The organism is Vibrio sp. S234-5 (assembly GCF_000960595.1).
Taxonomy (GTDB): Bacteria; Pseudomonadota; Gammaproteobacteria; order Enterobacterales; family Vibrionaceae; genus Vibrio.
In genome coordinates this window covers 173,014-281,273 of sequence record NZ_JZAM01000237.1, presented here as the reverse complement: position 1 = coordinate 281,273, position 108,260 = coordinate 173,014, and the positions used below count along the sequence as shown (strand labels likewise).

Here is a 108,260-nt window from a genome sequence, read left to right as displayed (position 1 = left end):
TGGAATACGCACGTAACGCAATGCGTATGGCGGCTCTGATGAAGATTCAGAACATCCAAGTGTACACGCACGATTCTATCGGCTTGGGTGAAGATGGCCCAACTCACCAACCCGTTGAGCAAATCGCATCGCTACGTCTAACACCAAACATGAGCACATGGCGTCCATGTGACCAAGTGGAATCAGCAGTAGCATGGAAACTGGCGATTGAGCGCAAAGATGGCCCATCAGCGCTGATTTTCTCGCGTCAAAACCTAGCGCAGCAAGAGCGTACGGCACAGCAAGTGACAGACATCGCCAAAGGTGGTTACATCCTGAAAGATTGCGAAGGCAAGCCTGAGCTTATCCTTATCGCGACGGGTTCTGAAGTTGAACTCGCAGTGAAAGCCGCTGAGCAACTAACCGCAGAAGGTAAGAAAGTGCGCGTGGTTTCCATGCCATCAACCGATGCATTCGACAAACAAGACGCCGCTTACCGTGAAGCGGTACTGCCATCAGACGTAACAGCGCGTATTGCTATCGAAGCGGGCATTGCCGATTTCTGGTACAAGTACGTCGGCTTTGGCGGTCGCATCATCGGTATGACCACCTTCGGTGAATCAGCGCCAGCGGACCAACTGTTCAAGATGTTTGGTTTCACAGTAGAAAACGTGGTGAACACCGCGAAAGAAATCATCGCTTAAACGCTACAAAGTGGAACAAGCCGAGTCAACCTGACTCGGCTTTTATTTTAATGCGCAAAGGTTTTCGATCAGTTACTATGCGTGACACGAAAAAAATGTGGGGCGATGGAATTATGCTAAAAGTTGCGATCAATGGATTTGGACGTATAGGTCGTAATGTTTTAAGAGCCGTGTATGAGAGCGGTAAGCATCAGCAGATCAAGGTGGTGGCGGTGAACGAACTGGCCCAGCCGGATGCCATGGCCCATTTGCTGCAATACGACACCTCGCATGGTCGTTTTGGTAAGAAAATCAGCAATGACCAAGAACACATTTACATTCATCACAGCAACGGTGAAATGGATACGGTGCGTATTCTTCATCTGGCTGACATCGATTTACTCCCTTGGCGTGATTTAGAAGTCGATTTAGTGCTTGATTGTACTGGCGTATACGGCTCGCAAGCCGATGGTCAAGAACACATCAAAGCAGGCGCGAAGAAAGTGCTGTTTTCTCATCCTGGCGCGAACGATGTGGACAACACCATCATCTATGGCGTCAATCATCAAACGCTGACCGCGCAGCACAAAGTTGTGTCTAACGGCTCTTGCACCACCAACTGCATCGTGCCAATTATTAAGGCCCTCGATGATGCTTTTGGCATCGAATCTGGAACCATCACCACCATTCACTCCTCAATGAACGATCAACAGGTGATTGACGCTTACCACACCGATCTGCGCCGTACTCGCGCTGCCAGTCAGTCCATCATTCCTGTGGACACTAAGTTGCATAAAGGAATTGAAAGAATATTCCCGAAATTTTCCAACAAATTTGAAGCTATTTCGGTGCGAGTGCCGACAGTTAACGTCACTGCGATGGATTTGAGCGTCACAATTAATACAAATGTGAAAGTTAATGACGTAAATCAAACCATAGTGAAGGCGTCTCAGTGTACATTACATGGCATTGTTGACTATACTGAAGCGCCATTGGTTTCCATCGATTTCAACCACGATCCGCATAGTGCGATTGTGGATGGAACGCAGACACGAGTCAGTAACGGGCATTTGGTGAAAATGCTGGTGTGGTGCGATAACGAATGGGGCTTTGCGAATCGCATGCTGGATACTGCGCTCGCAATGCAGGCGGCTAAGTAGTCTGTAGTCGCCACGGAGAAAATTTATTTCTAGGCTTGAAATAAATTGCTAGTAACTCCATATCAAGACCAGTTTAAAGAATTAACAGGCTTGGCAGGGTTGCCGAGTTTTCAAAAACTTTATTTTTAATATTTGAGAGGACACAACATGTCTGTAATCAAGATGACTGACCTGGATCTCGCAGGTAAACGTGTATTTATCCGTGCTGACCTTAACGTGCCAGTTAAAGATGGCAAAGTCACTTCTGATGCACGTATCATCGCATCTCTGCCAACGATCAAACTGTGCCTAGAAGCGGGCGCGAAAGTGATGGTGACGTCTCACCTAGGCCGTCCTACTGAAGGTGAATACGCAGAAGAATTCTCTCTACAACCTGTTGTGAACTACCTAAACGACGCGCTAGATTGCGAAGTGAAACTGGCGAAAGACTACCTAGACGGTCTTGAGCTAAACGCGGGTGAATTGGTTGTTCTTGAAAACGTTCGCTTTAACAAAGGCGAGAAGAAAAACGACGAAGAACTTTCTAAGAAATACGCGGCACTATGTGACGTATTCGTAATGGATGCATTCGGTACCGCTCACCGTGCGCAAGCATCAACGCACGGCGTTGGCATGTTTGCTGACGTAGCGTGTGCGGGTCCTCTACTGGCTGCTGAACTAGATGCACTAGGTAAAGCGATGAGCAACCCAGAGCGTCCTCTAGTGGCTATCGTTGGTGGTTCTAAAGTTTCTACTAAGCTGACTGTGCTTGAGTCGCTATCAAAAATCGCTGATCAACTGGTTGTTGGTGGTGGTATCGCTAATACTTTCATCGCAGCAGAAGGCCACAATGTAGGTAAATCTCTGTACGAAGCTGACCTAGTGGAAACAGCACAAAAACTGATGAAAGAGTGTGCGATTCCAGTAGCCACTGACGTTGCGTGTGCCAAAGCATTCGATGAGAACGCAGAAGCAGAAATCAAACACGTTTCTGAAGTTCAAGACGATGACATGATCTTCGACCTAGGCCCTGATTCAACGGCAGCACTAGCGGAAATCATCGCAAACGCGAAAACCATTCTTTGGAACGGCCCGGTAGGCGTATTCGAATTCAAAAACTTTGAAGCGGGTACTAAAGGCATTTCTGAAGCGATCGCTAAGTCTCCAGCATTCTCTGTAGCAGGCGGCGGTGACACGCTAGCGGCGATCGACAAGTTCGGTATCAAAGCGGACGTATCTTACATCTCTACTGGCGGCGGTGCGTTCCTTGAGTTCGTAGAAGGTAAAGTACTTCCAGCGGTTGAAATGCTAGAAGCACGCGCTAAAGCTTAATCAATATGTCGAGGGCGGGAGAAATCTCCCGCTTTCTTGTTTGCTGCATGCGCCGGTTTCTTCTGCTAGAATGACGCCCGTTGTGAGCAAACGTTTGCAAGAATTTAAACTTAACAAGTTTTGTTTTTAAAACGACAGATAAATAGGATTCCATCCATGTCTAAGATCTTCGATTTCGTAAAACCTGGTGTTATCTCTGGTGATGACGTACAAAAAGTATTTCAAGTAGCTAAAGAGAACAACTTCGCTCTTCCAGCAGTGAACTGTGTGAACACAGATTCTGTTAACGGTGTACTAGAAGCGGCTGCGAAAGTGAAAGCACCAGTTATCGTTCAGTTCTCTAACGGTGGCGCGGCTTTCTTCGCAGGTAAAGGCGTTAAACTGGAAGGTCAAGGCGCACAAATTCTTGGTGCAGTAGCGGGCGCGAAATACGTTCACGCTGTCGCTGAAGCATACGGTGTGCCAGTGATTCTGCACACTGACCACGCGGCTAAGAAACTTCTACCATGGATCGACGGTCTGCTAGACGCTGGTGAAGAGTTCTTCGCTCAAACTGGTAAGCCTCTATTCTCTTCTCACATGCTAGACCTTTCTGAAGAGTCTCTAGAAGAGAACGTTGAAACCTGTGCTAAATACCTAGAGCGCATGGCGAAAATGAACATGACAATCGAGATCGAACTGGGTTGTACTGGTGGTGAAGAAGATGGCGTTGATAACTCAGATATGGACTCTTCTGAGCTGTACACTTCTCCTGAAGACGTTGCTTACGCATACGAGAAATTGAACGCAGTGAGCCACCGTTTCACTATCGCGGCTTCTTTCGGTAACGTACACGGCGTTTACAAGCCAGGTAACGTTGTTCTGACTCCAACTATCCTACGTGATTCTCAAGCGTACGTTTCTGAGAAATTCGGTCTTCCAGCGAACTCTCTGAACTTCGTATTCCACGGCGGTTCTGGTTCTACTGAAGCAGAAATCAAAGAGTCTATCTCTTACGGTGTGATCAAAATGAACATCGATACCGATACTCAGTGGGCAACTTGGGACGGCATCCGTAAGTACGAAGCCGAAAACCACGATTACCTGCAAGGTCAGATCGGTAACCCAACGGGTGAAGATGCGCCGAACAAGAAGTACTACGATCCACGCGTATGGCTACGTGCTGGTCAGGCTTCTATGGTTGCTCGCCTTGAGAAAGCCTTTGCTGACCTGAACGCAGTAGACGTACTGTAATTCGTCGCAAATTTTTGCTAAAAGCCCGCTCATTTGAGCGGGTTTTTTTATGCTTGTTAATCACTTATGGTGAAATTTCTGGCACATATGACGAGAATTGCTTAACCTTGTACAGATTGATATGAGTGCTGCCTTGTGGGGTATCCCATATCAATGGCACGCTAAATAGCCACGTATACATACAGGCTCGTAACAGATTGAGGAAAGAAATTATGGCAGGTGAATCTGTGGGGATTGAAACTCCACTTGTAGACAGTCTGGCACAGGCTGAAACTTGGCTGACGAACAACTCAGACCTATTTATTCAATACGGCGTGAATATTATTTCCGCCATCATTATTCTGTTCATTGGTAACATGATAGTGAAAGCGGTGGCAAACAGCGTCGCGAAAGTACTTGAAAGCAAACAGATGGATAAGGCAGTCGTGCAGTTTATTCACGGCTTAGTGCGTTACCTCTTGTTTGTCATTGTGCTGATTGCTGCTCTTGGCCGTCTTGGCGTGCAGACTGCTTCCGTGGTGGCTGTGATTGGTGCCGCTGGTTTAGCGATTGGTTTGGCTTTGCAAGGTTCCTTGTCCAACTTTGCCGCAGGTGTGCTGATTGTCGCTTTCCGTCCTTTCAAGTCGGGCGATTATGTTGAAGTGGGTGGCGTTGCAGGCAGCGTTGAAGCGATCCAGATTTTTCAAACAGTACTCAAAACGCCAGACAACAAAATGGTGGTGGTACCTAACTCATCGGTGATTGGCGGACCAATCACAAACTATTCTCGTCACGAAACACGCCGTGTAGATATGGTGATTGGCGTTTCTTACAAATCGGATCTGAAGAAAACCAAACAGGTGTTGCGTGAAACCTTGGAAAAGGATCCGCGTATTTTGAAAGATCCAGATATCACTATTGGGGTACACACGCTGGCGGACTCATCTGTTAACTTCGTTGTGCGTCCTTGGGTGAAAACCGCAGATTACTGGCCAGTCTACTTTGACAATATGCAGGCGATTAAAGAGGCGTTGGATGCCAACGGTATCGAGATCCCATTCCCACAAATGGATGTTCACTTAAACAAAATGAACTAACTTGTTATCTTGATAGAGAACAGCGCAAAGCGAGGCGAAAAGCCTCGCTTTTTCTTTATCAGGAAACAAAATATGCCGTGCACGTAAGATTAGCTGTACTGCAGATATAGCCCTTTGGTTAGCACAAAGGCGATAGTAAACATCATGGCGGCTACCAGCATATCGATCCCGCGTTTTACCTTTGGTTTTGACAACGTTGGGCCGAGCTTTGCGGCGCCAATCGATAAGGTATAAAACCAGACAAAAGAAGCCAAAATGGTGCCGAGAGCAAAAGCAATTCGATCATTTCCTTCAAACTGACCACCAATTGAGCCAAGAATCACTACGGTATCCAAATAGAGGTGCGGGTTGAGTACAGTGACCGCTAAAGCACCAAGAATAACGGTACGACGCCCGCGTGCCGTAATCTCCTGTTTATTTTCAGCAGTGTAGCCCGGTTTTAGCGCACTGCGCAGCGACATGAAACCGTACACGGCAAGAAAAGCAATTCCCCCTAAGGTGACGGAAGTCAGTAGCATCTCATTTTGTGACAAAATCGCGCCGCCACCAAAAATACCCAGAGAGATAAAAATCATATCCAGTACGCTGCAGATAGCGGCCGTGGTCAAATGATGTTGTCTTTTGATGCCTTGATTCAGCACAAAGGCATTTTGTGCACCAATGGGAATAATCATGGTCGCGCCTAAGCCAAATCCCTGTAATAACAGCCAGAAATTCACGGTAAACCTCAGATAAAAAGTGATACAGATAAGAGAATGTGAGCAAGGTATCCCTTTTATCTTAATAAGTGTAATTAATGATTTTAATCATATATAAGAATGTCTAATTATTAGTTCAGGGTGGGTTATTTGGATGCGCGGATTGGATTACAAATGGATAGAAGCGCTTAATGCCGTGGTAACACAAGGCGGTTTTGAGCGGGCGGCGGAGGAGCTGTTTATCTCCCAATCGGCTATCTCCCAGCGAGTGAAACAGTTGGAGAAGTTCCTTGCACAGCCCGTATTGATTCGCGAGCAACCACCCAAAGCGACCCCCGTTGGCAAGAAATTAATTGGCTTATATCGACGTATTCGCCTGCTTGAGCATGAATTGATTCCCGAACTGATGAACGACGATGTATCAAGACCGGTGCAGTTGGCACTGGCCACTAACGCTGACAGCCTTGCGACTTGGCTCTTGCCCGCGCTGAAAGAGGTGATGACGCAACGACAAGTGGAGCTCAATTTGGCTATCTATGGTGAGTCGCGCTCGATTGAAAAGCTGAAAAGTGGCGAAGTAGCTGGTGCGATCAGTTTGGAATCTCAGCCAATTACGGGGTGTCGAGCCGATTATTTAGGCCGAATGGACTATGTGTGTGTGGCCAGCCCGGATTTTGTTCGCCGCTATTTCCAGCAGGGCGTGAACTACCAGACGCTCAGCAAAGCGCCTGCGGTTTCCTACGATCAGTACGATGATTTACATCGCAAGTTTCTTTCGGATCACTTCAATATTGCCAGAGATAGCGTAATCAACCATAACGTGGGCAGTTCTGAGGCGTTTGTTCGATTAGCCGTATCGGGAATCGCCTATTGTTTGATCCCAAAATTGCAAATTGAAAGAGAGTTAACCGCGGGCGAACTGGTGGATATTACTCCGGGTTTTCTGCTCTCCAACCGTATTTACTGGCATCATTGGCAATTGGAAACGGGGATTTTGCAAGAAATCTCCCAAGCGATTATCAGCTATGCTCAGTCCCATCTTCCGCAGTAGAGATGTGCTGAGCGCGTCAAAATTGTGTAAGAAATCATCGCCAGATATTGGTTAATTGGCCAAACCTTCTATTATCAGAAGTGTCTGATAATAGAAGGTTTGATAAATGAAACGGTTCTCTCCTTATCTGCTTGTTAGTGCGCTTATCACCAGCACGCCAGCCTTGGCCAATACGCTGAATTTTGCCCACCTCTCGACGACGGGCTATGGTGAAGTGGTTGCGATTCCCGATAGTGCGGTGTTTTCTGTCAAAGTGGTTGAATCCAGCATGACGGCGGAGTCGGCCAAGCAGTCGGTTGATAGTACAGTCGATACTTTCCTCAATAGCCTCAATAAAGCCGGCATCGGTAAAGAGAGTATTCGCAGCTCCAATCTTTATCTTGCCCCGCAGTATCACTATCCAAACAATGCTAAGCCTGAACTTATTGGCTATCGCGCTTCACGCAGCATCACGGTGCAAGTGGACGATCTCTCGGCGCTCAACAACTATTTAGATCTGGCGCTCAATGCAGGGATCAATCAGATCGACAGCGTCGAGCTTAAAGTCAGCAATGAAGCAGAATATCAGCAACAAGCGCGCTTAGAAGCGATTAATGATGCGCGGCAAAAAGCCAGTTCACTGGCGAAAGGTTTCGGTAAAAACTTGGGCGAAATCTGGCAGATTAACTACAATCAGCCCAATGTGCAGCCAGTGTTGATGCGTTCTATGGCGATGGATGCAAAAGCGGAGTCAAACAGTTATCAGGACTCCAGTTTGATCATTCGTGATCAGGTGGATGTGATCTATCAGCTCGCGGAATAAAAGCGAAGTGGCAAAAGTAAAGGGCAGAAGAATCTGCCCTTTTGTATGATTTCTCGTGAATGTGCGATTAGTGCAGAATGCGCGCGCGGATCGTGCCTTCAATCTCTTTCAGTTTCACCAGCGCTTCTTCGGAGCGTTCTGTTTCAACGTCAATCACCACATAACCGATATCAGCTGAGGTTTGTAGATACTGACCTGCGATGTTGATCCCTTCTTTGGCAAAAATGGTGTTGATTTGCGTCAGAATGCCCGGACGGTTTTGGTGGATGTGCAGCAGACGTGAACAACTGCGATGTTCTGGCAGAGAAACCTCAGGGAAGTTCACACTAGACAGCGTTGAGCCGTTGTCAGAGTACTTAGCCAGTTTGCCCGCCACTTCAACGCCGATGTTTTCCTGCGCTTCCTGAGTGGAACCACCGACGTGTGGGGTGAGGATGACGTTGTCGAATTTTTGCAATGGTGACTCAAAAGGATCGGCGTTGGTTGCCGGCTCCACTGGGAAGACGTCGATAGCCGCGCCCGCCAAATGGCCCGATTCCAAGGCGTGGCAGAGCGCTTCAATATCCACTACAGTACCGCGTGCAGCGTTGATGAAAATAGAGCCTGGTTTCATGCGCGCGAACTCTTCCGCCCCCATCATATCTTTGGTATCTGGGGTTTCAGGTACGTGCAGCGAAATCACATCACACTTGTTAAGTAGCTCGCTCATAGTGTGCACTTGCGTCGCGTTACCCAGCGAAAGCTTGTTTTCAATATCGTAGAAGTAAACGCGCATCCCTAAGTTTTCAGCAATAATGCCCAGCTGAGTACCAATGTGGCCGTAGCCGATAATGCCTAGGCGTTTACCACGCGCTTCATAGGAATTGTCAGCACTTTTCTTCCAAATACCACGATGTGCCAGCGCATTTTTCTCAGGAATGCCACGCAGTAACAGGAGAATTTGCCCAAGGACAAGTTCCGCTACGCTGCGGGTATTGGAAAACGGCGCGTTGAACACTGGAATACCACGTTTGGCCGCCGCATTAAGGTCTACTTGGTTGGTACCGATACAGAAACAACCAATCGCAACCAACTTTTGTGCCGCATTGATCACGTCTGCGGTCAAGTTGGTGCGGGAACGAATGCCGATGAAGTGCGCATCTTTAACCGCTTCGATAAGTTTTTCTTCTGAAAGAGAACCTTTATGGTACTCGATATTGGTATAACCAGCGGATTGCAGTACTTCTACCGAAGATGGGTGAAGGCCTTCAAGAAGTAAGATCTTAATTTTGTCTTTTTCCAGTGAAACTTTGGCCATTGTTATCGTCCTTAAAATGGAAAGGTGGGCTAATGTGGCGCACATGCGGCAAAACGGCTAAAAGTGATAAAATTAACAGTTTTGTTATAGGACAAACGTTTCCTTGTGCGTCTTCTGTTCAATAAAGTAACAAAAAAAAATTGCTTTGGGTAAGAAAATTACGGAATAAGAGATAATTTTCTTAGTGAAAGTGATAAAAAACGGTGCCCTAAGGCACCGTCTGTAAGCAAATAACGGAAATAAGCACAAAGCCAGCGAATTATTCCTCGATTTTTGCCCCTTGTGGTGTGCCCGTGATCACCACATCGGCACCGCGATGAGCAAACAAACCAACGGTGACCACGCCAGCAATGCCATTGATTTGGCTCTCTAGCTCTTTAGGGTTGGTGATCTTCATCCCGTAGACATCGAGGATCACGTTACCGTTGTCGGTGATAACACCTTCGCGGTAGCAAGGGTCGCCACCAAGCTTAACGAGCTGACGAGCGACATAAGAGCGAGCCATTGGGATCACTTCAACAGGCAGAGGGAAGGTGCCCAGTACATCAACGGCTTTTGTGCCATCAACGATACAGATGAACTTATCGGCAATCGCTGCAACAATCTTTTCGCGAGTGAGCGCAGCGCCGCCGCCTTTGATCATTTCGCGATCGGCGTTGATTTCGTCAGCGCCGTCGACATAGATATCCAGAGACGCTACTTCGTTGCAATCAAACACTTTAATACCAAGTGCTTCGAGTTTCTCGGTAGAAGCGACCGAGCTAGAAACCGCCCCTTTGATCTCTTCGCTCATGGTGCCCAGAGCATCGATGAAGTGATTAACGGTTGAGCCAGTACCAACGCCAACAATACTGCCTTTCTCTACATATTTCAGTGCTGCCCAACCAGCGGCTTTTTTCATTTCATCTTGAGTCATGCTCATCTCCTGAATTGATGAAGGGGGTAAACGGTGCCGCGCGATTATAGCGAGTTAGTGCTCGATTTCCCATTGCCAGATCTGGCTTGGAGTCACGATCTTGGGCAAAGGAATATCCCATGCTTCGACAGGCAACGCTTCCACGTATTGGCAATCGTGAGCGATGCCGATCGGCTTGGCGCCCACTCCGGTAGTAAACCAGCCCGAGAGCGTGCGGTCATAATAACCGCCCCCCATGCCGAGACGATGTCCGTGGCGATCAAAGCCAACTAATGGGGTGCAAATCAAATCCAATTTTGCCTGCGGTTGAATCAGCCTTAGGTCGAGTTTGGGCTCAAGAATGCCATAGCGGTTGTAGACTAAAGCAGTTTGCGGCGTGTAATGCAAAAACAGCAATTGTCCTTGAGAGAAAGGATGAATGACCGGCAGATAGACGGCTTTGCCTTGTTGCCACAGCCAGTGGATCAGCAGCGAGGTATCCAACTCTCCGTCTGAAGAGAGATAGAGTGCGATATGCTGCGCTTGCGGCAGTTCGCTTAGCTGCGAAAACTGGTGGATAAGATCGAGAGCGGCTTGATATTGAGTATCGCTGCACAAGGCATTGCGTTTAGTGCGGATTAAGCGGCGAAAATCTTGACGAGACAATGTCTGCATAGAAAGGGTACCCCAGAGTGCCGTTGCGGATTATGGCCCTTGAACCAGCTGGTTCAAGGCGGATCGGCAATGATAACCGTAGGCTTCTCGGTGCGAGCCAAGCTTGCTCAATAGCTATCAAGTACCAACCCTTGGTTGTTGCTTATCGGCTCAGGGACGTAAATCCCGCTGACAAACACTCCAGGGTAAATTCTTTAGCGATGCAATCCTTGCTTGACGCTACTTAAGGCTTCTTCAATAGAAGCGGTCAATTTTTCCATCCGTTCAGTAAGGAGTACCTGTTGTTGATTCTCTTCACTGAACTTACTGTTGAGTTCATAGCAGATGTTGAGTGCTGCGAAGGTCAACAATTGGGTCTCATTAGTTACCTTAGTACGTTCACTCATCTCTTTCAATCGGCGATCGAGATCTTGAGCCGCGGCAACCAATGCCTGTTCTTGCCCTGCCGGACAGCTGACACGGGTCATTTTGCCAAGAATTTCAACGTCTACCGCTTGGTTGCTCATGATGAATTAACTCTGTAACGCGTTTACTTAGGTATTGTACTCAACAACGACCGAGGAGCAAACTATAGGTAAAGCGCTCTGAAGATTCAAGCTTTTCACCATGCCTCTGAGTGAAATGTCATGGCAAAGTGACAGTAATTGGACAATTTGCTTAATTGCTATTCAGAAAACCGTGACGTCGTCGTTTTCGCCCCACGGTCTAAATGGTACGATTGGCGCTACCAATTTTTCATCACAAGACTGAATCATGAGCGAAATTCAATTGCCAAGCTACCCACAAGCATCTGCCGTACTAAAAAGTGCCAGTTTGGCCGTGACGCCTGCTGAATTACACGGCTTGCTGTGTGGCATGTTGAGCGGTGGATTGCCACTTGACTCTCTGAGTTGGCAGCCAATGCTGTTTGACTACACCAATGATGGTATGGGATGGCCAAATGAAGCGCTAACGTTGGCCGAGAATCTATTTAAAGCGACCACTGCCGAACTGACCAGCAGTGAGATCGAGCTGAATCTGATCTTACCAGATGACTCAGGAGACGAGGCGCTGTTTGCTTTGGCTGATGGCTTGTCCGATTGGGTGAACCACTTTATTTCAGGCCTTGGTCTTGCTGGGGCAAAAGTGAACCAAGCGTCGACAGTGGCGAAAGAAGCGCTGTCAGACATGGAAGAAATTGCCCGCCTCGGTATCGACGAAGAAGAAGATTTAGCGGAACAAGCTGAACTGCTCGAACAGGTGATTGAGCATGTTAAAGCGTGCGCCTTGATCATCCACGCAGAATTCGGTGCGAAAGCTGAGAAGCAAGATAACCCAACGATTCACTGATGGAGTAGGCGATGGCGCAATATGATGTTGTGATTGCGGGCGGTGCGATGGCAGGAGCCACTTTGGCTTTGGCTATTGCCCATTTGAGTGGGAATAGATTGCGTGTGGCGGTGGTTGAGCCTCATGCGGTAGAGACGCAGTCGCACCCTGGCTTTGATTCGCGCTCGATTGCGCTCTCATTCGGTACCGTTACCTTATTGAAACGTTTTGCCCTTTGGGACGAGATGTTGCCTTTGGCCACGCCGATCCGCCATATTCACGTTTCCGACCGTTCGCATGCGGGCATGACGAACATTGGCGTGCAAGAAGTGGGGGTGGAGGCGTTAGGCTATGTGGTGGAGTTGGCCGACGTTGGGCGATTTTATCAGCAGCGGCTACAACATCATCCGTCGATAGACGTTTATCTGCCTGATGCCGTTATCGATGCGCAGCGTGACCCGCAACAAGTTCAGTTGACGTTGCAAAGTGGCCAATCGCTGACCTCACGTTTGCTGGTGGCCGCCGATGGGGCCATCTCGTCGTGTTGTGAGCAACTTGGCCTCGCGTTGCAAAAGCACGATTTCCAGCAAACCGCGATCATTGCCAATATTGTTACTCAGGAGTCGCATCTCGGTCGGGCGTTTGAGCGCTTTACTGAACATGGCCCGCTGGCGCTACTCCCGATGTCTGACAATCGCATGTCATTAGTCTGGTGCTTGCCACCGCAAGAGGCGGCGCGAGTCATGGCGTTGTCTGACAGCGAGTTTCTCGGCCAGTTGCAACAGGCGTTTGGCTGGCGTTTAGGCGCATTCAAGCGAGTGGGGCAACGTGTGAGTTATCCATTGGTACTGCACCATAGAACGCAAAACATTTCCCACCGCTTTGCCGTAGTGGGTAACGCCGCGCAAACCTTGCATCCAATCGCTGGGCAAGGGTTTAATTTGGGCATTCGGGATGTCGCCAGCTTAGCTGAAGAAATTGTCAACTCAGCGCAAGATGTTGGCGCTTACCCAACGCTGATGCGCTTCAAGCAAAGACGAGCAGCAGACCGCCGTAATACGATTCAAATGACAAGTGCCTTAGTGCATATTTTTTCCAATGATTACCTTAGCTTGCGCCTCGGGCGTAATCTTGGCTTAGGGTTGATGGACAATCTTTCGCTGTTAAAACAACCTTTACTTCGCCAGACTTTAGGGCTGGTGAGCCGATAACGAGTAAACAAAGCATGATGCAAAGTGTAGATATTGCCATCATTGGTGGTGGCATGGTCGGACTGGCGTTAGCCGCCGCCTTCAAAGAGAGCGAGCTGCGCGTTGCAGTCATTGAAGGCCGAGTGCCAGAAACACAACTTAGTGAGCTGCCCGATGTGCGTGTATCGGCGCTGAGTCGTTCGAGCGAAATCATGTTGCGTAAACTCGGCGCTTGGCAAGGCATTATTGAACGCCGTGCGGCTGCCTATCAGTCGATGGAAGTGTGGGAGCAAGACAGTTTTGCCCACATCAATTTTGACGCAGCGAGCATGGCGCAGGACAACCTTGGTCACATTGTAGAAAATCGTGTTATCCAACTGGCTCTGCTAGAGCAGGTGGAAAAAATGGATAACGTGACGCTTTTAATGCCGGCGCAATGCCAGTCTATGGCGGTGGGTGAAAGCGAGGTTTGGCTTTCACTTGATAATGGTCAGGCGTTGACGGCCAAGTTGGTGGTCGGGGCCGATGGGGCAAACTCTTGGGTGAGGCAGCAGCAAGATATTCCGTTAACCCACTGGGACTACGGTCACACCGCGATTGTGGCAAATGTGCGCACCATGGAAGCGCACGACAGCGTGGCGCGGCAAATCTTTACGCCCGATGGGCCACTGGCATTTTTACCTATGTCTAAAGGCGACATGAGCTCGATCGTTTGGTCTTGTGTACCGGATAAAGCGCAAGCCCTAATGGCATTGAGTGAAGAACAGTTTAATAAAGCGCTGACCAGTGAGTTTGATGTGCGTTTAGGGTTGTGTGAAGTGGTTGGTGAGCGCTTTGCTGTGCCACTTAAAATGCGCTATGCACGCGATTTTGTACGTGAACGGGTCGCGCTGGTGGGCGATGCGGCGCACACCATTCACCCTTTGGCTGGTCAAGGGGTTAATCTTGGGCTACTGGATGCAGCGAGCTTGGCTCAAGAGGTGCTGGCGTTGTGGCGCAGCGGTCAAGACATTGGTGCTCAGCGCAATTTGCGCCGTTACGAGCGCTGGCGCAAAGCTGAAGCGGCAAAAATGATCGCCGCGATGCAAGGCTTTCGTGATCTGTTTGCCGGGCAAAACCCGTTGAAAAAACTGCTACGTGGTGTGGGGATGACGGTGGCGGGAAAACTGCCGGGAGCCAAGGGTGAAATCATTCAGTATGCGTTAGGTCTGAAAGGAGAATTGCCTGATCTGGCACGTACGTCTGTGATACACAATTAAATGCAAATAGTTGCGCATAAAAATGCAAAAGGGCTGGTTCTCCAGCCCTTCTTTTTGATTCAATCACGATGCTAAGCGTAGGCGCATCGAAGTCGCATGATTTCCTGATTCACTTCTTTGACAGTCTGATAATGTTTTTTATCCGCTTTCTCAGGCAAGATGAGTTTTCCGTTATCAAACTCAAACTTGCCCACACCATAGATATAAATTCTTCCCTTAAAAAGACGACTTACATGCTTGGCTATCATACCCGGCGTATAGCGCTTAAACAGTCTCATATAGGTCTCCTTTCTCTCAAGCTGCACCGTCATTATACCGATTGGCGTATCTGAATAATGTGATATGTGCAGGTTAAAATAGAGCTAAGTATTATTCATTCAGATAATTGTGCTGTCATTGGCGGTTTTAAAAGTCAGTTGGATCAATTTAGTGATGTCTACCCCAAAAACAGTTTTTACGCTCATCTGAGCGTCTGTAACTGACACGAGAGCCACGCCACCTTGACTTATACGCGCCGTATTAGGCAATGGTTTTGTTACAGAAATAAGAATAGTTGATATTTTTTTGTTACGCGAAGCTGTGCAGGAAAGAAAAGAAAAAAAGCCCGCAGCAGCGGGCGAATAGTCACAGATGCATTACACAAAAGTGGATTTACTGAACAGTGTCAGTGGATTCACTTAGGCTGAGATGGTTTTTGTACGAAACTCACTCAGCCAAATCAGAGTAGCCTAATTTAATCTTTGTGACTATTTATGTTTTTTAAATGACTAAAAATTCCATGTGAGATTTATTTAGTTGTGATGCTAGTCAATAAATTGTGAGGGTGTTCACATTGTTTGCATCTAAAAATCAGAGGTCGCTCGGCTCCCGACAGATGGCAGCCAGTTGCGGTTGGCAAAGTGAGAGTAAACTTTTCAGTTCCAATTTGAGCCCTGCCATCAAATTGCCGCTGCTGATCGTGACCCATGGCTCGCTCAGTAGGGTTGAGTCGAACACGATTGGCATGGTGGTCTTTAATAGCAAAGGTGTCACCGTGCCAATATCATAGCCAGTGATTTCGGCCACTTCGGCTTTATCGACACACGTCATACGTCGATAACCGAACAGTGCGCGAACTTTTTTCGGATCAACGCTGCGATCGCCGGGGGCACAGGCCAACACATAGCGGTCGCTCATATCTCGCAGCAAAATGCATTTTACTATCTGTGCCGGGCGAATCCCTCTTTGCTGAGCCGCGTCTTCAATGCTGGTCGCAGGCGTCTGGTGGTGAAGCAGGTGATAACTCACCTGCTGCTGTTGGAGATACTGCGTGAGCGCGGTAGCGATGGGATCACTCATCGGCAAGTGAATAGGGCAGTGGCAGGATGCGCCAGCGAGTTTCAGGCTGCTCTGCAAGGCGAAGTTCTGTCTCTGGAGCGAGGTCATTTGGCAACACCATCAAGCCTAACGCTTGTTGGTCACTAAATTGATAGCAGTGCATTAGCTCGCCCGCTTTACGCCAGTTTTCTCCTACGCTGCGTTCGAGCGTAATCGGCTGCTGTGCGTTCAGTGCGAGCGGACAGTCGCCAGAGACTATATACATCGCGCGTTTGTTGATGCCGCGATATTTGGCACGAGCGACGGTTTCTTGCCCGGTGTAACAGCCTTTCTTAAAGCTTATCCCGCCCACAGCCTGCAGATTGACCGCTTGTGGAATATGTTCACCTTGAGCGGATAGGGGAATGCGCGGCGCTGCTTGTAAAATGTCATACAAATCCCAGAGCGAATGCGTGGTCAAAGGGGCATTGAACTTGGCCAAGACACTTTCGACTGCTTCTGGTTCAACGATCAAAAGCCACTGCTTGTCCGTTAGTTGCACGGCGGTCGCGTGCTCCAGTGCACGCAGTGCGCCGCGCGCCTCACCGCTAAGTGAGTTAATGCAATCTGTGGCTTTGACGCCGCTGATCCCAAATAACACTTTCTCGCTGATCTGAATGTCAACTTTGGAAAAAATGGCGTATTTCTTCAGCTCTTGCAGTTCAATTTCAACGGCAGATTGGTCTTGCAGCATGGCGTAGCCATCTTGAAAATGAAACAGACGAAAGGTCGACCAAAGTTTGCCTTTGGCATCGCAGTGTCCACCCCAAACGATTTGATCCGCTTGCAGCGAGACCACATCGCAAGTCACTTGACCTTGCAGGTATGACTTTTTGTCGTTGCCAGTGATGGTCACTAGGCTTAGGTTGTCCAGCAGGCTGACCGCCAATTCTGGCAACGCTTCGCTGCTGCTCAATTCGAGGCGGGAGAACAGATTCTTCCATTGCATAAGAAAAATACCTATCAATACGGTTGGTAATGCGACGATGAGGGATGCGCGCTTGGCACCGCAGCGTCATTTGTCTCTATGTTAATCCGTGCAGCACGCTTTGTCAGCACAGCAAAAACAGGGTCTTATTCAGTGGGTGAGATTGCAGTTTGTGACAGACACACTAGTGGCGGACTGACAGCCTTGTTACACTCCGCCTCAATAAAAACATAAGGTGAGGAATAACCGATGTACACTACGGAAGAAAAAGCACGCATCAAATGGGCCTGTCGTCGTGGCATGCTGGAGCTTGATGTGGTGATCATGCCTTTTTTTGAAGAGTGCTTTGAAAGCCTAAATGAGAACGAACAGCGCGATTTTGTATCGCTGTTGGAAAGCGATGATCCGGATTTGTTTACTTGGATTATGGGCCACGGACGCAGTGAGAACTTGGGTCATGCCTCAATGGTCGATAAAATTGTCGCTCACAACCTCAGCAAGGTACGTTAATCTTACCTGTTTTTCATCTCGTAAAGCCCATTGGCTCAGTGCTGGCGTGTTCAGCCTTGCTTTGTGGGCTTTAGTCTACTCTGCCTTGCCGCTGGTGACGCTTTTCCCTTTGTTCACCATTTTGCTGCAGCGTTATCAAAACCGAGACATCCTCTATCCGCAGTTGCAGGGCCATCTCTCTTTGTCTTTTTCGGGGCGCTTAAAATTGGGCCAGCAACAATGGCAGCTCGCTTGGGTCAATAGTCAGTTCTATTGGTGGTTTATCAGTTTAAAAACCGCCTCGGGTGAACGATTTTTGATTTGGCGTGACAGTTGCCAAGAAGACGAATATCGCCAACTGCTGGTCGTCATCAAGCAGCTGCAAATGAAAAGGGAGCTAACTTAGCTCCCTTGCATGATGACTCACAGAACAGAGCAATTAACGCTCTGGGGTGAGAATGGTCGGCGCACTGTGCTCCAATTGCTGAGGATAATCCAAGGTATAGTGCAGGCCTCGGCTTTCTTTGCGTTGCATGGCGCAGCGAACCATCAGTTCCGCCACTTGCAGCAAGTTACGCAGCTCAAGCAAGTTGTTAGAAACTCGGAAGTTACTGTAGTACTCGTGGGTTTCTTGCTGCAGTAACTGAATGCGTCGCAGCGCGCGCTCAAGGCGTTTGTCGGTGCGAACGATACCCATGTAATCCCACATAAACAGGCGCAGTTCATGCCAGTTGTGCTGGATGATCACTTCCTCATCGCTGCAAGTCACTTGGCTTTCATCCCAGTTGGGGAGTGAGGGTGCCAGCGTGACGTGCTTGTGTTTTTTCAGTACGTCTTTGGCGGCGGCCCACGCATAGACCACACATTCGAGCAGCGAATTCGACGCCATGCGGTTCGCGCCGTGCAAACCTGTGTAGCTGACTTCGCCAATCGCGTAGAGATTTTCCAAGTCGGTTTGACCGTTTTTGTCGACCATAACGCCGCCGCAGGTGTAATGAGCGGCAGGAACGATTGGAATGGGTTCTTTGGTCATGTCGATGCCCAAATCCATTAGGCGCGAGTAGATCATCGGAAAATGCTTCGTGATGAAATCGGCAGGCTTGTGGCTGATGTCGAGGTACATACAATCCGCGCCCAGGCGTTTCATTTCAAAGTCGATAGCGCGAGCGACGACATCACGCGGTGCTAACTCCTCGCGTGCATCAAAATCAGGCATAAAGCGCGATCCGTCTGGACGACGCAGATAAGCGCCTTCCCCGCGCAAGGCTTCTGTTAGCAGGAAGTTGCGCGCTTCTGGATGGTAGAGACAGGTTGGATGAAACTGGTTGAACTCAAGGTTAGCGACACGACATCCGGCACGCCAAGCAATGGCAATGCCGTCTCCAGAGGAAACATCTGGGTTTGAAGTGTACTGGTACACTTTGGATGCGCCGCCAGTGGCCAATACCACAAACTTAGCGCGAACCGTTTCGACGTGTTCAGCGTTGCGATTCCATACGTACGCGCCGATCACCTTATTTTTGTCGCCACCAATTTTGTCTTCGGTGATCAAATCTAGGGCGTTATGACGTTCTAAAACTTGGATATTGGGGTGATTGTGTGCGTTGTCTTGTAAGGACGTTTGCATCGCCATGCCCGTGGCGTCAGCCGCGTGCAGGATGCGCCTGTGGCTGTGTCCGCCTTCTCGGGTAAGGTGATAGCGTGGCTCGTCATCGGAGTCATCTTCTTCTCGATCGAAAGGCACGCCGCCATCAATCAGCCATTGCACACACTCTTTGGCGTTTTCGGCGATAAACTTCACCGTCTCTCGCTCGCACAGGCCATCGCCGGCTATCAGTGTATCTTGGATATGCGACTCGATACTATCTGACTCGTCAAAAACAGCGGCGATACCACCTTGTGCGTAAAAAGTCGCGCCTTCGCTGCGTGGCCCTTTACTCAACACGATAACTTTACAGTGATTGGCGACTCGCAAGGCTAACGATAAACCCGCAGCACCACTGCCCACCACTAACACATCACATTCATGTTCACGGTTTGCGTTCATAAAATTTTCAAAATCCCGAGCTAAAGTGAACCAGGTCACTTTGGTATATTCAGCACCTCATGTGCATCCAATCTGCATAACACACCGACACTGCCGGCGAAGAAAGCCCTAGTCAGCACAAACCGCCATTGCATTTCTCACTCTGTCCATCCAGAATCAATGGCAGAGCGTGTTTATTACATCACATCACGAACCAATATTGACAAAATATTTAAGAAAGCGTGGAACTTTCTTGTTGGTCACAAGTCACAATAGTGCTCAAGTAGACAGTGGTGTCAATACTACATTATGCATAATTATTGCCCATATCTGTAAAGAGAAGGGTCATAACGAATAGGAGTATCCGCTCGAATGAACGAGCAGCTTACCGATCAAGTATTGATTGAGCGAGTTCAGAGTGGCGATAAGCAAGCATTCAACCTATTGGTGATCAAGTACCAAAATAAAGTATGCAATCTTATTTCCCGATATGTCAGTAATCCTGGCGATGTCCCCGACGTTGCTCAGGAAGCTTTTATTAAAGCTTATCGTGCGATTCCAAGTTTTCGTGGCGAAAGTGCCTTTTACACTTGGCTATATCGAATTGCGGTAAACACTGCCAAGAACCATATTGTTGCGCAGAGTCGTCGCCCGCCTGCCACCGATGTGGATGCTGAAGAAGCTGAATTTTATGAGACAAGTAACGCCTTAAAAGAAATATCGAACCCAGAGAACTTAACGTTGTCCAACGAACTGAAACAAGTCGTTTTCGATGCGATTAATGCGTTACCCGAAGATTTGAAAACCGCAATGACTTTGCGCGAGCTAGATGGCTTGAGCTATGAAGAAATTGCAGAAGTGATGGATTGCCCTGTAGGAACGGTACGTTCGCGTATCTTCCGTGCTCGTGAGGCGGTGGAAAAGAAAATTCAACCTCTTTTGCAACGCTAGTACCAGTAATAACAATGGTGAATTAAGAATGGCTGATAAAGAAAAGCTTTCGGCACTCATGGATGGTGAAACGGTCGATTTGGCCTTGTTGCGAGAAATCGAGCAAGATCAAGACAGCCTCGATTCTTGGCGTCATTATCACTTGATTGGTGATGTGATGCGTGGCGAAGGGCCAAGCCAACCACAATGGAACATTGCCGAAAGTGTTGCCCTAGCACTGGAAGATGAGCCAGTACATCGCGCTCATCAGCATCGGATTGTGGAACTGAGCCAAGTTCCGCGTGAATCTCAGCCTTCCCCACGAGAGGCGAAAAGGCAATTGCCTGCTTGGCTTTCTCAGTTTGGTCAGGTGGCGGTTGCAGCTTGTGTTTCATTGGCGGTGATCATTGGTGTTCAGCAATATGGCGGCAGTGATTCCAGCGTGCCTCAAGCGGAACAGTTGCCCGTTTTGCAAACCATTCCTTTTGCAGGCAGCGCAGAGCCCGTGAGTTTGACGCGTGAATCGGTAGAAAAATCGATGACTGATGCGTCTTTGCAAGAGCAGCGTAAGCGGGTTCATGCTATGTTACGCGACTACGAACTCCAGTTAAGATTAAATAGTGATTCATCCATGCTTGAGGATGAGCAACTTAAATCGGAAATTGAATGAAGAAATTCCTGTTCAGCGTTTGTGCTCTGTTCAGTGTGATGACTCCTCAAGCCTTTGCTAGCGACAAGCCGGCAGAGGCTTTATTGCATCAAATGAGCGAAGCCAGCCAAAATTTGAGCTATGAACTAGCTTATATTCTCATCAAGAAGAACAGCATTGAGCCTTTGTTGTACCGTCACGCCAACAAAGATGCTCTGCAATATGCGCATTTGGTCTATTTAAGTGGTCCGGTCCGTGAAGTGATCAAACGGGGCAGTGAAGTCAGTTATATCGAACCTGGCATTGAGCCTTTCACCATCGAAGCCGGAGAAATGGTTGCCCCCGTGATGCCCATGCTTGGCAGTGACATCGACCATCTGCATCGCTACTACGATTACGTCCAAGTGGGCCGAGCGCGTGAAGCAGGCTCGCCCTCGCAAGTGATCCGGATTGTCCCTAAAGATGGTTTGCGTTATTCCTACGTCATCTGGATTGATGAGCAGAGCAAGTTGCCATTGCGAGCTGATTTGGTGGATCGCGACGGGGAAGTGCTTGAGCAGTTCAGAACCATCTCCTATTCCGTCAATCAACAGATCGCTGAGCTGATGAGCGGCTTGAAAGATGTCCAGTTACCTGCGGTTCTGAGTTTGCCCAAAGGCGCCGTCGATCAAAGTAATTGGAGCGTCTCTTGGGTGCCGGAAGGCTTTGAGCCCAATGAGCTCAACCGCTACCGTCTGGCGTTAACGGAACAGATGGTTGAGAGCCAACTGTTCAGTGACGGTTTGTTCAGCTTTTCAGTGTATGTCAGTGAAAAAGATGCTCATTCGCTCAAAGGGCAATTAGTACGCCAAGGGCGCCGTACACTCAATAGTGCAGTGCGTGGTAATTACGAGATTTCCGTGGTGGGTGACATTCCACCAACCACAGCGCAGCGTATTATCCAATCTGTAACCTTCTCCACCTCGCAGGCTAAGGGGAGTTCGCAATGATGACGGCACTGGCGACGGTCACTCAAGTGACCGCTCATCAACAACATTTTTCAGTGGAACTGAGCTGCGAGCAGCAAACCAGCTGCAATAGCTGCGCCTCACAAAAGAGCTGTGGCACTGGTATTGTCAGTAAAGCCGTTGGGAAAAAAGCCTTAGCGTGGCACCTGCAAACCCAGCAGCGCTTGCTGGTGGGAGAGGTGGTTGAAATCGGCATCTCAGAACAAAACGTGCTGCGATCGGCATTGATTGTTTATGTTGTCCCTTTAATGGCGTTGATATTAGGCGCCATGGTTGGCCAGTTATTGTTGGTTCCTTTGCTTGGATTGGGTGAAGGGATCGTCATCGCCGCTTCGGCCATCGGGGCTGGATTGGGGTTACTGACGGCGAAAAAACTCGCCCGCGCTACTGAACAGCAAAGTGCACAACAGGTCATTTTACTGCGAACCTTCGGCGCGCCTATTGCCTAAATTATGATGCGCCTCGCCCTGAAATTGGGTAGAATCTGCCAACTTAACAGAAATGCCGCCTTTGAGCGGCGTTTCTATGTCCCAGAATTAAAGAGTTTAGTCACCCCAAATCTATGAAGCACATTCGTAACTTTTCGATTATCGCCCATATCGACCACGGTAAATCGACCCTATCAGACCGTTTAATCCAAGTTTGTGGTGGATTGAGCGACCGTGAAATGGCAGAGCAAGTTCTAGACTCAATGGAACTTGAACGTGAGCGTGGTATCACCATTAAAGCGCAGAGTGTGACACTCGACTACCAAGCTAAAGATGGTGAAACCTACCAGCTCAACTTTATCGATACCCCAGGGCACGTGGACTTCTCTTACGAAGTATCGCGCTCGTTAGCGGCTTGTGAAGGCGCTCTGCTGGTGGTAGATGCTGGTCAAGGGGTAGAAGCTCAGACGCTTGCGAACTGTTACACCGCGATCGAAATGGATTTGGAAGTCGTGCCAATTCTGAACAAAATTGACCTACCAGCGGCCGAACCTGAGCGTGTGGCGGAAGAGATCGAAGACATCGTTGGTATTGATGCCATTGATGCGGTTCGTTGTTCTGCCAAGACGGGTTTGGGCGTCGACGACGTGCTCGAGAAGATTGTTTCTGCCATTCCTGCCCCAGAAGGCAACCCAGAGGCGCCGCTGCAAGCTCTGATCATCGATTCTTGGTTTGACAACTATCTTGGTGTGGTATCGCTGGTGCGAATCAAACACGGCCATTTGAAGAAGAACGACAAGATCAAAGTGATGAGCACGGGTCAGGTGTGGGGCGTGGATCGCCTTGGCATCTTTACACCAAAACAAATCGATACCACTGAACTCAATACGGGCGAAGTAGGTTGGGTGGTTTGTGGTATTAAAGACATTCTTGGCGCGCCAGTGGGCGATACCTTGACGCTGGCGAAAAACGGTGCAGAAAAACCGCTACCGGGCTTTAAGAAAGTCAAACCACAGGTGTATGCAGGCCTGTTCCCTGTTGCTTCTGACGACTATGAAGCGTTTCGTGACGCACTTGGTAAATTGAGCCTCAACGACGCTTCTCTGTTCTATGAGCCAGAAACATCAGCGGCACTTGGCTTTGGTTTCCGTTGTGGCTTCCTTGGCATGCTGCACATGGAGATCATCCAAGAGCGTCTTGAGCGTGAATACGATCTTGACCTGATCACCACAGCGCCGACCGTAGTTTATGAAGTTCTGAAAACCAACAAAGAAACCATCTATGTCGATAGCCCAGCGAAACTGCCAGCAATTAACGATATTGATGAGATTCGTGAGCCGATCGCGCGTTGTAACATTCTTGTGCCAGCAGACTACCTCGGTAACGTGATTACCTTGTGTATTGAGAAGCGTGGTACGCAGGTTGACATGGTTTACCACGGCAACCAAGTGGCGCTAACCTACGACATTCCAATGGCTGAAGTGGTACTGGATTTCTTCGACCGTTTGAAATCGACCTCACGTGGTTACGCCTCGCTTGATTACGGTTTCCAACGCTTTGAAACGTCAGACATGGTGCGCGTAGACGTTCTGCTCAACGGTGACAAAGTAGACGCACTAGCGATCATCACCCATAAAGATCAATCGCAGACTCGTGGTCGTCAGTTGGTTGAGAAAATGAAAGAGTTTATTCCTCGCCAAATGTTTGATATCGCGATTCAAGCGGCCATCGGCAACCACATTATCGCCCGTTCAACCGTGAAGCAACTGCGTAAGAACGTATTGGCGAAATGTTACGGTGGTGACGTTAGCCGTAAGAAAAAACTGTTGAAGAAGCAGAAAGAAGGTAAGAAACGCATGAAGCAGATTGGTAACGTCGAACTGCCGCAAGAAGCGTTCCTTGCGATTCTGCACGTGGGTAAAGATTAATTTCCTTGAACTTTATCCGCCTGACATCGGTCATACGACGATAGAAACTCAACAAGTGAAAGGGTTCTCGCCCTTTCACTTTCGTATTTTTTAGATAAGGGAAGTCAATGGCGACGATATTTTCACATCTCCTGGTTATCGCCACTCTAGTGACTGGCGTCATTTGGGTACTAGAAAAGCTGGTTTGGAGCAAACAACGTCAACAGAAAGTGGCGGAAATTGAAGCGCAAACCAACTCCGGTCTGGATGCAGCGACACTGGCAAAAGCGAAAATGCAGCCTTGGTGGATTGAAAATGGCGTCTCGATTTTTCCAGTGATCGGCTTTGTACTGATTCTGCGCTCTTTTATCTATGAGCCGTTTCAAATCCCATCGGGCTCTATGATGCCAACCTTGCTGGTCGGCGATTTCATCTTGGTGGAAAAATACGCTTACGGCTTGAAAGATCCGGTATGGCGCACCCAGTTGGTCGAAATGGGCAAACCGGAGCGCGGTGATATTGTGGTATTTAAATATCCGCCTTCACCGAACATCGATTACATCAAACGTGTCGTCGGTTTACCGGGTGATACAGTGCGCTACGACAGAAACAAAGAACTTTGTATTCAGGCGAAAGGGCAGAATGAGTGCAAATTGGTGGCGCGCAACAATGTGGTTGAGAGCGAATTCTCGCAAGGTGGCATTCCACTCATGCAGTTGGATGAAACCTTGGGCGAAGTGAAACACCGCATTCTGATTGATACCACGCGCAGCGATCGCATCAGTGCTTACCGTCCTCGTAGTGGCGTAAACGAGTGGGTCGTTCCACAAGGGCACTATTTTGTCATGGGCGACAACCGCGATAACAGTGCTGACAGCCGATTCTGGGGCTTTGTGCCAGAAGCTAACTTGGTGGGTAAAGCCGTCGCTATCTGGATCAGCTTTGAGTTTGATCGCAGCACCGACAGTTTCTTGCCATCATGGATCCCAACCGGAGTGCGTTTTAACCGCATCGGCGGCATTCACTAACATAAATGACTATCGAGAGAGTATGAATTCTCCTATTGATCAACTAAGTAAGAGGCTCGGCTATCAATTTAACGATGCTGAGCTGATCAATCTGGCGCTGACTCACCGCAGTGCCAATGGTAAACACAATGAACGTCTTGAGTTTCTGGGCGATTCAATTTTAAGTTTTGTCATCGCTGATGAACTCTATCACCGCTTTCCTAAAGTGAATGAAGGGGATATGAGCCGCATGCGTGCGACCTTAGTACGCGGAAACACATTGGCAGAGCTGGGCCGAGAGTTTGGTCTGGGAGATTACTTAAAATTAGGTCCAGGTGAGTTGAAGAGTGGCGGTTTTCGTCGCGACTCGATTCTGGCTGATGCGGTCGAAGCCATTATTGGTGCCATTTATCTAGATAGCGATCTGGAAGTGGTGCGTGGCATCGTCTTAAGCTGGTACAACGCTCGTCTGGAAGCCATCAAGCCTGGCGTATCACAGAAAGACCCAAAAACCCGTTTGCAGGAGTTTTTGCAAGGCAGAAGAAAACCGCTGCCGATCTACACAGTGACTAATATTAAAGGTGAAGCACACAACCAAGAATTCACGGTTGAGTGTGATGTCGCGGGTATGGACAAACCTGTGATCGGAAAAGGTACCAGCCGCCGCAAGGCAGAACAAGCGGCTGCTGAAACGGCTCTGGAGCAGTTAACCAATGGCTGATAACGAATTCGATATCGACGCGTTTTTCGCGTCAGAAGAGAAGCAACAACCTTCTTCACCTGAGAATCAACATTGTGGTTTTATCGCCATCGTTGGTCGTCCTAACGTAGGGAAATCGACCCTGCTCAACAAGATCTTAGGGCAGAAGATTTCCATTACCTCACGTAAGCCGCAAACCACGCGTCACCGTATTATGGGCGTGGACACGCAAGGCGATTACCAAGCCATCTACGTTGACACTCCGGGGCTGCACATTGAAGAAAAGCGCGCCATCAACCGTTTGATGAACCGCGCCGCTAACTCGTCACTGAGCGATGTCAATCTGGTGTTTTTCTTGGTTGACGGTACCAACTGGACTGCTGATGATGAGATGGTGCTGACCAAGCTACAAAAAGCCAATTTCCCTGTCGTGCTGTGCGTGAACAAAGTGGATAACGTGCAAGATCGCAATGAAGTGATGCTGCACATGATGGAGATGTCGAAGAAGATGGACTTCGTCGACGTGGTGCCCATTTCGGCCAAGCATGGTAAGAACATTGACGTGCTGCGCAAGCACGTGCGTGAGCATCTCCCTAAAGCGGTACACCACTTCCCTGAAGAGTATGTTACCGATCGCTCGCAGCGTTTTATGGCGTCTGAAATTGTGCGTGAAAAGCTGATGCGTTTTACGGGCGAAGAGCTGCCATACTCGGTCACGGTGGAAATCGAACGCTTTGACTACAACCCAGAAACCGATGGTTTTCATATCAATGCGCTGATCTTGGTTGAGCGCAGTGGTCAGAAGAAGATGGTGATCGGGAAAGGTGGCGAGAAGATCAAAACCATTGGCCGCGAAGCGCGTCTGGATATGGAAGAGCTGTTTGGCCGCAAAGTCTACCTAGAAACGTGGGTGAAAGTGAAATCCGGTTGGGCAGACGATGAACGCGCACTGCGCTCGCTCGGATACATTGATGATCTGTGATTGGACAAGCGAACGTATCGCTCCGCAATCATGACCGTAGGGAGCCAACTGGCTCCTTATTTTTATGGATGAAACAGTCGCATAATGAACCCAAGTGACGGCTTACAACGCTGCTTTATTTTGCATCGTCGCCCTTACAGCGAATCGAGCCTGATCCTCGACGTTTTTAGCGAGGAGTATGGTCGGCTGACTATTTTATCAAAAGGGGCGCGTAGCAAGCGTTCCAATCTCAAAGGGGCACTGCAGCCTTTTACCCCGCTGTTGCTCAAATGGTCAGGTAAAGGGTCAATGAAAACTCTGCGCCAAGCCGAGCCGATCAGCCTTGGCTTACCGCTGTCGGGGATCACCCTGTATTCGGCCATGTACGTTAACGAGCTGCTTGGACGTGTTTTGGCGGCGGAAGTGGCGATGCCGGGGTTGTTTCATGATTATCTATTTGCGTTAACTGAGTTGGCGCAAAACGACAATCCGGAACCCGCTTTGCGCCGCTTTGAACTGGCGCTGCTGTCGGCGATGGGCTATGGCGTGGATTTTTTACACTGCGCAGGCAGCGGTGAACCGGTCGATCCCGACATGACTTACCGCTACCGTGAGCAAAAAGGGTTTATTGCCTCTGTACGTATGGATAATCTGACTTTTTACGGCAATGAACTGATTGCGATTAGTGAGCGGCGCTTTGTCACCCGAGAGCAACTTAAAGCGGCAAAACGCTTTACACGTATGGCCTTAAAGCCGTATCTTGGCGGCAAACCTTTAAAAAGTCGGGAATTGTTCATACAGACACGAATTCCCCGAGCAAGGAGTATTGAAAAATGAGCTCAATTTATCTGGGTGTTAACATCGATCACGTTGCAACGTTGCGTAATGCCCGTGGGACCAAGTACCCTGATCCTGTCCACGCCGCAGAAATTGCCGAGCGCGCTGGCGCAGACGGCATCACCGTTCACCTACGTGAAGATCGCCGCCATATTACTGATCGCGACGTGCGTATTTTGAGCGAAACCATCCAGACGCGAATGAATCTGGAAATGGCCGTCACCGACGAGATGGTGGAAATTGCCCTGCAAACCAAACCGGAATACGTCTGTTTGGTGCCTGAAAAGCGTGAAGAGCTGACAACCGAAGGCGGTTTGGATGTGGCTGGTCATCTGGAGAAAGTCAAAGCGGCGACGCAAAAACTGACTGACGCGGGCATTAAAGTGTCACTGTTTATCGATGCCGACCGTGAACAAATTGATGCGGCGAAAGCTTGTGGCGCGCCGTTTATTGAGTTGCACACCGGTCACTATGCCGACGCAGAAACCGAAGCGGATCGGCTCAACGAGCTGAAGAAAATCGCCGCTGGCGCCAGCTATGCTGCCGATTTAGGCATCACAGTGAACGCCGGTCACGGCCTCACTTACCACAATGTGGCACCGATCGCCGCGTTACCAGAGATCTACGAGTTGAACATCGGCCATGCCATCATTGGTCGTGCGGTGTTTGACGGGCTAGAAAAAGCGGTCGCGGATATGAAAGCGATCATGGTTGCGGCGCGTAAGTAAGATGGCGATTGTGGGGCTTGGCACTGACATTGCTGAAATCGAGCGGGTGGAAAAAGCACTCGCTCGCAGCGGCGAAGCGTTTGCCGAGCGCATTCTAAGCCAATCCGAACTGGCGGTGTTCCACTCGACGAAGCAGCAAGGGCGCTTTCTTGCCAAACGCTTTGCGGCGAAAGAGGCGGCATCCAAAGCCTTAGGCACGGGCATTGCTCATGGTGTGACCTTTCATGATTTCACCGTCAGTAATGATGAGCATGGTAAGCCTTGTTTGCATCTTTCCGGTAAAGCGTTACAGCTCGCTGAGCAGAGACAGGTTGTCCATAGCCATTTGTCGATTTCCGATGAGCGCCACTATGCGGTGGCGACCGTGATCTTCGAATCGTAGTGGCTTATCGTGAGCGGAAGTTTTCCTTCCGCTCATCTTTTATCTTGCTTTTCAAAGACGAGTGTCACTCTAATTGAGATAAAACTGCGCAGTGGCGGTGACTTTGGCCATCTCATCTTGCAACTCGAACAATTCAGGCTCAAGTTCGGCCAACTCAACCCCCGAACGCAATGCGTGTTCTAGCGTAGCGCACAGTGATTTCAGGCGTGGCACACCGCAGTAAGAGCTGCTGCCATGCAATTTGTGGATGACATGAATTAACTCATCTCGCGGATACTGGCTGTCGTCCAGTGCCTGTTCGACCACCAGTTCAACATCGGGAATAAACTCGGTCAGCATTCTGAGCATGTCTTTGGCGAGGTCTTCTTTGTTGGCGGACTGTTTCAACGCCGCCTGCCAATCAATAATCACGTCCGCTTTGTGCTCTGTTTGAGACGTTGTCGTTGGTTCTTGGTCGACTTCGGCATAGCAAGGGCCGATTTTGTTGAGTTGTTGATCACAAGTGTTGGGATTCCAATGCACAAGAACCTGCTGCAAGATGTGCTCTTCGATTGGTTTGGTCAGATAGTCATCCATTCCCGCCTTGAGCAGGCGATCTCGCTCTCCGCTCATGGCATGTGCGGTGACGGCAATCACCGGAGTTTGGCGATTAAGCTCTCCTTCTTTGATCTGCTTACAAGCCGTGACCCCATCCATTTGTGGCATCTGGATATCCATAAAGATCAGATCAAATGGCGTTTTGCTCGCTAACTCGACCGCTTCTTGCCCGGAACTGCACGCCACGACGTGCGTCACACGCTCGGCTAAAAGGGCGGTGATCAGTTTGAGGTTGGCTGGGTTATCGTCCACGGCGAGTACGGTGAGCGCGGCTTTATCCTCTTGCAGTACCGGCTGACTTTGCTCAAGTTCTGGTTGAGCGGTTTGCGTGGCGATCAGGCTTTGCAGCAGTTTTCGACGGCACAGCGGTTTGGTCAAACACTGCACATCAAAATGCCCCAGCAGTTGATCGGCCAGCGCCAGTTCGGTACTAGGGATGCCGAGCACCGTGTTGGCGGAAAGTTGCAGTGCGCGGCTAAGCCAGTTTTCGATGGTGTGCAAGTCGTAGCTTTGATTGGCGGCCAAGTTGAGCAGAACGAAATCGTAGGTTTTGCTCTCCTCTGGCAAGGTCGAGCGGTAGACCACGTGAATGCCTTCTTGCGCCAATAGTTGTTGCGTGACTGCCGCCGCCTGCATGTTGGGTTCAATCAATAATAGCTCTTTGCCTTGCAGATACTCTGATTCGAGCAGGTCACTCATTGGCATTTGCGTTGAGTGCAAACGCAGAGTGAACCAGAAGGTTGAGCCTTGGTGCAGACGGCTGGTGAGGCTGATTTCCCCGCCCATTTGGCTGACCAGTTTTTGCGTGATAACCAGACCTAACCCAGTACCGCCGTAGCGACGTGAAATGCTCGCGTCTGCTTGGCTAAAGGCTTGGAAGAGCTGCGCTTGTTGGCGCTCTGAGATGCCGATGCCAGTGTCTCGCACCATAAATTGCAGATCGACCGCATCGCCTGCTTGGGCGCGCATTTCGACGCTGACATCAATGTTGCCTTTTTCGGTGAACTTAATCGAGTTGCCGACTAAGTTGGTCAGTACTTGCTGAATACGCAGCGGGTCACCCACCAGACCGGGAGGAATTTTCGGATCCACTTTTAAGGTGATCTCCAACCCTTTTTCGTGGGCGCTGGTGGCTTGCAAGCTGATCACCTCTTCCAAGCTCTCTCGGAAGTCGAACGGAATGTTTTCCAGCGCCAACTTGCCCGCTTCCAGTTTAGAGAAATCGAGAATGTCGTTGATGATGTTGAGTAGGTTGTTGGCCGATTTTTCAATGGTTTGCAGATAATCGGTCTGGCTGTTGGTCAACTGAGTTTTGAGCATCTGACGAGTAAAGCCGATCACACCATTGAGTGGAGTGCGCAGCTCGTGAGACATGTTAGCCAAAAATTCCGATTTTACCCGCGCCGCTTCTTGGGCGCGTTTTTTGGCAATATCCAGTTCGACGTTCTGAATTTCCAGCTGTTCAAGCGTTTCGCGCAAATCGGAGGTTGCTTGGTCGATGCTGTGCTGCATCTCAACATGGTATTCCGAGAGCGACACCGCCATGGCGTTAATGCCGTTTTTCAGTGAATCCAGTTCACCATGCATTTTGCCTTCGATGCGAATGTCCAACTGGCCGCGGCGGATGCGATCCACCACGTTTTTCATATGGGTAATCGGCTGGGTAACATCTTGCATCAGGCGCGAGGCGAACACGCTAGCCAGACCAAGGCCAAGTATTAACACTAAAAAGGCGGAGAAGACTTCTTGGTATTGCTGTAAGCGCAGCGACGAGAGATCCATCTCGACCGCGATATAACCGACCGCGCGAGTGGCTTGCTCGGGTTCGACTAAGTTGCTGAGATAGTGCCCTTCGGAAAGGATCGGCACTCGCAGGATCATAGTAGTGTCGTGCAGCTCAGAATCGCCCAGCAGCGGAATCGGCTTGTCTTTGGGAAACGTCAGTGATTCGAAATTGGGGTGAAAGTTCGAGGTAACAAACAGCTCATGATGGCTATCAAATACGGCGATACTGCGCACCAGCTCAGAGTTTTTGCGATGGGCGTAACTGATCAAGCGGCGCACCGCTTCACGGCTTTCGCTCAAAAGATGAGGCTCGCTGGCAATCGCCAAAGGCTCAATGATGCTGTTACCGGTGGTGATCACCTGACGTTCCAGATCCCGATATCGATTAAAAGAGAAAAAACTGCTGAGCAATAGACCTATGATTAAGGTCGGAGCGAGAGTCAGCGTAATTACGCGGGCACGTAAGCCATATCTGGTCATGTTATCTAATTACATCAAGGTCGGGATATGGGAAAATAGGCGTCACAAAAAGCGAAGTGACCCAATCGAATCATCGCACAAGCATAATCAGATCATCCTGTGGGTACAACGGCGGCGCTAAAGAATAGTGACGCTGTGAGGACAAATTTGAGCAATTTATTTCAGGCATTAGAGCATGGCACGTTTTTTCCAACCGAAAAAGAAAACGCAACCGGATTTCAAGCATCTGCAAGTGCAGATTGAAAGGCTGGACAACCAAGGCGCGGGTATCGCCTATCTCAAGCAAAAACCGCTGTTTATTGAAGGAACGTTGCCGGGGGAAACCGTGGTGACGCAACTGGTGGAAGAGAAGAGTAAATTCGCCCGTGGCAAGCTGATTAAAGTGCTGCAAGCCAGTGAGCAGCGAATCGAGCCTTTTTGTCCGCACTATGGCCAATGCGGTGGCTGCGACATGCAGCATCTCAACTATCCGGCGCAGTTGGAATACAAACAGGCGGCGTTGCTGCAATTGATGAAAAAATTCGCCGGACGAGAAATCGAACTCGCCCCCGTCGTGACCGGGCCTGACCAAGGTTATCGCCGCCGTGCTCGCTTTAGCCTGATGCTGGATAAGAAAACGCGCCAACTGCAATTTGGCTTTCGCCGCAAACAGAGTAAGCAGATTGAGAACCTCACTGCTTGCCCAGTATTGGCCGCGCCGCTCAACCAGATTTTGCCTGAACTGAAAGTGCTACTGAGTGGCTTTGATAAACCGGAAACTTTGGGCCATGTTGAACTGGTCGCGGCCGATAATGGCGTGGTGGTGGCACTGCGTCACACGGCGAAGTTGGCCGAGCAAGATGAAAACGCGCTGGTGCAGTTTGCAACGAAACATGCGCTAACACTTTATCTCATGCCGGAAAGTGACCAGCTTGATCGCATCGTTGGCGAGCAGCCTTACTATCAGGAATGCGGAGTCAAGGTCCCTTTTGCGCCGAACAACTTTATTCAGGTCAACCCGCATATCAACCAGAAAATGGTCGCGCAAGCATTGGAATGGCTTGAGCTACAAGCCGATGAGCGCGTGCTGGATCTCTTCTGCGGCCTTGGTAATTTCAGCTTGCCTTTGGCGAGCAAAGCCAAGCAAGTCATCGGAGTGGAAGGGGTCGCACAAATGGTCAACAATGCCGCCGAGAACGCGGCGTTGAACCAGATCAATAACGCGCAATTTTTTCACGCTAATCTTGAGGCGGATTTTATCGGCCAACCTTGGGCAAGCGAGCAGTTTGACAAAATTCTACTCGATCCCGCTCGAGCTGGTGCAAGCGGCATCATCGATCAGGTATCCGTATTGGGTGCGAAAAGAGTGGTTTATGTTTCGTGTAATCCTGCTACCCTTGCAAGGGACAGTCAGAGCCTGCTTACGCAGGGCTATACCTTAACCAAATTGGCGATGCTGGATATGTTTCCACATACCAGTCACCTTGAGTCGATGGCACTGTTTGAGAAGTAACTCAGTGCAAAATGTCATCACTCAGGCGAAGCAAAGCGAACTAACCCGGATGCAGTTAGTCGAAACGAACAAAGAATAATTAGGATGACAAGATGGTTGCGGTAAGAAGCGCACATTTGAACCCAAAAGAGCAGTTTGAATTGGAAAGCTGGGTTGCCAGCTTGAAACAGGATAACAACATCTCCACTCGCTTGATTGAAGTGTATCGTCACTGCCAGACCATTTTGGCTGACCATGAACAGGCAGAGCTGCTGTTGTGGCGTGGACGCGAGATGATCGAGATCTTGGTCACCTTGTCGATGGATAAAGCGACGCTGGTGGCCGCACAGCTGTTTCCTTTGGTTTCAAGTGGTGCTTTTGCCCGTGAAGCGCTGGAAGAAGAGTACAGCAAAGAGATCATTAAGCTGATTGATGGCGTGGATGAAATGGCCGCCATTGGTCAGTTGAACATCACGTTGGAAGGCAGTGCGGGCTCAGCTCAGGTGGACAACGTCCGCCGCATGTTGTTGGCCATGGTGGATGATTTTCGCTGCGTAGTGATTAAACTCGCAGAGCGGATTTGCAACCTGATTGAAGTCAAACAAGCGCCGGACGACGTGCGCCGCGCGGCGGCAAAAGAGTGTGCCAATATCTATGCGCCGCTGGCGAACCGTTTGGGGATTGGTCAGCTCAAGTGGGAAATCGAAGATTACGCCTTCCGTTACCAGCAGCCAGACACCTACAAACAGATCGCCAAGCAACTGGCGGAGCGACGCATCGTTCGCGAGCAGTACATCAAGGATTTCGTCGAAGATCTCTCTTTAGAGATGAAAACGTGCGGCATCAAAGCCGAAGTCAGTGGGCGACCGAAACACATTTACAGCATCTGGCGCAAAATGCAGAAGAAGGGGCTCGCCTTTGATGAGCTGTTTGATGTGCGCGCCGTGCGCATCATTGCCGACAAACTGCAAGATTGTTATGCCGCGCTCGGTGTGGTGCACACCAAGTACAAACATTTGCCGAGCGAGTTTGACGATTACGTCGCCAACCCTAAACCCAACGGCTATCAGTCGATCCACACGGTGATCTTGGGCCCAGAAGGGAAAACCATCGAAATCCAGATCCGTACCAAGCAGATGCATGAAGAGTCTGAACTTGGGGTTGCGGCGCACTGGAAATACAAAGAAGGCAGCAGCGCCCGCAGCGGCTATGATGAGAAAATCACTTGGCTACGTAAACTGCTGGATTGGCAGGAAGAGATGTCCGATTCGGGTGAGATGCTCGATGAACTGCGCAGTCAGGTGTTTGATGATCGTGTCTACGCCTTTACTCCGCGTGGTGATGTGGTCGATTTACCGATGGGAGCGACGCCGCTCGATTTCGCCTATCATATTCACTCCGAAGTTGGCCATCGCTGTATTGGTGCCAAAGTCGCCGGGCGCATCGTACCGTTTACCCACAAACTGCACATGGGCGATCAGGTCGAAATCATCACCCAGAAGGAGCCGAATCCTTCGCGTGATTGGCTCAACCCATCGCTGGGGTTTGTTACCTCGGGGCGTGCACGCGCCAAGATCAACGCGTGGTTCCGTAAACAAAGCCGCGAGAAAAACCTCGAAGCGGGGCGCGAGATTTTAGAGCACGAGTTGGCGAAGATTGGCGCCACGCTGAAAGATGCGGAGCAATACGCGCTCAAGCGTTTCAACATGAATACGTCGGACGAGCTGTATGTTGGGGTCGGCAGTGGTGATTTGCGTATCAACCAGATCGTCAACCATATCAATGCCTTGGTGAATAAACCGACCGCGGAAGAAGAAGACAAACAAGCGCTAGAAAAACTGCAGGAAGCGGAAAGCAAAGGCGCATCGCCAAGTCGCCCGCGCAAAGATGCTGTGGTGGTCGAGGGTGTGGATAACCTGATGACCCACCTCGCGCGCTGTTGCCAACCGATCCCGGGCGATGAGATCTGCGGTTACATCACCCAAGGTCGTGGCATCTCGGTGCACCGCAGCGATTGTGAACAGTTGGACGAATTGCGCCATCACGCACCAGAGCGGATCATAGATACCGTTTGGGGACGTGGTGTGGTCGGTTCCTACATGCTGACGGTGCGTGTGGAAGCGATGGAGCGCAGTGGCCTGTTGAAAGACATCACCACCATGCTGGCGAACGAGAAAATTAAAGTGATCAGCATGAAGAGTCGAATGGACTATCGCACTCATCTGAATGTGATGGACTTTGAGCTTGAGGTGTCTAACATCGAAGTGCTCAACCGCATCATGAAGCGGGTCGAGCAAGTGCGCGATGTGATGTCAGTCAAACGACTCTGCTGATCGCAAATCGTTTAAATGAGAGGCGAGTGGTGCAGACTACTCGCCTTTTTTACAAACGCATTTTTTACAAAACGAATTGTCTACAAAGGAAGCAAAATGACTCATCCAATTCAGCAGTTAGAACAGATCATGGCCAAGCTGCGCGACCCTGAAAATGGCTGCCCGTGGGATCTTAAACAAACGTTTGACAGCGTGGTGCCTCACACTATCGAAGAAACCTATGAAGTGGTGGATGCGATTCACAAGCAAGATTGGCCCAATCTCAAAGAGGAGCTTGGCGATTTACTGTTTCAGGTGATTTTTTACAGCCAGATCGCTAAAGAACAGGGGCTGTTTGACTTTTCACAGGTGGTGGAAACGGTCAATGAGAAACTCACGCGTCGCCACCCGCACGTGTTTGCTGAGCAGGAATTTACGGATGAAGCGGAGCTCAATGCCAACTGGGAAGCCGAAAAAGTAAAAGAGAAAGCCTTAGCAGGCAAAAGTGAAGAAAGTATTCTAGACTCAATACCAACTTCGCTTCCGGCATTATTACGTGCCACAAAGATTCAGAAAAAGTGTGCGCGCTCCGGTTTTGATTGGGACTCACTTGGCCCGGTGGTAGACAAGGTGCGCGAGGAAGTGGATGAAGTGATGGAAGAGGCGCTGCAAGTGGATGCGCAAGCGGACAAAGTGGAGTTGGAATTAGGTGACTTACTGTTTGCGACGGTCAATCTGGCCCGCCATCTTTCGGTTAACCCTGAAGTGGCTCTGGCCAAAGCCAACCTCAAGTTTATTCGCCGATTTCGCGGTGTCGAGCAGAGAGTCTCTGCGTGTGGCAAAACACTGAGCGCGTGCAGTTTGCAAGAATTGGACGGGTTTTGGGATCAGGTCAAAGCCCAAGAGAAGGGCTAAACATCAGCAGATAAAGTGGCAAAAAAAGGGCTCAACTAATTTGCCACAGGCTTGATTGCTGTTAGTTCACTTTGATTTGAAGCAAAAAATAAAAAATTGGCGTGTGATAGATTTCACGTTGTGGCGGTTAGGGTCTTCTGGTATATTTTCGTCCCGTCCAGAAGAAATCCATTTCCCTCATTCAACCAATTTCAGGTTAAACATGACGACAAATTACATTTTTGTTACTGGCGGGGTTGTATCCTCTCTAGGTAAAGGTATTGCAGCAGCATCCCTAGCAGCGATCTTAGAAGCACGTGGTCTTAAAGTGACCATCATGAAGCTTGATCCATACATCAACGTTGACCCAGGCACCATGAGCCCAACTCAACACGGTGAAGTATTCGTTACGGAAGATGGCGCTGAAACTGACCTAGACCTTGGTCACTACGAGCGCTTCATCCGCACTAAGATGACTAAGCGCAACAACTTCACTGCAGGTCGTGTTTACTCAGACGTTCTGGCGAAAGAGCGTCGTGGTGACTACCTAGGTGCCACCATTCAGGTTATTCCTCATATCACCAACTCGATTAAAGACCGCGTTATTGCAGGCGCTGAAGGTCACGATGTGGCTATCGTTGAGATCGGCGGTACCGTGGGTGATATTGAGTCGCTGCCATTTATGGAAGCTATCCGTCAGCTAGCGGTTGAAATTGGCCGTGAGCGTGCCATGTTCATGCACCTGACTCTGGTGCCTTACCTAGCGGCGGCGGGTGAAGTGAAAACCAAGCCAACTCAACACTCAGTAAAAGAGCTGCTGTCTATCGGTATTCAACCAGACATTCTCGTTTGTCGCTCTGACCGAATTGTCCCCGCCAACGAGCGTAAGAAGATCGCGCTGTTCTGTAACGTGCCAGAAAAAGCCGTCATTTCTATGAAGGACGTGGATTCTATCTACAAAATTCCTCAGTTGATCAAATCACAAGGTTTGGATGATCTGGTCTGTGCCCGTTTTGGTATCCAAGCGCCAGACGCGGATCTGTCTGAGTGGGAACAAGTGATTTACGAAGAAGCGAACCCAACCGGTGAAGTCACCATCGGCATGGTAGGCAAATACATCGAACTGCCAGATGCGTATAAATCGGTGAACGAAGCGCTTAAACATGCAGGTCTGAAAAACCGCTTGAGCGTTAACATTAAATATGTAGACTCACAGGACGTAGAGACCAAAGGTTTTGAAGTTCTACAGGGACTGGACGCCATTCTTGTTCCTGGTGGCTTCGGTGATCGTGGCATTGAAGGCAAGATTCTAGCAGCGAAATACGCTCGTGAGAACAAAGTTCCTTACCTAGGTATTTGCTTGGGTATGCAAGTTGCTCTGATTGAATACGCGCGCAACGTTGCGGGTATGGAGGGAGCACACTCAACAGAATTTAATAAAGACACCAAGTACCCTGTGGTTGGTTTGATCACTGAATGGGTTGATAGTGAAGGTAACGTTGAAGAACGCACTGAATCATCAAATCTTGGTGGTACTATGCGTCTAGGTTCGCAGCTATGTCACCTAGCGAAAGGCACGAAAGCGCGCGAATTGTACGGTAGCGATACGATCCATGAACGTCACCGCCACCGTTATGAAGTGAATAATAATCTTCGTCCACAAATTGAAAAAGCGGGCCTAAAAGTCTCTGGCCTGTCAGCGGACAAGAAACTGGTTGAGATGATCGAGAACCCGAACCATCCATGGTTTGTTGCGGCTCAGTTCCACCCAGAGTTCACCTCAACGCCACGTGACGGGCATCCACTGTTCTCTGGCTTTGTCAAAGCAGCGGGTGAAAATGCGCGCGGCGAACTGAAGTAAAAGGATACGGGCGGTCGCGAAGGTTGTGCGGCGGCCCTTTAAATTTGACATTTATATTTAAACGAGAGGAAACATTAATGTCTAAGATCGTTAAAGTTCTAGGTCGTGAAATCATCGACTCACGTGGTAACCCTACTGTTGAAGCTGAAGTACACCTAGAAGGCGGTTTCGTAGGTATGGCTGCGGCTCCATCTGGCGCATCTACTGGTTCTCGCGAAGCGCTTGAACTACGTGACGGCGACAAAGCTCGTTTCCTAGGTAAAGGCGTACTGAAAGCTCTTGCTGCAGTAAACGGCCCAATCGCAGATGCTCTGGTTGGCAAAGATGCAAAAGACCAAGCTACTGTTGACCAAATCATGATCGACCTAGACGGTACTGAAAACAAATCTAACTTTGGCGCAAACGCAATCCTAGCGGTTTCTCTAGCAAACGCGAAAGCGGCGGCTGCATCAAAAGGCATGCCTCTATACGAGCACATCGCTGAGCTAAACGGCACTGCGGGTCAATTCTCTATGCCTCTACCAATGATGAACATCATCAACGGTGGTGAGCACGCAGACAACAACGTTGACATCCAAGAGTTCATGATCCAGCCAGTTGGCGCGAAAACTCTGAAAGAAGCCGTTCGCATGGGCGCGGAAGTATTCCACAACCTAGCGAAAGTTCTGAAATCTAAAGGTTACAACACCGCTGTTGGTGACGAAGGTGGTTTCGCTCCTAACCTAAAATCTAACGCTGAAGCGCTAGAAGTTATTGCTGAAGCAGTAGCAGCAGCAGGTTACACTCTAGGTACTGACATCACTCTAGCGATGGACTGTGCAGCGTCTGAGTTTTACGATGCAGAGAAGAAAGAGTACAACCTGAAAGGCGAAGGTCGTATCTTCACTTCTAACGGTTTCTCTGACTTCCTAGAAGAGCTGACTGAGAAGTTCCCAATCGTTTCTATCGAAGACGGTCTAGACGAGTCTGACTGGGAAGGTTTCGCATACCAAACTGAGAAACTGGGCAAGAAAATCCAGATCGTTGGTGACGACCTGTTCGTAACGAACACTAAGATCCTGAAAGAAGGTATCGAGAAAGGCATCGCCAACTCTATCCTGATCAAGTTCAACCAAATCGGTTCTCTAACTGAGACTCTAGCTGCAATCAAGATGGCTAAAGACGCAGGTTACACAGCAGTAATCTCTCACCGTTCTGGCGAAACTGAAGACGCAACTATCGCTGACCTAGCGGTAGGTACTGCAGCAGGTCAAATCAAGACAGGTTCTATGAGCCGTTCTGACCGTGTTGCTAAGTACAACCAACTGATCCGTATCGAGGAAGCGCTAGGTGAGCGTGCACCTTTCAACGGTCTTAAAGAAGTTAAAGGTCAAGCTTAATTCTAATCGCTTAGATTGAAGCTTTAAAAACACCCTGCGTTTGCGGGGTGTTTTTTTATCTAGAGGAAAACTTATGGTGAGCGCGCTCCCCTTGTTGCACTAACCCTCTATAGAGCCAACCCGCTAATTGTGCTATAAAAAGGGCTTCATAACTCTTTCCCCTGATAGGCCACAAGTAAAATCACTCATGCGTCTGTTTATTTTAGTTTTGACACTGCTATTTGCGCTGCTGCAATACACACTCTGGTTTGGTAAAAACGGCGTGTCGGATTATTACGCCACCGAGCGTGATATCGAGGTTCAGCAACAAGTGAACAGCAAGTTGCAGTCGCGTAATAGCGAAATGTATGCAGAAATTGATGATCTCAAACAGGGGTTGGATGCGATTGAAGAACGCGCCAGACATGAACTCGGCATGGTGAAAGAAGGAGAAACCTTCTACCGTCTTGTCGGTGAGGAAAATCAATAAGATGCCGAAAAAGACTCTATCTTTAGTCGCGATAGTTCCTGCTGCCGGAGTGGGCAGTAGGATGCAAGCCGATCGTCCCAAGCAATACTTATCCATCGGTGAGCGCACCGTGTTGGAACACACCTTGAATAAGCTGCTAGCGCATCCGTTGATCGCGAAGGTGGTGGTGGCGATCAGCGATGATGACCCTTATTTTGCCCAGTTGCCGATAGCAAACTCGCCGCAAGTGATCCGAGTCAGTGGCGGTAAAGAGCGCGCGGATTCGGTGCTTTCTGGCCTTAAATATGTTCAAACGCACCTAGATGCAAAATGGGTTTTAGTGCATGACGCGGCGAGGCCTTGTGTTTCGCTTGGCGATATCGATGCCTTGATCAGCGCTTGCTTGGTTCATCCAGTTGGCGGAATTTTGGCCACACCAGTGCGTGACACGATGAAGCGCGCTAACGTAGAGCGGGACATTGACCATACGGTCTCTCGTGATGCCCTTTGGCACGCATTAACGCCGCAAATGTTTCAAACTCAGACGTTGGCCGTCGCGCTTGAGCAGGCACTAGCCCATAATGTGGCCATCACCGATGAAGCCTCTGCGTTGGAGTGGCAAGGGCTACAACCCGCCTTAATTCCCGGTAAAGCGACCAATATTAAAATTACTCAGCCAGAAGATCTGGCGTTAGCGGAATTCTATTTAAGCCGAGCAGAAGGATAAACAATGATTCGAATTGGCCATGGTTTTGATGTGCACAAATTTGGTGGAGAAGGCCCCGTGATTATTGGCGGGGTTACAGTGCCTTATGAACAAGGGTTGATCGCGCATTCGGATGGGGATGTGGCCCTGCACGCACTCAGTGATGCCTTGCTTGGCGCGATTGCCGCCGGCGACATTGGTCGTCATTTCCCTGATACCGATGATCAATGGAAAGGTGCCGACAGCCGTGAATTGTTGAAAGATGTTTATCGTCGGGTGAAAGAACAAGGCTATCGTCTGGGCAATGCTGACATCACTATTATCGCCCAAGCGCCGAAAATGGCGCCTTACATTGAGGCCATGTGCCAAGCAATTGCAGAGGATCTGCAAACCGAGGTTGGCAATATTAATGTAAAGGCGACAACCACTGAACGTTTAGGTTTCACCGGACGTAAAGAAGGCATTGCAACGGAAGCCGTTGTATTGTTGATTAAAGAATAAATCGTTTACAAGCTGCATGGCAGTGGAAAAAAGCATGACAGATATCCTCTCTTCTTTGGCATACCTCGCGGGTAAGCCGACGGCACAAGCCAAAATCAAAGCCAAACCTGAGCACTTTCAAGTCAAAGAGGATTTGGGTTTTTCCTTCACCGGTGAAGGTGAGCATCTGATGGTGCATATCCGAAAAACGGGGGAAAACACCAGTTTTGTCGCCAATGAGTTGGCAAAAGTATGCGGGGTGCTATCGCAAAATGTCAGTTGGGCCGGCCTTAAAGATCGCCACGCCGTGACAGAGCAATGGTTGAGTGTGCATCTGCCTACTGGCGGCATTCCCAACTTTGCGGCCTTTCTCGCTCAGTATCCGAGCATCGAAATTTTGGCCGTGACTCGTCACAATAAGAAACTTCGCCCGGGCGATTTGCTCGGCAATGAGTTTGTGGTGACCTTAAGCGAGGTGACGGATGTGGCGGACGTAGAACGCCGCCTAGAGCGAATCCAACAGGTTGGTGTACCAAACTATTTTGGTAGCCAGCGCTTTGGTCGCGATGGCAATAATCTTGATGAGGCTCGCCGCTGGGGGCGAGAAAATGTGCGCACTCGCAACCAAAATAAACGCAGCATGTACTTATCGACAGCACGTTCTTGGATTTTCAATCGCATCGTCTCCGCTCGCTTGCAGCAAGGGATCTTTGACCAAGTGATCGAAGGGGATGTTGTCTTGTCTCAAGCGGGGCAAGAAACGATCGATGCAGCGACTTTGCCTCTGGCTCAAGCGCGTTTTGAACGTGGAGAGGTGATGATTAGTGCGGCCCTAGCGGGCGACAACGCACTGCCCACACAAGCTTCGGCGCTGGCACTAGAGCAGCCGATACTGGATGAAGAAACGGATTTGATGGCGTTGATTGGCGGCAATCGCATGCGCCATGATCGACGTGCTATAAGCTTGAAACCACAAAACCTCACTTGGTCAGTGGTTGGAGATGAGATAACGCTACGTTTTGCACTGGATGCAGGCTCCTTTGCGACTTCGATTGTGCGGGAATTAGTGCAGGAAATAGCGTTCGAAAGAGAGTACCAATAATGATGGATGAAAAGCAGAATAAACCGTTACGGATTCTATTAAGCAATGACGATGGCGTGTTTGCCGAAGGGATTAACGCGTTAGCCGATGAATTGCGTGAGATAGCACAAGTGATTGTTGTGGCTCCAGATAGAAACCGTTCTGGTGCGTCAAACTCTTTGACGTTAGAGCAACCATTACGTGTTAATCGCATTGGTGACGATGTTTATTCTGTTCAGGGCACACCGACCGATTGCGTACACTTTGCGCTCAATGAGTTGCTAAAAGATGATTTGCCGGATCTGGTGCTGAGCGGGATCAATCACGGTGCCAATCTAGGCGATGATGTGCTCTATTCTGGCACTGTGGCAGCGGCAATGGAGGGACATTTTCTCGGTGTTCAGTCCATCGCTTTTTCTCTGGTCGGCAAGCACCATTTTTCCAGCGCGGCTAAAATCGCGCGTCAGTTGGTTGAGCAACATTTAACTTGCCCCATTCCAACCAATCGTCTGTTGAACGTCAACATTCCTGATCGGCCATTTGACCAGTTGCAACAAATGGAAGTCACCCGATTAGGCGCTCGTCATCATGCTGAAAATATGATTAAACAACAAGATCCTCGCGGTCACACGATTTATTGGCTCGGCCCTCCAGGGAAAGAGCAAGATGCTGGGATGGGTACGGATTTCTTTGCGATTGAGTACGGTGTCGTGTCCATTACGCCTTTGCAAGTGGATCTGACCGCGCATGAGTCGCTACGGGCGATGGACGATTGGTTAAAGGATGCAAGCCATGAGTAATCCACACGCAGGTCGTTTGGTGCATTTTCTTGTTGCCCAAGGTATCCAAGATCAAGCGGTATTAGAGGCGATTCATCGTATCCCAAGGGAAAATTTTGTCTCTCAGGCAATGATGCATCAGGCCTATGACAACAACGCATTGCCGATTGGCCAAGGCCAGACCATTTCTCAGCCGTACATTGTGGCAAAAATGACCGAGCTTTTACGCCTAAAAAGGGGCAGTAAAGTGCTGGAGATCGGAACGGGCTCGGGTTATCAAACCGCCGTGCTGGCGTTACTGGTGGATCATGTCTACTCCGTTGAGCGAATTAAAGCGCTGCAATGGGAAGCGAAGCGCCGACTTAAGCAGTTGGATATCTATAATATCTCCACCAAACATGGTGATGGCTGGCAGGGTTGGGAAAGTAAAGGCCCATTTGATGCCATTATTGTTACGGCGGCAGCGGAAAATGTGCCACATGCCTTAATAGAGCAATTAGCAGAAGGGGGGCGACTGGTGATCCCCGTGGGTACCGAAGAGCAGCAGCTTCTGTGCATTGAACGCCGTGATGATCAAATTACCTCTAGCGTGATTGAAAGCGTCAACTTTGTTCCCTTAGTCGCTGGCGAACTGGCGTAGGGGTAGCGAGTGAGTGTGAGCCTTTTTAGGACATTTCAATTAGTTAGTTTACTTGGTGCGGTGCAGTTAGTTGGCTGCGCAGCACACTCGCCTGCACCCGTTTCGGGGTTAGAGAAAGACTACTCATCCGTAGAGCGCGGCAGCTATCGAGGCAGCTACTATGAAGTGGAAAAAGGGGACACGCTCTATTTCATTTCTTATGTCACAAATAAAGATGTAAATGATCTCATCCGTTACAACAACCTTTCTCCGCCGTACACCATCTTCCCAGGGCAAAAACTCAAACTATGGGGGCCTGCATACGTTGCCCCCACATTTGGCAATCTGGCCGAAGCTGCACCAGTTATAGTTTCTGCGCCGGTTGTCCCAACGAAAAGCGTGCCAGTTTCTCCTCCTGAAACGTTAAAATCGAGTAAAAACTCTATCGAAAAAAGCGAGCAAAAGCCGCTTGAAGTGGTTAAAAAAGATTCATCTGGGAAGGTTGAACAATCCAAATCAAAGGAGTATGTTGAGCCTAAAGGTAAAGAAAATGTTATACCAACAGCCAAACCAGCCCAACCAGATAATGACAAAATAGCCAAGTGGTTGTGGCCAACAAAAGGGAGAGTTATCAAGAATTTCTCTGCGGGAGAACAAGGAAACAAAGGGATTGATATTGCAGGACAGCGAGGTCAATCGATAGTCTCAACCGCAGCAGGAGTCGTAGTTTATTCAGGTAATGCGCTGCGTGGATACGGTAATCTGATTATCGTGAAACATAATGATAACTACTTAAGCGCTTACGCTCACAACGATCGGTTGCTAGTAACGGAAGGACAGAGTGTCACAGCCGGGCAAAAAATTGCTACCATGGGTAGCTCTGGCGCCAAATCTGTACGCTTGCACTTTGAAATCCGCTACCAAGGTAAGTCGGTGAATCCAAATCGCTATTTACCTTAATGAAAACTTTGAAAAACAACTTGCGACATAACTAGCAGCGGCATAGCTAAATACAATGCCTTGCTAACTCGCCAGGGGGAGGCGTTATGAGTAACAGCAATGCAGTAACCAAAGTTGATGATTTCGATATTGATCAAATGGATGTAGAGTTGAACGACTCTGATATCGAAGTTAGTGATAAAGAAGACAACAGTTCCGATACCAATACCGCACTCAGAGAAGAGTTTGATGCCAGCAACAAAAGCTTGGATGCGACTCAGCTTTATCTCGGAGAGATCGGTTTCTCACCGCTACTGACCGCTGAAGAAGAAGTGCTTTACGCTCGACGTGCATTGCGTGGGGATGAAGCCGCACGTAAACGTATGATTGAAAGCAACTTACGTTTGGTTGTGAAGATTTCTCGCCGCTACAGCAACCGTGGATTAGCGTTACTTGATCTGATTGAAGAGGGTAACCTTGGCCTGATCAGAGCGGTGGAAAAATTTGACCCAGAGCGCGGTTTCCGCTTCTCTACTTACGCTACTTGGTGGATTCGTCAAACCATCGAACGCGCACTGATGAATCAGACTCGGACCATCCGTTTACCTATCCATGTTGTCAAAGAGCTGAACATCTATCTGCGTACCGCACGCGAGTTGTCGCAAAAACTCGACCACGAACCTACGGCAGAAGAGATCGCTTCTCAGCTGGATATTCCGGTTGAAGATGTCAGCAAAATGCTGCGCCTCAACGAGCGGATTAGCTCTGTCGATACACCGATTGGTGGTGACGGGGAAAAAGCGCTGCTGGATATTATTCCCGATGCGAACAACTCCGATCCTGAAGTGTCAACTCAGGATGAAGATATGCGCAACTCACTGATTTTCTGGTTAGAAGAGCTAAATCCTAAACAGAAAGAAGTGTTGGCACGTCGCTTTGGATTGCTTGGTTATGAGCCATCGACTCTCGAAGAAGTGGGCAAAGAGATTGGTTTAACACGTGAGCGCGTGCGTCAGATCCAAGTTGAAGGGCTACGCAGATTGCGTGAAATCTTAGTCAAACAGGGACTTAACATGGAAAACCTGTTTGATGTCGATATGGATTAAGTCCTGAAGCGAGCTTGCCAATAGCATGAAAATAAAAGAAAAGGCTATGGAGTTATCCCCATAGCCTTTTTGCTATCTAAGAGGTGGCCTACTTAGAGTTAGAGCATTTTCTTCAAGCGATACAAAGCTTCGAGAGCTTGACGTGGCGTGAGATCATCAGGATCAATGCTCGCCAGTGCTTGTTCCACTTCGCTAGGCTCAGGGATCAAGCTAAGCTGATTGGCTACATCCACCATGGTTGGTCTTATCGTGACATCGCCTTTGCTCAACTGCTCTAATTGAGACAGTTTCTGCCGCGCATTTTTGATCACCGTTTTAGGTACGCCAGCGAGCCCCGCTACCGCTAAGCCGTAAGATTTGCTGGCGGCTCCTTCCTGCACAGCATGCATAAAGGCAATACTATCGCCATGCTCTACCGCGTCCAAATGGACATTGGCCAAGTGGGGCAGTTGGTTGGGGAGTTCGGTCAGTTCAAAATAGTGCGTAGCAAACAGAGTGAGTGCGCCAATCTGAGTCGCCAGCCACTGCGCACTGGCCCACGCAAGGGAGAGGCCATCGTAAGTGCTGGTGCCGCGGCCAATCTCATCCATCAGTACCAAGCTGTTTTGTGTTGCGTTGTGCAAAATATTGGCGGTTTCTGTCATCTCGACCATGAAAGTCGAACGGCCAGACGCCAGATCATCAGAAGCGCCGATGCGGGTGAAAATGCGATCCACTGAGCCGATGGTTGCGGATTGTGCCGGGACGTAAGAGCCAATGTGTGCCAGCAGCGCAATTAGCGCGGTTTGGCGCATATAAGTCGATTTACCGCCCATGTTTGGTCCCGTGATGATCAGCATTTTGCGCTGGGCATGCAGCTCAATGGGGTTGGCAATAAAAGGTTCACTGCTCACTTGCTCAACCACCGGATGGCGACCAGCAGAAATGTGGATGCCCGCTTCTTTGGTCAAGCTGGGGCGACAGTAGTCTAGCGTGTCTGCCCGCTCTGCGAGATTTTGCAGCACATCAAGCTGGGCAATCGCACTGGCCAAGTTTTGCAGACGCTCAAGATGCGGCATCAGCAGGTCAAACAGTTCTTCCCAAAGTTGCTTTTCCAGTGCCAACGCTTTGGATTTGGAATTGAGTACCTTGTCTTCGTGCTCTTTCAACGCCGGAATAATGTAGCGCTCGGCATTTTTCAGCGTTTGTCGGCGTACGTAATGAGGTGGGACTAAATGACTTTGGCCGCGGCTGACTTGAATGTAAAAGCCATGCACATTGTTGTAGCCAACTTTGAGGGTGTCGATGCCGTGACGATCGCGTTCTTCGGCTTCAAGCTGCTCCAAGTATTCGGTTGCGCCATCGGCAAGGTTGCGCCATTCATCCAGTTCAGCATTGTAGCCGCTGGCTATCACTCCGCCTTCGCGGATCACCACTGGCGGATTCTCTTTGATCGCCTGTTCAAGAAGGAGGCAAACGTCGTCGATTGGAGCCGCATCTTGGCTCAACTGACGTAAATGAGGATGAGTTAGGTTGGCTAGCTCGCTCTCCAAATCAGGCAGTTGCTGCATTGCATGTCGCAGCCTTGCCATGTCTCGAGGGCGCGCTGAGCGCAGTGCTAAGCGGGCGAGAATACGTTCAATGTCGCCGATTTGTTTGAAAATAGGTTGTAGCTCGGCAAAGCATGCTTGCTCTTTGATCTCACCGATGGCGTCTAAACGCGCGTTGAGCGTATCGAGATCACGCATGGGTTGATGGATCCAGCGTTTAAGCATGCGGCTGCCCATGGGCGTCGCACAGTGATCCAACACTGATGACAGGGTATTTTCCGTACCTCCCGCGAGATTCTGCGTTAGCTCCAGATTGCGGCGCGTGGCGGCGTCTAAAATCACGGAATGATCTTGACGATCGTAAGTGAGCGAGCGGATATGCGGCAGAGCGGTACGCTGGGTATCTTTGACGTACTGGATCAAACAACCCGCAGCACAAAGGCCGAGCTTGGCATGTTCAACCCCAAAGCCGACCAAATCGCGCGTGGCAAATTGTTGATTGAGCTGCTGTTTAGCGGTATCCAGTTCGAACTCCCAAACCGGGCGGCGGCGATTGCCTTTCCGGTTGGCCATTAAATGCACAGGTTCGAAATCTTCCGGAAAAAGTAATTCCCGCGGTGAGGTGCGCTGTAACTCTGCCGCCATCGCTTCTTCGCTTTGCGGTTCTGAGAGCTGAAAACGGCCCGAAGTGACATCCAAAGTGGCATAGCCAAATTTGCCATTGTGGCAGTAAATGGCGGCGATAAGGTTATCGAGACGTTCAGACAGCAGTGCCTCGTCGGTCACAGTTCCGGGCGTGACAATTCGCACCACTTTGCGTTCAACAGGCCCTTTGCTGGTGGCAGGATCGCCAATCTGCTCACAGATGGCGACGGATTCACCCAATTGCACCAGCTTGGCGAGATACCCTTCAACCGCATGAAATGGCACGCCAGCCATTGGAATGGGTTCACCGGCTGAAGCACCTCGTTTGGTCAACGAGATGTCTAACAGTTGGGAAGCACGCTTCGCGTCGTCGTAAAACAACTCATAGAAGTCTCCCATACGATAAAACAGCAAGATCTCCGGATTCTCAGCTTTCAGTTTGAGATATTGCTGCATCATTGGCGTGTGTTGTTGTTCGGCTTTCACGTCGTTGGTCTTTTGTTTGTCTGAAATGAGGCTTAGGATACGTGAATCACAGACAGGCGAAAAGAGATAGCAGGTATTTCAATGACGGTTTCTATCACAACACTTTCGGGCCAACTTGGCGAACAACTCAAACAGCACAAACAGATCCTAGCGACCGCAGAGTCGTGTACTGGCGGTGGTGTTGCGAGTGCGATAACTGACATTGCTGGCAGTTCTGGTTGGTTTGATCGGGCGTTTGTCACCTACAGCAATGACGCGAAAATGGAAATGCTCGGGGTGAGCGCTGAAACCCTAGAACAGCATGGTGCAGTTAGCGAGGAAGTTGTCGAAGAAATGGCGAAAGGGGCATTAAACTATTCACGCGCGACGATAGCGATAGCGATCAGCGGCATTGCCGGGCCAGACGGTGGTACGGCGATTAAACCTGTCGGCACAGTGTGTTTTGCTTGGTTGGATAAAAGTGGCTGGCTGAGAAAGGAAACTTGTCTTTTTTCTGGCGACAGAGCCGCTATCCGTCAGGCGGCGGTTTTGCACTCCCTGCAAGTGGTGAGCGATTATCTGGTCACCAAATAGCCGGATGCGATAAAGATCTCGCTGTGGGCAATCAAGGTCATTTTTTTTCATACAGGGGTGGACACTGTATGAATCAACAGTATAATGACTGGCAATTGTTGAGCAGGATGAAGCCGATTCAGCCTGCATAAAAGTTTTCTAAGTGGTTGCCTTGCGACGACACAATCGGAGAAAGTAATGGACGAGAATAAACAAAAAGCGCTCGCCGCTGCGCTAGGTCAGATCGAAAAGCAGTTTGGTAAAGGCTCTATCATGCGCTTAGGCGACAACCGTGCGATGGATGTCGAAACGATTTCTACGGGCTCTCTTTCTCTGGACATTGCACTAGGCGCTGGCGGCCTACCAATGGGCCGTATTGTCGAAATCTTTGGCCCAGAATCATCCGGTAAAACGACGTTAACACTTGAGCTGATTGCCGCAGCGCAACGCGAAGGTAAAACCTGTGCTTTTATCGATGCTGAACACGCGCTCGACCCTGTTTATGCTAAAAAACTGGGTGTTAACATTGATCAACTGCTGGTCTCTCAGCCTGACACGGGCGAGCAAGCGCTGGAAATCTGTGACGCTTTGGCACGCTCTGGTGCGGTCGACGTGATTGTTGTCGACTCCGTTGCTGCCTTGACACCAAAAGCAGAGATCGAAGGTGAGATGGGCGATTCGCACATGGGGCTGCAGGCTCGTATGCTCTCTCAAGCGATGCGTAAACTCACGGGTAACCTTAAGCAATCTAACTGTATGTGTATCTTCATCAACCAGATCCGTATGAAGATCGGTGTGATGTTTGGTAACCCAGAGACCACAACGGGTGGTAACGCGCTAAAATTCTACGCTTCTGTTCGTTTAGATATCCGTCGTACGGGGTCTATCAAAGAAGGCGACGAAGTGGTGGGCAACGAAACGCGCATCAAAGTGGTGAAAAACAAGATCGCGGCACCATTTAAAGAAGCTAACACTCAGATCATGTATGGCCAAGGCTTTAACCGCGAAGGTGAGCTGATTGATCTCGGTGTGAAATGTAAGTTGATCGAGAAATCAGGTGCTTGGTACAGCTACAACGGTGATAAGATCGGCCAAGGTAAAGCAAATGCCTGTAAGTATCTGAAAGAACACGTTGATGTGGCGAAAGTATTGGATACCAAACTGCGTGAAATGCTGCTCTCTGCCACCCCGCTAGAAGGCGCGGAACTGGCTGATGAAGCACCAGAGCAAGAAGAAGAGTTTTAATCATCTAGTGATATCCCAAAGCCCTGCAGTGCAGGGCTTTTTTACAGGTCAATTTTTATGTATTCCCATTATTCGACGGTGCAAACGTGCAAAGAGGCAGCGATTCAACTCCTGAGTCGGCGCGACTATGGTCAATATGAGTTGAGGCAGAAGCTGATCGCCAAAGGTTACGCCAGTGAAGAAGCCGATACAGTAATTGCTTTTTGTGTTGAACATGGTTACTTGGACGAGCAGCGCTTTGCCGAGAGTCAAATTCGTCAGCATGTAGCAAAAGGGCACGGGGAGCGTCGAATTCGCCAAGAGCTGACTCAAAAACGTGTCGCTGATTCAATCATTGAACAAGCGCTGGTCAATGAACCTCAAGATTGGTTTGAATTGGCAAAACAGACCGCATGGAAAAAGTTTAAAGGCCAGCAGGCGAGTGATCAAAAAGCCTATGCCAAGCAGGTACGCTTTCTTCAATATCGAGGCTTTTCCTTTGAGCAAATCAGCTATGCACTTTCTGAGGAAGAGTAACTCTCCATGCAGTTGATTGTGTCCGGTCTCTTGCTCGTCGGCTGTGAATAAGTGTTATTTTCCCACCTATTTACTGTTTCTCCTTTTCATGTCGTCTTTTCCGCAAGAAAACTAGTCGAAGCTTTAAGCATGATCTACAATACGGCGAAATTCTAACTCGACTATTTTCAGGAAGAGCTGCATGTACATGAGCACTGATGAGGTTCGCAATGCGTTCCTCAAGTTCTTTGAAAGCAAAGGACACCAAATCGTAGAAAGTTCATCGTTAGTACCGCATAACGACCCAACCCTGCTGTTCACTAACGCGGGTATGAACCAATTTAAAGATTGTTTCTTAGGTTTAGAAAAACGCGCCTACACACGAGCGACTACGGCCCAACGCTGTGTACGTGCTGGTGGTAAACACAACGACCTAGAAAACGTCGGTTTTACTGCCCGTCACCATACATTTTTCGAAATGCTAGGCAACTTCAGCTTTGGTGACTACTTCAAAGAAGACGCGATTGCTTATGCATGGGAATTTTTGACTGAAGTTCTGAAGCTTCCCAAAGAGCGCCTCCTCGTCACTGTGTATGAAACGGACGACGAAGCTTTTGACATTTGGCATCAAAAAGTGGGTGTAGCGGCCGATCGCATCATCCGTATCGGTGACAAGAAAGGTGGCAAGAAGTTTGAGTCAGATAACTTCTGGCAAATGGGCGATACCGGCCCATGTGGTCCATGTACAGAAATCTTCTACGATCACGGCGAACACATTTGGGGTGGTCCTCCAGGTTCTCCAGAAGAAGATGGCGACCGTTTCATCGAAATCTGGAACAACGTTTTCATGCAGTTCAACCGTCATGCCGATGGCACAATGGAGCCATTACCTAAACCATCAGTGGATACGGGAATGGGGATCGAGCGTATTTCGGCCATCATGCAGGGCGTACACTCAAACTACGAAATCGATGTGTTCCAAAAACTCATCAAAGCGGCGGCAGAAGTCATTGGTTACCAAGACCTTTCGAACCAATCTTTGCGCGTGATTGCAGACCACATCCGTTCGTGTGCCTTCCTGATTGTTGATGGTGTAATGCCGTCTAACGAAGGTCGTGGTTATGTGCTACGTCGTATTATTCGTCGCGCAGTTCGCCACGGTAACAAATTGGGCGCACAAGGTGCATTCTTCCATCAATTAGTCGGTGTTCTGGCTGAGGTGATGGGGACGGCTGGCGACGAGCTCAAAAAACAGCAAGCGTTAGTGGAAAAAGTACTGCGTATTGAAGAAGAAAACTTTGGCCGTACGCTTGAGCGTGGTATGTCGATCCTTAACGACGCGCTTGATGCTATGGATGGCAAAGTTCTTGACGGCGAAACCGTGTTTAAACTTTACGACACTTATGGTTTCCCAGCCGATCTGACTAACGATGTAGCACGTGAGCGCGACTTCACTATCGATGAAGCTGGCTTTGAAAAAGCGATGGAAGAGCAGCGTCAACGTGCACGTGAAGCGGGGCAGTTTGGCACCGATTACAATGCGAAAATCAAAGTTGACGCCCAGTCTGAGTTTTGTGGCTACTCGACAACTCATGGCGTGAGCGACGTGGTTGCTCTGTTTGTCGAAGGTGAAGAAGCGCAGGCGCTTTCCGCGGGTGACAAAGCGATCGTGATCTTACAAGCAACGCCTTTCTACGCAGAGTCTGGCGGTCAGTGCGGCGATGCAGGCGTGCTGCAAACTGAAGCGGGTCTATTCCGTGTGGAAGACACGCAGAAGCTGGCGAACGCGATTGCCCACCACGGCGTAATGGTTGAAGGTGTTTTGGCGAAAGGCGACCAAGTCAACGCCCAGGTAGACGCAGAGCGTCGTGCGGCTATCTCCCTCAACCACTCTGCCACTCACTTGTTGCACGCGGCGCTTCGTCAAGTGTTAGGTGAGCACGTAGCGCAAAAAGGCTCGCTGGTTAAAGCGGAAAGCTTACGTTTTGACTTCTCTCACTTAGAAGCGGTGACGCCTGCTGAACTCAAAGAAGTGGAACGTTTAGTGAACGCCCAGATCCGTCGTAACCACACTATCCAGACCGATATCATGAATATTGAAGCGGCGAAGCAGAAAGGGGCGATGGCGCTGTTTGGTGAGAAGTACGACGACGAAGTGCGTGTGCTCTCTATGGGTGATTTCTCAACTGAACTGTGTGGTGGTATCCATGCATCGAACACGGGCGATATTGGTCTGTTTAAAATCATCTCTCAAGGTGGTATTGCTGCGGGTATCCGCCGCATTGAAGCGGTGACGGGTGAAGGTGCACTGGACGCATTAGACAATCAAACGCGTAAATACGAAGATAAATTGGCTGATGCGGCCAGCAAAGCCAAATCTCTGGAGAAAGAGATTCAGCAGCTCAAAGATAAATTGGCTTCACAAGCCAGTGCCAGTTTGACCGATCAAGTCAAGCAAATCGCTGGTGTAAACGTGCTTGTAGCTAAGCTTGATGGCGCAGATAACAAAGCGCTACGCGGTATGGTGGATGAACTGAAAAACCAGCTTGGCAGTGGCATCATCATGCTTGGCAATGTGGCTGACGATAAAGTGGGCCTTATCGCTGGCGTTACCAACGATTTAACCAGCAAAGTGAAAGCGGGTGAATTGGTCAATATGGTGGCTCAACAAGTCGGTGGTAAAGGTGGTGGTCGCCCTGACATGGCGCAGGCTGGCGGCACTGATGCAGGAGCCTTGCCAGCTGCATTAGAGTCTGTTGACGCTTGGCTGGCTGAGCGTCTGTAATTTATAAATCCTACGCTCAATCAAAACTTTCTTTGATTGGGCGTAATTTTTTTCTGTCAACCAAGTGGTTTAATTGGTGCAATTTTAAACGAACCAATCAAATCGCTTGGTTTTTATTGTAACTACTGCGGATGATTTACGGATGTAGATAGGAAGTGGTCCTAATGAGACTTTGGTCTTGGGAAGGTGAAGACTGGTGAAAAAATCCCTTATCGTGCAAAAGTTCGGCGGAACCTCAATGGGTTCAATTAACACAATTCATACTGTGGCCGAACACATCATTAAGGCGAAAAATGATGGTAATCAAGTTGTCGTTGTTGTTTCTGCTATGGCGGGTGAAACTAACCGCCTAGTTGCGTTGGCCAAGCAGGTTGACGCTGTACCAACGGCTCGTGAACTTGATGTTTTGCTCTCTGCTGGTGAGCAAGTGTCTATGGCTCTGCTGGCCATGACCCTAAATAAACTGGGTTATGCCGCACGCTCACTTACCGGAGCACAAGCGAACATTGTGACGGATAACCAACACAATGACGCGACGATTAAACACATTGATACGGCCCCTATATTGGAACTGCTTGAGCAGGACCAAATCGTGATTGTGGCTGGTTTTCAAGGTGTGAATGAAAATGGGGATATCACCACTTTAGGTCGAGGCGGCTCTGACACCAGCGCTGTGACATTGGCTGGTGCGTTGTCAGCAGATGAATGTCAAATCTTTACCGACGTTGATGGGATATATACGTGTGATCCACGTGTGGTTAAAAATGCTCAGAAACTGGACATTATCGATTTTCCTTCGATGGAAGAGATGGCCAGAAAAGGAGCCAAAGTACTGCATCTGCCTTGCGTACAATACGCTTGGAAGCACAGTGTGCCGCTACGTGTCCTCTCTACTTTTGATGTTAACCAAGGCAGCTTGGTGAAGGGGGAAACAGGCACACAGTCGGTATGTGGTATTGCTCTGCAACGTGACTTGGCTCAGATCAAAGTCTCCAAAGAAACGGTGTCTAGCCTGACTAAGCAGTGTCAGATGTTAGGCATCGAAATCTGGAATGTGATCGAAGAAGCAGATTGGGCAGGTATCCTGATAAAACAGGATGCATGTGCTAAGTTGGATCTAGTCTTCAGCGATAAAATCCGTAATAGTGAAGCAGTAAGCTTGCTGACTGTCGTAGGTCTGGAAGCGAGCTCGTTGATGCAACACGCATGTGATGCGCTTATTGAACAAGGGATTGGTATCAACCATTGTTCGGTGACTCCGTTGTCCTGTATGTTAGTTGTATCTCCTGAGAGTGTCGATCTGGCAGCAAATGTACTGCATGATGCTTACATTACTTCTGACGAAGCGTTAAACATTCAGCAGAAACAAGCCTTTTTGGGTTGATTTTCCAAAATAAGGTAGTTTACGAAAATATAACTTTTGTTGGATAATAGTTTCGTAACAAGAAATTTAGAGAATACTCAAGGAGCAAAGAATGCTAATTTTGACTCGCCGCGTTGGCGAAACACTAATGATTGGTGACGAAGTGACAGTAACTGTGTTGGGCGTTAAAGGCAACCAGGTACGTATCGGTGTGAATGCTCCGAAAGAAGTATCCGTTCACCGTGAAGAAATCTACATGCGCATTCAAGCTGAAAAAGGTACTGGTAACGTTGCATCTGGCAACTACTAAACAGAAGCTTTGATTGAATAGGGCTGGCCTGTGGGTCAGCCTTTTTTATTTTAGCGTGAATAAGTTTTCTGTCGATTAGCCTTAGCTGATCGGCTTGAAAAGCTTGGTTTTTATTAGCAAAAGTTCATTTCTCATGCGTTTTGGTTAAATGTGCAACGGTTAGTCGATAGGGCGCTATTTTTTCAAAGAAATTGTTTGACTTATTTTTGGTAAATCGTAATATGTGCCTCCGCAAGACGGTGAGGTGGCCGAGAGGCTGAAGGCGCTCCCCTGCTAAGGGAGTATACGGTTTATCCCGTATCGAGGGTTCGAATCCCTCCTTCACCGCCATTCTTGCGAACATCGTTTTACGATACAATGCGCGCTCGTAGCTCAGCTGGATAGAGTACCTGGCTACGAACCAGGCGGTCAGAGGTTCGAATCCTCTCGAGCGCGCCATGTCGTAAATCGGAACAAAAAACGGTGAGGTGGCCGAGAGGCTGAAGGCGCTCCCCTGCTAAGGGAGTATACGGTTTATCCCGTATCGAGGGTTCGAATCCCTCCTTCACCGCCATTTATTGACAAATCAGTCAATTTTTTTGTTCCAAAAGAAATTGTTTGTGATAGACTTCACATCTCTTTCTGAAGAGAACATTGCGCGCTCGTAGCTCAGCTGGATAGAGTACCTGGCTACGAACCAGGCGGTCAGAGGTTCGAATCCTCTCGAGCGCGCCATTCTTCTCAAGTATAAAGGAACGTTAGTTCCTGATATTGGGAATCCGATATCAAACACCTGCGCGTCCGTAGCTCAGCTGGATAGAGTACCTGGCTACGAACCAGGCGGTCAGAGGTTCGAATCCTCTCGGACGCGCCACTTTTCTTACTCTAGGAAAAGTGTTGAGGTGAAACAAATTATTGCGCGCTCGTAGCTCAGCTGGATAGAGTACCTGGCTACGAACCAGGCGGTCAGAGGTTCGAATCCTCTCGAGCGCGCCATTATTAAGGGACTTTAGTTCCTGATAGCGACTCATTGTTTTTTGTGTCGATATCAAACACCTGCGCGTCCGTAGCTCAGCTGGATAGAGTACCTGGCTACGAACCAGGCGGTCAGAGGTTCGAATCCTCTCGGACGCGCCACTTTTCTTACTCTAGGAAAAGTGTTGAGGTGAAAACAAATTATTGCGCGCTCGTAGCTCAGCTGGATAGAGTACCTGGCTACGAACCAGGCGGTCAGAGGTTCGAATCCTCTCGAGCGCGCCATTTTGACAAAGCCTCGCAGTTTGCGAGGCTTTTTCTTTTCCTGCTAACCGACTTATTCTTTCTCTCGCTGCAAGCGGTTTGATTTGCGCTTCGATTCACTCTTCTCTACTAAGGCGATTTCCCTGCGCTTTGCTACTCAATGAACGCGTTTTTTGTTGCCATTTTGTTAAAATTTGCTGTTTTTACTTTTCTTATTTTTCAAATAGTTATTCTCTTTTCTTTAGCTTCATCGCAGTTTTAGTGCTTTCACTACAGTAAAGTGGTTAATGTCCACCTTAAATCAGAAAAAAGTGGCGAATTGTTTCAAGTTATGTGATCTGTGTGGTGAAAAAACAACCTGTGTTGTGGGCTGTTCGGAAACCTTTATTAAACAAAATTGACAAAATTTAACCGATCTAGATAATCGGTTAATCAGAAGCGCTGAAATAGCGATTCTGATGTTGTCAGGATGACACAGAAAGGAAGCAAAATGACAAATATTGGAAGCCAATTAATAGAGGCGGCCACCCTGATGGTTACAGGGATGGGGGTCGTGTTTATTTTTCTCACCATTCTTATTTTTCTTATTCGATTCATGTCGACATTGGTACCACAAGAAGTACCAGAGAAGCTCGTTGCAGCGAAAACGACTAAAGCAAATCAATCAACCTCATCCACTGTCAGCCCACAGGTTGTGGCGGCAATCTCTGCGGCGATTCAACAGCATCGCGCCTCGATTGCAAAGTAGCAAATGAAAGGATTAAAAGGAGTTTATGAGCATGTCTAAACCACTAGCTATTACCGATGTGGTACTTCGTGATGCCCATCAGTCACTATTTGCTACGCGTATGCGTATTGAAGATATGCTGCCTATCGCAGCTGAGTTAGACAAAGTGGGTTATTGGTCGTTAGAAACCTGGGGCGGTGCAACGTTCGACGCTTGTATCCGTTTTCTGGGAGAAGACCCTTGGGAGCGTTTACGTGCACTGAAAAAGGCGATGCCAAACACGCCAATGCAGATGTTACTGCGTGGACAAAACCTGTTGGGTTACCGTCACTACGCGGATGACGTGGTGGAAAAGTTTGTCGAGCGCGCACATACCAATGGGATGGATGTCTTTCGTATCTTTGATGCGATGAATGATGTACGCAATTTTACAAAGGCGGTCAAGGCGACCATTGACGTTGGTGCGCATGCACAAGGCACACTCTCTTACACCACAAGCCCAGTACACAATACGGACACTTGGGTCGATCTCGCTAAGCGTCTCGAAGATCTTGGCTGCCATTCGCTGTGCATTAAAGATATGTCGGGTTTGCTCAAGCCGTATGAAGCGCAAGAGCTGATTACGCGCATAAAAGCGTCTTGTGATATCCCACTCGCGCTGCACTGCCATGCGACTACTGGTCTCTCAACGGCAACGGCGATAAAAGCCGTCGAAGCGGGCATCGATATTCTCGATACGGCGATTTCCTCAATGAGCTGTACTTACGGCCACACGCCTACAGAAACGGTGGTGGCGATGCTTCAGGGAACCGAGCGAGATACCAATTTGCAGCTCGAACAGCTCGAACCTATTGCGGCTTACTTTCGTGAAGTGCGTAAAAAGTACGCAAAATTTGAAGGTCAGTTGAAAGGGGTGGATTCGCGCATTCTGATCGCTCAAGTGCCCGGTGGCATGTTGACGAACATGGAGAGCCAGCTCAAAGAGCAAGGCGCGGCGGATCGCATTGACGAAGTACTGCAAGAGATCCCTCGTGTGCGTGAGGATCTGGGTTTTATCCCTTTGGTCACACCTACCTCGCAGATTGTCGGCACTCAGGCAGTGATCAACGTGCTCACTGGTGAGCGCTATAAGAGCATCACCAAAGAAACGGCGGGCGTTCTGAAAGGGGAATATGGCGCTGCACCTGCACCGGTCAATGCTGAATTGCAAGCGCGTGTTCTCAATGGCGCAGAGCCAGTAGTGTGTCGTCCGGCGGATTTGTTACAAGAAGAGCTTGAGACGTTGACGGACGAGCTGATAACAAAAGCGAAGGATGAAGGCATTCGTTTGGCTGAAGAGAGTGTGGATGATGTACTCACCTATGCACTTTTCCCTCAAGTCGGTCTGAAGTTTTTGAAAAATCGCGGCAATCCAGAAGCCTTTGAACCTACGCCAAGCGCTGACGATGTCAAACCAGCCGCGCCCGCGAAAGCAAGTAACGGCAAAGTGGAAGCTTACAGCGTGCGTGTGGATGGTCAGGTGTTCCACGTTGAAGTGGGACCTGAAGGCCAGCTAACCTCTGTAACGCCAAGTGTTGCCCCAGCGACTCCCGCGACACCATTGCCAGCCAGTGCCGACGCTGAAGCCGTTTCTGCGCCTTTGGCTGGGAATATTTTTAAAGTACACGTGCAAGCGGGTGCTCCGGTGGAAGAGGGGGATATCCTGCTGATTTTGGAAGCGATGAAGATGGAAACGGAAATCCGCGCTGCCCGCAGCGGCATTGTGCAAGAGCTCAATGTAAAAGAAGGTGATTCCGTCACTGTTGGCGCACCACTGCTGAGTCTGGCATAAGGGAGAACCATGGACGGATTATTAACTCTCTGGTCTGAAACGGGGATCGCGCATTTTGAGTTTGGCCAGATCTGCATGATCGCCGTTGGCTGCCTGTTGCTGTTTTTAGCGATCAGTAAGGGCTTTGAACCCTTACTTTTATTGCCGATCGGCTTTGGCGCTATCTTGGCCAATATCCCCAACGCAGGTTTTACCGAGCCGGGTGGTTTGCTCTATTACGTTTACCACGTCGGCATTGAGTCGGGCGTGTTCCCATTGCTGATCTTTATGGGCGTGGGAGCAATGACTGACTTTGGTGCGTTGATCGCAAACCCGAAAACGTTGCTCTTGGGTGCTGCGGCGCAGTTTGGTATTTTCGCCACCCTATTTGGCGCGATTTTGCTCAACTATGTACCGGGCATGGAGTTCACTATGGCGGATGCCTCTTCGATAGCGATTATCGGTGGTGCTGATGGACCGACGGCGATTTTCCTCGCCAGCCGACTCTCCCCTGATCTCTTGGGGGCGATTGCGGTGGCCGCCTACAGCTACATGGCGTTGGTGCCGATCATACAGCCACCGATCATGAAAGCACTGACCACAGTGGAAGAGCGCAAGATCAAAATGGCGCAGTTGCGTCATGTTAGCAAAATCGAGAAAGTTCTCTTTCCCCTCGCTGTATTGCTGATGACCATCCTGTTTTTACCTTCGGCGACACCGCTAGTGGGTATGTTCTGCTTAGGAAACTTGATGCGAGAAGCCGGTGTGGTGGAACGTTTGTCCAAGACAGCGCAGAACGAGCTTATCAACATCGTGACCATCTTCCTTGGCCTCGGTGTGGGCTCGAAGCTTCAGGCGGATAAGTTCCTCAACATTGAAACGCTCGGTATTCTGGCGTTGGGAGCGGTGGCCTTTAGCATCGGCACTGGCGCAGGGGTTTTAATGGCGAAAGTGCTGAACAAGTTTTCCAAAGAAGAGATCAACCCGCTGATTGGTGCGGCTGGGGTGTCGGCTGTGCCTATGGCTGCTCGGGTGGTGAACAAGGTCGGGCTTGAGGCCAACCCGCAGAACTTTTTGCTGATGCACGCGATGGGGCCAAACGTGGCAGGTGTACTTGGTAGTGCGGTAGCCGCAGGGATTTTGTTGGCGTTAGTGGGTTAACACTGTGTTACGTGAAATGTCGGTCAAATTGTCTTTTCACGGTTAACGCCAAGAAACAAAATGGTTTATAGTCAAGGGGATGCTTTCGCATCCCTTTCTTTTTATCGGTAGAGAATGCCTGTTATGGAAAATAAGCAAATCGTCATTAGCAAATTTGGTGGACCAGAGGTTCTGGCAATACGTAGTTCTGAGATACCTCAGCCTCAAGCTGGGCAGGTATTGGTGAAAGTCTCTTTTGCTGGAGTCAATCCCATCGACGTCAAAACTCGAGCAGGTCTAGGTTGGGCCGCCGCGCAAAACAAAGACAAACTGCCTTGGACACCGGGTTATGACATTGCCGGCAAAGTGGTGAGCTGTGGTGACGGTGCCAACATTTTTGCCGTGGGAGATGCCGTTGCAGGCTTTGTGGGTTTCCCTTTGCAAGGGGGTGGTTACAGCCAGTATCTGTGTGTAGACGAGCGCCAATTGAGCAGAGTACCCGATTCGGTGACGCTGGAAGCGGCGGCGGCCTTGCCGTTAGCCGGGCAAACGGCGGCTCAGGCAATCAATAAAGCGGGCGTCAAAGAAGGGGAGCGGGTCTTAATTCTCGCTGGGGCAGGTGGCGTGGGCCACATTGCGGTGCAAATTGCCGTGGCAGCGAAAGCGGAAGTGTACACCACCTGTAGTGAGCGAAATCTTGATTACATGGCCACGCTAGGCGCGCACGCGATTAACTACCAGTTTGCTCCTGCGTCTGAGCGTCTTCAGGAAGTTGATGTGTTGATCGATCTCGTCGGTGGCGAAGTCGCCTTGGATGCGCTCAAATGCCTCAAGGACAATGCGCGAGTCATCACTGTGCCCACGCTGACGGCGGAGATGATCTGTGAAAAAGCGCACATGCTCGGTTTTGAGGCCTCCGGTATGCTGGTTGAACCCACTCCGGAGCAGTTAAACACCCTGCTGTATATGGTGGGCGTTGGTCTGTTGAAAAGCGAAATTCAACAGGTATTTCCCATGACAGAAGTGGCGGCGGCGCACCAACAGATCGAATCAGGGCATACGCGAGGCAAGGTGCTGCTTGATATGCAATGCTAGATGCTTTTAACCAAGGTTTCGCTCAGTTTGCCTTGTGGTTTTCTGATTCTGCCCTTTGGGTGCTTTTTTTCACTGGTTTTTTAAGTGCCACCTTGCTGCCCGGTGGGTCAGAAGCGGGGTTGATCGCGACCTTATCTTTGCAGCAATTTCCGGTTGTTCAGGTGATTTTCATCGCCACGCTGGGCAATACCCTCGGTGGGCTGAGCAATTATTGGCTGGGTTACTTGCTACCGAATCGAACTCAGCAGGAAAAACAAGGTCATACCGCTATGAGGTGGCTCTCTAACTATGGATATGTCGCGCTTTTTTTCAGCTGGTTGCCCGTGATTGGTGATCCGCTCTGTTTGGCGGCTGGTTGGCTGCGTATGAAATTTCTTCCTTGTCTAGCGCTGATTGCGCTGGGCAAAGCCGTCCGCTACAGCGTGCTGGCGGCTCTCTATTTCGGTTTGTTCTAAGGAAAACGCATGAAAAAATTTATGCTAAGTGCTTGCTCGCTCTTCGTGCTGGCAGGCTGTGCGTCGGTAAAATCGGTTTCCGTTCCCTTTTTCTCCTCGCTGCCTGAAGGCGTGACGTTGGTTGATGAATCAGAAGCGCAATCTGGCAAGGTCAAAATTCCCTACGAAAAATATCGCCTTGCCAATGGGTTAACGGTGATTCTTTCTTCGGACCATTCTGATCCCTTAGTGCATGTGGATGTCACTTACCATGTGGGATCGGCTCGTGAAGAGGTCGGAAAATCGGGTTTCGCTCATTTCTTTGAGCACATGATGTTCCAAGGCTCTGAGAACGTGGGCGATCAGCAGCACTTTAAGATCATTACCGAAGCGGGTGGCAGCCTTAATGGCACCACTAACCGCGATCGAACCAACTATTTTGAAACCGTCCCAGCCAATCAACTAGAGAAAATGCTCTGGTTGGAGTCGGATCGTATGGGCTTTCTTCTCGATGCGGTTTCTCAGCGTAAGTTTGAGATTCAGCGAGATACGGTGAAGAACGAACGTGCGCAGCGCTATGACAACCGTCCTTATGGTTTGATTTGGGAGCGCATGGCCGAAGCTATGTATCCGGAAGGTCACCCTTATTCTTGGCAAACTATTGGTTATGTTGAAGATCTTGACCGTGTGGATGTCAACGATCTGAAAGCCTTCTTCTTGCGCTGGTATGGGCCAAACAATGCGGTGATCACCATTGGTGGCGACATTGATACCGAGCAAACTTTGCAGTGGGTGAACAAATATTTTGGCTCGATTCCCCGTGGTCCAGAGGTAGAAAACGCACCGAAGCAACCTGCCACACTGGTCGAAAACCGCTTTATCACTTTAGAAGATCGCATTCGTCAGCCGATGGTGATGATTGGTTGGCCGACAACTTACAATGGCGAAGAACATCAAGCGTCCTTGGATGCGCTGGCGAGTTTGCTTGGCTCAGGGAATAATAGCTTGCTCTATCAAAACCTGATCAAAACGCAAAAAGCGGTTGACGCGGGCGCATTCCAAGATTGTGCTGAACTCTCTTGCACGTTTTACGTGTATGCGATGGGCGATTCGGGAGAGAAAGGCGATCTGAGTAAACTCTACCAAGAGTTGATGCAGACATTGGCGCAATTTGAGCAGAAAGGGGCAGATCAAAGCCGTTTAGAGCAAATTACTGGCAAAGCGGAAGCGGATGCCGTATTTGCTTTGCAAAGTGTCAGCGGCAAAGTGAGTCAACTTGCGGCCAATGAAACCTTCTTCGGTCAACCCGATCGCATTGAATATCAGCTTGATCAACTGCGAGCGGTGACACCAGAGTCAGTCAATCAGGCGTATCAGGACTTCATTGCTGGCAAAAACAAGGTGACCTTAAGTGTGGTGCCCAAAGGGCGTACCGATTTGGCGGTACAACAAGCCAACTTTGTTACGCCAGCTCGCACTCTGCCGGAATATCAGAAAATTAGCGACGATCAGCTGGTTTATCGTAAAGCGCAGGATGATTTTGACCGCTCGGTAATGCCACCCGTTGGTGAACCCGTCAAAGCGCAAATGCCGGAGCTCTACAAACTGCATTTTGACAACGGCAGTGAACTGCTCGGAGCCGTTAGCGATGAAACCCCAACGGTGTTGATGCAGTTTAAGTTTCCGGCCGGAAGCCGCTTCGAGGCGAAAGGCCAAGAAGGGCTTGCCAAGTTAACCGCGGCGATGTTGCACGAAGGGACCAGCAAGCGCAGCGCGGAGCAGATTCAGGCGGAGCTCGATAAGCTTGGCAGCACCATTTCCGTTTCGGCAGAGCGTTACACCACCAATGTTACTTTGTCTGCATTGGAGAAAAACCTCCCGGCCACGCTGCAGATTCTGCAAGAAATGGTTCAATCGCCCGCTTTCAAAGAAGAAGATTTTGTCCGTGCGCAGAAACAAATGATTGAGGGGGCGGTGTATCAACAGCAGCAGCCGAGCTGGATGGCGTCACAGGCCACTCGCCAAGTGGTGTTTGGCGATACCTTATTTGCCCGTTCCAGTGATGGCACGCTTGCTTCCTTGCAAGCGTTGACACTCGACGATGTGAAAGCCTTCTACCAGTCTCATTACACGCCGCAGAGCGCGCAAATTGTGGTGGTCGGCGATCTGAGCAAGCGAGACGTGAGCAAACAGTTGGCCTTTTGGAAAGCGTGGAAAGACGATGCTGCACCGCTGTATCGTCCGCAAGTCGTCAAAGCGCAGACTGAGCCCAAGATCTATTTGGTTGACAAGCCGGGGGCGCCACAAAGTGTCATTCGAATGGTTCGACTCGGCCTACCTTATGATGCCACGGGGGAAATGTTCCTCGCTCAGTTAGCCAACTTTAACTTGGCGGGCAATTTCAACAGCCGTCTCAATCAAAATCTGCGTGAAGACAAAGGTTATACCTATGGCGCTCAAGGCTATTTCTCCGGCAATCTTGAAACTGGCGTTGTGGTGTTTGACGCTCAGGTTCGAGCCGATGCCACCGTTGCAGCATTGATGGAAATGGAGAGCGAGCTGAGTGAGTTTTCACTCTCTGGCATGTCGGATGAGGAACTGGCTTTCATGCGTCAAGCAGTTGGCCAGCAAGATGCTCTGAAGTACGAGACGCCGGGGCAAAAAGCGGGGTTGATCGGTAATATCTTGGCCTACAGTCTGGATGAGGACTACCTGCAACAGCGCAATGCTTTAGTGGAACAAGTGAACAAACAAACGCTGAATGAGTTATCTGCGAAATGGTTTGATCCGTCTCAATATCAAATGATAGTGGTGGGCGATGCGAAAACGCTTCGGCCGCAACTGGAAAAGTTGAATAAAGAGATAGAAGAGCTTGAAATCATCCGATAGAGTACACATTTAGTAGCGGGGGGAGACTCCCGCTACATGATGTTGGTCTGGATACCCTTTTGTTGGCAGAAGGGTATCCAGACCAATGCAATTTCCGACAATTCAGTTTGCACACTGGCTGCTGCAAGCTTCTGACATAAGTGAATCTCATTTTGACTGATTTTGCTGAGCGACTCGAGTTAGTTGCACGAAACCCTGAAGTGTTCAAACAGTTTGGCCGCGGTGTGGAAAGAGAAACGCTGCGTTACAGTCAGCAAGGGCGAATTGCCACTACGCCGCACCCGCAAGGGCTCGGCTCTGCCTTCACCAACCAATGGATCACCACCGACTTTGCCGAGTCGCTATTGGAGTTCATCACGCCAGTGTCGCATGACATTGATGAGCTGATGAATCAGCTTAGCGACATTCACCACTTCACCCAGACGAAACTTGGTGATGAGAAGATGTGGCCGATGTCGATGCCTTGCTATGTGGAGAACGAAGATCAGATTGAGCTGGCACAATATGGCACTTCCAATTCAGCCAAAATGAAGACGCTTTATCGCGAAGGTCTGAAACGTCGCTATGGCAGCCTGATGCAGATTATTTCTGGAGTGCATTTTAACTTCTCATTCCCGGAGATTTTCTGGGATGCGCTGTATGGTGAGCAAGAGGACGCAGAGCGTCAAGAGAGCAAATCGGCGGCCTATTTTGCCCTGATCCGCAACTACTACCGTTTTGGCTGGCTGATCCCCTATTTCTTTGGTTCTTCACCGGCCATGTGTTCATCGTTTTTGCAAGGTCGTAAAACCACATTACCGTTCGAGTACATCGGCAAAACGCTGTACTTGCCGCACGCCACGTCTCTGCGCTTAAGTGATTTGGGCTACACCAACAGTGCGCAAAGTGGCTTGAAAATTGGCTTTAACAGCATTGAAGAATACCTCGATGGGCTAGGGAAAGCGATTCGTACTCCGTCTGCTGAGTTCGCGGAATTGGGCGTGAAAGTTGATGGCGAATATCGTCAATTGAACAGCAATGTGCTGCAAATTGAAAATGAGTTGTACGCACCGATTCGCCCTAAACGGGTTACGCGTGCGGGAGAAAAACCGTCAGAAGCGTTAGCGCGTGGCGGAGTCGAGTACATTGAAGTACGCTCGTTGGATGTCAACCCATTTAGCCCGGTGGGCGTCACTGACGAACAAGTGCGCTTCTTGGATCTCTTCCTCACTTGGGCGGCGCTGACCGACTCTGATCCGATGGACAGCTGCGAGCTGGCGTGCTGGCGTGAGAACTGGAACAAAGTGGTGACCTCTGGGCGTCAGTATGGTTTGGAGCTGCAAATTGGTTGCAAAGGAGAGAAACTCACCTTGCAAACTTGGGCTCATCGCGTGTTTGCCGAGTTGCGCCTCGTGGCGGAAGTGATGGACAGCGCGCTTGGTACGCAAGCTTACCGTTCGGTGTGTCACTCATTAGAAACTTGGATTGAGCATCCTGAACGTACCCTCTCTGCACAGCTACTGGATCTTATTCAGCAGCAGGGCGGTTTAGGCAGCACCGGATGTGCCTTGGGCAATGCGTATCGCGAAAGCAATTTGGCTCATGAGTATCGCCATTTTACTCAGCAGCAGATGGAACAAGAGGTACTCGAATCGCGCCGCAAACAGCAAGAGGCTGAACAAGCCGATGAACAGGATTTTGATGCTTTCCTCGATGCCTATTTTGCCTACCTTAAATAGTTTTAGCCGCACCAGGAGTACGAAAGTGCGAGCGTTGGGATTCGTTGTGCTTGGGCTGATGACAGGATGCGCGACCACACCGCCGACTCAGCAAAGCAATCTGTGTGATATCTTTCGGCAAAAGCCGGGCTGGTATGAAGATGCGCTGGAGATGGAAAAAGAGTGGGGCACACCTATTCACGTTGCGATGGCGTTTGTCAAACAGGAAAGTGCTTTTCGCCACGACGCGCGGCCAGCTAAAGATTATCTACTGGGCTTTATTCCTTGGGGACATGTGAGCAGTGCCTATGGTTATGCTCAGGCGCAAGATCCGGCTTGGGAAGACTTTCAGCAAGCGACAGGGCACGGTGGTTCGCGCACCAATTTCGACGATTCTTTGATGTTTATTGGTTGGTACACCAGTGAAACGCGCAAGCAACTAGGCATTTCACTGTGGGATCCGTATCATCAATATTTGGCGTATCATGAAGGGCGTGGTGGTTTTAAGCGCAATACGCATAAGAAGAAGCCCGCACTGCTGCAGGTGGCACGCAAAGTAGAGCAACAAGCGAAAGAGTATGGCTGGCAACTGAAACAGTGTCGCCAGGAGTTGGAAGATAACCGAAGCTGGCTTTTTTAGAGTTTAAGTAAGCCAGTCACGTCCTTCATGCAATGTAGGGACGATGCAATCAGGAGAGATGCAATGCCGTTATTAGATAGTTTTACCGTCGATCACACGAGAATGCAGGCACCGGCCGTGCGTGTTGCCAAAACCATGCAAACGCCAAAAGGCGACACCATTACCGTGTTTGATTTGCGTTTTACTGTGCCAAACCAAGACATTTTGTCGGAAAAAGGGATCCACACCTTAGAGCATTTGTATGCTGGCTTTATGCGCAAGCACCTCAATGGAGAGAGTGTAGAGATCATCGACATTTCGCCAATGGGGTGTCGCACTGGTTTTTACATGAGCCTGATTGGTGCGCCGACAGAGCAAAGCGTTGCTGCTGCGTGGCAAGCGTCGATGGAAGATGTACTGAAAGTGGAAAGCCAGAACAAGATCCCAGAGCTGAACGAGTACCAATGCGGTACGGCGGCGATGCACTCGCTGGAAGAGGCAAAACAGATCGCCAGCAACATTCTCGCCGCGGGTATCTCAGTCAATAAAAACGACGACTTAGCATTGCCAGCAGAGATGCTCAAAGAGTTGAAAGTCGACTAGTTCGCTTTGAGTTAAGAGACAAAGTATAAGGCCCAGAGTATCACTCTGGGCCTTATACTTTGGTGTTGCGAAAAACAAAACTTAACTGCTTTTTCGTTTGCGTTTAGGGAAGACTTTCACCAGCTTAATCCGGTTTTCTTCCAGTGCGACGATTTCCATCGGATGTCCGGCAACCCGCACGCTGAGGTGGCTTTCGGGGATCTCTTCCAAATGCTCAAGGATCAGGCCGTTGAGTGTGCGTGGGCCATCGGTAGGCAGTTTCCACTTCAGCCCTTTGTTGATATCACGAATATTGGTTGCCCCTTCAATGAGAAAACTACCATCGTTTTGCGGGGTGATTTCGTCAGACAGGCTAGGCGCAATCGAGGTCGTGAACTCGCCAACAATCTCCTCGAGAATATCTTCTAAAGTCACTAGCCCGATGATGTCGCCATACTCGTCAACAATCAGGCCAATACGCTGTTTGTTACGCTGAAATTTGAGTAACTGTACGTTCAGTGGTGTGCTTTCAGGGATGAAATAGACCTCGTCAGCGGCGCGCAGCAACGTCTCTTTATTGAACTCGTTCTTTTCTAGCATCAAGCGGTAGGCTTCACGCAGGCGCAGCATACCGACCGCTTCATCAATTTTATCGCGGTACAGCACAATGCGTCCGTGAGGAGAATGCGTCAGTTGGCGTACGATTGACTTCCAATCGTCATTGATATCAATGCCCGTGATCTCGTTGCGCGGCACCATGATGTCGTTCACCGTGACATGTTCAAGGTCCAAAATAGAGACCAGCATGTCTTGGTGACGACGTGGAATGAGATTACCGGCTTCATTCACCACTGTGCGCAGCTCTTCGGAACTTAAGTGATCTTCACCGTTATGCTTTGCCTTGAGGCCGAGCAAACGGATAAAACCGTTGGTAATAAAATTCACCAACAGCACCAGCGGTGAGAGGATTTTCATTAACAGTAGCAAGAGTACGCTACTGGCATAGGAGACACGTTCAGGGTAGAGCGCAGCTACGGTTTTTGGTGTCACTTCGGCGAAGACTAGCACCACCAAGGTTAACACCCCTGTGGCGATAGCAACCCCAAGATCGCCATACAAACGCATACCAAGAATGGTGGCGATGGCCGATGCAAGAATATTGACTAGGTTGTTACCAATCAGGATCAGACCAATAAGGCGGTCAGGTCGGCTTAGGAGCTTTTCTACTCGTTTCGCTCCTTTATGTCCGGTATTGGCAAGGTGCTTTAACCGATAGCGGTTCAGTGACATCATCCCTGTTTCTGAACCGGAAAAGTATCCCGAAATGACGATAAGACACGCGAGTAGCGCAAATAAGATACCCGTAGATATGTCGTCCAAAACTCAATATTTCCTTTTGGTTGGCTTGATTAATTAATGACTGAACCCGTTTCTAGTGTCAACGTCGCACAAAAGATTTTACGTTTGCTTGTCAAAAGTGGCGTCACGTCTATCTCAGAATAATCTCTTTCACAAAGCGGCTACCAAAATAAGCCAGTGTCAGCAGTGTTGCCCCCGCCACGGCAAACCAAGTGACTTTTTTCCCGCGCCAGCCCCGCTGGTAGTGCCCCCACAATAAAATCGAGTAGACAATCCAAGCAATAAAGGAGAGCACCGCTTTGTGTGCTTTCCCTTGGGCAAACATATCTTGCACAAACACAAATCCGGTGATGAGTGTCAGTGTGAGGAGAAGATTGCCGATCAGAATAATTTTGAATAAATGACGTTCTACCAACATTAAGGGCGGTAAATTGGGATTGATCGCCAAAGCTTTCTTGGTTTTCAATTTGTGATCGAGCCAAGCCAACTGTAACGCATACAAGGCTCCGATGGTTAGCGTTGCGTAAGAAAACAGCGCCAGAGAAATATGAACCAGCAACTTGGGGTCATTTTCTAGATGTTTGATAAAAGTGCTGGGCAAAAACGTCGCGGCAGAGAGATTGATGGCCGCAAAACTGTAGACCACAGGCAACAAAAACCACAGGCGGTTTTTGAGCATCGCCGCACTCATCACCAGCGAGATGAGGAAACTAATCAGAGACGCCACGTTCAAAATGCTGAGATTTTGTCCGTAACCTTCGAAAATCAGATCGCTCAACAGCCAAGCGTGAAAACAGAGCGCTAAAACCGCGCTCACCAGCACCGTCTTGGCTTTTATCCCCGTTTGGTGGTAAAGCCCGGGCACTATGGTCGCAATCGCTAATCCATAAAGAATCGTCGCACCGATGGCAATTATGCTGTCCATATATCCGAAAGTTGGCAAAAAGAATGGGGCAAGTATACCTTGCAACTTGGTTTGGGGCTACGTTCAATCATCAACAATGGTGAGAGTTGAGATATTGAAATTAATAACTTACCCCCAATAGTGTGGATTAGAGCGGTTTCGCGGGTATCTCTAGACGATCGGCTAAGGTATACTCACGACAATTTATCGCCGGATTAAGCGAAGAGATAAGCATGTTTGAGAATTTAACGGATCGATTATCCAAAACGCTGAAGAATATCAGCGGCAAAGGTCGTCTGACAGAAGACAATATCAAAGATACCTTACGTGAAGTGCGCATGGCCCTGCTGGAAGCGGATGTCGCTTTGCCCGTGGTGCGTGAATTTGTTGCACGCGTGAAAGAAAAAGCGGTTGGAGTGGAAGTGTCTAAATCACTCACTCCAGGGCAAGAGTTTATCAAGATCGTGCAAGGTGAGCTTGAGGCGGTGATGGGCGAATCGAACGAAGCGCTTAATCTTGCTGCTCAGCCTCCTGCCGTGATTTTAATGGCTGGTTTGCAAGGTGCCGGTAAAACCACCTCGGTTGGTAAATTATCTAAGCTATTAAAAGAGCGCGATAAAAAGAAAGTCTTGGTTGTCTCTGCCGACGTTTACCGCCCTGCGGCGATCAAACAGCTTGAAACCTTGGCAAGTGACATCGGTGTCGATTTCTTTCCATCGTCAGCCGATCAAAAACCGCTTGATATCGCCAATGCCGCAATTGATCACGCGAAGAAAAAATTCTTTGATGTATTGATTGTCGATACCGCTGGCCGTCTAGCGATTGATGAAGCCATGATGGCGGAAATTCAGCAACTTCATTCAGCCATCAAGCCGGTCGAAACCTTGTTTGTGGTTGATGCCATGACGGGTCAAGACGCAGCCAATACCGCGAAAGCCTTCGGTGATGCCCTGCCATTAACCGGTGTGATCCTGACTAAAGTGGATGGTGATGCTCGCGGCGGTGCGGCGCTCTCTGTGCGCCATATTACTGGTAAGCCAATTAAGTTCTTGGGTGTGGGTGAAAAAACCGACGCGCTAGAGCCTTTCCATCCTGATCGTGTGGCGTCACGCATTCTTGGTATGGGCGACGTATTGTCGCTGATTGAAGATCTGCAGCGTAATGTCGACCATGAAAAAGCGCAAAAGCTTGCTCAGAAGTTCAAAGAGAAGAAAGGCTTTGATCTAGAAGATTTCCGCGAGCAGCTTGGGCAGATGCAAAACATGGGCGGTATGATGGGCATGCTCGACAAATTGCCGGGCATGTCGCAACTGCCTTCGGACATCAAAGACAAAGTCGATGACAAGATGTTCAAGCAGATGGAAGCCATCATTAACTCGATGACAATGAAAGAGCGACAAAATCCTGATCTGATCAAAGGCTCGCGTAAGAAGCGTATCGCGGCGGGTTCTGGTACTCAGGTGCAAGATGTTAATCGTCTTCTTAAGCAATTTACCCAAATGCAGAAGATGATGAAGAAAATGCAAAAAGGCGGCATCAAAGGCATGATGCGCAATATGCAGGGCATGATGGGTGGCATGGGCGGCGGTGGTTTCAATCCGTTCGGCCGCTAAACCACGCCGAGTTCTAGCGCTTTGTGCGCTAGAACCCAAACACTGCTCGACCTCTCCCCCCTCATCTATCAACCTGTTATCTTCATCACAAACTTGAATTGCAACTTATGTTGGCGAAAAAATGGCTATTCCCCTTGCATTGATTCGCAATAAGAGTAAAATTCCGGAGCTTTATTTTGGCACGAGACCCCAAACTGTTTAGTGATAGATGGTTTCTGGGGTTAATTTTATTTTTGAGAAAGCAAAGAGGACGACATGGTAACCATTCGTTTGGCACGTCACGGCGCGAAAAAGCGTCCATTCTATCAAATCGTAGTAGCGGACAGCCGCAATGTTGCAACTGGCCGTTTCATCGAGAAAGTGGGTTTCTTTAACCCAACTGCACAAGGTCAAGAAGAAGGTCTACGTATCGACCTAGATCGCGTTAACCACTGGGTTGGTCAAGGCGCGTCTCTATCTGACCGCGTTGCTAAGCTAGTTAAAGACGCTCAAAAAGCGGCTTAATTTAGAAACTAGTTATGTCGATGAAAGGTAAAGAAACAATGAGTGAAGAACGAATTGTAGTTGGTAAATTTGGTTCTACTTACGGCATTCGTGGTTGGCTCAAGGTTTTTTCCTACACAGACAATGCCGAAAGCTTATTTGATTACAGCCCTTGGTATATTAACCAAAAAGGTGTGTGGGTCGAGTATAAGGTCGAAAGCTGGAAACGCCATAACAAAGGTATGGTGGTAAAGCTGGACGGTATTGATGTGCGTGAAGATGCGCATCTGCTGACTAACCTTGAAATCTCCATTGACCCTGCTGTATTGCCAGAATTGTCAGAAGATGAGTTCTACTGGCGAGAATTGTTTGGAATGAACGTAGTAACCACACAAGGTTACGATCTGGGTGTCGTGACTGACATGCTGGAAACGGGTTCCAACGATGTTCTGGTGGTCAAAGCAAATCTAAAAGATGCTTTTGGGCAGAAGGAACGATTAATTCCGTTCCTTGAAGAGCAAGTGATCATTAACGTTGATCGCCAAGCTCAACGGATCGAAGTTGACTGGGATCCTGGATTCTAAGCTCCAAAACCTCAGAGCGAGATAGACATGTGGGTTGGCATTATTAGCCTATTTCCTGAAATGTTCCGTTCTGTTACCGATTTTGGAGTAACAGGTCAAGCGGTTAAGAAAGGTCTACTGTCGATTGAGACATGGAATCCTCGCGATTTCACTCACGACAAACATCGTACTGTTGATGATAGACCTTACGGTGGCGGCCCCGGTATGTTGATGATGGTTCAGCCTTTGCGCGATGCCATTCACGCAGCCAAACAAGCCTCACCGGGTAAGACGAAAGTCATTTATCTCTCTCCTCAAGGTCGCAAGCTCGACCAAAGAGGCGTAGAAGAACTGGCAACCAATCAGAACATGTTACTGATTTGTGGCCGATACGAAGGGGTAGATGAGCGCATCATTCAATCTGAAGTTGACGAAGAATGGTCAATTGGTGATTTTGTGATGACGGGTGGTGAACTGCCAGCCATGACGTTAATTGACGCAGTGTCTCGGTTTATTCCGGGCGTACTGGGGGATTTTGCGTCAGCGGAAGAGGACTCTTTCGCCAATGGCTTGTTAGATTGCCCTCACTATACGCGTCCTGAAGTGTTGGATGACAAAGAAGTACCTGCGGTGCTGATGTCAGGCAACCACAAGGAAATTCGTCGCTGGCGACTGAAACAGTCGTTAGGCCGTACCTGGCAAAGAAGACCAGAGCTCCTGGAAAACCTAGCTCTGACTGACGAACAGGAACAATTACTTGCCGAGTTTATTGAAGAAACTCACTCTAAGCGTAAGTAACCTATTTAATTTAGTATCAGTTTATTCTAGGAAATTTTAAAAATGAGTAACATCATCAAAGCTCTTGAGCAAGAGCAAATGAAGCAAGACCTACCTAAATTTGCACCAGGTGACACTGTTGTTGTTCAAGTTAAGGTAAAAGAAGGTGATCGTGAGCGTCTACAGGCTTTTGAAGGCATCGTAATCGCAATCCGTAACCGTGGTCTACACTCTGCATTCACTGTACGTAAGATTTCTAACGGTGAAGGTGTTGAGCGTACGTTCCAAACTCACTCTCCAGTAGTTGCTAGCATTGAAGTGAAACGCCGCGGTGCAGTACGTCGTGCCAAACTGTACTACCTACGCGACCTATCTGGTAAAGCTGCTCGTATCAAAGAGAAGCTTACTAAGAAGTAATGCTAGAACTCGCGTTCTCATAGTAAAAAGCGGAGCCAGTAGGCTCCGCTTTTTGTATCACTTAAACTGCACAGTTGGCGAAAGGGTTCGGCTTGCTGCCTAGAGTAAAATGGTAAAAACGACCAAATAAAAAAGGTTGACGTGTTACCACCAACCCTCTTCAATCCCTAGCACCTAGCACCTAGCACCTAGCACCTAGCACCTAGCACCTAGCACCTAGCACCTAGCCACATCGCTTAGAACTGCTCTTCCGACCAACCATCACTATCAGACATATCCGGCGCGCCCGGGATAGTGTTCTCTTCATCGGCCCATTCACCAAAATCGATCATTTGGCATTTTTTACTGCAAAACGGGCGATGTGGGCTTTGCTCGCCCCATTCCACTTCCGTGGCACATTGAGGGCATTTAACTATGGTGATTTTTTTCATAGAGATAGAACCGTAAAACGAATGGATTTGCGAACAACAAATAGTAACGCAAAGCGAAATGAAAATAATGAAAAGCGTGAACCTTAACTGCAAACCGCCAAATCAAAACTAACGTCTTGGCTACAGGCTTGACCAGTTTCAAAGCTAATGAACTTGATGGCAAAGCGATTTTTATGTCCGGAAATCATCGGATAAACACCAAACTCCATTGGGATATGCAAGCGAAGGATGTTCGCTTCTTCAGCATCACTTTGGAAAAAACCATTGCGTGCAATCTGGCTTCTGAAATAGCCTGTTTCCCGAGTCAGTTTCAGCCATAAAAGCAGTGCGTCAGAGAGCGGTTGTAGACTATTGAGCCACTTTTGCGCGTCGTACTTTTTACGCTCTAGTGGCAAATGCAGCCAATAATGCAAAGCGGGCAAGTCAAAGCAGCAAGAGCCGCCGGGTAGGCTAAAACGTTGGCGAATCGAACTGAGAAAGCGATCTTCTTTGAGTGATTGGCCAAAACGCTCCGCATGCATCAAAGCGCTGTGAGTGCGATCGGCTTCGTTGAGCAGAGAACGCAGGGTGGCTTGATCCACGCCATCGACATCTAACCAGCTGCGATACAACAGCCGCTGCTTTTCAATATCTTTAGCCAGTTCGCTTTTGAGTTGAATCTGTTCGAAAATCTCCAATAAATCGAAGATCGAACGGAAAAAAAGCTGGTACTGATGATTTTCCGCAAAACAGGAAGCCACGTGAGCCTGCCTTAAGAGTGATTCTACTCTCAAGTAAATACGCGTCTTTTCATTTAATGGATGTTCGAATTTGTGCGTGGTCATCTAACTGGCCTGTAAACGTTTCTCACTTATTTTCACCGATTTTGCTGGCTCATGGCTAGGTACTTTTGATGTAAATTTGTGACTTGCAGCAAAAGATCTTGGTCTGTTGCGCTATTTTTAATCACATCATTCGCGATGGCGAGACGCTCACGGCGGCTGGCTTGTGACTGGAGGATCGCTTTGACCTGCGTTTCCTCCACACCATCACGTCGCATTGTGCGTTCAATTTGCGTTTGCTCATCGACATCCACGACTAACACACGATCGCACAAGCTTTGCAGTTGGTTTTCCACCAGTAAGGGAACCACCAACAGAGCGTAAGTCGATTGCACGCTGCGCAAGTCATCAATCATCTTTTGCCGAATCAATGGATGAAGCAATTGATTTAACCACTGCTTCTCTTCAGGGTGAGAGAAAATCCGTTCGCGTAATTTGGCGCGATTTAAACGGCCATCGGGCAAGAGTATTTCTGCGCCGAAATGGTCAACAATTGCGAAAAGCCCTGGGGTATCAGGCTCGACAACCTGACGAGCGACCACATCGGCATCAACAATATCAATCGAGAAATGGTGATGAAAAAGGTTGGCCACGGTTGTTTTGCCACTGGCGATACCGCCTGTTAAACCGACGACAAACGCCATGTTATGCCCCCATCATTACGCTGAAATACCAACTCATTAACGATTCGCCCCACATTAATGCGACCCAGCCGGCGATGGCGAGATAGGGGCCAAAAGGAAACGCTTTTTCGATGCCCTGTTTTTGTAAGCGAAGTTGGATCAGGCCAAAGATTAGCCCTACCACCGAAGAGAGCAAAATGATCATCAGAAGTGATTGCCAGCCTAGCCAAGCGCCGAGCGCGGCCAATAACTTAAAATCGCCATACCCCATGCCTTCTTTCCCTGTCATCAGACGGAAAAGGTGATAGACAGACCAAAGGCAGAGATAGCCTGCCATGGCGCCAATCACCGAATTTTGCAAAGAGACAGGGCTGATTTCCAGCAGCGCAAGGGCAATACCGGACCAAGTTAAAGGCAGGGTCAGTTGATCTGGCAATAGCATGGTATCGAGATCGATAAAGGTCGCAGCGATCAAGGTAAAGGTGAAAAACAGCAGTGCCAGCGAGTAAAGGCTGTAGCCAAATTTCCACGCCACCAAGGCGCATAGGGTTGCACTGAGCAGCTCAACCGCAGGATAGCGGCCACTGATCTTACTTTGACACTGATGACAGCGCCCTTTGAGCCAAAACCAACTCAGCAGCGGAATGTTATCGCGGATACGAATCGGAGTATGGCACGTCGGGCAAGTGGAACGCGGCGTGCTGAGGGAGAGCGTTTCCTTCGGCGCGGCGATGGCGTATTGAGGAAAGGCCTCGGCACATTCCCGTTGCCACTCCAGTTCCATCATTTTCGGCAAGCGATAAATAACCACGTTGAGAAAGCTACCGACAATCAAGCCAAATAACGCTGCTAGGCCAACATACAGCCAAGGATAGTAGTGCAATGCATCCATAAAAATTGGGTCTCGTGTCGCCACTTTGCTGCTGGCAACAATCAATGATTGAAATATTGACCAATAAGAGGCGACGATGGGTGCAACACTGCCAAAGCAGCACGACACACAGTGTCAAGCACTTGGTCAGAAAGGCATATTAGCCCATAACACTCATTAAGTTAAATATTGGTAGGTACATGGCCGCGACCAAACCGCCGACCACCACGCCGAGAAAAACGATGATCAGCGGTTCAAGGATCTTACCGAGGTTATCCACGGTGTTGTCCACCTCGAACTCATAGATGGTCGCTATTCTATTGAGCATATCGTCGAGACGCCCCGACTCTTCACCGATCATCACCATTTGCAGCACCAGTTCGGGAAAGGCGTTGCTGTTGCGCATCGCAATGTACATGGGCATCCCTGCGGCGGTGTCGCGATAAACACTTTCAATCGCGTATTGATAGTGCAGATTGCCTGACGTTTTGCTGGTGGTTTGTAAGCTGGTTAGAATCGGGATGCCCGAGCTAAAACTGGTGGCTAATGTACGGCTGAACTTGGCAATCGCCGCTTTGGAAAACACGCCACCGAGTACTGGGAGCCTTAAACTGAGACGGGAAAACTTCAGTTTAACCTGATCGGACTTTCGACTGATGCTGCGCAACAGATAAACGGCGCTGATAAGGGAGATAAAAAACCAACTGCTATAAGCTTGGACAAAGTCCGATAAATTGAGCACCTTCTGCGTAAACCAAGGCAGCTCGGCACCAAAGCCGACAAACATTTTGCGAAACTCGGGAATCACTTGCGTTAGCATCAGATAAGAGACTCCCAAGGCGACGAGCACCACCATGCAAGGATAAATCAATGCTTTGATCACTTTGGAACGCAGCTCTTCGCTTTTTTCTCGATAGAGCGCCAAGCGTTCGAATACCAGTGCAAGGTTGCCTGACTGCTCGCCCGTCGCGACCAAATCCGTGTACAGCCCATCAAAGTGATGGCTGGCGGTTCGTAAGGCTTTGGACATTGGTGTGCCCGCTTCAATCGCTTTACTCACGTTGGTTAAAATGGACTTCATCTCCGCTTTGCGGTGGTTATCGGCGACCAGTTTTAGCGCTTGTAGGATCGGCACGCCAGTGGCGAGCATGGTCGAGATTTGGCGGGTGAAGACGGTGATATCGCGGCTTTTTACTCGGTGACTCATGCGGGTCAATATTGAGACGCTGGATTTTTTTATCTTACGGATCTTAATCTGCTGCGCATGCAGTTTGTCATGCACTTCGATTTCACTGATGGCTAACACATCACCTGACACTCTTTTGCCTGAGCTATTGATGCCTTTCCAGCGGTAATTTTTAATCTGCGTAGGCGCATTTACTTTCATGATCTCTCCTAGGCAAGTGAGGTTACAGGTAGAGCACGCGTTGCAGCTCAGCAATGCTGGTGATGCCTTGCTTGACTTTTTCCAGCCCGGATTCTCGAAGCGTCAGCATGCCTTTTTTCCTGGCGAGCATTTCCAAGCTTTGTACCGAGGCTCCTTTGAGCAGCGCCTCTGCCATCGCATCGTCAAAGGGCATCACTTCGTAAATGCCGACACGCCCGGAATACCCTTGATTGCATTCGTTACAGCCTTGAGGATTGGCGCGATACAGCCCATCTTGCTGATTTAATCCCAGCTCTTGCAATGCCGGTGAAAGGCGTTGTGGCTGCTTGCAATGGCGACACAAACGACGCGCTAGACGCTGAGCGATAATCAAGCTCAATGAAGAAGCGAGGTTAAAGCTGGCAATGCCCATGTTTGATAGGCGTACTATGGTCTCTGCGGCCGAGTTGGTATGTAGGGTGGATAGCACTAAATGCCCTGTTTGCGCGGCTTTAATGGCTATTTCGGCAGTTTCTAAATCACGAATTTCACCGACCATGACAATATCGGGGTCTTGACGTAAAAATGAGCGCAGCGCCTGTGCAAAGCCAAAGCCGATTTTGGGCTGCACTTGCACTTGGTTAATGCCGGGCAAGTTAATCTCTACCGGATCTTCGGCGGTAGAGATGTTGACTTCAGGGCGATTGAGTAGGCTTAAACCGGTGTAGAGTGAAACGGTTTTGCCGCTGCCGGTTGGGCCCGTCATCAAGATCATCCCTTGCGGCTTGCGCAGCGCGTTGAGATAGAGCTGCTTTTGCGTTTCGCTGTAGCCGAGTTTATCAATGTCCAAGTTGCTGCTGGAACTGTCGAGCAGACGCAACACGATTTTTTCGCCAAACAGTGTCGGTAGGGTAGAAACGCGCATATCAATCGCGGTGTTTTGGTTCAGTTTGAGTTTGATGCGCCCATCTTGCGGTAAACGCCGCTCGGCGATATCCAGCTTGGCGAGAATCTTAAGCCGTGCGGAGAGTCGACGGCTCAAATGGCTCGGTGGTTGCTGCACTTCGACCAAAATACCATCGCAGCGCAAACGCACGCGATACATCGCTTCATAGGGTTCAAAGTGAATGTCGGATGCGCCTTTACGCACCGCATCGAGTAAGATCTGGTTGATAAAACGGCTGACAGGGGAGCTGTCTTGGCTGAGATCTTCAATATTATCGACTTCATCGGCTGCCACATCGACTAAGTTGGCCAGCTCATCTTGGTGGATCTCTTTCAGTCCTGAGCGGTTATCTTGAGAAAGGGTGCGGCCATATAGGCGACGTATTGCCCCTTGCAACTGCTTAACATCGGCCAACACCATTTCCACTTGCAGCCCAGTGGCAAAGCGAAAGTCATCTTCGGCCTGTAAATTGGTTGGGTCGGCACTGGCGAGAATTAGCGCTGAGCGATTTTTTTGTAGCGGCAGGGCTTGGTGGCGGGTGATAAGCTCGCGCAACCCCAGTTGGTTGCACACGCTTTGGTAGTCATAGTGGCTAAGCTCGACGGGCGGCAAGCCAAACAGCGCGCTGAGATGTTCAGTCAGTTCTTCGGCTTGGAAAAAGCCCAGTTGCAACAACACCTCCGGTGCACTGGCACCGGAAGCATTGAGATGTTCCAAACAGGCTTGCTCTTGCGTTGAGCTAAGTAAATTAGATTGACGAAGGATAATTACAAGATTGTTAGTCATTGTTTTATCAAGAACAACCTTTAGGTTTTGTCTCAGAAGTTACTGCTGAAGCAGAGTTGGCAGTAATTGCGCAAACCCATCCTGTCGAAGACTTAGCATATTTGATAACAGCGGTATTAACTGAAGAGTTATCAAAAGTGAAAGTTGCAGATGCAGTGCTCACCGTTAGATCTGTTAGTGCTAAATCACCCAATCCACTCATTGTTTGAGTCGCACCGATATCGGCTAAAGTCATTCCAACATAAGTGCCTTTTTCTTGATGAAACATGTCGATATTTGTTAGTAGATTTCTGACGGTGGCGGAACCAGCAGCTAGTTCACTTTTTGTTACATAGCTTTTATATGCGGGCATGGCGACTGCCGTTAATACCCCAATAATTGCCACCACTATCATTAATTCAATCAGGGTAAAGCCCTGCTGTTTTGTTACTCGATTATGTTGTTTCATGTCGTTTCCTTGAATTCGGTTTAACCATGCTGCGTGAGCATGTTGAGCAGATTATGCAAGGTGTTGAATTGTTGGAATATCGACGCGACGACATCGCGAGTGAGCTAAAACTCTTTCATCGCCAATTACATACGATTAGCAAGGTTTTGCGAGTGGGTTAAGGTTTTAAAACGAAAAAGGGGCCGTTGGCCCCTTATAAGTAATAGCTTTGTTAACTATTTGAAACGCATGGATAAATCCATCGCCTTAATATGCTTGGTCAGCGCACCGACGGAGATGTAGTCCACGCCTGTTTCGGCATACTCGCAAATGGTGTCTAGCGTGACGTTGCCAGAGTTTTCCAGCGCTGTGCGGCCAGCGTTAATGGCCACCGCTTCTCGCATCATCTCAATGGTGAAGTTGTCGAGCATGATGATGTCGGCGCCCGCTTCAATCGCTTGGCGCAGTTCATCGAGATTTTCGGTTTCGACTTCCACCGGTTTGCCGGGGTTAAGCTCTTTGGCTTTAGAGATGGCTTGAGTAATGCCGCCGCAGGCAATGATATGGTTTTCTTTGATCAGATAGGCGTCAAAAACGCCGATACGATGATTAAAACCGCCGCCACACGCCACCGCGTATTTGAGCGCGCTGCGCAGCCCCGGAATGGTTTTGCGTGTATCAAGCAGTCGACACTGTGTATGAGCGATTTTTGCCGCGTACTGGGCGGTCACGGTCGCGCAGCCTGACAGGGTTTGGATAAAGTTCATCGCATTGCGCTCGCCGGTCAGAAGGTCGCGCGCAGGGCCTGTGAGCGTGCATAGGGTTTGGTTCGGCTCGACACGATCGCCATCCTTGACATGCCATTCGATCGTCACACGTCCGCCAAGTTGCTTGAACACTTCATCGGCCCATGCTTGACCACAAAAAACACCGTGCTCGCGGGTAATGATGGTGGCGCTGTTGATCGCATCGGCTGGGATAAGAGAGGCGGTGATGTCGTTGGCCGCATCCAAACTGCCACCGAGATCTTCTTTTAAGGTATCGGTAACCGAGCGGGTAATTTCCAGAGGAAGCTGCTGCTGCAAATAGTCAAGGCGTTGTTGGCTGTTATGTCTGTTGTTCATCGCAAATCTTATCTTGAAAGGTCGTTGGCAAGGAATGATACTCTCGGCTGGTAAGAATTTCAGCAGTTAATTTGCAAAGCAGAGAGGTGGATATGCAAGCTGTGATCACGTATGGATGGCTGCAAGGCGTCACCCATCGGCCGTCGCCTTTTTATGATGCCCGCCCCGCGGGGGAGCCTGTCTCACTGCTGGTGATCCACAACATCAGTTTGCCGCCAGGCGAGTTTGGTGGCCCCTATATTGAAGATTTTTTTCAGGGTAATTTGTCGCCCGACTTGCATCCCTTTTTTCAGGTGATAGCGAAAATGCGAGTATCGGCCCATTGTTTGATCAAACGCGATGGTGAAATTGTGCAGTTTGTCTCTTTTAACGATCGCGCGTGGCACGCTGGTGCTTCCAGTTTTGCTGGTGTTTCGCGTTGTAACGATTACTCCATTGGCATTGAGTTGGAAGGTACGGATTTTGTCGCCTACACCCCAGAGCAATATGCTGCGCTTACCCAAGTGAGCCAAACTATCATCGAACACTATCCGCACATTACGCCTTCGCGGATTACTGGGCATCAATACATTGCACCGCTGCGCAAAACCGATCCCGGCCTCAGTTTTGATTGGCGTCGTTACCGCGCGATGCTTGAAGACAATGACGACCTTTAAAGCGGCGGTGAGTCTGCACTGAATAAGAGTCTTGTGTCATAAAAAGGTAAGCTAAGTTGCTTACCTTTTTTATGCTCGTTAGTGGATGGAAAAAGCGTAACCCAGCGCCCGCTTTGACAAAATGAGCCGCGCTTAGATTCGCGTATTTGCCATTTTGTGACCAAACTGACCAGCACGTTATTCGCCCATCTGTTTCTACTTTGTAATTGGTCAGACCAATTCTATTGCTGTTTTAATATCCGGATGTTATCAAAGTGTTGAGGTGTGAGTTGTTCTATGATTTAGGTCAACTTTTGGCTGGACAGTGGCGTTTAAATTATGTTAATTTCTGCACCAACTTAAAATTGGTATTACCAATTGCCAGCAAAGCGAATTGCTAGTGAATTCAAGAGTAGAAGAACAATAAATTATGGCTTATCAAAGGATTCGTCAGCCAAAGCTCTCCGATGTGATTGAACAGGAATTGGAGCGGCTGATAGTGGAAGGAACGCTCTCACCTGGCCAGCAACTCCCACCGGAAAGGGAGCTTGCTAAACAGTTTGAGGTTTCGCGTCCCTCCATCAGAGAAGCCATTCAGCGCCTGGAAGCCAAACGTCTACTGACCCGTCGTCAAGGGGGCGGAACGTTTGTCAGCGATCGCATTTGGCAGAGTTTTTCCGATCCTCTGCTAAATTTATTGTCTAGCCACTCCGAGACTCAACTGGACTTACTGGAAGCGCGTCATGCGCTGGAAGGTATTTGCGCTTATTTTGCGGCGTTGCGCGGTACCGAAGAAGATTTTGCCCGTATTCAAACCTGCGTTTCCCGAATCGCTGAGGTTCAGGAAAAGAAAGACGCCGATGCGGAAGCTGAACAAGTGATGGCGTTCCTCATCGCGATTACTGAAGCGGCACACAACGTCGTACTGCTGCACATCGTACGTAGCCTTGCGCCTTTGCTTGAGCAAAATATTCGACAGAATTTTAAATTATTACATCGCCGCCCAGAAGCGGTTGAGAAAGTAAGTAAGCACCGGGCTAATATCGTGGATGCGATTGTTTCAGGTCAGCCAGAAAAGGCGCGTGAAATGTCCCATTCTCACTTAGCTTATATCGAAGAAACGTTGTTGGATTTGACTCGTGAACAGACTCGCCGTGAGCGATCGCTGCGTCGAATTCAACAAGGTAATGAGCCGCAATAGTGGTTCATTGCGATTCAAACTAGATCCAACCAACAGAAGGATAGATCGCCATGTCTGACATGAAGCATGACGTAGATGCACTGGAAACTCAGGAGTGGTTAGCCGCGCTTGAGTCAGTTGTACGTGAAGAAGGCGTAGAGCGTGCGCAGTTCCTACTTGAAGAAGTTCTGGAAAAAGCACGTCTAGACGGTGTTGATATGCCAACCGGTATCACAACCAACTACATCAACACGATTCCTGCAGCCCAAGAACCAGCTTACCCAGGCGACACTACGATCGAACGCCGTATTCGTTCAATCATTCGCTGGAACGCAATTATGATCGTTCTTCGTGCATCGAAGAAAGATTTGGATCTGGGCGGCCATATGGCGTCATTCCAGTCGTCAGCGGCGTTCTATGAGACATGTTTCAACCACTTCTTCCGTGCTCCTAACGAAAAAGATGGTGGCGATTTGGTTTACTACCAAGGTCACATCTCTCCTGGGATTTACGCGCGTGCATTCGTTGAAGGCCGCCTGACTGAAGAGCAGCTAGACAACTTCCGTCAAGAAGTGGATGGCAAAGGCATTCCTTCCTACCCACACCCGAAATTAATGCCAGAATTCTGGCAATTCCCAACCGTATCTATGGGTTTGGGTCCAATTTCTGCCATCTACCAAGCGCGCTTCCTCAAGTATCTGGAAGGCCGTGGTATGAAAGACACCTCAGAGCAGCGCGTTTATGCGTTTCTAGGTGACGGTGAGATGGATGAGCCAGAATCACGCGGCGCGATCTCTTTCGCTGCACGTGAAAAACTGGACAACCTATGTTTCCTCATCAACTGTAACCTGCAGCGTCTGGACGGCCCAGTAATGGGTAACGGCAAGATCATCCAAGAACTGGAAGGTCTGTTCAAAGGTGCTGGCTGGAACGTGGTGAAAGTTATCTGGGGTAACGGCTGGGATAAACTGCTGGCGAAAGACACCACAGGTAAACTGCTGCAGCTGATGAACGAAACCATCGACGGCGACTACCAAACCTTTAAAGCGAAAGATGGCGCGTACGTTCGCGAGCATTTCTTCGGTAAATACCCAGAAACAGCGGCTCTTGTTACTGACATGACCGATGATGAGATCTTCGCGCTGAAACGCGGTGGTCATGAGTCTTCTAAACTGTACGCAGCGTTCAAGAACGCTCAAGAGACCAATGGTCGCCCAACGGTTATCCTAGCGAAAACCGTTAAAGGTTACGGCATGGGTGAAGCGGCAGAAGGTAAGAACATTGCACACCAAGTGAAGAAGATGGATATGACGCACGTACTAGCGATGCGTAACCGTCTTGGCCTGCAAGATCTGATCTCTGACGAAGAAGTGAACAAACTGCCTTACCTGAAACTGGAAGAAGGCTCGAAAGAATACGAATACCTGCACGCTCGTCGTAAAGCGCTGCACGGTTACACGCCACAGCGTCTGCCTAACTTCACTCAGGAACTGGTGATTCCAGAACTGGAAGAGTTCAAACCGCTTCTGGAAGAACAGAAACGTGAAATCTCTTCAACGATGGCTTACGTGCGTGCACTGAACATCCTGTTGAAAGACAAAAACATTGGTCAAAACATTGTTCCTATCATCGCTGATGAAGCGCGTACTTTCGGTATGGAAGGTCTGTTCCGTCAAATAGGTATCTACAACCCGCACGGTCAGAACTACACCCCACAAGATCGCGATATCGTTTCTTACTACAAAGAAGCGACTTCAGGTCAGGTACTGCAAGAAGGTATCAACGAGCTGGGTGCGATGTCATCTTGGGTTGCGGCTGCGACGTCTTACAGCACCAACAACCTGCCGATGATCCCGTTCTACATCTACTACTCTATGTTCGGTTTCCAACGTGTTGGCGACATGGCGTGGATGGCGGGCGACCAACAAGCGCGTGGCTTCCTACTGGGTGCTACTGCGGGTCGTACCACACTGAACGGTGAAGGTCTGCAGCACGAAGATGGTCACTCGCACATTCTGGCGGGCACAGTACCAAACTGTATCTCTTACGATCCGACTTTTGCTTACGAAGTTGCGATTATCATGCAAGACGGTATCCGTCGCATGTACGGCGATCAAGAGAACGTGTTCTACTACCTAACGCTGATGAACGAAAACTACGCGCATCCAGCAATGCCAGAAGGTTCTGAAGAAGGTATCCGTAAAGGTATCTACAAACTGGAAACTCTGTCTGGTTCTAACGGTAAAGTTCAGTTGATGAGCTCTGGTACTATCATGAACGAAGTGCGTAAAGCGGCTGTTATCCTGAGCGAAGAATACGGCATCGCCTCTGATGTTTACTCGGTAACCTCATTCAACGAACTGGCTCGTGATGGCCAAGCGTGTGATCGTTTCAACATGCTGCACCCAGAAGCAGATGTGAAAGTGCCTTACATCGCTCAAGTGATGGGTACTGAGCCTGCTATCGCAGCGACTGACTACATGAAGAACTACGCTGACCAAGTTCGCGCGTTCATCCCAGCACAGTCTTACAAAGTACTGGGTACTGACGGTTTCGGTCGCTCAGACAGCCGTGAAAACCTACGTCGTCACTTCGAAGTGAACGCAGGTTACGTGGTGGTTGCTGCTCTAAACGAACTAGCGAAACGTGGTGAAGTTGAGAAATCTGTGGTGGCGGAAGCTATCAAGAAATTCAACATCGACACTGAAAAAACAAACCCGCTATACGCTTAATTGAAGGTAGGAAAGAATAATGGCAATCGAAATTAATGTACCTGATATCGGTGCGGATGAGGTTGAAGTTACTGAGATTCTTGTAAGCGTTGGCGACAAGGTTGAAGAAGAGCAGTCACTAATTACTGTAGAAGGCGACAAAGCTTCTATGGAAGTACCAGCATCTCAAGCGGGTATCGTAAAAGAAATCAAAGTGGTTGCTGGTGACAAAGTAACGACTGGCTCTCTGATCATGGTCTTTGAAGCGGAAGGTGCAGCAGCGGCTGCACCAGCTCCAGCGGCAGAAGCAGCTCCGGTAGCTGCACCTGCAGCAGCAAGTGAACTAAAAGAAGTTTGTGTACCGGATATCGGTGGCGACGAAGTTGAAGTGACTGAAATCATGGTTGCTGTTGGCGATTCAATCGCTGAAGAGCAATCTCTACTCACAGTAGAAGGTGATAAAGCGTCAATGGAAGTACCAGCGCCATTCGCTGGTACTCTAAAAGAAATCAAAGTTGCAGCTGGCGATAAAGTATCAACTGGCTCACTAGTGATGATCTTCGAAGTGGCAGGTTCAGGCGCAGCAGCTCCTGCACCAGTTGCAGCGGCAGCTCCGGCAGCGGCACCAGCAGTATCTGTCGCCGGAACGCCGGAACGCAAAGAAGTTAACGTTCCTGATATCGGCGGCGACGAAGTTGAAGTCACTGAAATCATGGTTGCAGTTGGCGATACCGTATCTGAAGAGCAATCTCTGATTACTGTGGAAGGCGACAAAGCATCTATGGAAGTACCTGCTCCGTTTGCTGGTACGGTTAAAGAAATCAAAGTTGCAGCTGGCGACAAAGTTTCTACTGGTTCTCTAATCATGGTGTTTGAGGTGGCCGGCACTCCGGTGGCGGGCGCAGCGCCAGTTGCAGCAGCGGCACCAGCTCAAGCAGCAGCTCCTAAAGCTGAAGCGGCGAAACCTGCAGCAGCTCCAGCAGCAATTGAGTTTGAAGAGAACAACGAGTACGCGCACGCGTCTCCAGTGGTTCGTCGCCTAGCGCGTGAATTCGGCGTTAACCTGTCTAAAGTGAAAGGTTCAGGCCGTAAGAGCCGCATTCTGAAAGAAGACGTTCAGAACTATGTGAAAGAAGCGCTGAAACGTCTGGAGTCAGGCGCAGCATCAGCCGCATCTGGCAAAGGCGACGGCGCGGCACTAGGTCTGCTACCTTGGCCAAAAGTGGACTTCAGCAAGTTCGGTGAAACTGAAATTCAGCCACTGTCTCGCATTAAGAAGATCTCTGGCGCGAACCTGCACCGTAACTGGGTGATGATCCCGCACGTTACACAGTGGGATAACGCAGACATCACTGAGCTAGAAGCATTCCGTAAAGAGCAGAACGCGATCGAAGCGAAGAAAGATTCAGGCATGAAGATCACGCCACTGGTGTTCATTATGAAAGCTGCGGCGAAAGCTCTAGAAGCGTTCCCGGCGTTCAACTCTTCTCTGTCTGAAGACGGTGAGAGCTTGATCCTGAAGAAATACGTGAACATCGGTATCGCAGTCGATACACCAAACGGTCTGGTTGTTCCTGTATTCAAAGACGTGAACAAGAAAGGTATCTACGAGCTGTCTGAAGAGCTGGCCGTCGTATCGAAGAAAGCACGTGCAGGTAAACTGACGGCGGCAGACATGCAAGGCGGCTGTTTCACCATCTCAAGTCTGGGTGGTATCGGCGGTACCGCATTCACACCAATCGTGAACGCACCAGAAGTGGGTATCCTTGGCGTGTCTAAGTCTGAGATCAAGCCAGTGTGGAACGGCAAAGAGTTTGCTCCACGTCTGCAACTTCCTCTGTCTCTGTCCTACGACCACCGTGTGATAGATGGCGCTGAAGGTGCGCGTTTCATTACTTACCTAAACGAGTGTCTGTCTGACATTCGCCGTCTGGTTCTGTAATAGAAAACTCAAGAGGCGGCCTTATGCCGCCTCTGTTAATAGAATTGTCTGACAATTTGGTGAATCGCCGTTCTCAATTGGCTTTTTATGCACTGAATTGTCGTCTGGCTCACAGGCTAAATTGATTTACTTTTCACACCATTAACATCTCTGTAAACTGTTGGCGGTCTGAAAAAATGTTTAAAACAAACCACTCTTAAATTAAACAAAAAATCAAAACTCACTCAGCCTGTTAGGGATAATGACTACAAGAGGTCAAAATGAGCAAAGAAATTAAAGCCCAGGTGGTAGTACTTGGTGCCGGTCCTGCTGGTTACTCCGCTGCATTCCGCTGTGCAGACTTAGGTCTGGACACTGTTCTTATCGAACGTTACAACACTCTTGGTGGTGTGTGTCTCAACGTGGGTTGTATCCCATCGAAAGCACTACTGCACGTAGCTAAAGTTATCGAAGAAGCTAAAGCGCTGGCTGAGCACGGCATCGTATTTGGCGAACCGCAAACCGACATCGACAAGATTCGTCTGTGGAAAGAAAAAGTAATTAACCAACTGACTGGCGGTCTTGGCGGTATGGCTAAGATGCGTAAAGTGAACGTGGTTAACGGTTTTGGTAAGTTCACTGGACCTAACACGATTGAAGTGGAAGGCGAAGATGGTAAAACCGTGGTTAACTTCGACAACGCCATCGTTGCAGCGGGTTCTCGCCCAATCAAACTGCCATTTATTCCTCATGAAGACCCACGCATTTGGGACTCAACGGACGCGCTTGAGCTGAAAGAAGTCCCAGGAAAACTGCTGATCATGGGCGGTGGTATCATTGGTCTGGAAATGGCGACGGTTTACCACTCACTAGGCTCTAAAATTGATGTGGTTGAGATGTTTGACCAACTTATCCCAGCTGCGGATAAAGACATCGTTAAAGTCTACACCAAACGTATCAGCAAGAAATTCAACCTGATGCTGGAAACCAAAGTAACAGCCGTTGAAGCGAAAGAAGACGGTATCTACGTTTCAATGGAAGGCAAAAAAGCCCCAACTGAAGCTGAGCGTTACGACGCGGTTCTAGTCGCTATCGGTCGTGTACCAAACGGTAAACTGCTGGATGCTGAAAAAGCAGGTCTGGAAGTGGATGAGCGTGGCTTTATCAACGTTGACAAGCAAATGCGCACTAACGTTCCGCACATTTTCGCCATCGGTGACATTGTGGGTCAACCAATGTTGGCGCACAAAGGTGTGCATGAAGGCCACGTCGCTGCGGAAGTGATTTCTGGTAAGAAACACTACTTCGATCCTAAAGTAATTCCTTCAATTGCTTACACTGAGCCAGAAGTGGCATGGGTGGGTAAGACAGAGAAAGAAGCGAAAGCTGAAGGCATTAACTACGAAGTAGCCACCTTCCCGTGGGCTGCATCAGGCCGTGCAATTGCATCTGACTGTGCTGACGGTATGACTAAGCTGATCTTTGATAAAGAGACTCACCGCGTTATCGGTGGTGCTATCGTGGGTACTAACGGTGGCGAACTGCTGGGCGAAATCGGTCTGGCTATTGAGATGGGCTGTGATGCAGAAGATATCGCTCTGACCATCCACGCTCACCCAACTCTGCACGAGTCTGTGGGCCTGGCGGCAGAAGTGTTTGAAGGGACCATCACAGACCTGCCAAACGCCAAAGCGAAAAAGAAAAAGTAATTTCTAAGCGCCAAATGATAAAAACCGCTGATTGTTCAGCGGTTTTTTTATGGCTTTTATTGATTGCTAAACAGATCAGTTTCCTGCGGTAATAAAAAAGGTTGATACCCGAGTATCAACCTTAAACTATTCCTAGCACCTAGCACCTAGAACTGCTTAGTTCTCACCCTTATAAATGCAAAGCATTTGCAGGTAGCTGTTGACGAGTTTGGTCAGTTCCGCTTCACTCTTGGCACGATTGGCTTGCACAAACAGTGAGTAGCAGATGCCGAGGAACATATTCGCCAGATCTTCTGGGCTGTGTTTGTCACACACCTCGCCACGCTCGATGGCACGAACAAACATGTTCTGTACCAGCAGTTGGTTAGTGCGGTTGGTGGTGACAAATAGTGGCCATACTTCATCACGCGTTGATGCGCTCCATTCAAACCACACTTTGAGCCAATGACAGTCTTGAGTCACCAGTTCAATCATCGCGTTGGTGATGTTTTTGAGGTTATCTTGCGCGTGAATGTCGAGATCAATGTTATCCGACAGGAAATTAGAGAACTGACGAACGACATGATTGAGTACCTCATCAACCAGATCTTCACGTGTCGGGAAATAGTTAAACACGGTGGCGACAGAAACCTGTGCAATCTCGGCGATGTCTGCGTGACCACCGCGGCCGATGCCACGACGAGCAAACACTTCCAGTGCGATTTCCATCAGTTGTTGTTTACGTTTCAGTGGAGATAAACGAGTTCGAGGTCTCTTTGCTATTGAGTCCATAATAAGTTCCTTGCCAATGAGTTGGTATGTATAAAAAGTTATTCGGAACGCTAGTCCCTATTGATTGTTTTAATAATTGCTCTAAGCATCATGAGTGTAATGGTGCATATGCTTTGGGTCAACAAATTATGCCCAAGAAATAGACAGTAATGTCAATGTTGATAACATTTTGATCGGGAATTTTACTATTTTGGTACCAACATCTCTTTTATTTTCATCTTGTTGAGTAGTAACAAGCAGATAAAAAGATCTGCCTCGCAGGGCTTAAAGATTGAGGGTGGGAGTGTTACACTACGCCCCAGATTCAGGTGAACGTTTGCGCGTGCACCACGTTTGTCAGCTTAAGGCTGAAAAACGTCGCCATTCCCAACAAAAAAGATTGAGCACAGTATGAAACATACAGTAGAAGTAATGATTTCTGAGCAAACTGTTCAGGAACGTATTCGTGAATTAGGCAAGCAGATCACGGCGCATTATCAAGGTAGTGAAGATTTAGTGCTGGTTGGCTTGCTGCGCGGCTCTTTCGTATTTATGGCCGATTTAGCACGTGCGATCAACCTAACACATCAAGTCGATTTTATGACGGCATCAAGCTACGGCAACACCATGGAGAGCTCACGTGATGTCCGTATTCTCAAAGATTTAGATGATGACATCAAAGGTAAAGATGTGTTGATCGTCGAAGACATCATCGATACGGGTAATACGCTGAGCAAAATCAAAGAGATCTTATCGCTGCGTGAACCTAAATCTATCCACATTTGTACGCTACTCGATAAACCGACTCGTCGCGAAGTGCCTGTCGACGTGACTTGGATTGGTTTTGAAATTCCCGATGAGTTCGTCGTGGGTGTTGGCATCGACTACGCACAGAAGTATCGCCATCTACCGTTTATCGGCAAAGTGGTTCCGCAGGAGTAAGCGGCAGCAAAGAAGCTTGAGCAGAGCTCTGCAAGCGATTTTCAGTAAAAAAACGCCCTGAACACGGGCGTTTTTTTGTTTCTTTGATTTGAATCGGTGGGTATAACGCAACCGCGTCTTAACGACACAGCAGTTTATGTTCTGGGTTGAGGATCTTTTCCAGCGAGCTTGCGTAGGTCGTTTCTACGCAGTCGCTTGAGTGGCAACGCGCCCCCAGGTATTCCAAACGACCGTCCTCAATACCGTACACGAGGCCATGAAGTTCAATCTCTTGGCCGCGCTCCCAAGCATTTTGCAAGATAGTGGAGTTACCTAAGTTGTAGATCTGCTCTGCGACGTTAAGCTCTGCCAATTTATCGGCTCTTTGATCTTCAGGCATGAAATCTAAGTAGTTGCGGTGCTTCAAATAGAGATCGCGAATGTGTAATAGCCAGTTGTTAATCAGCCCTAGCTTGGGGTTCTTAATGCTCGCTTTCACTCCGCCGCAGTCGTAGTGGCCGCAAACAATGATGTGTTTAACCTTAAGCACATCCACTGCATACTGCACCACCGACAGACAGTTGAGGTCGGTATGAACCACTAAGTTCGCCACGTTGCGGTGAACGAACAGCTCGCCAGAGTAAAGACCGGTTAATCGCTCAGCGGGGACTCGGCTATCCGCACAGCCGATCCAGAGAAAGTCTGGATTTTGTCCTTGGGCAAGTTTGGCAAAGTATTCAGGCCGTTCAGCCTTGATTGAATCTGACCACTTTGCATTGTTTTCAAATAGTTGTTTTAACTCTGGCATCTTACTTCCCTCAATCGATTCAGCCAACTATACACAATGTTACAATTTCGTTCTCTTACTAATTGGTGACAAGTGCACTCATCTGACGAGTTTTAGCTGCAAACATTATAGACTTTTCGGCTAACGTCGTTAAAAAACATCATTGAGAAAGCAAAATACGCTGACTCGTATTGTACTGATGCATGATTTAGGCAATATGCTGCCATTTATCTGCTTATTTTGGGGAAGAAGAGGAAGATGTCACGCTTTTCAGATATGAACGTCAAAGGGGACCTGTTTGGCGGGGTTACCACAGCGATTATCTCATTGCCGCTTGCACTGGCGTTTGGGGTTGCTTCTGGCGCGGGAGCGGAAGCGGGCCTATGGGGCGCCATTTTGGTCGGCCTGTTTGCCGCTCTGTTTGGTGGCTCGACGACGCTCATTTCTGAGCCGACTGGCCCGATGACGGTGATCATGACCGCAGTTCTGACCAGCATGGTGGCCAAGTATCCAGAGTCTGGCATAGCCATGACTTTTACGGTGGTCATGATGGCAGGCGCGTTTCAAATACTCATTGGTACGCTAAAGCTAGGAAAATACATCACTCTGATGCCATATAGCGTGATCTCCGGCTTTATGTCGGGAATTGGCGTCATCTTGATTATTCTGCAATTGTCGCCACTGCTTGGTCATGCGGCGCCATCTGGCGGCGTGATGGGCACGCTATCGGCCTTACCCAGTACACTGGCTAATATGAAGTTTGGCGAGCTGTTTCTTGGCCTGCTGACTTTGGGCATCCTGTTTTTCTTTCCCAAGCAATATCGTAAGTACGTGCCTGCACAGTTGGTGGCGCTGGTGGCGGTGACGCTGCTCTCCGTGATGCTGTTTGATAGCGAAGAGATTCGCCGCATTGGCGAGATTCCCACCGGTTTGCCATCGCTGGTGGTGCCAATACTGGACGCGGAACTCTTTACCACTATGGTGATTGATGCGCTGGTACTCGGGACTTTGGGTTGCATTGATACCTTACTTACCGCGGTCATTGGTGATTCGTTGACGCGTAAAGAGCATGACTCAGACAAAGAATTGCGTGGCCAAGGCTTGGCCAACATGATCTCAGGGCTGTTCGGCGCGCTGCCCGGTGCGGGTGCAACCATGGGTACGGTGACGAACATTCAGGTGGGGGCACGCTCACCGCTCTCTGGTGTGGCAAGGGCGCTGATTTTAGCGCTGGTGGTACTGGTGGCGAGCGGTCTGACCGCTCCGATTCCGATGGCGGTGCTTGCCGGGATAGCGGTCTATGTCGGCTTTGGCATTCTCGATTGGAGTTTTATCCAGCGCGCACACAAAGTCAGCGTGCAGGGGATGGCAATCATGTACGGCGTGATGCTCCTTACTGTGTTTGTCGATTTGATCGCCGCGGTCGGGTTGGGGGTGTTCATCTCTAATATCCTGGTGATTGAGCGCTTAAGTCGCGAGCAAGCCAAACAAGTGAAGGCGATCAGTGACGCCGATGACGATGATGTGCCACTGACTGACAGTGAGCGTGCGCTGTTGGATAAAGCCAATAGTAAGGTACTGTTTTTCTACCTCTCAGGGCCGATGATTTTCAGCGTATCGAAAGCGATTTCCCGCCAACATACCAGTATCAATGAGTATGAAGTGATGATTTTAGATTTGACCGATGTACCTATGATTGATGTGACGGTGGGATTAGCGCTGGAAAACGCGATCAAAGATGCGCTGGAGGCACACTGTGAGGTCTATTTGCTCTGTCCAAACGAGCGTACTCGCGAGCAATTAGAAAGGTTCCACGTGCTGGATTTAGTGCCCGCAGAGAATACCTTCAAATTCCGCTACGAAGCCTTGAATGCAGCGGTAAAAACCGTTGAGAAAACGCCGATTCAGCTGAACTAACTTTGGCCGTTTTGGCTTCAGTCAGCGTTATGATAAAGCGCGGCCCTTTGAGCCGCGCTTTTGTTTATGATTAATTTCTAATGCAGGGTTGAAAAAGCAGCAAGTGAACGTCATTTGATAGGCATTATTGATGAAAAGAGCACTGTGGATTTATGTACGCACTCGAAATAGAACAACTGCGTAAAACCTACGCGGGCGGCTTTGAGGCGCTCAAAGGGATCAGCCTGAATGTAAAAAAAGGCGACTTTTATGCGTTGTTAGGCCCGAATGGGGCTGGAAAATCGACCACGATTGGCGTGATCTCCTCTTTGGTGAATAAAACATCTGGGCACGTGAAGGTCTTTGGTTACGACATTGACCGCGATTTAGAGTTAGCCAAACAGAACTTAGGGCTGGTTCCGCAAGAATTTAACTTTAACCAGTTTGAAACGGTGGAACAGATCGTGATGCAGCAAGCTGGCTATTATGGCGTATCACGTGAACTGGCGAAAGAAAGGGCCCAAAAGTACTTATCTAAACTCGATCTGTGGGAAAAACGCAAAGAACGTGCGCGTAATCTTTCTGGCGGGATGAAGCGACGACTGATGATTGCACGCGCACTCATGCATGAACCCAAGCTGCTGATTTTAGATGAACCAACCGCAGGGGTGGACATCGAATTGCGCCGCTCCATGTGGGAGTTTTTACAAGAGATTAATCAACAGCAAGGCATTACCATCATTCTCACCACCCACTATCTGGAAGAAGCGGAGATGCTGTGTCGCAATATCGGCATCATCAACAAAGGCGAGCTCATCGAGAACACCAGCATGAAATCCTTGTTGGCGAAGCTGGATGTGGAAACCTTTATTTTGGATCTGGCGCCGGGCTCGGCGAGCCCTGAACTGACGGGAGTGGTGTCATCTCGCTGTGACAACGATTCATTGGAAATTGAGATTGAAAAAACGCAGCCGCTCAATCAGGTCTTTGCCCAGCTCAGCGCGCAGGGGATCATTGTGATGTCGATGCGCAACAAAGCCAATCGCCTCGAAGAGCTGTTTGTGAGTATTGTTCGTGAGCAGGCTAAGGAGAAATAAGCATGTATCGTTTGTATTGGACTGCGTTTTGTAGCTTGCTGACCAAAGAGATCAACCGCTTTACCCGTATTTGGGTGCAGACTTTGGTTCCGCCGGCGATCACCATGAGCTTGTATTTTATTATTTTTGGCAGCCTGATCGGCTCACGTATCGGCCAGATGAACGGTTTTAGCTACATGGAGTATATTGTCCCCGGCCTTATCATGATGTCAGTGATCACCAACTCCTACTCCAATGTTGCCTCTTCGTTTTTTAGTGCCAAGTTTCAACGCAACATTGAAGAGCTTCTGGTTGCTCCTGTGCCCAATTACGTGATCATCTTAGGTTTTGTGATGGGGGGCGTAGCGCGAGGCTTACTGGTGGGGGCGATGGTCACGGCGGTTTCGTTGCTGTTTGTCGATCTCCAAGTTCAGCATTGGGGAATCATTTTTGCCACGGTGTTTTTAACTTCGGTGGTGTTTGCTCTTGGCGGGCTGATCAACGCGGTTTTTGCCCGCACCTTTGACGACATTTCGATTATCCCGACCTTTGTTTTGACACCGCTAACCTATCTCGGTGGCGTCTTTTATTCGATTCAGTTGTTGCCGGAGTTTTGGCAAGGGGTGTCGCAAATCAACCCTATCGTCTACATGGTTAATGCTTTCCGTTATGGCTTTTTAGGGGTGTCGGATGTGGGTATCGCCACTTCGTTTACTGTACTCGGCGGTTTCGTTTTGCTGCTATACGGTGTTGCCCATTACCTAGTGACACGAGGTATTGGTCTGCGTTCATAACGCTGACGTGCATTGCGAAGCAATAAAATAAGTAATAAAAAAGAAAGAAAACAAGCAATAAAAAGGGTTGTCACATCGACAACCCTCTTTCATTTTTGCCCCTCAACGATAGGCAAGTCAACCATCGCCAGCTTAGCTATTGGTATCGTTGCTTGAAGTGGCGGCGGTAGGCTCCGCTTCTTCTTTGCTCTCTTTATTGAGCTCAACCACTTGGTTATCAATCAGGCGTGCTTTGCCAAGGAAAGCAGACATCAAGATCACGGCTTGCGTGGTGTCGGCATTGATCGCTTGCAGCGTGCGCGCATCACGGATAAAGATCTCATCCGGTTGCAAATCGGCCGCGCGCAGTTGGTCGTTGGCATCTTCGATGATCGACGCATAATCGTCGCGTCCACCGCGGATCGCGCTGCTGATCCAACGCATGGTGCGAGCCAGAACTGGTGCCCGTTGGCGCTCGTCGATCGTCAGCAGACCGTTGCGCGAGCTCATCGCCAGACCATCCATTTCACGCACTGTCGGCACGCCGATGATCTCAATATCTAACGCCAGATCGCTGGTCATTTTGCGAATGATCGCCAACTGCTGGAAATCTTTCTCACCAAAGCAAGCGACATCCGGCTGCACGATATTAAACAGTTTGGTCACTATGGTAGCGACACCACGGAAATGCCCGGGACGAGAGGCGCCTTCCAGCATGCTAGAAAGACCAGGAACGTCGACCACGGTCTGTTTATCGAGACCTTCTGGATACATCATCTCGGCGGTTGGGGGAAAGACCAGATCGACGCCTTGCGAGTTGAGTTTACTCAAGTCTTCATCCAGCGTTCTTGGGTAGTTGTTGAGGTCATCCGCACGCTCAAATTGCATCGGGTTGACAAAAATACTCACTACAACAATTTCGGCGTGCTCTCGAGCCTTACGCACTAAGGTCAGGTGACCTTCATGCAGATTGCCCATGGTGGGAACAAAAGCAATTTTTCGTCCTTCGCGCTTGAAGGTGCGAAGCTGATCGCGCAGGGCTGCAATGTCGGCAAAGGTTTGCATCTACTCTATCCTCTATGCAATGGTGTGTGCGTCATCTGGGAACGTGCCTGCCTGTACCTGTTCCATGTACAAGGCGACCGCTTTACGCATATCACCGGTTTCCGCTAGGAAATTTTTCGAGAATTTTGGCATGTAATTGGCTGAAATACCAAACATATCATGCATAACCAAGATCTGACCGTCGGTCACATTGCCGGCGCCAATACCAATCACCGGAACATCCAGCACTTGAGTAATTCGCGCCGCCAGCGAAGCCGGAACACACTCAAGCAACACGACTTGCGCGCCTGCTTCTTGTAGCGCAAGCGCATCTTTCACCATGCGATCGGCTTTATCTTGTTCGCGGCCTTGAACTTTATAACCACCAAAAATATTGACGGATTGTGGTGTCAGGCCAAGGTGAGCACACACTGGGATGGCACGTTCGGTCAGCATCTTGACCGTGTCCACCAGCCAGTCACCGCCCTCAATTTTTACCATATTTGCGCCTGCGCGCATCAGTTTGGCGGCGTTGTCACACGCTTGTTCGGGTGTGGCATAGCTCATGAAAGGCATGTCGGCCATGAGCAGGCAGTTAGGGCTACCAGTGCGAACACAACGGGTGTGATAAGCGATATCGTCAACAGTGACAGGCAAAGTATCGGAGTGCCCTTGCAACACCATGCCAAGTGAATCGCCGACGAGTAATACTGGCATCTCTTGGCTTTCGAACAACTGAGCAAAACTCGCGTCGTACGCGGTGGAAGTTGGGAACTTGCGACCTTCCTGCTTCCACTTCATCAGGTCATTAATGGTAATTTTTTTCATGATTTTTCCTTACTAGGAGTTGGCTATGATTGCCAAATACCGAGGCCGTTTCTCTCCACCTGAGTGAGAAGATCAGCGAGCCTGGTCCCGTCAGGGAGGGTTAAATTTGGTGCGATTTCGGCGAGTGGGTAAAGAACGAATTCACGCTCTTTCATTCCATAGTGGGGAATGGTTAACCGCTCGGAGTCGATCACCTCATTGCCGTAAAGAAGGAGGTCGAGATCTAGGGTTCTTGGTCCCCAGCGCTCTTCTTTACGGACACGCCCTTGTTCCAGTTCAATCGCTTGGGTGCAATCGAGCAGTTGCAAAGGCGTTAATTCGGTTTGGATTTCAGCCACGGCGTTAATGTAGTCGGGCTGATTTTGTGGCCCCATCGGTGTGCTGCTGTAAAGCTGAGATACCGCGACCAGCTCACTGTTTGGTAAGCTTTTCAAGGCCGCAATAGCACGATTGGCTTGGGCAATGGGATCGGCAAGATTACTGCCGATCGCGATATATGCACGAATCATAACTGCGGTTTGTCCTTTTTCTTGCGGAAAGAGGATTTGCGCTTACGGCTTGGTTTAGAGCCGGGTTTGCCATCGAGATCGGAGGCCATCGCGACGCGCATTTCGCGCCCTGCGTTTTGGAATGTTGCCCACCATTTGGCCAGTTTCTCGGTTTCTCCGCCTTCGATCTCACCACGCATTTCGAGGAAATCAAAGCCGGCACGGAACTTATTCAGCTCCATCAAACGGAAAGCGCGTTTACCGTTACGCCTTGGCATGCGCAGTTGCAATTGCCAAATCTCACGGATGGTGGCGGTATGGCGACGCGGGATGGCGATAGAGCGCACTTGCTCATCCAAAATCAGATTGCTGGCTTCCATGACGGCGTCGTAGTGGCACAAGTTGTGCGCTTCCATCAGTTTGTCTGCGAGCGCCAGCATCGGATACCACAGCATAGCGGCGAACATGTAGGCAGGGTTGATGCGCTTGCCTTCGTCGATGCGCATGTCGGTGGAGTCTAATACCAGATCCAGCATCTGCTCAGTCGGCGAAACGTAATCTTCGGTGAAATGGGCGGCAATGGCTGGGAAAAGCTGCTGAAATAGGTTGTACTCGCGCAGTAGGTGGTAGGTTTCCAACCCGCATCCCGCTTGCAGTAACTTGAGTGACTCTTCATAGAGACGTGCCGCAGGAATGTCGCGTAGCAAAGGCGCCATCTCTTCAATTGGAGCGGCGGTGTCTTCTTCGATGTCAAAATCGAGTTTGGCCGCAAAGCGAATCGCGCGCAACATGCGGACCGGATCTTCGCGATAACGGGTTTGCGGATCGCCAATCAGACGGATCAAGCGGTCTTCAAGATCTTCCGCGCCGCCGGCATAATCATGAATCGAATAGTCGGCGATGTTGTAATACATGGCGTTGATGGTGAAGTCACGGCGTTCTGCGTCTTCATCAATGGTGCCATACACGTTATCGCGCAGCAGCATGCCTTGTTTGGATTGCTGCGAGACTGGCGAATCGGCGTCTTGATGGTGACCACGGAAAGTCGCCACTTCGATAATGTCGCGACCAAACATAATGTGCGCCAGACGAAAGCGGCGGCCAATTAAACGGCAGTTGCGAAACAGATGTTTAAGTTGCTCTGGCGTTGCATTGGTCGCAATATCGAAATCTTTCGGTATTTGGCCGAGTAGTAGATCTCGCACGCCTCCACCCACTAAATAAGCGTCAAAGCCGGCGCCATGAAGTCGGTATAGCACTTTCAACGCATTGTCGCTGATCTGCTTGCGTGAAATATTGTGCTCTTGACGAGTAATCACATTTAAAGCGAGTTCCGGGCAAGAGCTGGGACTGCAAGGTGTATTTTCGTTTTTATTCATGTGCATTTGGCAAAAGAGGCCGTTAACCCCTTTGCATTGGTTAGGTTTTACGCCAATTTGGCTTGATTTTGGCGCTTATAATAGCTCACACAGTACCGTTTGAGAATCGTGCAGTGATCTTCAATGTGTCGGGTAGCTGTGTCAGTTGCCAGTTTTCTACTCCCCAGCGAAGAATTTCGTCAATGCTGGCGTATTCTAGCTGTTCATCCCACTTGAAGCCGAGGAACGTCATCGCTTCCAGAATCAGGGCCGCTGGGTTTTGCAAATCGATCCCCTTGGCGTGATTTTGTTTGGAGAGCTTATTGCCACTGTGATCGGTGGCCAGCGGTAAGTGCAGATAGCGCACCGGCGGCTGGCCAAGCATTTGGTACAAGCTGATCTGTCTGCCGGTTGGCTCGATGAGATCTGCGCCGCGCACCACTTCCGTCACGCCTTGGTCAATGTCGTCCAGTACAACAGCAAGATTGTAAGCAAACAAGCCATCTCGGCGTTTGATAATAAAATCTTCATCCACCAGTGCAGCGGGAATGGAGATTTTACCGTGTTTTAAATCGACAAAAGCGCTCACAGGGTGCGTCATTTTCAACCGAATCGCCCCTTGGCTATGGCCCGAGTTGCGACATGTGCCTGGATAGTAGCCGCCATCTTCTTTGATCTGTTTGCGCGTACACTGGCAGTAGTATGCTTGACCTGAAGCGAGCCAGTGAGCAATTTGTGCTTGATAGAGCGCATGACGCTGACTTTGGTACACCACCTCACCATCCCAGTAAAGATGGTAGGTTTGCAGTGTTTTTAAAATAAGATCTGCTGCCCCGGGCATTTCTCGGGGTGGATCGAGATCTTCAATGCGTACCAGCCATTTACCATGGTGCGATTTGGCTTGGAAATAGCTGCCAAGAGCGGCGATCAGCGAGCCAAAATGGAGCGGACCGGAAGGAGAGGGAGCGAAACGACCGATGTAACTCATAGTTCTTGATCTCAAAACAAAAAGGGAGCATGTGCTCCCTTTACGATCGGATATCAGGTGACTTAACCCTGCATCTGCTTTTCTTTGATCTCTGCAAGGGTTTTACAGTCGATACACAAATCGGCAGTTGGGCGCGCTTCAAGGCGACGAATGCCGATCTCAACACCGCAAGATTCACAGAAACCGAAGTCATCTTCGTTGATCTTGTCTAACGTTTTCTCAATCTTCTTGATCAAGCGACGTTCACGGTCACGGTTGCGAAGCTCTAAGCTGAACTCTTCTTCTTGTGAAGCGCGGTCGACTGGATCGGGGAAATTCGCTGCCTCGTCCTGCATATGGTGCACAGTACGATCGACTTCTTCCCTGAGCTGGTTACGCCAAGCTTCTAAAATCTTTCTAAAGTGAATCACTTGGTCTGGTGACATGTACTCTTCACCAGGCTTTTCCTGATACGGCTCCACACCGGCAATGGCTAGGATGCCTAGCGCTTTTTTCTTCGATTCTGGCATACAGCATCTCCTACTTATACCTATCAACTGCTAAGCAGCTAATTTTAGGCGGGTATCTATAGCAGAAAGAGGCGGTGCTGGCAAACTATCAATCGTAAACTTGATGTCAATGTGAACATCACATCATTTTTCTATCTGTCGAGAAACTCGATAGCAGAATTGAGTCTGATTTCTGTATTGCTGATCTCTGCTTTATAACAGAGGATTTCAACTCCGGCTTTTTGTGCTTGTTTGAGTAATTGGGAATATTTGGCGTCTATATGGAGCGCCGCCGAAACTTTTTCAATACCTGAATGTAAAACAGCAAACAAAAGTATGGCTCGGTTTCCATTTTGTGCCATTTCTGTGAGTTCCCGCAGATGTTTTTGCCCACGAGTTGTCACTGCGTCAGGGAAATAGCCTTGCCCTGGCTCGCTCGGTTCGAGCAGCGTGACGCTTTTGACCTCTATATAACACGTTGCTTTGTCGCGTGTGCTGAGCAGGATATCAATTCGACTGTTTTCACTGCCGTACTTCACTTCGGTTTGCAGTCGGTCATAGTTTTGCAGCTCAGCGATCCAGCCGTTTTCAATCGCTTCGACGGCCAGTTGATTGGCTCTGGCGGTATTGACGCAAATCCGCTCACCGTGTGCGGTTTCAGTCAACTCCCAGCTGTGTGGGTATTTGCGTTTCGGGTTGTCTGAGGTTGAGTACCAAATGGTATCGCCAGCGGTCGCACAGCCCGTCATCGCGCCCGTGTTGGCACAGTGAATGGTGCCGGTGCTGCCGTCTTGATAGGTCACATCAGCGAGAAAACGTTTATAGCGCTTTTGTAAAGTAGCGGCTTGTAACTTGGGTTGGAATTGCATTTGCGTATTTAGACAGGCTGGTTTTTATGTACAATGTGGCCGCCATTTAAGCATAAGGATCCTCCATTGTCACAATTGCCCATCCAAGCCGTGATGCCAGAACTGCTCGCGGCGGTTGCTCAACACAGTCAGCTCATCCTCAAAGCAGCCCCCGGTGCAGGTAAATCCACCTATTTCCCGTTGCAACTGCTGCTAAACCGGGCCGTGATCGGCAAGATCATTATGCTTGAACCTCGCCGTTTGGCGGCGCGCAATATTGCCAGTTATCTGGCCAAGCAGCTGGGTGAAGCGGTCGGGCAGCGAGTTGGCTATCGGGTACGTGGCGAGAGTAAAGTCAGCGCGGCCACGCAACTGGAGATAGTGACGGAAGGGGTGATGACGCGGATGATTCAATCCGACCCTGAACTCTCGGGCGTGGATATGCTGATCTTTGACGAATTCCATGAGCGCAGCATCCACGCCGATACGGCATTGGCGCTCGCCTTGGAAGTGCAAGAGGCGCTGCGCGACGATCTCAAGCTGGTGGTGATGTCGGCCACGCTCGATCACGATGCGCTGCAAAATTTACTGCCTGATGCCCCCTTCATTCAATCGCAAGGGCGCGCTTTTGAGGTTGAGATTCGCTATCAGCCGCTGGGGGCCAATGATTATTTACCCCTAGCGATGAGCAAAACCATCGAACAGCTACTCGCCCAGCAATCTGGCTCTATACTGGCGTTTTTGCCCGGAGTCAGTGCCATTAAGCAAGTGGCAGAGCGCCTTGCTCACCTGAGCGAACCGGTGCAAATCTGCCCTTTATATGGTCAGTTGCCATTTGATGAGCAGCAAAAGGCGATACAAGCCCCCAAGCCTGGTGAGCGCAAAGTGGTGCTGGCGACCAATATCGCTGAAACCTCGCTCACGATTGAAGGGATTCGCTTAGTGGTCGACAGTGGCCTTGAGCGCGTGGCCCGATTTGATGTCAAAACCGGGCTGACACGTCTTGAGCAAGTACGCATCGCGCAATCCTCAGCCATTCAACGTGCAGGCCGCGCTGGACGAATCGAAGAGGGCATCTGCGTGCGTCTTTATTCGCTAAGCCAGTTTCAGCAAATGCCCGCCGTCCCCGTGGCGGAAATTATGCAGTCGGATCTCTCTGCTTTAATGATGGAACTGGCGCAGTGGGGCGTTAGTGAGCCGAAGGCGCTGAGGCTGCTGGACATTCCGCCCGCAGCATCAATAGCACAAGCGAAAAACTTGTTGACGCAGCTCGGATTGGTGAAAGGCCATCAACTGACTGCGCAAGGTGCTTTGGCACAGAAACTCGGGTTAGCGCCGCGTTTAGCCGCTATGCTGATTGCTTGTGCAAAGCAAAGCCACGCACTGCTGCAAAGTGCGATTGCCGCCGCTGCGCTTTTGGAAGAGCCGGAGAAAAACGGTACTCATCTTGGTCACAGTTTGCATCGCTGGCAAAGTGGAAAACATGCGAAAAAAAATCAGTTGAGCAAACGCGCTGCGACTCTCGCCAGTAAGTTATCCACCACTTTTGCGCTGAGTGAGGTCGAAGAACCTTTGCTGGCGGTTGCGATGAGTTTTGCCTATCCAGATCGAGTCGCGCAGCGACGACATAAGCAAAATGGGCGCTACGTACTGGCAAATGGCCACGGCGGCGAACTGCGAGAAGACGATCCGTTGGGTGACAGCGACTATCTGGTCGCGGCTGAGCTGCTGCGCAGTGGTGGCAATGCCAGCCAGATCCAACAGGCGGCGCCACTCTGCTTACCGCTGCTTGAACAGTACCACCCAGCGCTGTTGCAAGCCTCTGAGCAGGTCGATTGGGATGAAAACAAAGGGCGCTTAGTGGCGGAAAAGCAGACGCGCATCGGCGAGCTGATTGTGGCGCGTGAGGTACTGCCCCAGCCGGGCAGGGAAAAAATGACACAGGCTTTACTCAGCTATGTACGCCGCAAAGGGCTGGATAGTTTAGACTGGACGCCCAAAGCCCAAACCTTGTTGCAACGCATTCGCTGCGCCATTGAATGGCTACCTGAGCAAACGTGGCCTGCCATGGATGACGCCAGTCTGCTGAATGATTTGCCAAGCTGGCTGGCGCCCTACATGAATCATCTCACGTCAGTGAAAGATCTGGGCAAAATTGCGCTCTGTGAGGCGCTCAATGCGCGTTTGGGCTGGCCGCTCAACCAGCAGTTGGACACCTGGTTGCCGCAGGAATATTTATTACCCACTGGTACGCGTCAGACGATCCGCTACCAAGAAGGCGCTTGCCCGGTACTCTCAGTGCGCATGCAAGAGATGTTTGGCGAGAGCACTTCGCCAACCGTAGCGCAAGGGCGGATAAAATTAACCCTTGAGCTACTCTCTCCAGCGCGTCGTCCTTTGCAGGTGACGCAAGATTTGGCTGGCTTTTGGGCTGGTGCCTACAAAGAAGTGCAAAAAGAGATGAAAGGGCGGTATCCCAAACACGTATGGCCGGATGACCCTGCCAACCATATCGCCACGACGAAAACCAAAAGACAGTTAAACTCATGAGTAAAGCAGTAAAAGGCACTGACAACGCGAAGAAAAAAGCGCCGCAAAAAAGCAAGCGCAGTGGTACGCCTCGCCGTCCAGCCTCAGGGCAAACACCGAAACGCCGTTGGCTACGTATGTTGTGGTCGTTTAGTTGGAAATGCGCCGTGGCGCTGATGGCGCTGCTGGTGTTTATCGGCATTTATCTTGATAGCGTGGTTAAACAGCGTTTTGAAGGGCAGTTGTTTGATCTCCCAACCGTGGTATACGCGCGCATCTTAACGCTTTCGCCCGGCGATGCCTTTTCCCGTCAGGAGTTGCAAAACGAGCTGGACGTACTCAACTACCGCAAAGTTAGCCAACCCAAGTTCCCGGGAGAGTACGCCGCCTCAAGCAGTAAAATTGAATTGATTCGCCGTCCGTTCGAATTTGCCGATGGCCCTGAGCCGGATCGCCACGTGATGCTGCATTTTGACTCAGGCACGCTCAATCGCATTCAATCGCTCGAATCGAAAGGCGAACTGGGGTATCTGCGTTTAGAGCCGAAGATGCTGGGAATGTTGGAAAAAGACAGTGAAGAGCAAAGGCTCTTTCTGCGCCGCGAGCAATTTCCGGAAATCATCGTCGATGCCCTGCTTGTGACCGAAGATCGCCACTTTTATCAGCACGATGGCGTTTCACCGCTGGCAATAGCGCGCGCCATGTTGGTCAATATCAAAGCGGGCAGAACCGTGCAAGGCGGCAGTACCTTGACTCAGCAACTGGCGAAAAACCTGTTTTTAACTCAAGATCGCACCTTGTGGCGCAAACTGCGTGAAGCGTATATCGCGTTAATTCTCGACTATCGCTACAGCAAAGATCGCCTCTTAGAAGCCTATCTCAATGAAGTGTATTTAGGACAAAGTGGCAGTCAAGCGATCCACGGTTTTGCTTTGGCGTCGCGTTACTACTTTGGTCAGCCGATCCAAGAACTGCGTATCGACCAACTAGCGATGCTGGTCGGTATGGTCAAAGGGCCTTCTTACTACAACCCAGTGCGCTTTCCAGAGCGGACGCAAGAGCGTCGCGATTTGGTTCTGCGTCTGATGATGCAGCAAGGGCTGCTCAGTGCCCAGGCTTACGAACAAGCGGCCAGCCGCCCGCTGGATATTCAGCAGACGCCTCGTATCGCCAGCCGGCAGCCCGCGTATTTTCAGCAGTTGTCAATGGAACTGAAACAGAAAGTGGGCGAGGCTTTTCGTGGTGAGATCGGTCTGCGCGTGTTTACTTCGCTCGATCCCGTGTCACAAGAGAAACTTGAACTCGCCATTGGTGTGAAAATGCCCGATCTGGAAAAAGTGTCGGGAGAGGCGCTTGAAGCAGCGGCGGTGGCGGTCGATCGGCATAGCGGTGAAATTCGTGCCATGGTCGGTGGCAAACGTACAGGCTACGATGGCTTTAACCGAGCAATCAACGCCAGCCGTCCGATTGGCTCTTTAGTCAAACCGGCGGTCTATCTCACTGCGCTGTCTCAGCCTGAGAAATATAACTTGGCGACCACGCTGCAAGACACGCCGCTCAGTTTGCAGGGCAGTAAAGGCTCGGTGTGGGAGCCGCGCAATTTTGATCGTCAGTTTCGTGGCGATGTGCCGCTCTATTTAGCGCTGGCGAAATCACTTAATGTGCCGACCGTGCGACTTGGCATGCAACTGGGGATTGAAAATGTCTCGCAAACGCTAGAGAAACTGGGCGTCAAGCGTGATGAAATTCGCCCGGTGCCTTCGATGTTTTTGGGCGCATTTTCGCTCACGCCGATTGAAGTGGCGCAGATGTACCAAACCTTGACCAACTCCGGTCGCAAAGCGCCGCTCACGGCATTGCGCTCCGTGGTCGATCTCGATGGCAACGTGCTGTACCAATCACTGCCGAAATCTTCTCTTGCGGTCGATGAACAGGCGGCATGGCTGACCACCTATGCGATGAAACAAGGGGTCGCTCAGGGAACTGGCCGCTATCTGCAAAATCAGTTTGCTTGGGCGGCACTGGCGGGGAAAACGGGCACCAGTAACGATAGCCGCGACAGTTGGTTTGTCGGTGTCGACGGGCGTGAAGTCACCACCATCTGGTTGGGGCGTGATGACAACAAACCGACCAAGCTGACGGGTTCTAGCGGCGCGCTACGCGTCTATGCGGAATATTTGAAGCTGCGCATTCCTGAAAAACTGTCGCTGCCTTGGCCAACGCAGATCACCACCATGGGGTACAAACAGCAGCCCGCTGGGGCATTGGTGCTCGATTGTGCAGAAAAAACCTTTACCTTGCCTGTATGGGATAAAGATGAGTCGCTGAAGCGTCAATGTGAGCAATCGGGCAATTGGTTGAATAAATTACTGAATTGGTGATTGTTCGCGCTGTCAATCCGTTGTAAAACGGATGTTATTGCGAAAAAAGGAGCAGCAAACAGTGAATAAATGGAAATCCGCTCGTCAGACTCTTGCTGTTTGGTTGCTCTTTCCTCTTAGTTTTGTTCTCTCATCTTTGGCTTCGGCCGACAGCGAATCGCCCATTAAAGAGGTTAAACGACCCAAAATCGCTGTGGTTTTAGCTGGCGGCGGGGCAAAAGGTGCGGCGCACATCGGTGTACTCAAAGCGCTTGAAGAGATGCACATCCCAGTTGATTATCTCACCGGCACCAGTATGGGTGCCTATGTTGGCGGCTTGTATGCCACGGGGATGAGCGCGGATGAAATTGAAAGTTTTATCTACACCGTCGATTGGAATAGCGGCTATCGCGATCGGGTAGAGCGCAGTCAGCGCCGTGTGCGTGACAAAGAATCCGAAGACCGCTACCAACTGCGGACCGACCTTGGCTTACGTTTTGGTGAAGTGCGCACGCCACGTGGGTTTGTCCAAGGGCAAAACATGCTGCGAATTCTGCGCGAAACCACCGGTAACCTTAATGAATTCAACTCCTTTGATGAGTTGGCCATCCCGTACCGCTCGGTAGCGACCGATATTGTTGAACTCAAAGAGGTGGTGATCGACAAAGGACAGTTGGTCGATGCCATGATGGCGAGTATGTCGGTACCCGGCGCTTTGCCTCCCTATGAGCTGGATGGTCATATGCTGGTGGATGGCGGCGTGATCAATAATATGCCCGTCGATGTTGCCCGCGCGATGGGAGCGGACATTGTCATCGCGGTAGACATCAGTACCGACTACAAAAGCCGTGAAGATTTCACCACCTTTTTGGTTGTCGCCGATCAGCTGTCGAACTATCTGGTGCGGCGCAGTACCCAGCGTCAAGCCGCCAGCCTGACGGAGCAGGATATCTATCTGCGCCCGCAAGTGGGCAAAATGGAAACCACTGAGTTTGACAAAATGCCTGAAGCCTACCAAGCGGGTTACAATGCCACTTACAGTTTAAAGGAGGTGCTTAAGTCATTGGCACTCTCCAACGCTGACTATCAAGGTTATGTGGAGCAAAAGCAGCGGGCGCGTCGTAAGTTGGTTTACGGTGATCAGATGCCAATCGAGGAGATTGTTCTGCTCAACAACACGCATTACAGCGACCGATTACTCAGTAATCGCCTCGATCTGAAAACTGGTCAGGTGTTGAAGACGCAAGAGGTGGAAGCCGCAGTCGAAAATCTTTACGCATTAGATCGTTTTGAGCTGGTCTCTTACCATTATCAAGAGCGCGAGGGCGTTAACCAACTGGTGATGGACGTTAAAGAGAAATCTTGGGGCCCGAATTACGTCAACTTCCGTTTTTTCCTCGAAGATGATTTCACCACTGAGAGCCAATACGGGGTAGGGCTTTCAACCAACTTTACCAATCTCAATTCGCAAGGGGCTGAGCTGACCATCAATTTGGAAATGGGAACGGATAAACTGGCGGAGGCTGAGCTCTACACGCCAATTCGCGCTAGCCAAGACATTTTTTCCACCGCCAAGCTGGGTTACACCAGCGATAAGAGAAATGTTCCAGTCACTGAGTTCGATGAGCCGAGCTTAAGTGCCGCTTACGATTTCCTCCCTTTTACTTACAGCCAATTTACCACTGAGTTAGCCATCGGTTTTCAACCTGAGTTGTGGCAGGAGTTCAAGCTCGGAGGCCGGTTTAATAAAGGGGATATTGAAGTCACAACATTAGGTTCGGCAGGTAGCGCGAACTTTCAGCGCTTAGGGGCGTTTGCCCAGTATCGTTTAGACACACTGGATGACTACTCTCTGCCAACCTCGGGATGGTACTTAGATCTTGAATATCTGGTGTCTCATGATAAAAGCCCGGAAATGTTTGAGTCGGAGTTCACTGGTAAATCATCCA

98 protein-coding genes, 8 tRNA genes and 1 other RNA gene (1 of these 107 running past the window's edge) are annotated in these 108,260 nt (G+C 49.5%); 76 read left to right on the top strand and 31 right to left on the bottom strand.

Annotated elements, in window-relative coordinates:
* The 5 genes from UF06_RS15700 to mscS all read left to right on the top strand — a co-directional run.
* On the top strand, positions 1 to 683 hold a 683-nt coding region (locus tag UF06_RS15700), incomplete at its 5' end, for a transketolase C-terminal domain-containing protein (RefSeq protein WP_277914544.1).
* A gap of 113 nt (positions 684 to 796) precedes the next feature.
* Positions 797 to 1,822 (top strand): erythrose-4-phosphate dehydrogenase, encoded by a 1,026-nt coding sequence (gene epd, locus UF06_RS15695; RefSeq protein ID WP_045571279.1) that lies wholly within the window; start codon positions 797 to 799, stop codon positions 1,820 to 1,822.
* A 147-nt stretch (positions 1,823 to 1,969) separates the two neighbouring features.
* Positions 1,970 to 3,133 carry a phosphoglycerate kinase gene (locus UF06_RS15690; RefSeq protein WP_045571261.1) on the top strand — a complete coding sequence of 388 codons (1,164 nt, stop codon included), beginning with the start codon at positions 1,970 to 1,972 and terminating at the stop codon, positions 3,131 to 3,133.
* 156 nt (positions 3,134 to 3,289) lie between these two features.
* Entirely contained in the window at positions 3,290 to 4,366 is a 1,077-nt protein-coding gene (fbaA, locus tag UF06_RS15685) for a class II fructose-bisphosphate aldolase (RefSeq protein WP_039430514.1), read from the top strand.
* A gap of 212 nt (positions 4,367 to 4,578) precedes the next feature.
* A complete protein-coding gene (gene mscS / locus UF06_RS15680; protein WP_045571260.1) occupies positions 4,579 to 5,442 on the top strand; it encodes a small-conductance mechanosensitive channel MscS in 864 nt (287 codons plus the stop codon).
* Positions 5,443 to 5,531: 89 nt separating this feature from the next.
* On the opposite strand, the gene UF06_RS15675 is transcribed toward mscS, so the two are convergent.
* Entirely contained in the window at positions 5,532 to 6,161 is a 630-nt protein-coding gene (locus tag UF06_RS15675) for a LysE/ArgO family amino acid transporter (protein WP_045571259.1), read from the bottom strand.
* A gap of 133 nt (positions 6,162 to 6,294) precedes the next feature.
* Between UF06_RS15675 and UF06_RS15670 the strand changes: the two genes are divergently transcribed.
* Both UF06_RS15670 and UF06_RS15665 read left to right on the top strand, forming a co-directional pair.
* Complete coding sequence (locus tag UF06_RS15670; protein ID WP_045571258.1) at positions 6,295 to 7,191, top strand: LysR family transcriptional regulator ArgP; 897 nt, start codon at positions 6,295 to 6,297, stop codon at positions 7,189 to 7,191.
* A gap of 106 nt (positions 7,192 to 7,297) precedes the next feature.
* Positions 7,298 to 7,993 (top strand): oxidative stress defense protein, encoded by a 696-nt coding sequence (locus UF06_RS15665; RefSeq protein WP_045571257.1) that lies wholly within the window; start codon positions 7,298 to 7,300, stop codon positions 7,991 to 7,993.
* Between the two features lie 67 nt (positions 7,994 to 8,060).
* Here the strand turns inward: UF06_RS15665 and serA are convergent, their stop codons facing one another.
* From serA to zapA, 5 genes are all read right to left on the bottom strand, one after another.
* A complete protein-coding gene (serA, locus tag UF06_RS15660) occupies positions 8,061 to 9,290 on the bottom strand; it encodes a phosphoglycerate dehydrogenase (protein WP_045571256.1) in 1,230 nt (409 codons plus the stop codon).
* 259 nt (positions 9,291 to 9,549) lie between these two features.
* Positions 9,550 to 10,206 (bottom strand): ribose-5-phosphate isomerase RpiA, encoded by a 657-nt coding sequence (rpiA, locus tag UF06_RS15655; protein WP_039430508.1) that lies wholly within the window; start codon positions 10,204 to 10,206, stop codon positions 9,550 to 9,552.
* 54 nt (positions 10,207 to 10,260) lie between these two features.
* A complete protein-coding gene (locus UF06_RS15650) occupies positions 10,261 to 10,860 on the bottom strand; it encodes a 5-formyltetrahydrofolate cyclo-ligase (RefSeq protein WP_045571255.1) in 600 nt (199 codons plus the stop codon).
* A 5-nt stretch (positions 10,861 to 10,865) separates the two neighbouring features.
* Positions 10,866 to 11,050, bottom strand: a non-coding RNA gene (ssrS, locus tag UF06_RS24585) — 6S RNA.
* Between the two features lie 4 nt (positions 11,051 to 11,054).
* Entirely contained in the window at positions 11,055 to 11,366 is a 312-nt protein-coding gene (gene zapA / locus UF06_RS15645) for a cell division protein ZapA (RefSeq protein ID WP_045571254.1), read from the bottom strand.
* Positions 11,367 to 11,613: 247 nt separating this feature from the next.
* Here zapA and UF06_RS15640 point away from each other — a divergent pair, with 247 nt between their 5' ends.
* The 3 genes from UF06_RS15640 to UF06_RS15630 are packed head-to-tail and all read left to right on the top strand — an operon-like array spanning position 11,614 to position 14,617.
* Entirely contained in the window at positions 11,614 to 12,189 is a 576-nt protein-coding gene (locus UF06_RS15640) for a YecA family protein (RefSeq protein WP_045571253.1), read from the top strand.
* 11 nt (positions 12,190 to 12,200) lie between these two features.
* Positions 12,201 to 13,379: a 2-octaprenyl-6-methoxyphenyl hydroxylase gene (gene ubiH / locus UF06_RS15635; protein WP_045571252.1), complete on the top strand. Its 1,179-nt coding sequence runs from the start codon at positions 12,201 to 12,203 to the stop codon at positions 13,377 to 13,379.
* A gap of 14 nt (positions 13,380 to 13,393) precedes the next feature.
* Positions 13,394 to 14,617: an FAD-dependent 2-octaprenylphenol hydroxylase gene (locus tag UF06_RS15630; RefSeq protein WP_045571251.1), complete on the top strand. Its 1,224-nt coding sequence runs from the start codon at positions 13,394 to 13,396 to the stop codon at positions 14,615 to 14,617.
* Positions 14,618 to 14,688: 71 nt separating this feature from the next.
* On the opposite strand, the gene UF06_RS15625 is transcribed toward UF06_RS15630, so the two are convergent.
* The 3 genes from UF06_RS15625 to ygfZ all read right to left on the bottom strand — a co-directional run bounded on the left by UF06_RS15625 (position 14,689) and on the right by ygfZ (position 16,922).
* The gene (locus tag UF06_RS15625; protein ID WP_039430501.1) at positions 14,689 to 14,895 is read right to left on the bottom strand and encodes a DUF1107 domain-containing protein; all 207 of its coding nucleotides are present in this window, start codon (positions 14,893 to 14,895) and stop codon (positions 14,689 to 14,691) included.
* 571 nt (positions 14,896 to 15,466) lie between these two features.
* Positions 15,467 to 15,955 (bottom strand): YbaK/EbsC family protein, encoded by a 489-nt coding sequence (locus tag UF06_RS15620; RefSeq protein ID WP_045571250.1) that lies wholly within the window; start codon positions 15,953 to 15,955, stop codon positions 15,467 to 15,469.
* Positions 15,948 to 16,922 (bottom strand): tRNA-modifying protein YgfZ, encoded by a 975-nt coding sequence (gene ygfZ, locus UF06_RS15615; protein WP_045571249.1) that lies wholly within the window; start codon positions 16,920 to 16,922, stop codon positions 15,948 to 15,950. The genes UF06_RS15620 and ygfZ overlap by 8 nt, the downstream gene beginning before the upstream one ends.
* A gap of 228 nt (positions 16,923 to 17,150) precedes the next feature.
* Here ygfZ and UF06_RS15610 point away from each other — a divergent pair, with 228 nt between their 5' ends.
* The gene (locus UF06_RS15610; protein WP_045571248.1) at positions 17,151 to 17,411 is read left to right on the top strand and encodes a succinate dehydrogenase assembly factor 2; all 261 of its coding nucleotides are present in this window, start codon (positions 17,151 to 17,153) and stop codon (positions 17,409 to 17,411) included.
* Positions 17,302 to 17,796: a protein YgfX gene (locus tag UF06_RS15605; RefSeq protein ID WP_319024028.1), complete on the top strand. Its 495-nt coding sequence runs from the start codon at positions 17,302 to 17,304 to the stop codon at positions 17,794 to 17,796. Before UF06_RS15610 ends, UF06_RS15605 begins: the two co-directional genes overlap by 110 nt.
* Positions 17,797 to 17,829: 33 nt before the next feature.
* On the opposite strand, the gene nadB is transcribed toward UF06_RS15605, so the two are convergent.
* The gene (gene nadB / locus UF06_RS15600) at positions 17,830 to 19,437 is read right to left on the bottom strand and encodes an L-aspartate oxidase (RefSeq protein WP_045571246.1); all 1,608 of its coding nucleotides are present in this window, start codon (positions 19,435 to 19,437) and stop codon (positions 17,830 to 17,832) included.
* Positions 19,438 to 19,788: 351 nt separating this feature from the next.
* Between nadB and rpoE the strand changes: the two genes are divergently transcribed.
* From rpoE to acpS, 11 genes are all read left to right on the top strand, one after another.
* Positions 19,789 to 20,367 carry an RNA polymerase sigma factor RpoE gene (rpoE, locus tag UF06_RS15595; RefSeq protein ID WP_039430495.1) on the top strand — a complete coding sequence of 193 codons (579 nt, stop codon included), beginning with the start codon at positions 19,789 to 19,791 and terminating at the stop codon, positions 20,365 to 20,367.
* 28 nt (positions 20,368 to 20,395) lie between these two features.
* On the top strand, positions 20,396 to 21,016 hold the full coding sequence (locus tag UF06_RS15590; protein WP_045571245.1) for a sigma-E factor negative regulatory protein: 621 nt from the start codon (positions 20,396 to 20,398) through the stop codon (positions 21,014 to 21,016).
* Complete coding sequence (gene rseB, locus UF06_RS15585) at positions 21,013 to 21,984, top strand: sigma-E factor regulatory protein RseB (RefSeq protein WP_045571244.1); 972 nt, start codon at positions 21,013 to 21,015, stop codon at positions 21,982 to 21,984. Before UF06_RS15590 ends, rseB begins: the two co-directional genes overlap by 4 nt.
* Positions 21,981 to 22,451, top strand: a complete 471-nt coding sequence (locus UF06_RS15580) for a SoxR reducing system RseC family protein (protein WP_045571243.1) — start codon at positions 21,981 to 21,983, stop codon at positions 22,449 to 22,451. The genes rseB and UF06_RS15580 overlap by 4 nt, the downstream gene beginning before the upstream one ends.
* Positions 22,452 to 22,564: 113 nt before the next feature.
* On the top strand, positions 22,565 to 24,358 hold the full coding sequence (gene lepA / locus UF06_RS15575; protein ID WP_045571242.1) for a translation elongation factor 4: 1,794 nt from the start codon (positions 22,565 to 22,567) through the stop codon (positions 24,356 to 24,358).
* 107 nt (positions 24,359 to 24,465) lie between these two features.
* Positions 24,466 to 25,365 (top strand): signal peptidase I, encoded by a 900-nt coding sequence (gene lepB, locus UF06_RS15570; protein ID WP_045571241.1) that lies wholly within the window; start codon positions 24,466 to 24,468, stop codon positions 25,363 to 25,365.
* 22 nt (positions 25,366 to 25,387) lie between these two features.
* Positions 25,388 to 26,065: a ribonuclease III gene (rnc, locus tag UF06_RS15565; RefSeq protein ID WP_045571240.1), complete on the top strand. Its 678-nt coding sequence runs from the start codon at positions 25,388 to 25,390 to the stop codon at positions 26,063 to 26,065.
* The gene (gene era, locus UF06_RS15560; RefSeq protein WP_045571239.1) at positions 26,058 to 27,026 is read left to right on the top strand and encodes a GTPase Era; all 969 of its coding nucleotides are present in this window, start codon (positions 26,058 to 26,060) and stop codon (positions 27,024 to 27,026) included. The genes rnc and era overlap by 8 nt, the downstream gene beginning before the upstream one ends.
* An 84-nt stretch (positions 27,027 to 27,110) precedes the next feature.
* Positions 27,111 to 27,842 (top strand): DNA repair protein RecO, encoded by a 732-nt coding sequence (recO, locus tag UF06_RS15555; RefSeq protein WP_045571238.1) that lies wholly within the window; start codon positions 27,111 to 27,113, stop codon positions 27,840 to 27,842.
* Positions 27,839 to 28,570, top strand: coding sequence for a pyridoxine 5'-phosphate synthase (gene pdxJ, locus UF06_RS15550; protein ID WP_045571237.1), 732 nt, complete (start codon positions 27,839 to 27,841; stop codon positions 28,568 to 28,570). The genes recO and pdxJ overlap by 4 nt, the downstream gene beginning before the upstream one ends.
* Position 28,571: 1 nt before the next feature.
* Positions 28,572 to 28,952: a holo-ACP synthase gene (gene acpS / locus UF06_RS15545; protein ID WP_039430485.1), complete on the top strand. Its 381-nt coding sequence runs from the start codon at positions 28,572 to 28,574 to the stop codon at positions 28,950 to 28,952.
* A 69-nt stretch (positions 28,953 to 29,021) separates the two neighbouring features.
* Here acpS and barA read toward each other — a convergent pair whose 3' ends face one another.
* Positions 29,022 to 31,814: a two-component sensor histidine kinase BarA gene (gene barA / locus UF06_RS15540; RefSeq protein ID WP_045571236.1), complete on the bottom strand. Its 2,793-nt coding sequence runs from the start codon at positions 31,812 to 31,814 to the stop codon at positions 29,022 to 29,024.
* A gap of 175 nt (positions 31,815 to 31,989) precedes the next feature.
* Between barA and rlmD the strand changes: the two genes are divergently transcribed.
* The 13 genes from rlmD to rpoS all read left to right on the top strand — a co-directional run bounded on the left by rlmD (position 31,990) and on the right by rpoS (position 45,889).
* A complete protein-coding gene (rlmD, locus tag UF06_RS15535; protein WP_045571235.1) occupies positions 31,990 to 33,306 on the top strand; it encodes a 23S rRNA (uracil(1939)-C(5))-methyltransferase RlmD in 1,317 nt (438 codons plus the stop codon).
* A 92-nt stretch (positions 33,307 to 33,398) separates the two neighbouring features.
* Positions 33,399 to 35,618, top strand: coding sequence for a GTP diphosphokinase (gene relA / locus UF06_RS15530; RefSeq protein ID WP_045571234.1), 2,220 nt, complete (start codon positions 33,399 to 33,401; stop codon positions 35,616 to 35,618).
* A gap of 96 nt (positions 35,619 to 35,714) precedes the next feature.
* A complete protein-coding gene (gene mazG / locus UF06_RS15525; RefSeq protein ID WP_045571233.1) occupies positions 35,715 to 36,512 on the top strand; it encodes a nucleoside triphosphate pyrophosphohydrolase in 798 nt (265 codons plus the stop codon).
* A 202-nt stretch (positions 36,513 to 36,714) separates the two neighbouring features.
* Positions 36,715 to 38,352, top strand: coding sequence for a CTP synthase (locus UF06_RS15520; protein WP_045571232.1), 1,638 nt, complete (start codon positions 36,715 to 36,717; stop codon positions 38,350 to 38,352).
* 77 nt (positions 38,353 to 38,429) lie between these two features.
* Positions 38,430 to 39,731: a phosphopyruvate hydratase gene (gene eno, locus UF06_RS15515; protein ID WP_045571231.1), complete on the top strand. Its 1,302-nt coding sequence runs from the start codon at positions 38,430 to 38,432 to the stop codon at positions 39,729 to 39,731.
* A 187-nt stretch (positions 39,732 to 39,918) separates the two neighbouring features.
* Positions 39,919 to 40,200 (top strand): cell division protein FtsB, encoded by a 282-nt coding sequence (gene ftsB, locus UF06_RS15510; protein WP_039430478.1) that lies wholly within the window; start codon positions 39,919 to 39,921, stop codon positions 40,198 to 40,200.
* A gap of 1 nt (position 40,201) precedes the next feature.
* Positions 40,202 to 40,906 carry a 2-C-methyl-D-erythritol 4-phosphate cytidylyltransferase gene (gene ispD / locus UF06_RS15505; protein ID WP_045571230.1) on the top strand — a complete coding sequence of 235 codons (705 nt, stop codon included), beginning with the start codon at positions 40,202 to 40,204 and terminating at the stop codon, positions 40,904 to 40,906.
* A 3-nt stretch (positions 40,907 to 40,909) separates the two neighbouring features.
* A complete protein-coding gene (gene ispF / locus UF06_RS15500; RefSeq protein ID WP_045571229.1) occupies positions 40,910 to 41,386 on the top strand; it encodes a 2-C-methyl-D-erythritol 2,4-cyclodiphosphate synthase in 477 nt (158 codons plus the stop codon).
* Between the two features lie 34 nt (positions 41,387 to 41,420).
* Entirely contained in the window at positions 41,421 to 42,467 is a 1,047-nt protein-coding gene (gene truD / locus UF06_RS15495; protein WP_045571278.1) for a tRNA pseudouridine(13) synthase TruD, read from the top strand.
* A 2-nt stretch (positions 42,468 to 42,469) separates the two neighbouring features.
* Positions 42,470 to 43,246 (top strand): 5'/3'-nucleotidase SurE, encoded by a 777-nt coding sequence (gene surE, locus UF06_RS15490; protein WP_045571277.1) that lies wholly within the window; start codon positions 42,470 to 42,472, stop codon positions 43,244 to 43,246.
* Positions 43,239 to 43,865: a protein-L-isoaspartate(D-aspartate) O-methyltransferase gene (locus UF06_RS15485; RefSeq protein ID WP_045571228.1), complete on the top strand. Its 627-nt coding sequence runs from the start codon at positions 43,239 to 43,241 to the stop codon at positions 43,863 to 43,865. Before surE ends, UF06_RS15485 begins: the two co-directional genes overlap by 8 nt.
* Positions 43,866 to 43,880: 15 nt before the next feature.
* Positions 43,881 to 44,804: a peptidoglycan DD-metalloendopeptidase family protein gene (locus tag UF06_RS15480; protein WP_045571227.1), complete on the top strand. Its 924-nt coding sequence runs from the start codon at positions 43,881 to 43,883 to the stop codon at positions 44,802 to 44,804.
* A gap of 86 nt (positions 44,805 to 44,890) precedes the next feature.
* Positions 44,891 to 45,889 carry an RNA polymerase sigma factor RpoS gene (rpoS, locus tag UF06_RS15475; RefSeq protein WP_045571226.1) on the top strand — a complete coding sequence of 333 codons (999 nt, stop codon included), beginning with the start codon at positions 44,891 to 44,893 and terminating at the stop codon, positions 45,887 to 45,889.
* A 98-nt stretch (positions 45,890 to 45,987) separates the two neighbouring features.
* Here the strand turns inward: rpoS and mutS are convergent, their stop codons facing one another.
* Entirely contained in the window at positions 45,988 to 48,549 is a 2,562-nt protein-coding gene (gene mutS, locus UF06_RS15470) for a DNA mismatch repair protein MutS (RefSeq protein WP_045571225.1), read from the bottom strand.
* A gap of 81 nt (positions 48,550 to 48,630) precedes the next feature.
* On the opposite strand from mutS, the gene pncC reads away from it, so the two are divergent.
* From pncC to luxS, 23 genes are all read left to right on the top strand, one after another.
* The gene (gene pncC / locus UF06_RS15465) at positions 48,631 to 49,122 is read left to right on the top strand and encodes a nicotinamide-nucleotide amidase (RefSeq protein WP_045571224.1); all 492 of its coding nucleotides are present in this window, start codon (positions 48,631 to 48,633) and stop codon (positions 49,120 to 49,122) included.
* A 177-nt stretch (positions 49,123 to 49,299) separates the two neighbouring features.
* Entirely contained in the window at positions 49,300 to 50,346 is a 1,047-nt protein-coding gene (gene recA / locus UF06_RS15460; RefSeq protein WP_039430472.1) for a recombinase RecA, read from the top strand.
* A gap of 57 nt (positions 50,347 to 50,403) precedes the next feature.
* On the top strand, positions 50,404 to 50,862 hold the full coding sequence (gene recX / locus UF06_RS15455; RefSeq protein ID WP_045571223.1) for a recombination regulator RecX: 459 nt from the start codon (positions 50,404 to 50,406) through the stop codon (positions 50,860 to 50,862).
* A gap of 181 nt (positions 50,863 to 51,043) precedes the next feature.
* On the top strand, positions 51,044 to 53,626 hold the full coding sequence (gene alaS, locus UF06_RS15450; protein WP_045571222.1) for an alanine--tRNA ligase: 2,583 nt from the start codon (positions 51,044 to 51,046) through the stop codon (positions 53,624 to 53,626).
* A 196-nt stretch (positions 53,627 to 53,822) separates the two neighbouring features.
* A complete protein-coding gene (locus UF06_RS15445; protein WP_045571221.1) occupies positions 53,823 to 55,010 on the top strand; it encodes an aspartate kinase in 1,188 nt (395 codons plus the stop codon).
* A gap of 91 nt (positions 55,011 to 55,101) precedes the next feature.
* Entirely contained in the window at positions 55,102 to 55,299 is a 198-nt protein-coding gene (gene csrA, locus UF06_RS15440) for a carbon storage regulator CsrA (RefSeq protein ID WP_039430468.1), read from the top strand.
* Positions 55,300 to 55,537: 238 nt separating this feature from the next.
* A tRNA-Ser gene (locus UF06_RS15435) sits at positions 55,538 to 55,629 on the top strand.
* A gap of 31 nt (positions 55,630 to 55,660) precedes the next feature.
* Positions 55,661 to 55,737: transfer RNA gene (locus UF06_RS15430), tRNA-Arg, on the top strand.
* A gap of 23 nt (positions 55,738 to 55,760) precedes the next feature.
* A tRNA-Ser gene (locus UF06_RS15425) sits at positions 55,761 to 55,852 on the top strand.
* A gap of 84 nt (positions 55,853 to 55,936) precedes the next feature.
* Positions 55,937 to 56,013, top strand: a tRNA-Arg gene (locus tag UF06_RS15420).
* A 62-nt stretch (positions 56,014 to 56,075) separates the two neighbouring features.
* Positions 56,076 to 56,152: transfer RNA gene (locus tag UF06_RS15415), tRNA-Arg, on the top strand.
* A gap of 45 nt (positions 56,153 to 56,197) precedes the next feature.
* Positions 56,198 to 56,274, top strand: a tRNA-Arg gene (locus UF06_RS15410).
* Between the two features lie 64 nt (positions 56,275 to 56,338).
* Positions 56,339 to 56,415, top strand: a tRNA-Arg gene (locus UF06_RS15405).
* Positions 56,416 to 56,461: 46 nt separating this feature from the next.
* A tRNA-Arg gene (locus UF06_RS15400) sits at positions 56,462 to 56,538 on the top strand.
* Between the two features lie 469 nt (positions 56,539 to 57,007).
* A complete protein-coding gene (locus tag UF06_RS15395; RefSeq protein ID WP_039430467.1) occupies positions 57,008 to 57,265 on the top strand; it encodes an oxaloacetate decarboxylase subunit gamma in 258 nt (85 codons plus the stop codon).
* Between the two features lie 31 nt (positions 57,266 to 57,296).
* Positions 57,297 to 59,075, top strand: coding sequence for a sodium-extruding oxaloacetate decarboxylase subunit alpha (oadA, locus tag UF06_RS15390; protein ID WP_139046372.1), 1,779 nt, complete (start codon positions 57,297 to 57,299; stop codon positions 59,073 to 59,075).
* Between the two features lie 9 nt (positions 59,076 to 59,084).
* A complete protein-coding gene (locus UF06_RS15385) occupies positions 59,085 to 60,215 on the top strand; it encodes a sodium ion-translocating decarboxylase subunit beta (RefSeq protein WP_045571219.1) in 1,131 nt (376 codons plus the stop codon).
* A gap of 123 nt (positions 60,216 to 60,338) precedes the next feature.
* On the top strand, positions 60,339 to 61,289 hold the full coding sequence (locus UF06_RS15380; protein ID WP_045571218.1) for an NADP-dependent oxidoreductase: 951 nt from the start codon (positions 60,339 to 60,341) through the stop codon (positions 61,287 to 61,289).
* Positions 61,283 to 61,744, top strand: a complete 462-nt coding sequence (locus UF06_RS15375) for a YqaA family protein (protein ID WP_039430463.1) — start codon at positions 61,283 to 61,285, stop codon at positions 61,742 to 61,744. Before UF06_RS15380 ends, UF06_RS15375 begins: the two co-directional genes overlap by 7 nt.
* 9 nt (positions 61,745 to 61,753) lie before the next feature.
* Positions 61,754 to 64,612, top strand: coding sequence for a pitrilysin family protein (locus tag UF06_RS15370; RefSeq protein WP_045571217.1), 2,859 nt, complete (start codon positions 61,754 to 61,756; stop codon positions 64,610 to 64,612).
* Positions 64,613 to 64,764: 152 nt separating this feature from the next.
* A complete protein-coding gene (gene gshA / locus UF06_RS15365; protein ID WP_045571216.1) occupies positions 64,765 to 66,330 on the top strand; it encodes a glutamate--cysteine ligase in 1,566 nt (521 codons plus the stop codon).
* Entirely contained in the window at positions 66,305 to 66,949 is a 645-nt protein-coding gene (locus UF06_RS15360) for a hypothetical protein (protein ID WP_045571215.1), read from the top strand. Before gshA ends, UF06_RS15360 begins: the two co-directional genes overlap by 26 nt.
* 63 nt (positions 66,950 to 67,012) lie before the next feature.
* Positions 67,013 to 67,531 (top strand): S-ribosylhomocysteine lyase, encoded by a 519-nt coding sequence (gene luxS / locus UF06_RS15355; RefSeq protein ID WP_039430460.1) that lies wholly within the window; start codon positions 67,013 to 67,015, stop codon positions 67,529 to 67,531.
* Positions 67,532 to 67,612: 81 nt separating this feature from the next.
* On the opposite strand, the gene UF06_RS15350 is transcribed toward luxS, so the two are convergent.
* Together UF06_RS15350 and UF06_RS15345 are read right to left on the bottom strand one after the other, a co-directional pair.
* On the bottom strand, positions 67,613 to 68,890 hold the full coding sequence (locus UF06_RS15350; protein WP_039437916.1) for a CNNM domain-containing protein: 1,278 nt from the start codon (positions 68,888 to 68,890) through the stop codon (positions 67,613 to 67,615).
* Between the two features lie 109 nt (positions 68,891 to 68,999).
* The gene (locus UF06_RS15345) at positions 69,000 to 69,794 is read right to left on the bottom strand and encodes an inner membrane protein YpjD (RefSeq protein ID WP_045571214.1); all 795 of its coding nucleotides are present in this window, start codon (positions 69,792 to 69,794) and stop codon (positions 69,000 to 69,002) included.
* A gap of 212 nt (positions 69,795 to 70,006) precedes the next feature.
* Between UF06_RS15345 and ffh the strand changes: the two genes are divergently transcribed.
* The 5 genes from ffh (at position 70,007) to rplS (ending at position 73,626) form a co-directional block, all read left to right on the top strand.
* Positions 70,007 to 71,386 carry a signal recognition particle protein gene (gene ffh / locus UF06_RS15340; protein ID WP_045571213.1) on the top strand — a complete coding sequence of 460 codons (1,380 nt, stop codon included), beginning with the start codon at positions 70,007 to 70,009 and terminating at the stop codon, positions 71,384 to 71,386.
* A 255-nt stretch (positions 71,387 to 71,641) separates the two neighbouring features.
* Positions 71,642 to 71,890: a 30S ribosomal protein S16 gene (gene rpsP, locus UF06_RS15335; protein WP_011079541.1), complete on the top strand. Its 249-nt coding sequence runs from the start codon at positions 71,642 to 71,644 to the stop codon at positions 71,888 to 71,890.
* Positions 71,891 to 71,904: 14 nt separating this feature from the next.
* Positions 71,905 to 72,453, top strand: a complete 549-nt coding sequence (rimM, locus tag UF06_RS15330; RefSeq protein ID WP_045571212.1) for a ribosome maturation factor RimM — start codon at positions 71,905 to 71,907, stop codon at positions 72,451 to 72,453.
* A 27-nt stretch (positions 72,454 to 72,480) separates the two neighbouring features.
* Positions 72,481 to 73,230 carry a tRNA (guanosine(37)-N1)-methyltransferase TrmD gene (gene trmD / locus UF06_RS15325; RefSeq protein ID WP_045571211.1) on the top strand — a complete coding sequence of 250 codons (750 nt, stop codon included), beginning with the start codon at positions 72,481 to 72,483 and terminating at the stop codon, positions 73,228 to 73,230.
* Positions 73,231 to 73,272: 42 nt separating this feature from the next.
* Positions 73,273 to 73,626 (top strand): 50S ribosomal protein L19, encoded by a 354-nt coding sequence (gene rplS, locus UF06_RS15320; protein WP_045571210.1) that lies wholly within the window; start codon positions 73,273 to 73,275, stop codon positions 73,624 to 73,626.
* A gap of 236 nt (positions 73,627 to 73,862) precedes the next feature.
* Here the strand turns inward: rplS and yacG are convergent, their stop codons facing one another.
* The 8 genes from yacG to nadC form a co-directional block, all read right to left on the bottom strand.
* Positions 73,863 to 74,057: a DNA gyrase inhibitor YacG gene (gene yacG / locus UF06_RS15315; RefSeq protein ID WP_045571209.1), complete on the bottom strand. Its 195-nt coding sequence runs from the start codon at positions 74,055 to 74,057 to the stop codon at positions 73,863 to 73,865.
* Between the two features lie 83 nt (positions 74,058 to 74,140).
* Positions 74,141 to 74,881, bottom strand: a complete 741-nt coding sequence (gene zapD / locus UF06_RS15310; protein WP_045571208.1) for a cell division protein ZapD — start codon at positions 74,879 to 74,881, stop codon at positions 74,141 to 74,143.
* A 32-nt stretch (positions 74,882 to 74,913) separates the two neighbouring features.
* Positions 74,914 to 75,522, bottom strand: coding sequence for a dephospho-CoA kinase (gene coaE / locus UF06_RS15305; protein ID WP_045571207.1), 609 nt, complete (start codon positions 75,520 to 75,522; stop codon positions 74,914 to 74,916).
* Between the two features lies 1 nt (position 75,523).
* Positions 75,524 to 76,393 (bottom strand): A24 family peptidase, encoded by an 870-nt coding sequence (locus UF06_RS15300; RefSeq protein ID WP_045571206.1) that lies wholly within the window; start codon positions 76,391 to 76,393, stop codon positions 75,524 to 75,526.
* A 139-nt stretch (positions 76,394 to 76,532) separates the two neighbouring features.
* Entirely contained in the window at positions 76,533 to 77,759 is a 1,227-nt protein-coding gene (locus tag UF06_RS15295; RefSeq protein WP_045571205.1) for a type II secretion system F family protein, read from the bottom strand.
* A 22-nt stretch (positions 77,760 to 77,781) separates the two neighbouring features.
* The gene (pilB, locus tag UF06_RS15290) at positions 77,782 to 79,470 is read right to left on the bottom strand and encodes a type IV-A pilus assembly ATPase PilB (RefSeq protein ID WP_045571204.1); all 1,689 of its coding nucleotides are present in this window, start codon (positions 79,468 to 79,470) and stop codon (positions 77,782 to 77,784) included.
* Between the two features lie 7 nt (positions 79,471 to 79,477).
* A complete protein-coding gene (locus UF06_RS15285; protein WP_045571203.1) occupies positions 79,478 to 79,918 on the bottom strand; it encodes a prepilin-type N-terminal cleavage/methylation domain-containing protein in 441 nt (146 codons plus the stop codon).
* A gap of 215 nt (positions 79,919 to 80,133) precedes the next feature.
* A complete protein-coding gene (nadC, locus tag UF06_RS15280) occupies positions 80,134 to 81,021 on the bottom strand; it encodes a carboxylating nicotinate-nucleotide diphosphorylase (RefSeq protein WP_045571202.1) in 888 nt (295 codons plus the stop codon).
* Between the two features lie 92 nt (positions 81,022 to 81,113).
* On the opposite strand from nadC, the gene ampD reads away from it, so the two are divergent.
* From ampD to lpdA, 5 genes are all read left to right on the top strand, one after another.
* A complete protein-coding gene (gene ampD / locus UF06_RS15275; protein WP_045571201.1) occupies positions 81,114 to 81,677 on the top strand; it encodes a 1,6-anhydro-N-acetylmuramyl-L-alanine amidase AmpD in 564 nt (187 codons plus the stop codon).
* A 409-nt stretch (positions 81,678 to 82,086) separates the two neighbouring features.
* Positions 82,087 to 82,857: a pyruvate dehydrogenase complex transcriptional repressor PdhR gene (pdhR, locus tag UF06_RS15270; protein WP_039430445.1), complete on the top strand. Its 771-nt coding sequence runs from the start codon at positions 82,087 to 82,089 to the stop codon at positions 82,855 to 82,857.
* Positions 82,858 to 82,907: 50 nt separating this feature from the next.
* Complete coding sequence (gene aceE, locus UF06_RS15265) at positions 82,908 to 85,568, top strand: pyruvate dehydrogenase (acetyl-transferring), homodimeric type (protein ID WP_045571200.1); 2,661 nt, start codon at positions 82,908 to 82,910, stop codon at positions 85,566 to 85,568.
* A gap of 19 nt (positions 85,569 to 85,587) precedes the next feature.
* On the top strand, positions 85,588 to 87,489 hold the full coding sequence (gene aceF / locus UF06_RS15260) for a pyruvate dehydrogenase complex dihydrolipoyllysine-residue acetyltransferase (RefSeq protein WP_045571199.1): 1,902 nt from the start codon (positions 85,588 to 85,590) through the stop codon (positions 87,487 to 87,489).
* A 260-nt stretch (positions 87,490 to 87,749) separates the two neighbouring features.
* On the top strand, positions 87,750 to 89,177 hold the full coding sequence (gene lpdA, locus UF06_RS15255; RefSeq protein WP_045571198.1) for a dihydrolipoyl dehydrogenase: 1,428 nt from the start codon (positions 87,750 to 87,752) through the stop codon (positions 89,175 to 89,177).
* Positions 89,178 to 89,333: 156 nt separating this feature from the next.
* On the opposite strand, the gene UF06_RS15250 is transcribed toward lpdA, so the two are convergent.
* On the bottom strand, positions 89,334 to 89,948 hold the full coding sequence (locus UF06_RS15250; protein WP_045571197.1) for a LuxR/HapR/OpaR family quorum-sensing transcriptional regulator: 615 nt from the start codon (positions 89,946 to 89,948) through the stop codon (positions 89,334 to 89,336).
* Between the two features lie 390 nt (positions 89,949 to 90,338).
* On the opposite strand from UF06_RS15250, the gene hpt reads away from it, so the two are divergent.
* Positions 90,339 to 90,869, top strand: coding sequence for a hypoxanthine phosphoribosyltransferase (gene hpt, locus UF06_RS15245; RefSeq protein ID WP_039430440.1), 531 nt, complete (start codon positions 90,339 to 90,341; stop codon positions 90,867 to 90,869).
* A gap of 118 nt (positions 90,870 to 90,987) precedes the next feature.
* Here the strand turns inward: hpt and can are convergent, their stop codons facing one another.
* The gene (gene can / locus UF06_RS15240) at positions 90,988 to 91,656 is read right to left on the bottom strand and encodes a carbonate dehydratase (protein WP_045571196.1); all 669 of its coding nucleotides are present in this window, start codon (positions 91,654 to 91,656) and stop codon (positions 90,988 to 90,990) included.
* Positions 91,657 to 91,893: 237 nt separating this feature from the next.
* Here can and UF06_RS15235 point away from each other — a divergent pair, with 237 nt between their 5' ends.
* The 3 genes from UF06_RS15235 (at position 91,894) to UF06_RS15225 (ending at position 95,401) form a co-directional block, all read left to right on the top strand.
* Positions 91,894 to 93,552, top strand: a complete 1,659-nt coding sequence (locus tag UF06_RS15235) for a SulP family inorganic anion transporter (RefSeq protein ID WP_045571195.1) — start codon at positions 91,894 to 91,896, stop codon at positions 93,550 to 93,552.
* Positions 93,553 to 93,704: 152 nt separating this feature from the next.
* Entirely contained in the window at positions 93,705 to 94,628 is a 924-nt protein-coding gene (locus tag UF06_RS15230) for an ABC transporter ATP-binding protein (RefSeq protein WP_045571194.1), read from the top strand.
* Between the two features lie 2 nt (positions 94,629 to 94,630).
* Positions 94,631 to 95,401 (top strand): ABC transporter permease, encoded by a 771-nt coding sequence (locus tag UF06_RS15225; protein ID WP_039430436.1) that lies wholly within the window; start codon positions 94,631 to 94,633, stop codon positions 95,399 to 95,401.
* Between the two features lie 132 nt (positions 95,402 to 95,533).
* Here UF06_RS15225 and panC read toward each other — a convergent pair whose 3' ends face one another.
* The 7 genes from panC to sfsA all read right to left on the bottom strand — a co-directional run bounded on the left by panC (position 95,534) and on the right by sfsA (position 101,443).
* The gene (gene panC, locus UF06_RS15220) at positions 95,534 to 96,445 is read right to left on the bottom strand and encodes a pantoate--beta-alanine ligase (RefSeq protein ID WP_045571193.1); all 912 of its coding nucleotides are present in this window, start codon (positions 96,443 to 96,445) and stop codon (positions 95,534 to 95,536) included.
* A 12-nt stretch (positions 96,446 to 96,457) separates the two neighbouring features.
* The gene (gene panB, locus UF06_RS15215) at positions 96,458 to 97,252 is read right to left on the bottom strand and encodes a 3-methyl-2-oxobutanoate hydroxymethyltransferase (RefSeq protein ID WP_045571192.1); all 795 of its coding nucleotides are present in this window, start codon (positions 97,250 to 97,252) and stop codon (positions 96,458 to 96,460) included.
* A gap of 23 nt (positions 97,253 to 97,275) precedes the next feature.
* Entirely contained in the window at positions 97,276 to 97,761 is a 486-nt protein-coding gene (gene folK / locus UF06_RS15210; RefSeq protein ID WP_045571191.1) for a 2-amino-4-hydroxy-6-hydroxymethyldihydropteridine diphosphokinase, read from the bottom strand.
* Positions 97,758 to 99,125, bottom strand: a complete 1,368-nt coding sequence (pcnB, locus tag UF06_RS15205) for a polynucleotide adenylyltransferase PcnB (protein WP_045571190.1) — start codon at positions 99,123 to 99,125, stop codon at positions 97,758 to 97,760. Before pcnB ends, folK begins: the two co-directional genes overlap by 4 nt.
* Positions 99,126 to 99,204: 79 nt before the next feature.
* Positions 99,205 to 100,086 (bottom strand): tRNA glutamyl-Q(34) synthetase GluQRS, encoded by an 882-nt coding sequence (gluQRS, locus tag UF06_RS15200; protein ID WP_045571189.1) that lies wholly within the window; start codon positions 100,084 to 100,086, stop codon positions 99,205 to 99,207.
* Positions 100,087 to 100,148: 62 nt separating this feature from the next.
* Positions 100,149 to 100,595: an RNA polymerase-binding protein DksA gene (dksA, locus tag UF06_RS15195; RefSeq protein WP_045571188.1), complete on the bottom strand. Its 447-nt coding sequence runs from the start codon at positions 100,593 to 100,595 to the stop codon at positions 100,149 to 100,151.
* A 131-nt stretch (positions 100,596 to 100,726) separates the two neighbouring features.
* Complete coding sequence (gene sfsA, locus UF06_RS15190) at positions 100,727 to 101,443, bottom strand: DNA/RNA nuclease SfsA (RefSeq protein WP_045571187.1); 717 nt, start codon at positions 101,441 to 101,443, stop codon at positions 100,727 to 100,729.
* Between the two features lie 66 nt (positions 101,444 to 101,509).
* On the opposite strand from sfsA, the gene hrpB reads away from it, so the two are divergent.
* From hrpB to UF06_RS15175, 3 genes are all read left to right on the top strand, one after another.
* Positions 101,510 to 103,972, top strand: coding sequence for an ATP-dependent helicase HrpB (gene hrpB / locus UF06_RS15185; protein ID WP_045571186.1), 2,463 nt, complete (start codon positions 101,510 to 101,512; stop codon positions 103,970 to 103,972).
* Complete coding sequence (gene mrcB, locus UF06_RS15180) at positions 103,969 to 106,332, top strand: penicillin-binding protein 1B (protein ID WP_045571185.1); 2,364 nt, start codon at positions 103,969 to 103,971, stop codon at positions 106,330 to 106,332. Before hrpB ends, mrcB begins: the two co-directional genes overlap by 4 nt.
* A gap of 103 nt (positions 106,333 to 106,435) precedes the next feature.
* Positions 106,436 to 108,260 carry the 5' portion of a patatin-like phospholipase family protein gene (locus tag UF06_RS15175; RefSeq protein WP_045571276.1) on the top strand. It continues 455 nt past the right edge of the window, so the window shows 1,825 of its 2,280 coding nt (coding positions 1-1,825); it begins with the start codon at positions 106,436 to 106,438; its stop codon lies beyond the right edge, outside the window.

Coding starts and splice junctions, on each gene's coding strand:
- epd (WP_045571279.1), top strand. CDS start 797: ATGCTAAAAGTTGCGATCAATGGATTTGGACGTATAGGTCGTAATGTT.
- UF06_RS15690 (WP_045571261.1), top strand. CDS start 1,970: ATGTCTGTAATCAAGATGACTGACCTGGATCTCGCAGGTAAACGTGTA.
- fbaA (WP_039430514.1), top strand. CDS start 3,290: ATGTCTAAGATCTTCGATTTCGTAAAACCTGGTGTTATCTCTGGTGAT.
- mscS (WP_045571260.1), top strand. CDS start 4,579: ATGGCAGGTGAATCTGTGGGGATTGAAACTCCACTTGTAGACAGTCTG.
- UF06_RS15670 (WP_045571258.1), top strand. CDS start 6,295: ATGCGCGGATTGGATTACAAATGGATAGAAGCGCTTAATGCCGTGGTA.
- UF06_RS15665 (WP_045571257.1), top strand. CDS start 7,298: ATGAAACGGTTCTCTCCTTATCTGCTTGTTAGTGCGCTTATCACCAGC.
- serA (WP_045571256.1), bottom strand. CDS start 9,290: ATGGCCAAAGTTTCACTGGAAAAAGACAAAATTAAGATCTTACTTCTT.
- rpiA (WP_039430508.1), bottom strand. CDS start 10,206: ATGACTCAAGATGAAATGAAAAAAGCCGCTGGTTGGGCAGCACTGAAA.
- UF06_RS15650 (WP_045571255.1), bottom strand. CDS start 10,860: ATGCAGACATTGTCTCGTCAAGATTTTCGCCGCTTAATCCGCACTAAA.
- zapA (WP_045571254.1), bottom strand. CDS start 11,366: ATGAGCAACCAAGCGGTAGACGTTGAAATTCTTGGCAAAATGACCCGT.
- UF06_RS15640 (WP_045571253.1), top strand. CDS start 11,614: ATGAGCGAAATTCAATTGCCAAGCTACCCACAAGCATCTGCCGTACTA.
- ubiH (WP_045571252.1), top strand. CDS start 12,201: ATGGCGCAATATGATGTTGTGATTGCGGGCGGTGCGATGGCAGGAGCC.
- UF06_RS15630 (WP_045571251.1), top strand. CDS start 13,394: ATGATGCAAAGTGTAGATATTGCCATCATTGGTGGTGGCATGGTCGGA.
- UF06_RS15625 (WP_039430501.1), bottom strand. CDS start 14,895: ATGAGACTGTTTAAGCGCTATACGCCGGGTATGATAGCCAAGCATGTA.
- UF06_RS15620 (WP_045571250.1), bottom strand. CDS start 15,955: ATGAGTGATCCCATCGCTACCGCGCTCACGCAGTATCTCCAACAGCAG.
- ygfZ (WP_045571249.1), bottom strand. CDS start 16,922: ATGCAATGGAAGAATCTGTTCTCCCGCCTCGAATTGAGCAGCAGCGAA.
- UF06_RS15610 (WP_045571248.1), top strand. CDS start 17,151: ATGTACACTACGGAAGAAAAAGCACGCATCAAATGGGCCTGTCGTCGT.
- UF06_RS15605 (WP_319024028.1), top strand. CDS start 17,302: ATGATCCGGATTTGTTTACTTGGATTATGGGCCACGGACGCAGTGAGA.
- nadB (WP_045571246.1), bottom strand. CDS start 19,437: ATGAACGCAAACCGTGAACATGAATGTGATGTGTTAGTGGTGGGCAGT.
- rpoE (WP_039430495.1), top strand. CDS start 19,789: ATGAACGAGCAGCTTACCGATCAAGTATTGATTGAGCGAGTTCAGAGT.
- UF06_RS15590 (WP_045571245.1), top strand. CDS start 20,396: ATGGCTGATAAAGAAAAGCTTTCGGCACTCATGGATGGTGAAACGGTC.
- rseB (WP_045571244.1), top strand. CDS start 21,013: ATGAAGAAATTCCTGTTCAGCGTTTGTGCTCTGTTCAGTGTGATGACT.
- UF06_RS15580 (WP_045571243.1), top strand. CDS start 21,981: ATGATGACGGCACTGGCGACGGTCACTCAAGTGACCGCTCATCAACAA.
- lepA (WP_045571242.1), top strand. CDS start 22,565: ATGAAGCACATTCGTAACTTTTCGATTATCGCCCATATCGACCACGGT.
- lepB (WP_045571241.1), top strand. CDS start 24,466: ATGGCGACGATATTTTCACATCTCCTGGTTATCGCCACTCTAGTGACT.
- rnc (WP_045571240.1), top strand. CDS start 25,388: ATGAATTCTCCTATTGATCAACTAAGTAAGAGGCTCGGCTATCAATTT.
- era (WP_045571239.1), top strand. CDS start 26,058: ATGGCTGATAACGAATTCGATATCGACGCGTTTTTCGCGTCAGAAGAG.
- recO (WP_045571238.1), top strand. CDS start 27,111: ATGAACCCAAGTGACGGCTTACAACGCTGCTTTATTTTGCATCGTCGC.
- pdxJ (WP_045571237.1), top strand. CDS start 27,839: ATGAGCTCAATTTATCTGGGTGTTAACATCGATCACGTTGCAACGTTG.
- acpS (WP_039430485.1), top strand. CDS start 28,572: ATGGCGATTGTGGGGCTTGGCACTGACATTGCTGAAATCGAGCGGGTG.
- barA (WP_045571236.1), bottom strand. CDS start 31,814: ATGACCAGATATGGCTTACGTGCCCGCGTAATTACGCTGACTCTCGCT.
- rlmD (WP_045571235.1), top strand. CDS start 31,990: ATGGCACGTTTTTTCCAACCGAAAAAGAAAACGCAACCGGATTTCAAG.
- relA (WP_045571234.1), top strand. CDS start 33,399: ATGGTTGCGGTAAGAAGCGCACATTTGAACCCAAAAGAGCAGTTTGAA.
- mazG (WP_045571233.1), top strand. CDS start 35,715: ATGACTCATCCAATTCAGCAGTTAGAACAGATCATGGCCAAGCTGCGC.
- UF06_RS15520 (WP_045571232.1), top strand. CDS start 36,715: ATGACGACAAATTACATTTTTGTTACTGGCGGGGTTGTATCCTCTCTA.
- eno (WP_045571231.1), top strand. CDS start 38,430: ATGTCTAAGATCGTTAAAGTTCTAGGTCGTGAAATCATCGACTCACGT.
- ftsB (WP_039430478.1), top strand. CDS start 39,919: ATGCGTCTGTTTATTTTAGTTTTGACACTGCTATTTGCGCTGCTGCAA.
- ispD (WP_045571230.1), top strand. CDS start 40,202: ATGCCGAAAAAGACTCTATCTTTAGTCGCGATAGTTCCTGCTGCCGGA.
- ispF (WP_045571229.1), top strand. CDS start 40,910: ATGATTCGAATTGGCCATGGTTTTGATGTGCACAAATTTGGTGGAGAA.
- truD (WP_045571278.1), top strand. CDS start 41,421: ATGACAGATATCCTCTCTTCTTTGGCATACCTCGCGGGTAAGCCGACG.
- surE (WP_045571277.1), top strand. CDS start 42,470: ATGGATGAAAAGCAGAATAAACCGTTACGGATTCTATTAAGCAATGAC.
- UF06_RS15485 (WP_045571228.1), top strand. CDS start 43,239: ATGAGTAATCCACACGCAGGTCGTTTGGTGCATTTTCTTGTTGCCCAA.
- rpoS (WP_045571226.1), top strand. CDS start 44,891: ATGAGTAACAGCAATGCAGTAACCAAAGTTGATGATTTCGATATTGAT.
- pncC (WP_045571224.1), top strand. CDS start 48,631: ATGACGGTTTCTATCACAACACTTTCGGGCCAACTTGGCGAACAACTC.
- recA (WP_039430472.1), top strand. CDS start 49,300: ATGGACGAGAATAAACAAAAAGCGCTCGCCGCTGCGCTAGGTCAGATC.
- recX (WP_045571223.1), top strand. CDS start 50,404: ATGTATTCCCATTATTCGACGGTGCAAACGTGCAAAGAGGCAGCGATT.
- alaS (WP_045571222.1), top strand. CDS start 51,044: ATGTACATGAGCACTGATGAGGTTCGCAATGCGTTCCTCAAGTTCTTT.
- csrA (WP_039430468.1), top strand. CDS start 55,102: ATGCTAATTTTGACTCGCCGCGTTGGCGAAACACTAATGATTGGTGAC.
- UF06_RS15395 (WP_039430467.1), top strand. CDS start 57,008: ATGACAAATATTGGAAGCCAATTAATAGAGGCGGCCACCCTGATGGTT.
- oadA (WP_139046372.1), top strand. CDS start 57,297: ATGTCTAAACCACTAGCTATTACCGATGTGGTACTTCGTGATGCCCAT.
- UF06_RS15385 (WP_045571219.1), top strand. CDS start 59,085: ATGGACGGATTATTAACTCTCTGGTCTGAAACGGGGATCGCGCATTTT.
- UF06_RS15380 (WP_045571218.1), top strand. CDS start 60,339: ATGGAAAATAAGCAAATCGTCATTAGCAAATTTGGTGGACCAGAGGTT.
- UF06_RS15375 (WP_039430463.1), top strand. CDS start 61,283: ATGCTAGATGCTTTTAACCAAGGTTTCGCTCAGTTTGCCTTGTGGTTT.
- UF06_RS15370 (WP_045571217.1), top strand. CDS start 61,754: ATGAAAAAATTTATGCTAAGTGCTTGCTCGCTCTTCGTGCTGGCAGGC.
- UF06_RS15360 (WP_045571215.1), top strand. CDS start 66,305: ATGCCTATTTTGCCTACCTTAAATAGTTTTAGCCGCACCAGGAGTACG.
- luxS (WP_039430460.1), top strand. CDS start 67,013: ATGCCGTTATTAGATAGTTTTACCGTCGATCACACGAGAATGCAGGCA.
- UF06_RS15345 (WP_045571214.1), bottom strand. CDS start 69,794: ATGGACAGCATAATTGCCATCGGTGCGACGATTCTTTATGGATTAGCG.
- ffh (WP_045571213.1), top strand. CDS start 70,007: ATGTTTGAGAATTTAACGGATCGATTATCCAAAACGCTGAAGAATATC.
- rpsP (WP_011079541.1), top strand. CDS start 71,642: ATGGTAACCATTCGTTTGGCACGTCACGGCGCGAAAAAGCGTCCATTC.
- rimM (WP_045571212.1), top strand. CDS start 71,905: ATGTCGATGAAAGGTAAAGAAACAATGAGTGAAGAACGAATTGTAGTT.
- trmD (WP_045571211.1), top strand. CDS start 72,481: ATGTGGGTTGGCATTATTAGCCTATTTCCTGAAATGTTCCGTTCTGTT.
- rplS (WP_045571210.1), top strand. CDS start 73,273: ATGAGTAACATCATCAAAGCTCTTGAGCAAGAGCAAATGAAGCAAGAC.
- yacG (WP_045571209.1), bottom strand. CDS start 74,057: ATGAAAAAAATCACCATAGTTAAATGCCCTCAATGTGCCACGGAAGTG.
- zapD (WP_045571208.1), bottom strand. CDS start 74,881: ATGACCACGCACAAATTCGAACATCCATTAAATGAAAAGACGCGTATT.
- coaE (WP_045571207.1), bottom strand. CDS start 75,522: ATGGCGTTTGTCGTCGGTTTAACAGGCGGTATCGCCAGTGGCAAAACA.
- UF06_RS15300 (WP_045571206.1), bottom strand. CDS start 76,393: ATGGATGCATTGCACTACTATCCTTGGCTGTATGTTGGCCTAGCAGCG.
- UF06_RS15295 (WP_045571205.1), bottom strand. CDS start 77,759: ATGAAAGTAAATGCGCCTACGCAGATTAAAAATTACCGCTGGAAAGGC.
- pilB (WP_045571204.1), bottom strand. CDS start 79,470: ATGACTAACAATCTTGTAATTATCCTTCGTCAATCTAATTTACTTAGC.
- UF06_RS15285 (WP_045571203.1), bottom strand. CDS start 79,918: ATGAAACAACATAATCGAGTAACAAAACAGCAGGGCTTTACCCTGATT.
- nadC (WP_045571202.1), bottom strand. CDS start 81,021: ATGAACAACAGACATAACAGCCAACAACGCCTTGACTATTTGCAGCAG.
- ampD (WP_045571201.1), top strand. CDS start 81,114: ATGCAAGCTGTGATCACGTATGGATGGCTGCAAGGCGTCACCCATCGG.
- pdhR (WP_039430445.1), top strand. CDS start 82,087: ATGGCTTATCAAAGGATTCGTCAGCCAAAGCTCTCCGATGTGATTGAA.
- aceE (WP_045571200.1), top strand. CDS start 82,908: ATGTCTGACATGAAGCATGACGTAGATGCACTGGAAACTCAGGAGTGG.
- aceF (WP_045571199.1), top strand. CDS start 85,588: ATGGCAATCGAAATTAATGTACCTGATATCGGTGCGGATGAGGTTGAA.
- lpdA (WP_045571198.1), top strand. CDS start 87,750: ATGAGCAAAGAAATTAAAGCCCAGGTGGTAGTACTTGGTGCCGGTCCT.
- UF06_RS15250 (WP_045571197.1), bottom strand. CDS start 89,948: ATGGACTCAATAGCAAAGAGACCTCGAACTCGTTTATCTCCACTGAAA.
- hpt (WP_039430440.1), top strand. CDS start 90,339: ATGAAACATACAGTAGAAGTAATGATTTCTGAGCAAACTGTTCAGGAA.
- can (WP_045571196.1), bottom strand. CDS start 91,656: ATGCCAGAGTTAAAACAACTATTTGAAAACAATGCAAAGTGGTCAGAT.
- UF06_RS15235 (WP_045571195.1), top strand. CDS start 91,894: ATGTCACGCTTTTCAGATATGAACGTCAAAGGGGACCTGTTTGGCGGG.
- UF06_RS15230 (WP_045571194.1), top strand. CDS start 93,705: ATGTACGCACTCGAAATAGAACAACTGCGTAAAACCTACGCGGGCGGC.
- UF06_RS15225 (WP_039430436.1), top strand. CDS start 94,631: ATGTATCGTTTGTATTGGACTGCGTTTTGTAGCTTGCTGACCAAAGAG.
- panC (WP_045571193.1), bottom strand. CDS start 96,445: ATGCAAACCTTTGCCGACATTGCAGCCCTGCGCGATCAGCTTCGCACC.
- panB (WP_045571192.1), bottom strand. CDS start 97,252: ATGAAAAAAATTACCATTAATGACCTGATGAAGTGGAAGCAGGAAGGT.
- folK (WP_045571191.1), bottom strand. CDS start 97,761: ATGATTCGTGCATATATCGCGATCGGCAGTAATCTTGCCGATCCCATT.
- pcnB (WP_045571190.1), bottom strand. CDS start 99,125: ATGCACATGAATAAAAACGAAAATACACCTTGCAGTCCCAGCTCTTGC.
- gluQRS (WP_045571189.1), bottom strand. CDS start 100,086: ATGAGTTACATCGGTCGTTTCGCTCCCTCTCCTTCCGGTCCGCTCCAT.
- dksA (WP_045571188.1), bottom strand. CDS start 100,595: ATGCCAGAATCGAAGAAAAAAGCGCTAGGCATCCTAGCCATTGCCGGT.
- sfsA (WP_045571187.1), bottom strand. CDS start 101,443: ATGCAATTCCAACCCAAGTTACAAGCCGCTACTTTACAAAAGCGCTAT.
- mrcB (WP_045571185.1), top strand. CDS start 103,969: ATGAGTAAAGCAGTAAAAGGCACTGACAACGCGAAGAAAAAAGCGCCG.